Source organism: Sporosarcina obsidiansis (assembly GCF_009651005.1).
GTDB lineage: Bacteria > Bacillota > Bacilli > Bacillales_A > Planococcaceae > Sporosarcina > Sporosarcina obsidiansis.
The window spans coordinates 143,720-259,062 of sequence record NZ_WHVW01000001.1; the positions used below are offsets into that span (position 1 = coordinate 143,720).

Annotated in this window: 76 protein-coding genes, 3 pseudogenes and 1 riboswitch (1 of these 80 cut by a window edge); of the genes and pseudogenes, 58 read left to right on the top strand and 21 right to left on the bottom strand. The window is 41.0% G+C overall.

Annotated features, from left to right (window positions below):
- Positions 1–395: 395 nt before the first annotated feature.
- The 10 genes from GD002_RS00695 (at position 396) to GD002_RS00740 (ending at position 16,593) form a co-directional block, all read left to right on the top strand.
- Complete coding sequence (locus tag GD002_RS00695) at positions 396–1,358, top strand: nuclease-related domain-containing protein (RefSeq protein WP_194841420.1); 963 nt, start codon at positions 396–398, stop codon at positions 1,356–1,358.
- A 287-nt stretch (positions 1,359–1,645) separates the two neighbouring features.
- A complete protein-coding gene (locus GD002_RS00700; RefSeq protein WP_153730402.1) occupies positions 1,646–2,800 on the top strand; it encodes a CAP and S-layer homology domain-containing protein in 1,155 nt (384 codons plus the stop codon).
- A 117-nt stretch (positions 2,801–2,917) separates the two neighbouring features.
- On the top strand, positions 2,918–4,099 hold the full coding sequence (locus GD002_RS00705; protein WP_153730403.1) for a S41 family peptidase: 1,182 nt from the start codon (positions 2,918–2,920) through the stop codon (positions 4,097–4,099).
- A 327-nt stretch (positions 4,100–4,426) separates the two neighbouring features.
- Positions 4,427–5,716, top strand: a complete 1,290-nt coding sequence (locus GD002_RS00710; protein WP_153730404.1) for a nucleotide sugar dehydrogenase — start codon at positions 4,427–4,429, stop codon at positions 5,714–5,716.
- Positions 5,716–6,429, top strand: a complete 714-nt coding sequence (locus GD002_RS00715) for a WecB/TagA/CpsF family glycosyltransferase (RefSeq protein WP_153730405.1) — start codon at positions 5,716–5,718, stop codon at positions 6,427–6,429. Before GD002_RS00710 ends, GD002_RS00715 begins: the two co-directional genes overlap by 1 nt.
- Positions 6,430–7,107: 678 nt before the next feature.
- Positions 7,108–10,377 carry an S-layer homology domain-containing protein gene (locus GD002_RS00720; RefSeq protein WP_153730406.1) on the top strand — a complete coding sequence of 1,090 codons (3,270 nt, stop codon included), beginning with the start codon at positions 7,108–7,110 and terminating at the stop codon, positions 10,375–10,377.
- 90 nt (positions 10,378–10,467) lie between these two features.
- On the top strand, positions 10,468–12,618 hold the full coding sequence (locus GD002_RS00725) for a hypothetical protein (protein ID WP_153730407.1): 2,151 nt from the start codon (positions 10,468–10,470) through the stop codon (positions 12,616–12,618).
- 712 nt (positions 12,619–13,330) lie between these two features.
- Complete coding sequence (locus GD002_RS00730; protein WP_153730408.1) at positions 13,331–14,935, top strand: hypothetical protein; 1,605 nt, start codon at positions 13,331–13,333, stop codon at positions 14,933–14,935.
- 119 nt (positions 14,936–15,054) lie between these two features.
- Positions 15,055–15,954, top strand: coding sequence for a hypothetical protein (locus GD002_RS00735; RefSeq protein WP_153730409.1), 900 nt, complete (start codon positions 15,055–15,057; stop codon positions 15,952–15,954).
- A gap of 87 nt (positions 15,955–16,041) precedes the next feature.
- Entirely contained in the window at positions 16,042–16,593 is a 552-nt protein-coding gene (locus GD002_RS00740) for a hypothetical protein (protein WP_153730410.1), read from the top strand.
- A gap of 69 nt (positions 16,594–16,662) precedes the next feature.
- Here GD002_RS00740 and GD002_RS00745 read toward each other — a convergent pair whose 3' ends face one another.
- Complete coding sequence (locus tag GD002_RS00745) at positions 16,663–17,763, bottom strand: integrase core domain-containing protein (protein WP_153730411.1); 1,101 nt, start codon at positions 17,761–17,763, stop codon at positions 16,663–16,665.
- Positions 17,764–19,488: 1,725 nt separating this feature from the next.
- Here GD002_RS00745 and GD002_RS00750 point away from each other — a divergent pair.
- Complete coding sequence (locus GD002_RS00750) at positions 19,489–19,878, top strand: hypothetical protein (protein ID WP_153730412.1); 390 nt, start codon at positions 19,489–19,491, stop codon at positions 19,876–19,878.
- A 1,069-nt stretch (positions 19,879–20,947) separates the two neighbouring features.
- Here GD002_RS00750 and GD002_RS00755 read toward each other — a convergent pair.
- Positions 20,948–21,586 (bottom strand): annotated as a pseudogene (locus tag GD002_RS00755) (zinc-binding dehydrogenase); the annotation flags it as partial.
- 295 nt (positions 21,587–21,881) lie between these two features.
- On the opposite strand from GD002_RS00755, the gene GD002_RS00760 reads away from it, so the two are divergent.
- From GD002_RS00760 to GD002_RS17730, 5 genes are all read left to right on the top strand, one after another.
- Positions 21,882–23,405, top strand: coding sequence for a WG repeat-containing protein (locus tag GD002_RS00760; RefSeq protein WP_153730413.1), 1,524 nt, complete (start codon positions 21,882–21,884; stop codon positions 23,403–23,405).
- 1,269 nt (positions 23,406–24,674) lie between these two features.
- Positions 24,675–28,490: a S8 family peptidase gene (locus GD002_RS00765; protein WP_153730414.1), complete on the top strand. Its 3,816-nt coding sequence runs from the start codon at positions 24,675–24,677 to the stop codon at positions 28,488–28,490.
- 624 nt (positions 28,491–29,114) lie between these two features.
- Complete coding sequence (locus tag GD002_RS00770; RefSeq protein WP_153730415.1) at positions 29,115–30,188, top strand: PDDEXK family nuclease; 1,074 nt, start codon at positions 29,115–29,117, stop codon at positions 30,186–30,188.
- 731 nt (positions 30,189–30,919) lie between these two features.
- Entirely contained in the window at positions 30,920–32,377 is a 1,458-nt protein-coding gene (locus GD002_RS00775; RefSeq protein WP_153730416.1) for a S8 family peptidase, read from the top strand.
- 224 nt (positions 32,378–32,601) lie between these two features.
- Positions 32,602–32,751 carry a hypothetical protein gene (locus tag GD002_RS17730; RefSeq protein ID WP_194841421.1) on the top strand — a complete coding sequence of 50 codons (150 nt, stop codon included), beginning with the start codon at positions 32,602–32,604 and terminating at the stop codon, positions 32,749–32,751.
- Positions 32,752–33,129: 378 nt separating this feature from the next.
- Here the strand turns inward: GD002_RS17730 and GD002_RS00780 are convergent.
- The 3 genes and pseudogenes from GD002_RS00780 to GD002_RS00790 all read right to left on the bottom strand — a co-directional run bounded on the left by GD002_RS00780 (position 33,130) and on the right by GD002_RS00790 (position 36,267).
- A pseudogene (locus GD002_RS00780) lies at positions 33,130–34,270 on the bottom strand (IS3 family transposase).
- 183 nt (positions 34,271–34,453) lie between these two features.
- Positions 34,454–35,467: an alcohol dehydrogenase AdhP gene (gene adhP, locus GD002_RS00785; RefSeq protein ID WP_153730582.1), complete on the bottom strand. Its 1,014-nt coding sequence runs from the start codon at positions 35,465–35,467 to the stop codon at positions 34,454–34,456.
- A 308-nt stretch (positions 35,468–35,775) separates the two neighbouring features.
- Positions 35,776–36,267: a sigma-70 family RNA polymerase sigma factor gene (locus GD002_RS00790; protein ID WP_153730417.1), complete on the bottom strand. Its 492-nt coding sequence runs from the start codon at positions 36,265–36,267 to the stop codon at positions 35,776–35,778.
- Positions 36,268–36,656: 389 nt separating this feature from the next.
- Here GD002_RS00790 and GD002_RS00795 point away from each other — a divergent pair, with 389 nt between their 5' ends.
- From GD002_RS00795 to GD002_RS00815, 5 genes are all read left to right on the top strand, one after another.
- Positions 36,657–37,769 carry a DNA sulfur modification protein DndB gene (locus GD002_RS00795; protein ID WP_228548238.1) on the top strand — a complete coding sequence of 371 codons (1,113 nt, stop codon included), beginning with the start codon at positions 36,657–36,659 and terminating at the stop codon, positions 37,767–37,769.
- On the top strand, positions 37,759–38,802 hold the full coding sequence (locus GD002_RS00800; protein WP_194841422.1) for a DNA sulfur modification protein DndB: 1,044 nt from the start codon (positions 37,759–37,761) through the stop codon (positions 38,800–38,802). Before GD002_RS00795 ends, GD002_RS00800 begins: the two co-directional genes overlap by 11 nt.
- Positions 38,803–38,953: 151 nt before the next feature.
- Positions 38,954–39,511 (top strand): competence protein ComK, encoded by a 558-nt coding sequence (locus GD002_RS00805; protein ID WP_153730419.1) that lies wholly within the window; start codon positions 38,954–38,956, stop codon positions 39,509–39,511.
- A gap of 195 nt (positions 39,512–39,706) precedes the next feature.
- Positions 39,707–39,964, top strand: a complete 258-nt coding sequence (locus tag GD002_RS00810; protein WP_153730420.1) for a hypothetical protein — start codon at positions 39,707–39,709, stop codon at positions 39,962–39,964.
- A gap of 21 nt (positions 39,965–39,985) precedes the next feature.
- Positions 39,986–42,277, top strand: a complete 2,292-nt coding sequence (locus GD002_RS00815; protein ID WP_194841423.1) for a S8 family serine peptidase — start codon at positions 39,986–39,988, stop codon at positions 42,275–42,277.
- Positions 42,278–42,404: 127 nt separating this feature from the next.
- On the opposite strand, the pseudogene GD002_RS00820 reads toward GD002_RS00815, so the two are convergent.
- Positions 42,405–43,419, bottom strand: a pseudogene (locus GD002_RS00820) (ABC transporter substrate-binding protein).
- Positions 43,416–44,168 carry an ABC transporter permease gene (locus GD002_RS00825; protein WP_153730422.1) on the bottom strand — a complete coding sequence of 251 codons (753 nt, stop codon included), beginning with the start codon at positions 44,166–44,168 and terminating at the stop codon, positions 43,416–43,418. The pseudogene GD002_RS00820 and the gene GD002_RS00825 overlap by 4 nt, the downstream one beginning before the upstream one ends.
- Before the next feature lie 438 nt (positions 44,169–44,606).
- Positions 44,607–44,794, top strand: a riboswitch (cobalamin riboswitch).
- 125 nt (positions 44,795–44,919) lie between these two features.
- On the opposite strand from GD002_RS00825, the gene GD002_RS00830 reads away from it, so the two are divergent.
- Positions 44,920–50,649 (top strand): DUF4430 domain-containing protein, encoded by a 5,730-nt coding sequence (locus tag GD002_RS00830; RefSeq protein ID WP_153730423.1) that lies wholly within the window; start codon positions 44,920–44,922, stop codon positions 50,647–50,649.
- Positions 50,650–50,989: 340 nt separating this feature from the next.
- Complete coding sequence (locus tag GD002_RS00835; protein ID WP_153730424.1) at positions 50,990–51,253, top strand: excalibur calcium-binding domain-containing protein; 264 nt, start codon at positions 50,990–50,992, stop codon at positions 51,251–51,253.
- A 286-nt stretch (positions 51,254–51,539) separates the two neighbouring features.
- Here GD002_RS00835 and ggt read toward each other — a convergent pair whose 3' ends face one another.
- On the bottom strand, positions 51,540–53,294 hold the full coding sequence (gene ggt, locus GD002_RS00840) for a gamma-glutamyltransferase (protein ID WP_153730425.1): 1,755 nt from the start codon (positions 53,292–53,294) through the stop codon (positions 51,540–51,542).
- A 325-nt stretch (positions 53,295–53,619) separates the two neighbouring features.
- On the opposite strand from ggt, the gene GD002_RS00845 reads away from it, so the two are divergent.
- From GD002_RS00845 to GD002_RS00855, 3 genes are all read left to right on the top strand, one after another.
- The gene (locus tag GD002_RS00845) at positions 53,620–54,600 is read left to right on the top strand and encodes a LacI family DNA-binding transcriptional regulator (RefSeq protein WP_153730426.1); all 981 of its coding nucleotides are present in this window, start codon (positions 53,620–53,622) and stop codon (positions 54,598–54,600) included.
- The gene (gene rbsK, locus GD002_RS00850; RefSeq protein ID WP_153730427.1) at positions 54,597–55,484 is read left to right on the top strand and encodes a ribokinase; all 888 of its coding nucleotides are present in this window, start codon (positions 54,597–54,599) and stop codon (positions 55,482–55,484) included. Before GD002_RS00845 ends, rbsK begins: the two co-directional genes overlap by 4 nt.
- A gap of 209 nt (positions 55,485–55,693) precedes the next feature.
- Positions 55,694–57,370: an N-acetylglucosaminidase gene (locus GD002_RS00855; RefSeq protein WP_153730428.1), complete on the top strand. Its 1,677-nt coding sequence runs from the start codon at positions 55,694–55,696 to the stop codon at positions 57,368–57,370.
- A gap of 223 nt (positions 57,371–57,593) precedes the next feature.
- Here GD002_RS00855 and GD002_RS00860 read toward each other — a convergent pair whose 3' ends face one another.
- Positions 57,594–59,333, bottom strand: a complete 1,740-nt coding sequence (locus tag GD002_RS00860; protein WP_153730429.1) for a sulfatase-like hydrolase/transferase — start codon at positions 59,331–59,333, stop codon at positions 57,594–57,596.
- A 172-nt stretch (positions 59,334–59,505) separates the two neighbouring features.
- Between GD002_RS00860 and GD002_RS00865 the strand changes: the two genes are divergently transcribed.
- From GD002_RS00865 to GD002_RS00900, 8 genes are all read left to right on the top strand, one after another.
- Positions 59,506–59,934 carry a hypothetical protein gene (locus tag GD002_RS00865; protein ID WP_153730430.1) on the top strand — a complete coding sequence of 143 codons (429 nt, stop codon included), beginning with the start codon at positions 59,506–59,508 and terminating at the stop codon, positions 59,932–59,934.
- Positions 59,935–60,399: 465 nt separating this feature from the next.
- Positions 60,400–62,319 carry an FUSC family protein gene (locus tag GD002_RS00870; RefSeq protein ID WP_153730431.1) on the top strand — a complete coding sequence of 640 codons (1,920 nt, stop codon included), beginning with the start codon at positions 60,400–60,402 and terminating at the stop codon, positions 62,317–62,319.
- Positions 62,320–62,467: 148 nt separating this feature from the next.
- A complete protein-coding gene (locus GD002_RS00875) occupies positions 62,468–64,162 on the top strand; it encodes a methyl-accepting chemotaxis protein (protein WP_153730432.1) in 1,695 nt (564 codons plus the stop codon).
- 250 nt (positions 64,163–64,412) lie between these two features.
- Positions 64,413–65,405, top strand: coding sequence for an ABC transporter substrate-binding protein (locus GD002_RS00880; RefSeq protein WP_153730433.1), 993 nt, complete (start codon positions 64,413–64,415; stop codon positions 65,403–65,405).
- Between the two features lie 18 nt (positions 65,406–65,423).
- Positions 65,424–66,410 carry a FecCD family ABC transporter permease gene (locus GD002_RS00885; protein ID WP_153730434.1) on the top strand — a complete coding sequence of 329 codons (987 nt, stop codon included), beginning with the start codon at positions 65,424–65,426 and terminating at the stop codon, positions 66,408–66,410.
- Position 66,411: 1 nt separating this feature from the next.
- Positions 66,412–67,191 carry an ABC transporter ATP-binding protein gene (locus GD002_RS00890; RefSeq protein ID WP_153730435.1) on the top strand — a complete coding sequence of 260 codons (780 nt, stop codon included), beginning with the start codon at positions 66,412–66,414 and terminating at the stop codon, positions 67,189–67,191.
- Positions 67,192–67,209: 18 nt separating this feature from the next.
- Complete coding sequence (locus GD002_RS00895) at positions 67,210–67,725, top strand: HugZ family pyridoxamine 5'-phosphate oxidase (protein WP_153730436.1); 516 nt, start codon at positions 67,210–67,212, stop codon at positions 67,723–67,725.
- Positions 67,722–68,135 (top strand): DinB family protein, encoded by a 414-nt coding sequence (locus GD002_RS00900; protein WP_153730437.1) that lies wholly within the window; start codon positions 67,722–67,724, stop codon positions 68,133–68,135. The genes GD002_RS00895 and GD002_RS00900 overlap by 4 nt, the downstream gene beginning before the upstream one ends.
- A gap of 162 nt (positions 68,136–68,297) precedes the next feature.
- On the opposite strand, the gene GD002_RS00905 is transcribed toward GD002_RS00900, so the two are convergent.
- Both GD002_RS00905 and GD002_RS00910 read right to left on the bottom strand, forming a co-directional pair.
- Positions 68,298–69,218 (bottom strand): glycine betaine ABC transporter substrate-binding protein, encoded by a 921-nt coding sequence (locus GD002_RS00905; RefSeq protein ID WP_153730438.1) that lies wholly within the window; start codon positions 69,216–69,218, stop codon positions 68,298–68,300.
- 261 nt (positions 69,219–69,479) lie between these two features.
- Complete coding sequence (locus GD002_RS00910; protein WP_228548239.1) at positions 69,480–70,415, bottom strand: NAD(P)/FAD-dependent oxidoreductase; 936 nt, start codon at positions 70,413–70,415, stop codon at positions 69,480–69,482.
- A gap of 225 nt (positions 70,416–70,640) precedes the next feature.
- On the opposite strand from GD002_RS00910, the gene GD002_RS00915 reads away from it, so the two are divergent.
- The 5 genes from GD002_RS00915 to GD002_RS00935 all read left to right on the top strand — a co-directional run bounded on the left by GD002_RS00915 (position 70,641) and on the right by GD002_RS00935 (position 79,052).
- Positions 70,641–71,468 (top strand): hypothetical protein, encoded by an 828-nt coding sequence (locus tag GD002_RS00915; RefSeq protein ID WP_153730439.1) that lies wholly within the window; start codon positions 70,641–70,643, stop codon positions 71,466–71,468.
- A gap of 44 nt (positions 71,469–71,512) precedes the next feature.
- Complete coding sequence (locus tag GD002_RS00920; protein WP_153730440.1) at positions 71,513–72,241, top strand: DUF6612 family protein; 729 nt, start codon at positions 71,513–71,515, stop codon at positions 72,239–72,241.
- A 158-nt stretch (positions 72,242–72,399) separates the two neighbouring features.
- Positions 72,400–74,325, top strand: coding sequence for a 3'-5' exonuclease (locus tag GD002_RS00925; RefSeq protein WP_153730441.1), 1,926 nt, complete (start codon positions 72,400–72,402; stop codon positions 74,323–74,325).
- Positions 74,326–74,573: 248 nt separating this feature from the next.
- A complete protein-coding gene (locus GD002_RS00930; RefSeq protein ID WP_153730442.1) occupies positions 74,574–76,619 on the top strand; it encodes a hypothetical protein in 2,046 nt (681 codons plus the stop codon).
- An 18-nt stretch (positions 76,620–76,637) separates the two neighbouring features.
- The gene (locus GD002_RS00935; protein WP_153730443.1) at positions 76,638–79,052 is read left to right on the top strand and encodes an RCC1 domain-containing protein; all 2,415 of its coding nucleotides are present in this window, start codon (positions 76,638–76,640) and stop codon (positions 79,050–79,052) included.
- 122 nt (positions 79,053–79,174) lie between these two features.
- Here GD002_RS00935 and GD002_RS00940 read toward each other — a convergent pair whose 3' ends face one another.
- Positions 79,175–83,107, bottom strand: coding sequence for a DUF5011 domain-containing protein (locus GD002_RS00940; protein WP_153730444.1), 3,933 nt, complete (start codon positions 83,105–83,107; stop codon positions 79,175–79,177).
- A gap of 15 nt (positions 83,108–83,122) precedes the next feature.
- A complete protein-coding gene (locus tag GD002_RS00945; protein WP_153730445.1) occupies positions 83,123–83,725 on the bottom strand; it encodes an Ig-like domain-containing protein in 603 nt (200 codons plus the stop codon).
- A gap of 94 nt (positions 83,726–83,819) precedes the next feature.
- Between GD002_RS00945 and GD002_RS00950 the strand changes: the two genes are divergently transcribed.
- Genes GD002_RS00950 through GD002_RS00960 form a run of 3 tightly spaced genes read left to right on the top strand, consistent with a single transcriptional unit; the run spans position 83,820 to position 88,934 of the window.
- Entirely contained in the window at positions 83,820–86,687 is a 2,868-nt protein-coding gene (locus GD002_RS00950) for an Ig-like domain-containing protein (protein WP_153730446.1), read from the top strand.
- A gap of 47 nt (positions 86,688–86,734) precedes the next feature.
- Positions 86,735–87,502 carry an Ig-like domain-containing protein gene (locus tag GD002_RS00955; protein ID WP_153730447.1) on the top strand — a complete coding sequence of 256 codons (768 nt, stop codon included), beginning with the start codon at positions 86,735–86,737 and terminating at the stop codon, positions 87,500–87,502.
- Positions 87,503–87,512: 10 nt separating this feature from the next.
- Complete coding sequence (locus tag GD002_RS00960) at positions 87,513–88,934, top strand: putative Ig domain-containing protein (protein ID WP_153730448.1); 1,422 nt, start codon at positions 87,513–87,515, stop codon at positions 88,932–88,934.
- A 101-nt stretch (positions 88,935–89,035) separates the two neighbouring features.
- On the opposite strand, the gene GD002_RS00965 is transcribed toward GD002_RS00960, so the two are convergent.
- Positions 89,036–89,593: a GbsR/MarR family transcriptional regulator gene (locus GD002_RS00965; protein ID WP_153730449.1), complete on the bottom strand. Its 558-nt coding sequence runs from the start codon at positions 89,591–89,593 to the stop codon at positions 89,036–89,038.
- 210 nt (positions 89,594–89,803) lie between these two features.
- Between GD002_RS00965 and GD002_RS00970 the strand changes: the two genes are divergently transcribed.
- The 6 genes from GD002_RS00970 (at position 89,804) to GD002_RS00995 (ending at position 93,752) form a co-directional block, all read left to right on the top strand.
- Complete coding sequence (locus tag GD002_RS00970) at positions 89,804–91,054, top strand: quaternary amine ABC transporter ATP-binding protein (protein ID WP_153730450.1); 1,251 nt, start codon at positions 89,804–89,806, stop codon at positions 91,052–91,054.
- Positions 91,047–91,898, top strand: coding sequence for an ABC transporter permease (locus GD002_RS00975; protein WP_153730451.1), 852 nt, complete (start codon positions 91,047–91,049; stop codon positions 91,896–91,898). Before GD002_RS00970 ends, GD002_RS00975 begins: the two co-directional genes overlap by 8 nt.
- Before the next feature lie 46 nt (positions 91,899–91,944).
- Positions 91,945–92,232, top strand: a complete 288-nt coding sequence (locus GD002_RS00980) for a hypothetical protein (RefSeq protein ID WP_153730452.1) — start codon at positions 91,945–91,947, stop codon at positions 92,230–92,232.
- Between the two features lie 15 nt (positions 92,233–92,247).
- Positions 92,248–92,385 (top strand): hypothetical protein, encoded by a 138-nt coding sequence (locus GD002_RS00985; RefSeq protein WP_153730453.1) that lies wholly within the window; start codon positions 92,248–92,250, stop codon positions 92,383–92,385.
- The gene (locus GD002_RS00990; RefSeq protein WP_255425119.1) at positions 92,376–92,648 is read left to right on the top strand and encodes a hypothetical protein; all 273 of its coding nucleotides are present in this window, start codon (positions 92,376–92,378) and stop codon (positions 92,646–92,648) included. The genes GD002_RS00985 and GD002_RS00990 overlap by 10 nt, the downstream gene beginning before the upstream one ends.
- Before the next feature lie 174 nt (positions 92,649–92,822).
- Positions 92,823–93,752 (top strand): carbohydrate kinase family protein, encoded by a 930-nt coding sequence (locus GD002_RS00995; protein WP_153730455.1) that lies wholly within the window; start codon positions 92,823–92,825, stop codon positions 93,750–93,752.
- 206 nt (positions 93,753–93,958) lie between these two features.
- Here the strand turns inward: GD002_RS00995 and GD002_RS01000 are convergent, their stop codons facing one another.
- A complete protein-coding gene (locus tag GD002_RS01000; RefSeq protein WP_153730456.1) occupies positions 93,959–95,644 on the bottom strand; it encodes a methyl-accepting chemotaxis protein in 1,686 nt (561 codons plus the stop codon).
- Positions 95,645–96,057: 413 nt separating this feature from the next.
- Here GD002_RS01000 and GD002_RS01005 point away from each other — a divergent pair, with 413 nt between their 5' ends.
- The gene (locus GD002_RS01005) at positions 96,058–96,291 is read left to right on the top strand and encodes a hypothetical protein (RefSeq protein ID WP_408020062.1); all 234 of its coding nucleotides are present in this window, start codon (positions 96,058–96,060) and stop codon (positions 96,289–96,291) included.
- Between the two features lie 396 nt (positions 96,292–96,687).
- Here the strand turns inward: GD002_RS01005 and GD002_RS01010 are convergent, their stop codons facing one another.
- The 3 genes from GD002_RS01010 to GD002_RS01020 all read right to left on the bottom strand — a co-directional run bounded on the left by GD002_RS01010 (position 96,688) and on the right by GD002_RS01020 (position 101,513).
- Entirely contained in the window at positions 96,688–98,142 is a 1,455-nt protein-coding gene (locus GD002_RS01010; protein WP_153730457.1) for a DUF5050 domain-containing protein, read from the bottom strand.
- 341 nt (positions 98,143–98,483) lie between these two features.
- Positions 98,484–99,371, bottom strand: coding sequence for a cation diffusion facilitator family transporter (locus GD002_RS01015; protein ID WP_194841424.1), 888 nt, complete (start codon positions 99,369–99,371; stop codon positions 98,484–98,486).
- 441 nt (positions 99,372–99,812) lie between these two features.
- Entirely contained in the window at positions 99,813–101,513 is a 1,701-nt protein-coding gene (locus GD002_RS01020; RefSeq protein ID WP_153730459.1) for a sigma-54 interaction domain-containing protein, read from the bottom strand.
- Positions 101,514–101,867: 354 nt separating this feature from the next.
- Between GD002_RS01020 and hutU the strand changes: the two genes are divergently transcribed.
- The 6 genes from hutU (at position 101,868) to hutH (ending at position 110,481) form a co-directional block, all read left to right on the top strand.
- Positions 101,868–103,592: a urocanate hydratase gene (gene hutU, locus GD002_RS01025; RefSeq protein ID WP_153730460.1), complete on the top strand. Its 1,725-nt coding sequence runs from the start codon at positions 101,868–101,870 to the stop codon at positions 103,590–103,592.
- Positions 103,593–103,693: 101 nt separating this feature from the next.
- A complete protein-coding gene (locus GD002_RS01030; RefSeq protein ID WP_408020063.1) occupies positions 103,694–105,043 on the top strand; it encodes a YjiH family protein in 1,350 nt (449 codons plus the stop codon).
- A 47-nt stretch (positions 105,044–105,090) separates the two neighbouring features.
- Positions 105,091–106,353, top strand: a complete 1,263-nt coding sequence (gene hutI / locus GD002_RS01035; protein WP_153730461.1) for an imidazolonepropionase — start codon at positions 105,091–105,093, stop codon at positions 106,351–106,353.
- Between the two features lie 17 nt (positions 106,354–106,370).
- Complete coding sequence (locus GD002_RS01040; RefSeq protein ID WP_153730462.1) at positions 106,371–107,534, top strand: M20/M25/M40 family metallo-hydrolase; 1,164 nt, start codon at positions 106,371–106,373, stop codon at positions 107,532–107,534.
- Between the two features lie 67 nt (positions 107,535–107,601).
- Positions 107,602–108,942 (top strand): Na+/H+ antiporter family protein, encoded by a 1,341-nt coding sequence (locus GD002_RS01045; RefSeq protein WP_153730463.1) that lies wholly within the window; start codon positions 107,602–107,604, stop codon positions 108,940–108,942.
- A gap of 18 nt (positions 108,943–108,960) precedes the next feature.
- Positions 108,961–110,481: a histidine ammonia-lyase gene (gene hutH / locus GD002_RS01050; protein ID WP_228548240.1), complete on the top strand. Its 1,521-nt coding sequence runs from the start codon at positions 108,961–108,963 to the stop codon at positions 110,479–110,481.
- 281 nt (positions 110,482–110,762) lie between these two features.
- On the opposite strand, the gene GD002_RS01055 is transcribed toward hutH, so the two are convergent.
- Positions 110,763–110,912 carry a hypothetical protein gene (locus tag GD002_RS01055; protein ID WP_153730464.1) on the bottom strand — a complete coding sequence of 50 codons (150 nt, stop codon included), beginning with the start codon at positions 110,910–110,912 and terminating at the stop codon, positions 110,763–110,765.
- Positions 110,913–111,134: 222 nt separating this feature from the next.
- On the opposite strand from GD002_RS01055, the gene GD002_RS01060 reads away from it, so the two are divergent.
- The 3 genes from GD002_RS01060 to GD002_RS01070 are packed head-to-tail and all read left to right on the top strand — an operon-like array spanning position 111,135 to position 114,689.
- On the top strand, positions 111,135–111,512 hold the full coding sequence (locus GD002_RS01060) for a MerR family transcriptional regulator (protein ID WP_153730465.1): 378 nt from the start codon (positions 111,135–111,137) through the stop codon (positions 111,510–111,512).
- Positions 111,513–111,516: 4 nt separating this feature from the next.
- Positions 111,517–113,022, top strand: coding sequence for a class I adenylate-forming enzyme family protein (locus tag GD002_RS01065; protein ID WP_153730466.1), 1,506 nt, complete (start codon positions 111,517–111,519; stop codon positions 113,020–113,022).
- Positions 113,019–114,689, top strand: coding sequence for an acyl-CoA dehydrogenase family protein (locus GD002_RS01070; protein WP_153730467.1), 1,671 nt, complete (start codon positions 113,019–113,021; stop codon positions 114,687–114,689). Before GD002_RS01065 ends, GD002_RS01070 begins: the two co-directional genes overlap by 4 nt.
- Positions 114,690–114,761: 72 nt before the next feature.
- Here GD002_RS01070 and GD002_RS01075 read toward each other — a convergent pair whose 3' ends face one another.
- Positions 114,762–115,049: a hypothetical protein gene (locus tag GD002_RS01075; protein ID WP_153730468.1), complete on the bottom strand. Its 288-nt coding sequence runs from the start codon at positions 115,047–115,049 to the stop codon at positions 114,762–114,764.
- 269 nt (positions 115,050–115,318) lie between these two features.
- On the bottom strand, positions 115,319–115,343 hold the final stretch of the coding sequence (locus tag GD002_RS01080) for a 3-oxoacyl-ACP reductase (RefSeq protein WP_153730469.1). It continues 740 nt past the right edge of the window; the window shows 25 of its 765 coding nt (coding positions 741–765); the start codon falls outside the window, past its right edge; the stop codon is at positions 115,319–115,321.

Genomic DNA, 115,343 nt, shown 5'->3' on the forward strand with positions numbered 1-115,343 from the left:
ACCCCACGCTCGCGCTCATAGGGAAGCTGTCCACGCTCATAGACCCCACGCTCGCGCTCATAGGGAAGCTGTCCACGTTCATAGACCCCACGCTCGCGCTCATAGGGAAGCTGTCCACGCTCATAGAACCCAAACCAACGCTCATAAACAATAAAACCAACCATCTCTAGGTAGTTAATAAGACATATTTTTATAAATCAACTTCCCATCCATAAAGAGAAAACGATGAAAATTCAATTTTCATACCTAATTCCACATCAAAAATTAATTTTACCAGCCAAACCTAATGCAAAAAAGAATTTTATCCAAACATTTCCATGTTGATGTTGATTTGCTATAATAAGAATAAACCCAACGTACAGGAGGTGAGAGATATAATTTACAAAACCCGTGAAGTGCCTAAGTTAGTCATTGGGCAACATGCGCTGTTGAAACGTCTGCCAGTCAATCATGAAAAGTATGAAAAAATTCGAACTGACTTTTACAATGGAAGGGCGGGATTTGGAGGAGAGAAGGAATTTGACTATCAAATGAGGGAGTTTGCCCCACAGTACCCCCATGCAATTCTCCATGACCTCTTTCTGAAGCAAGGTGCGGTATACTTCCAAATTGATTCGATGCTTATTACACCAAGCATTATCATACTATTTGAAATTAAAAATATTGCTGGTAAACTGCTAGTTAAACAAAATCCCACTCAATTTATCCGCCAAGTGCCAGGTGGCGAGCGGACCGTTTTGAGAAGTCCAATCGAAGAACTAGAGAGGAAAAAGTATTTTTTCGATCAGTGGTTGCAAGAGCGGAAAATTACTATCCCGCTCATGGATTACGTCGTATTTGCATATCAAAATGAACTTACGATCGAAAATATGGCATCCTCCCGCATTGCATTTTCATATGAAATTCCAAACAAACTACGTTCAATGGAAATGAATTCAGATATATTAAGTCAACCTCAAATCCATCGACTAGCCAATGAACTCAAACAGGCCCACCGCATGTACGAATCATCTCCCCTTACTCAAAAATACGACATCAACTCCCAAGAACTTACATCTGGCGTTACCTGCCATACTTGCAACCGCCTGACCATGCAGTGGCAAGCAAAACGTTGGAGATGCCAAGCGTGCGGATATCTAGACCCCGCAGCCCACTACACTACACTTCAAGAATGGTATTGGATTAAAGGAGACCTCCTCACGAACCAGCAGTTTCGACAATTTAGCAATATCCGCTCCCGACATGTAGCCAAACGTCTCTTGGCAAATCCTTATACCGAGCTACATGGTAAGAAGAGATACTCCGTTTATCAATTATCTTCCGAACTACTTAGTATACCTACGAATCTCACCTTCTAAGTCCAACCAATCAAAAAGGCGCATGCTCATCATTTCATGCGCCACCCTTCCAATGAAATTACGGCCGCTCATAGATTTTTCTCAAGCGCTCATAGCCCACCGCCAGCCGCTCATAACATCAGCTCAAGCGCTCATAACCCACCTCCAGCCGCTCATAGCCACCCCTCAAGCGCTCATAACCCACCGCCAACCGCTCATAACCTCCCAAAAATCCCGCAAATCCTACCAAATCCCCCTCCAAATCTACCCAACTATCCAGTATACTCATACAAAAGGAGGCCGAATCTATGAAACTGACAAACACCAATCGACACCACAAGAAAAACTTATTCATCAGCACAACGGCTATCACCCTCGCAGCAACTGCCGTGGCCTACGCACAACCTGCACACGCCGCGACATTCAAAGACGTGCCAGCCGATCACTACGCACACGAAGCGATCACGTACATGGCTGCCAATCAAATCATCAACGGCTATCCGGACAATACGTATCGCCTCAACCAGCCTGTCACCCGTGCGCAGGCGGCCAAGATGATCGCACTCGCTATCAAAGCGAAGCCAAGTGCTGCCTATAAATTGAATTTCACAGACATCAAACCAACACATGGCGCCTACGATCATATCCGCGCACTCACTGAAAAAGGGCTGTTTGCCAATCAAGCCAAGTTTAATCCGAACGATCCGCTAACTCGGGGCCAAATGGCGAAGCTACTCGTTCTCGGTTACAATATCATCACGGACGACAACGATTTCATTCGGTTTGCTGATGTTACGAAATCGAACGGGGCTTACACCTACATCGTGACGATCGCGGAACTCAACATTACGACCACACGGCCAGGCGCAGAATTCAAGCCGAATGAACCCGTCACGCGCGCACAAATGGCAGCGTTTCTCTACCGCGCCATCCAATTTAATGACAAACGAGCAAAAGGCCTGATCACCTACGATAAACAGAAGAAAATGTATGTTGAAAAACAATCGCAGCCAGAAAAACCTGCACCTGAACAACCAAAACCAGAACAACCAAAGCCAGAACCACCAACATCCAACCAACCATCACTAGCGGCTCAAACAATCATCATCGTCAATACAACACGCAAAGCTGCCAACGTCAACAGTCTGCAAGCGGACCCGGCACTCAACCGAATCGCCACCGCCAAAGCGGAAGACATGGCTAAAAACGGGGAACTGTCACACATCTCCCCAACATACGGGACCGTGCCTGAAATGCTAGCGAAATTTAATTACAAATGGAAAGCGTACGGAGAAAATATCGCGGCTGGCTACATTAGCGCCAAAGGAGTCACCGATGCCTGGCTCGCTTCACCCGGTCACAAAGAAAATCTCCTAAGCACGACATTCACACACATGGGTGCCGGCACAGCCACCGACAAAAACGGCAAAATCTACTGGGTCAACCTATATTCAAAAAAATAAATCCTTCCCCAATCGCTTATTCCGAGCCGTATAGGGTATAGTGAGTAGGTACATATAACAACCAATGAAAAGTCATTTGAACCTACTTACCCAAACTAGCAAATAGGAGGAACCGCCATGAAACAAACACTCATCGCCGCAACAGCCATCATCGCCTGGCTCTGCTTAGCGCCCGTGTCTCAAGCCGCCACACTCGACGAAGTCAAAGAAATCGTTGAACTTTACTACTACGGCGAACAACCAACCAACGTAGCAAAAGCGAAAACTATCAATGAAATCGTCAACCAACTCGACGAATACTCTGTCTACTTAACACCAGCAGAATACAAAGAATACCTAAACCAATACGCCAGTGCAGGACCGACAACACAAGTCGCCAGCCTGACCTATCCAGTGAAGAATAAAACCAATGTCCAATCACATATGATGTACGGTAATGTCGGTTATTTGAAAATTAAGACTTTTTCAGCTCATCTACTGGAAGACGTCAACACTCACTGGGCAAATCTGAAAAAACAAGGCGCAGAAAAACTCATCTTAGACCTACGCTTTAACGGTGGCGGCTATGTGGAAAGCGCTGAACAACTACTAGGCTTCTTCCCGAAAGCAAAAGAAGCCTACAAATTAAAAACACGCATGGGTACCGAGTCCGCTAAATCGATCCCAGCGAAAAATAAATTCCCGGATGACACGTACGTACTCGTCAACCGTTACTCCGCCTCTGCATCCGAAATCGTCGCCGTCTCCGTCAAAGACCAAGAAGCGGCAGTCGTAGTAGGGGAGAACACAAAAGGCAAAGGCAGCGTCCAGTCCCTATTCGAACTAGCTAATGGCGGTGCACTAAAACTCACAACCGGACATTACACAGGCCCGAAAGGCACACCCGTCCAACACAAAGGCGTCCAACCAACCATCAACATGGCACCCGGCACAGAACTAACGGGCATGCACAAACGCCTAATTACAGCGAGCCTTGCAGCAAAAAACTATAAACACATCAACGGACCGACCGACGTACCACAACAAAAAGCATTCAACGTCCAATTCACACAACCAATGAACTTCGGCCCGGCAAAAACTTTCGACAAAATGGAACTTATCAAATTCGGTAGCGTCTCTATACCTACAACAAAAAAACAAATCGACAACAAAACCATGTCCATCCAACCCGCCAAACCCATGCAGCTTGGCGCAGAATATATGCTCATCGTCCACCCAGGCATCAAAAACCAAAGCGGACGAACCGTAAAACAAGGAACCTATACAACATACAAAGTACAGACCACCACAAAGAAATAAACGTGGTTGGCAAATCAATAACTTGGTATACTATATAGATGGCAATATACAAAAACATAGTGGTCCGGGATTTGCGCTGCGGGTGGACGCTTTCCGTGGGGCGTGCGGTGAGCCGCTTCCTTCGCTGCGCTCAGTCCAGGGTCTCACCTGTCACGCTGATCCCACAGGAGTCGCCACCCTCCGCTTCAATCCTTACAGTGTGGTGCAAGTTTTCAGTGACCACATTATTTGTAGTAAATAAAGTAAGGAAAAGATTAAAGATACTGAGAAAATAGGATAGAACAATTTCTTCAACACTCACAACAGAAAGCGAAGGTAGAACAAACCATGCAAAAGAAACTATGCGTAGTAGGCCTAGGCTACATCGGTCTCCCAACAGCCGTCATGTTCGCAAACAGCGGCCTACAAGTACACGGCGTCGACAAAAACGAACGCGCGGTACAACTCATCTCTAACAAACAACTACATATAGAAGAAAACGGCCTGCAACAACGTCTAGACCAAGCCATCGACCAAGGGCACTTCACCGTCTCCACTACACCCGTCGAAGCAGACGTCTACATTATTGCTGTACCGTCACCTATCAACCCGGACAACACTGCCAACCTGGAATTCATCCGCCAGGCCACTGCGTCCGTCGTTCCGTATATTAAAAAAGGCGCACTTGTCATCTTAGAATCCACCGTCCCACCAAAAACGGTCGAAAACGTCATGCTGCCGGAACTGCGCAAAACCGATCTCGTCATCGGAGAAGAACTATTCGTCTCCCATTCACCGGAACGCGTCATCCCGGGCAAGATATTCGAAGAACTCGTCAACAACGACCGCATCGTAGGCGGCATTAATCCGAAATCAGCAGAAATGACGAAAGAGCTGTATCAAGCATTCGTACAAGGAACGATCCACCTGACAGACGCGACCACAGCAGAACTCGTCAAAGTCATGGAAAACACCTACCGCGACGTCAACATCGCATTTGCCAATGAACTTGCGAAAATCGCAGAAGGTATCGACGTGGACATTTGGGAAGCGATCAAATTTGCCAACTTCCATCCACGTGTCAACATCCATACACCAGGCCCAGGCGTAGGCGGTCACTGTATCGCAGTCGACCCATGGTTCCTCGTTGAACTGGCACCTGATAAAGCGGACATCATCAAAAAAGCGCGTCTGACAAATGACGGCATGCCGATGTTCACCGCACAGAAAGCAAAGAACTTACTGACGCAATATGGCATCGAAAAGGGGAAAGTGGCGGTTCTCGGGTTGGCGTTCAAAGGCAACGTCGATGACATGCGCGAAAGCCCGGCAACGAAAGTCATCGAGTCGCTCCAGCAACTAGGCTTAGAAGTCACATCATTCGATCCGCATATTAAAGAATTGCAGCATCCGACGCAAACAGCAACAATCGATGAAGCAATCGAAAATGCAGACTTGCTTCTATTAACAACGGACCATGATGAATTTAAACAGCTCGATCCAGCGAGTCTATCAACGAAACAACCAAGACCCATTATGCTCGACACTAAAAATGCCCTCAACCCAGACAAATGGGAGAACGCTGAATTCCGCTTCTTCAAACTAGGCGATGGCAAAAAAGAAGGACTGCTTCATTAATGAAAGAAGAAATTCTAGGTGTTTCCGTCAACACTGAAAACTACGACGAACTGATACCCAAAGTTTTCGCGAATATAGATGAAGGAAAAAAATCACTCGTCGTCGCGATCAATCCAGAAAAGCTAATGAAAGCGAAAGAAGACGCCGAACTAAAAGCACTGCTCAACCGGGCTGAATTCCAAATCCCGGATGGCATCGGCGTCATCCTCGCATCCAAACTAAAAAAAGGCCAAATCCGTTCCAGAGTCACCGGCATCGACATGATGGACCGCATCGTCCAAGAAGCCGCAAAAAGGGGGAAACGAATCTTCCTTTACGGAGCCAAACCTGGCGTAGCCGACACAGCAGCTGCTAGATTGCAAGAACTACATCCAGACATTCAAATTGCTGGCGTCCAACACGGCTACGAAAAAGACACACAAGTCGTACTCGACAACATTAACAAAGCCCAACCCGATATCCTATTCGTCGCTATGGGCTCACCCAAACAAGAACAATGGATCGAACAACATCGAAACCAACTACACCCGATTTTGTTTCAAGGCGTCGGTGGCTCATTCGACGTACTAGCTGGCAACATCAAACGGGCACCGGTTGCTTTTCAAAAAGCGGGCGCGGAATGGTTGTATCGATTATTACTAGAACCAAGTCGAATCAAACGACAAATGAATCTACCAAAGTTTCTAGTAGAAGTCTATAAGAAGAAGCAGTGATTTGAGAAACTTAATCGCTGACGTATCTATAAAATTAAGATATCTATTAAGGATTGAAGCGGAAGATGGGGCGACTCCGGGAGGATCAGCGTGAGCCTTGAGACCCTGGACAGAGCGAAGCGAAGGAAGCGACTCAAGCCACGCCCTCCGGAAAGCGTCCCCGTCTGAAGCGGAAATCCAGGAACGCTCACCAAACTCTTAAACATTTGTTGAAATAAAGGTTCTCAAATAAAAAGTTCAATATTAAAACACAATCTACCAAAACCTTCTTGTAATCTATGAAACTTAATGATAGAATACGGAAGTGTAAGGATAATTTTCTCTTAGCATATAGCACAAATGCCACGCGAAGCGTAACGGTTGGTTGACCGCACACAAAAAGGCTTGAACAGTTCCCATCTGTTCAAGCCTTTTTGTATGCAAAGTTTCCAAGCACCACCAAAATACCCTATTTCAAAAACTTCTTGGCAAATACTTGCATCTTCTAAAAAAATCGGTAGAATAGAAGTTGCGGCAAAAAAGATTTGTCGATGTTTGCTAGTAATCTAGTAAACTTTCCAAAATTCGATTGACATCTTTACCGTTCTTATCTATACTTTACTGTGTAATGCCTACTACTTTCATACATAGGTAGTATCACGGCAAAAACAGAGATATCCAAGAGGAGGAAATTATTCAATGGCTAACCAACCAACGAAATATCGCAAGTTTGTAGTAGGGGCTGCTTCAGCTGCTCTAGTAGCATCAGCAGTAGCACCAGTTGCAAGCGCGGCAGATTTTAACGACACAAAAGGTAACACACACGAAGAAGCAATCAATGCATTATCAGATGCAGGCATCATCAAAGGTTACGAAGATGGTTCATTCAAACCTAACAAAACTTTAACTCGTTCTGACGTAGTTAAGTTGATGGGTAAATGGTTAGTATCAGAAGGTTATAAAGTACCGGCTGACGCTCAATCTAAACCACGCTTTGCAGACCTAAAAACTACTTCAAACAAAGAATTGCTTGAAATGGCTGCACTAGTGTATGACAACGGAGTATTCGTTGGTACACCAGACGGCAAACTAGATCCGACTGGTGACATCACTCGTGAAAACATGGCAATCGTTCTTGTTCGTGCATTCGACCGCGTACATGACATCGATCTTGCTTCTTATGTTGCAGCACAAGACTTCAAAAAAGACGTTACAGACCTAGGTAAAGCGAAAGCAGAAGCTCGTCCAGCAATTGACGTATTAGACTTCTTCGACATCACAAACCCAGAAGCACCAGCTTTCAACCCGAAAAACACAACAACTCGTGGTCACTTTGCTACATTCTTACACAAGACAATCAACACTGATTTCTCTGATGTAGGTACTGGCACAGTAGCTCCTGGCGTTGCTTCAGTTAAAGCAGTTAACGCTACGACTGTTGAAGTAGCTATGAAAGATAAAGTTGACAACATCAACTCATTGAACTTCAAAATCGACGGTTTGACTGTATCTAATGCTGCAGTAAAACAAACTGACGATAAAGTAGTAGTATTGACTACTGCAGTTCAAAAAGGCGGAGAAAAGTACACAGTTACTTTGAATGACAAAGCAATTGGTTCATTCACTGGTATGTCTGCTGTAGTTCCGACAAAAATTGACATGACTTCTGAAAATGTTCAAGGTAAAGTTGGACAACAAGCGATTTTATCTGCTGATGTTGGCGTTAAACAAGCAGGTATCCCTGTAACATTTAACGTAAAAGCTAACACAACTGGAACACTTAACAAAGACCAAGTGTTTGAAGCTGTAACAAACGCAGATGGTATCGCAACTTTCTCTTATACACAATATGCTGCTGGTGTTGACGAAGTGGTAGCTTACCCAACAGGAACTCCAACAGTTCGTGACTATGCAACTGTACATTGGGGTGTTGACACAATCCTAACTCTTGAAGAAGACGACAAAAAAGGTGCTTCTTTAAATAATGGAGAAAATAAAGTTTACAAAGTAACATATAAAGATCCAAAAACTGGTAAAGCTGTCCAAAACCAAGATGTGCATGTTACTTTCGCTGAAAACGTTGATGTAGCTATCAATAAATTGACTGATGCTACAATTAATGGCAAGCCGGCTTACCAAACTACTAATGGTCAAGTAGCTTCTGTAACAGTTAAAACAGACTCTAAAGGTGAAGCAACATTTACTGTTTCAGGATCAAACACAAAAGCAACTCCAGTTGTATTCATTGACAACTCTGGATATGGCCAAAACTCAGTTAACAAACTAGATCAAACTGAACTACAAGTGAAAGCTGCTGAATTGACTTTCGGTGCTATTCATGCGAAATATGATTTAGAACTTACTCGTGACGGTGGCGAAGAGGCAGCTGTAGGTTCATCAAACGGTCGCGTATACAAAGTGGCTGTTAAAGACGAAAACGGTAAAGCAGCAGCTGGCGAAGTTGTTAACGTAGCATTTGATGAAGTTCTTGACCGTGTAATCTCTACAAACACGAAAGCAGAGTTTGTTGTAGATAATACGAAATACAAAGGAACTACAAACTACTACAACACAAACAACAAGCAACAAGTTCAAATCAAACTAGATTCTAAAGGTGAAGCAGAATTCAAAATTGTTAGCAATGACAATAAAGACTATGCTACTCCAGTAATCTGGATCGATATCAACACAAGCAACAACAAAGATGGCGTACTTGAACAAGGTGAGCCAACTAAAACAGCTGCTATGACTTACTTCGCAGATGAAAAAGTTGAAGGAAGCAAGCTGAAAGTATACAACCAAAGAACACAAGAAGAAATCAAAGATAATCGTCCTGTAGTAGGTTCGGATGCTGTTGAATTCCGTTTCGACGTTGCTAACCAAAGCGGTGAAGCATTCTCAGGAAGTATCTCTGACTTTAAAGCTACTTACCAAGTAACGAACACTGGCAATAGTGATGTTTACGTTTGGAAGAACGCAGCTGACGTGGGTAATCGCGACAAAGCAACAATCATCTCTACTCGTCGTGGTGAAACATTTACACTTGAAACAACAAACAACAAACAAGTAAAACTATTTGTTGGTGCAAACGGAGAGACAGCTTCTGTTGATGTAACAGCATACGGTGAAGCTAAAGAAGTGGGCAACGACAAAAAAGTTGTTCGTCTATCTGAAAGTAAAGTAGCAAAAGCTACATTCCAATCAACTTCAGATCTTGGAACTTCATACACTGGTGTTGTTCAAAGCTTCGATAAAGACAAAAAGAAACTTACTTTCGCTGGCAAGAAAGAGCTTAACTATAAAGAAGAATTTGACGCTGGTAAAGTGAAGTATGAAGATGCACGCGGAACAACAACACTTAACTTGAACTTTGCTCAATTTGAGGACATCGTTTCAACTAGCCCGAATGCAGAACTTCACTACTACAAAAACAATGATGGCGTAATCACATTTACAATCCTAAAAGCAGTTTCTAACCAAACTGATGCGAATGCAGCTAATGCAGTTACTGCATTGATTACTGCACTTCCAGCAACAGCTGATTTAACACTTGCTAATGAAGCAAAAGTTAACGAAGCACGCGTTGCTTATAACGCATTAACTACTGCTCAAAAAGCACTAGTTACACAAGCTACTACTGACAAATTAGTAGCAGCTGAAGCGAAAATTGCTGAGTTGAAAGCTGATAACTCTGATTTGAACTTCACTTATACAACAGCAGTGAACACACCACTTGCAAACACATTACAAGTGACAGTTGCTACTAAGGCGACTGCTCCAGCTGAAGCAGCAGGATATAAAATTTCTTACAAGCTAGCTGATGGTAATACAGTTGAGCAAGACGGTAAGTTCAACGAAGCACTTACTTTAGCAATTGTCAAAGGCAATACAATTGAAGCAACAGTTCAGCTTACTGATGCTGCTGGTAACAACGTAGGAACTGCAAAAACTATTAGCTTAACTAATTAATTTATTATCGGAAGTGAGGGGAGAGTACTTCTCTTCTCACTTCAGTTTTATAATTAAGTACATTTTCATCCAAAAATGGAGGTAAGAATATTGAAAAAATCAAATAAGCTTGCGTTTTTGACAACTACTGCAGCTGCATTAGCAGTAGCAGCTACAGGTAACGTCACACCTGCTGCCGCAGCAGAAGTATCTCAGATTCCTGACGGAGCAGTTATTAATCCAGAAACAAACAATGCATTCCATGAAAGCCAAATCGGTACTTCACTAGCATCTTTTGAAATTATCAATGCGATTAATGCTGGTAAAGATGTTTACTTCAAGTTACCAGGTTCAACATCAGTAGTTAATGTAACAAACAACCAACTAGTTTCTTCAGAAACTGTGAACAATCTGCCTGAACTATCTTATGTAGATAAAGATGGTCAGCAAACTACAATTCCTGGAGCTCAAGCAGGGGAATTGAAAGTTGAATCGGTAAGTGCGATTAACGCTAACGCTGTAACTGTAACATTCCCTGAGATCACTACAGCTATCGAAGATGCAAACGTAGTTGTTAAAGATGGCGAAGGAAAAGTTGTAGAAACTAAACCAATGTTGCTTGCAGAAGGCACAACACAAGCCGATTTCGAATTCGTAACACCGTTCCCAGTTGACCACAAGTTTACTGGTGTTTGGGATGTAAACGGTAAAAAGTACAACTTCGATGCTATCAACCAATTAGCTGATATCGTAGAAGCTGCAGTTACAACTCCTAACCAAATCAAATTGCAAACAGCTCTAGATGCGGCAGGTATTACATATGCTGACGAGCTACTTATTGCTAAATATTTAACTGCTCTTCAAGCAGAGGGGGCAACTGCATCACTAGAAGCAGTTCAAAAAGCAATTACTAAAATTGATGAAGATACAGCTAAAGATGAAGCTAATGATGCAGCAGTTGAAGCGGTTCTAGATGCAAAAACTCAAGCTCAATTGTTGAAAGCATTGCAAGCTAACTTCGATGTTGTAAACCCTGAGTGGATTGTTGAATATCAGGCAGCAATAGCTGAAGGAGAACCTGAAACTGTTGAAGAAATCCAAGAGGCTGTTTACAATGTTAATCTTTCTGTAGTAGGTCCAAAAGTAGATGCAGCTAACATGTCACTAGACAGCGTGAAAGTTGTTGAAGCTAGAACACTTGTTACTAATTGGGTTCCTGCAATTTCTGAAGACGATGAAGTTTCAATGTTTGCTGGTCTAAAAGAGCAATTATTAGATCTTTTAAATGTTGAAGATGCTTTAATCGCTGTTGATCAAGCTAAAACGAACTCTGCATTGAAAACCGCTTTGGTTAACCTAGATAAGCTTGAGACTGAGCTTGTTGAAAAGTATCCTGATGCCGGACTAGAAAAAGAATTCTTTATCAAAGATGTTGAAGATGCTAACCTTACTGCTTATAGAGATGCAGTCAAAGCAGCTGAAGTTGGAGCTAAAAACCAACGTAAAGATATCCAGAAAATCGTTACTGATGCTAACAATGTAGCAGTAGATACAGCAAAAACTAAAGTTCTTAAAGATCTTAACGAAGTAACTGCTAAAACTGCAGCAGCAGACGTTGTAGCTCTTCTTGAAAAGAGCCAAGAGTTAAATGATCAAACAAACAAAGTAAACTCTGCATATGCAGATGCTTATAAAACTGCTGTTGTCGAAGCGGTTGCTGGAGAAGAAACTCTTACTGCAGGTGAAGTAAATACACTCATCGGTACTGTAAACGCTGCACAAGATGCAAAAGCACAACTTGCAGCAGTTAATGCAGCTTCTACAGCTTCTGAAATGAGCAAAGCTCTAATCGCTCTTGAAGCAGCAAACAATAAGACTGATTTCACTAACCTTTCATCTACAGCTAAGCTTGAAGTAGCTGAAATTGTATTAGCTAAGCGTAATGCTATTGTAGCTGGTGATGATCAAAAAGCAAAAGAATTTAAAGATTTAGCAGCAGCTCTTGCAGCAGTATCTCATGAAACTACAGGTGCAATTGCAGTAAGAACAGCATTCCTTACAGATGTTAACGATGAAACAACAATTGCAGGTGTACAAGCAGCTCTTGCAGGAGAAAATTCTCTACTTCCTGAATTCAAGACACTTGGTGCAGCAGCTCAAGTAGAAAAGGCTGAAGCGGTTCTTAACGCTTTGACAGCTCTTAAAGCTGACGGGAAAGCTGGATTCTCTACTGTAACTGAAATCAAAACAATCGTCGAATAATAAAATTGCGAAACGTTACTCTATAAATCTATGAATATAGTAGATGAAATGAGTGAAGAAATCTCCTCATATCGGCATTCGGTATGAGGATTTTCTTTAACTATACATTGTCAAATGTCGGGAGAAATACCCGTCCTATGTAATAGCCTAATTTACATAGTGCCTAATCCTCCTGCATGCTAAATGGTTTACTCGCCATGAAGCATGAAGCCAGGTGAAGTCGTAATACGTGAAAGTCGTATGCGGGGCTCCTTAAAAGATAACTATGGTCAAGCAATGAATCCATGAATTAAAGCTGCATGAGCTAGTGGCTGATCTACAAAGAACCTTCGGCTGGTCAGCCATCTGCCTGCTTGGAATAGCAGCGCAGGAACCGGTACAATTCGGGCTATTAAACCGGTTCTTCTCTTGTTGCATAGTGGAGGCCTACGGTTATTAAAACAAGGGATGACAGGTATGGAACGTTTGAGGTCCTTGATGAGTAGGAAGAGTAATTCCATAGAGGTATCAAGGAAGTCAGCGGGTTCGTAGTAGTGTCGATTGCCAGCCGTTTGTATCTGTATGGCAACATACGGAGAGGAGAAAACTGGCGGGAGCGAAGGAACCTAGTCGGTAGAGAATCTATCGATGGAACGCCGTATGCGGTGAAAGCCGCACGTACGGTGTAGACCGGTCGAAATCCTTGGCAGGATAGACACGGAATGGTGGAACATTGCCAACAACGAATGCCCAGCAGTTTGAAGCGGATCTAAAAGCTGCTAAAAACGGAGATACCGTTACTCTTAAAGGTAACATCACAAAAGATATTGTAATTAACAAATTGATCAATCTTGATCTGAATGGCAAGACGATTACTGGTAACGTAACAATCAACACACCGGCTAAAGGTACGATGAACTTGAAAAATGGTAGCATTACTGGTAATCTGACGGTTGATGCACCACAGGCTACAGTTAATAATGAGCTCACAGTATCAGGAAATATCAATATTAATAACGTTGCTTATGGAACATGGAATGAGCGGGCTAATGGTAACAGTCTCTTCGTGCATGATCCAGATGGCATTAAGGTGATCATTTATCCAGGTGTAAGAGTTGCAGCTATTGCAGTTGCTCCGGAAGCAGTTGGAAATGTTACGATTACAAACAATGGAACAATTGAAAAGGTTGATGCTCAGGCTTCTGTTGAGTTGGTGAACAACGGCTCTGTTGAAGAGATTGCAGGTAATAGTGAAGTAAAACTGTCAGGTACAGGTACTGTTGATAAAGTTACTAATGAAAAACCTGTTGTAAACGAAAGCAACCAGGATGCTTTCCTAACAAAAAGTGGAGATCTAACTTTAAACCAAGATCGTTATGAGACTTCGTTTAAATGGGGTTCAAACAACGGGATTGGTTCCGGTGAGAAATCAGCTCATACTTCTCCAGGCGGCTACAATTACTTCGGAAATGGTGCATATTTAGATATCACTGTTAAGAAGGAAGGAGAATCTTCAAATGCTAAGTTTGATGATGTTCTTTCTCAGCTTACTCTTCAAACAAACGGTGGAGCAACAGATGATATTAGCGGGGGAGCAAAAACGGATGGTCGTCAGCCGGCTGACTGGGGCAAATCAACTGCAAACCAGAGCTTTGCGACAAAGTTGAAAGAATCAGGCAGCAATGCTGTATTTTATGGCGTTCGTCAAAACAATACAAACGGCGTAGCTACTGTTGGTTTTAACGCAGGTGAAAAACGAGATGTAAATCTTACTTTCTCACCTAAGGACGGTTTAGCTGAAGGCACTTACACAATTACAGTTCAGCCGAAACAGCAAGTTAGTGAAACGGCAGGCAAAAATATTGGAGATGCAATCACTTATACATTTTCAGTAAATAGTATTTTTGAAGCTGCATCAACCTATACGTACCAAGACTATTCATACGTTGGAAATTCTGTTTTGTCCAAAACACAAAGTGGTGTAACGATTGAATCTACTTATTCAAATGGAACACAACTACTGGACGGTACAGCTATGAACGATATGGCACGCTATCTTGGAGCGTTGCAGTATGCTAACAATGGTAGAATGCCTGAAAGCATTGTCTACAATGGTAACACGTATCAGTGGAATCCAACTTCTGCAGTAAATCTTAAAGGAAGCAACTGGTACGATTCAACCAATAGCAAAACATTGGTATCAGCCATAACCGCAGATATTCAAGCAATTGGACAGGGTGAAGGCGGACAGGAAGCAGCTATTGCAAAAGTGAATGAAGGTATTACTGTTTCCGTTGACGGAGTGTCTCTAACTTTGAAATCCAAAGCTCAACAATAATCCACTCAAACATTTGAGTAGATCACAAGAAAGGACTAGCCTTCGGGTTGGTTCTTTCTTTTTATTTATGCTACCATCTACTATAATAGAAGAAAGGTATGTCCATAGGAGGAACTAACATGATTGAGTATTCTAACCTTCCCGGCAGTCTTGCTACTTCTGTAGTAGAACCAGTAGTGTCGGAAGGATTTTATTATACAGTAACAGCTAGCAGGGATGAGGCACCTTTCTATCAAGAATTGAATGAACGCTTAACAAAGTTGGAGACGAGTATAGACGTTCAAATAGAAGAATTACAAGCGATAGAGAAGGCCAGTACTGAATTGATCTTCAATGTGGAAGCCAAAGGAGAGGTAGAGCTTCGAATTGATTGGCTCAAGCGTCTTTTTGATGTGGAAGATGCATTGCCTTCTGTTTCTACGTGTACTGAAGCCGAACGTCTACGGGCAACGCTCAGCTCCGTTCAGACATGTCCAATGAAGTCTGAATTGCTCATAGTATTGGATAGTTTAGCCACATCACTTCCTGATGAAACTGAAACTGTTTCTTTAAGCGCAAACGATCGAGTAATGGAATTCGCGATTGAGCAGGCTGGGGATGGCTTTATTAATCTTGGCAGAGCAGGAAGAGAGCGTGTAGTTAAGGATTTACTAAAGAGATTTGGCGAAGATGTCCCATTGGCTTACATTCAAGAAGCAGTATCTGAAATAGAAGGCCAAGTTGTCCGTCTTGCTGAAATAGAAGATGCAAAGACATTGCAGAAACAACTAGAGACTCTCCCGCTGCCCAGCTATGCAGGTCTATCTACAGAGCGAAAACAGATGGTTTCCGAGCAATTGATACAAAGCAGACAGTGGAAAGGGTTAGCTTCATTGAGTCGGCTAATTCATCAATTGGATGCCAAACTAATAAGTACGGCAGAAGAACAGGAAGAGCTGGAGACCATGAATGACTATTCTTCTGCTGTACTGGATGTTAAACACTTGGATAGCGATAAAATACATTTTAATAGTTTATAATAGTCGGTTAAAGGACTGACCTTTGGGTTGGTTCTTTCTTTTTTTGTTTTGGTAGAATTGTAGAGAGGTGGAATGGAGGTGAGAAGGATGGATATGAAAGAAAGAGCATTGAAACTTTATTCTGGTAACCATTTTGCAAGAGCAGTCGTAAGGCAGTTATCGCTTTACGGTATTCCTATAGGTGATGTAATTGATTCCCTCGCTGCGGAAGCATATAACAAACTTCACGTTGAACGAGCGGCCGTCTTCTTTGAGGAGTTGGACAAGGGGGAAATCGAATTGACCCAGGAAGTGATCCAGAGTGAAGAGTTCCTATTCTCTCTGTTTGCTGCATTGAAGGCTTCCTTATATACTCGACAAAAAGAGAAAGTCCGGTTCTTTGCGAGGTTATTTGCAAAACATCTCACTGAAAATCAGTTCAGCCGAGCGGATGAGTACGACGACTATTTAAAAATCTTGGATGAACTCACGTTTCGAGAAATCTATATGCTCTACAGGCTCAAACAATATGAAGGCTGTGCACTTCAAAAAGTCCATCCGGACAGAAATCATTACGATTTCTCAGGATGGCTTTTTCTATTTACCTGTATTACAGGATTTTCACCATGCAATTTAAATGGAAGAGAGGTCGAAAAATAGGGGAAGAAAAAGTTGGACATGCCAAAAAAGCCTTTTCACAAGGGTTTTTAAAAATATTCAACTGATTGGTTAAGCCGCTTTCTTGTAAGTATGGTAGAGACCATTTAACACCGGGGTGGCTTCCAATATGGTATCTTCTGCCGAAGTCGGAAAGTAAATCGGTGAAGGGATTGGAGTCTTGCCACTGATTCCCTGATGTGTCCGATGTGTATTGTAATAACCTTTGATGTATTCCATAAGCAGCCCACGTAGATGTCGCTCATTCAGCGGAATTACTTGGTCTACCAACTCTCTTTTAATCGTGCCGATTACTCTTTCGGCGTATGCGTTTTGCCAAGGAGATCGATAAGCGGTTTTCTTTGCCGTAATGTCCGATGACTGTAAGAAAGCTTGAAATGCTTTAGAACAGAAAATGGGATCATTATCATGAATCAAGTATTTTGGAACTTTGCCGTAAGGCGTTGCATTTCGGAATTGCTGGATGGTCCATTCCGCTGTTGGGTTCGTCTTTACGCCAAAATGAATAATTTCACGAGTTTTATGATGAATGATCACCAAGACATGAAGTACATTAAAGGTAATTGTAGGAATCGTAAAGAAATCGGTTGCCCATATCTCTTCTTGATGGTTTTGCAAGAACGTCTTCCAAGACTGGATCTGTTTTTCGGAAGGCGGCTTTCGTGTACTTGGCAGATACTTAGAAATGGTGTTTGGAGCAGGCGGCTTATCGATTCCAAGCATCCGAAGCTTTTCATGAATTTTCTCCGGTGACAACAGTGGATTTTCTTTATGTACTCGTTTAATCAGCTGGATTGTCCCGGCAGAAATCGTAGGACGTCCGATTTTCTTAGATTTTTCCTTCCAATAGAACTTGAAAGCTGTTCGGTGCCATCGAATGACCGTATCGGGTTTTACCATGACCAATGAATCCTTCCAGTTTTCCAAGTGCTTGGACAGGAGCACCCAGAGTTGACGAAAAGCTGGTGTTGGAAGCGGTTTTGGGATTTTTTCTTTTTCGAAACGATGGATATAAGATGCAAGTTGGCTCTTCAATGCGATAATTTCCAAATTGGCTGCATGCCTGGCCATAAATTCATTTTTCAAATAGGTAACCAAATAACCTAGCCACTCTTTACCATAATCGTACAGTGATCGTAGAAATGACAGCATTCAGAATCCCTCCAAATTGTATAGATAAGTTTAGCACTCATTGTATACAAACAGCAGTTGAAGTTCTAGTAGAGCCACTATCCTATTGTTAGAATAATATAGCTCAGAGTGCCTATTAGGAACGGTTGTCTATAAACATAGAAAGAAGGAAATAGCGGTGGAGAGACATGAGTCGGCAATTTGCTTATCCATTGTGTTTGTTTGCTGTCTCCTTTAAAAAATCCATCCAAATAGAAATTACTAGGATTTCTCTTTATGTATTTAAATTTCAACGGGAAGTAAGGAGTCTAACAATATAATTCAAGGCGATTATGAGGTGGAGAGTCAATGCTGAAATAGATGGGCCTAGAAAATAAGCCTTCTCACAAACCTTTTAAAAAAGTATTTGACTAGTCTGATCAAAACCATCTTTTGTAAGTATGATAAAGAAAATTTAATACCGACTTATCCTCCAATTCGGTATTTCCTGACGAATCATGAAGTTAAACAGGAAAAGGAGTGATGCTTTGCTATTGATTTCTTAATGCGTTCGTTAAGTATTGCAATAGTTTTTGATATATTCAGTAATATGACTTTATAGATGGTGCTCATTTTGGGGGATTACCTTACCTACCTCCTAAAAAATACGCCTATGCCCAAAAGATAATGAAACAAGTAAAAGAAAACTGCTAGACGGTTTTCTTTACGGTAATGTTTAATGGATATAAAAATATGGAAAATATTTAGAGCGAGGAATTAGGTCATTGTCTTGTATTAAATATCTCGGAACTTTACCAGAAGGCGTTGCATTCCTGAATTGATGATTCATTTAGCTTTCTGATTAGCTGTTTCAGCGAAATGAACGAATTTACGAATTTTATACAAAGTACCTAAATATAAATTTGACAGTCAAATTTATTTTCTTCTTATATGAAACTTTGTAGTCGAGACAGAATGATCATAGTGTGTAGTGGTTCATTATCTCCTTGTGCTGGAGATAAAGCAGTGTGGTGAGAAATCAACTAAATTAACAGTTTGAATGGAATGACAGAGGTGCTATGAAACGTATATGAACTGAAAGAGGACTATTGTACATAGTTTGATGAAGTGAAGAAGACAGAAAAATTTATTGAAATGAAAACACGATTAGAAGCCTTTTACCAGTCTGTATAAGACCCACAGATCTCAGCTTTTATGAAAGCAAACAAGGCGTTGAGATATGGACAGGTGGATTTATCAACAGCACTCCCTTTTCTTAATCTAGTGTTTTTTAGGGGGATTTACTAGGAAAACAAAAGTGAAGAAACTTAATGCCTATAGTTATCGAGGTTTCAATCAAATTAAACAAAAATCTTATTAAACATTGAGTAGCAAGGGATTGGGGTTCATTTAGATGACCTGTTTTCTTCATTCCCCAAACATTTGACGTAGAACTAAATTCATAGAATACTAGACATATGGTATTTGAGTATGGAAGTTGGATATTAGCAATGAATTAGGGCAATAAAATAGAGAATATGATATAACTAAAAATAACTATTTTACAATTAATGGGTAATGGTAATAATTTTCTTTTATGAATTATTCGTAATCTGCATTGGTTTCTCGACAACAGGCACAAATACTTAATATCGAAATGGATACAGTAAATATATAGTGAGAAATATTGTCATGTGATTTTTTATGGTATATACTAAAGTTAGATTTATTAATAAAGTAATATCTGTATGAAAGGAGGATGTGCTTGTGAAAAAGGTTTTAAGTTTTAAAAAACTTATTATGTCTATGTTGATAGTTTCATTACTGGTTTCTATACCTCAAATGAGTGAAGCTGCTCAAATTTCTTCAATTCCAGATGGAGCAGTAATTAATCCACAAACTAACAATGCTTTTCATGAAGATCAAATAGGAGTATCTTTGAGTTCCCTTGAAATTGTGGATGCATTAAATGCAAAGAAACCGATATACTTTAAATTACCAGGATCAGCAATTTTTGTGAATATTACTAACGGCTCAATGGTCCAAAGTTCTGTAATTGAACAACTTCCATCACTTAAATATACTGATAAAAAAGGAAATGTTTCAACTATTCCTGGCTACCAGCCTGAAGATTTTGAAGTTACAGAAATTAATTAATATCCGAAATCCATTAATCTCTTGCCAGATTATGATTGAACCTTGAATGTTATGAAAAGATTCTCTTGTCCTAATTGTTTCGCTTTATAAGCTTAGCAATAGGATAAAACGAGAAGAAGTATAATATAGTGAAGTCTATGTTTTTTAGTAAAGACTATTAAAACAATTACTAGGTCACATAAAATTTGTAGAACCTGGTTACAGCAATGCTCCGTGGAGAAGAATCTCCGTGGGGCTTTTTTATTCGCTTTACGTAAAAGAAGGATTACTTTATTGGTATTTCTTTATTTTTTATATAACTAAGAAGCAAGCGTTGGGCATGGATGATATTACAACTATAATTTTAACAATTCTTTAAAACGGAGTTAGCGGTATAGTAATAACGTATATAACAAAAAGGGTTAGAGGCAAGCAAACAAAACTATGAAGAGGTATTTACCAAAAAGGTAAATGATTTTTCGAATTCACTAGTGATATATAAAGTTTCAATTTATCTAGTATATATCAATCAGTTCCCCATTAAAATATACTTAAAAAATAATAAGTTCTATATTTATGAAATTCATATATCCTTTTTTAAAAGCTATTCTGTTTTCAGAATCTCAAAATAAATAACTAAGTACTACATTATGTGGATAATTAAATAGTGGAATGAAGATAAATACTCTAACTGAGAAAGTACTAGCACGATGAAGTGAGAAAGGAAATCAAAATGTTATCAGAATAGTCGAGTTCAAATTAGTGAAATTCCACTACTTCATCGAACAGCTCGAACTCCGCCTTTGACAGGTTAACAAAGTGTTATTCATACACTGACAAATGTTGTGCGCGGCCAGCAAAGAAGAATTTACCGCCGAGCGGACTATCCAAAAGTACAAAAGCATTTGATCGGTATCTCCTCAGAGCTGGAGGAGAGAGGGAGAATTTATGTAATAATTAGAAAGTAGATACAAGAACAAAAAAAGGAAGAGCCGTTCTCTAGATCATAACTAATCTAGAGGACGTGCTCTTTCTGTCGATACCTATATAATCAAAATTCAAATTCCACTCATCTCACTTACACTGCCCATCAATCAAACGTCAAAACAATCCGACCGTTAATCTTTCCATTGACCATTTTATCGAGCACAGTGTTGACTTCAAAAAGAGGAGCTGTTTCGATCTGTGCTTTTACTTTTCCGCGTGCAGCGAAATCAAGTGCTTCTTTCATGTCGATTCGTGTTCCGACGATGGAGCCTTTTACGGTTACGCCGTTTAATACGGTGGTGAAAATAGGGATAGGCAGTTCCTCATGCGGGAGACCGACTGCGACGAGTGTGCCTCCACGTTTAACGGAACGGTATGCTTGTTCAAACGGTACTTTTGATACGGCAACGCTGATCGCTGCCTGTACGCCTGCGACTTGTTCTTGAATCGCTTCAGCAGGATCTTCTTTCATCCCGTTTATTGTAATGTCAGCGCCTAGTTTCTTAGCAAGCTCCAATTTCTCATCTGCGATATCTACCGAAACGACATTAAATCCCATTGCCTTTGCATATTGCAGCGCTACGTGACCTAGTCCACCGATACCGTATATGGCAACCCAGTCTACAGGCTTCGCTCCCGATACTTTCAGCGCTTTATACGATGTCACACCTGCACATAGAATCGGAGCTGCTTCAACTGAACTTAGATTATCAGGAATTTTCGCTACGTAATCGGCTGCTGCAGTCTATCCAATGTCTTAGTTTTTTCGCAGCTTGACCAACTGAATACCCAGCTCTTTTGCCAGCATTGCATTCTAGCAGTCCATGCAGAGTGACTGGCTGCCGAGCTGCACTTTTATCGGCGTATTTTAGCAAATATCACACTTCATCTAAAAATCCCCCCATGGCTTATATTTTATTCTGTCATACGGTGGAAACACGCTGGGTGTAAGGGTTTCTTCCATATGAAAACAGCTTTTACAAAAGCTGTTCAGTAGATCTTTTGTATGATACAGTAACATACAAAGGGGAGTTTGGATGAAATACTCGAAACATTTTTTGCTTAGTTTTTTGATGGGGATTTTTCTGCTTGCTTATTCTGGTTTTGCGCTGGCGGAAGCGGGAGAAATCAGCGCGGAGGATATTGCGGCAATTGAAGCGAAAGAGCTGAAAACGTTTAAAAGCGAGACCGATGTTCCGCGTGATAAGGTCTGGACGGTTACGTTCAATGAGGATGTCAATATAGACGCATTACAGGATCGCCAGGTGATTGTATGGAACCGTGATTTGAAAGAACAGGTGGCGGTTGTGACAGAGGCTGCCGGCAAGGAGCTGAAGATTCGACCGAAGATTGGCGGCTACGATTTTTCCACTCATTACAGCCTGTATATTCTGGAAGGCGTTGAGTCAAAAGCCGGCAGGCTGTTGAAGACGGCGGCCAAGAAGGATTTTACGGTTCTGGATGAAATCAGCTACAAGGAAATTATCGCTCCAAAGTATGACATGGCCAGGGACTTCTCTGAAGGCTTGGCAGCAGTGAAAGTCGGTGAGAAGTGGGGATATATCGATACAAAGGGAAATACGGTCATCGATTTCCAGTATGACGACGCGTATACTTTCTCAGAAGGGAAGGCTTTGGTCAAAACTGCTGAAAAAGATCCGGACGGTGGGACGTATACATACCTAGGCTTTATTACGAAGGACAACAAGTACACACCCTTCACGATAGACGGGCGGCCAGAATTTGAGATCATCCCCTTCGATCAGTCTAACGCAAGATTTCACAATGGGCTGATTGCCGTGACGGTTGATAATCCCTGGAAATTTATTTTTGATGAAACGGGTGAATTGTATATCGATTCTCCTTATTTACCGACAGAAGGTGCGATTTCTGCTGTTGATAATTATATTGATCAGGAAACAGGCGAGTATTTATTTGAAAATCCTCAGTTTGTTAATGCGCTTCCGTTTAACCAGGGGATGGCCATTGTCGCATTTTACGACGAGGAGCTGTCTGAGTATTACTGGAGTTTCATTAATAAAAAAGGAGAGACTTGGGCCGGACCTAGATTCTATAATTTCAGTGTTCGAGAAAAGTACACGAACTATAAGGTGTTCAATGAGTATTCGTTAGCCAGTCTAAAAGATACGCGTGGGATGTGGGGTGCTGTGAATAAAGAAGGGCAAACTAAGATTCCTTTTATATATGATAACTTAGGGCCTTTTTCTGAAGGGGTTGCCAGTTTTGAGAAAAAAGGGAAATATGGGTATATTGACGTTGATGGACAGGTCGTCATTGAGGCTCAATTTGATGAAGTGTCAGCATTTAATGAAGGGATAGCGGCAGCCAGGATTGGCGACAAGGCATTTATTATCAACAAAAAGGGAGAGATGATAAAAGGGACAGAAAAGATGCCGAGATCTGCTTATTTCAGAGAGGATGGCCATAATGAAGATGGAAGCGTCAACTATATTACGTATACACCTGTTGATTATGCTTTATTTAAAGAAGACGGTAAATATGGTTTTGGGAAATTGGAGTTTAACAATATAACGGATTAAAAAACAGCAGGATCATCGATAGTTGATGGTTCTGCTGTTTTTATTTTAGAGAGGCTTGTTCTTGAAGCTTTTATCAATTTGCCGGCCAATATTTATCATGACGGTATAACAAATATTGAAATGATATCTTAAAAAAACAATTCGTATACATAAGAAGAGGTATCTTTATTCACCAGGTTCACGTAAGAACCGTACAAGTTGTCAAAATGGCAAGTATTATTCCCAACTATAATTTGCTGTTTTGCCACCGGCAGAGAAACTTAGTTTATTAAATGCATATGAAATCACGAAAATTTCTTGTGTACAGAATGGTGAAATTGCTACTCTAGCTTAAATTCAAAGCACAGGCTCTTTCAGTGCGCAAAAGCCTTTTCAACCAGGTAATTTAACGGGTACTTTTGAGTTCCAGTTTGGCAATTCAGTTCCTATACCTACAATTACAGATGAGGACTTTATTGTTGAAAATATTGAGTAAACGTCAGATCAATAGAGGTTTCCTGTGCGTCACATAATTCATGGGATTTTCCAATAATTTAGCGACGTACAAAAGAAAGAACCTGCCAAATTAAGAGATCAATTTGGCAAGTTCTTTCTTTTGATTTTATTCATAGGATAATTACTTACTATTTCAGACGTCAATATCATTCTCAACATTACAGATCGTGTCCTCATCTAAGTTCATCAATCAATTCTGCACATAGCTTTTTGCAGGTTTCTCATAAGCAGGAGGATAGGCGGTGTTTCAAATATTGTCGTACCACGCTCTTCAGCTCGTTAGTAATCTTTTGGTGGACCCGCCCTAAGAGCTTTCCAATATCTCAAATAGAGTGCTTTGCCTTGTGGAGAGCGTTAATTTTTGCCTGCTCAAAAGGTTAACGTTGTTAATTTTGCGGTTTTGTTTGGCATTCTTGGTGTTTCATCATAAAACTTCCTCTCATTGTTTGTCTCTCAACTTCAATGATACACGAAATTTATGAGAGCATTTTTTGTTAGTATTTAGGTGGCTAACTTGATTCTACGAGAGGTCATCACAACATTCTGGAACGATATTAATAATTTACTAAAGTAATGGAAGAAGGAATAAGTTCTCTAATCGTTCAAGCGACGATTAGAGTTTTTTATTTTATGAACTATTTCAAATATGTGTAAAATGAGCATGCTGGTAGTACATTTGGTGTGGTACAATTCTATTATGAATTGATTGAATTATGCATGAATTATCAGTTGATTCAACTTCTGGTTTGGTAACTAAGAATAGGAGGAAGGTAAATGCATAAGTGGCTAAACTGCTTAATAGTAAGTGTATTCGTAGTTAGTGTATTTTTAAACCCAAGTGTATCATTTGCAGTGCAACAGAACGGTAACCTGAATACTTGGACAGAATCTACAAATGTAGAACTAGACAAAGAGTGGGAAATTAGTTTTTCCGAAGAAATTAATAACCAGCTATTAGTAAATGATTTTATTTACGTAATAGATTCAGCAGGTGAAAAAGTACAGAGCGATGCGTATTATAATTCGCTGACACAAAAGATACATATACAGGCACCGCGAGGCGGATATGCTCCGAATTCTAATTATACACTTGTTATAGAGGAAGGGTTGCAGTCTCGAGATAAGAAAAAACTAAGAAACACTGTGCATAAACCTTTTATAACAGGTGAGGCAGTTGGCCAAGCCGAGGATTTTGTGGAGCGACCAGATAGCAAAAATAATTTTTCGCTTCAAGAAGAACTAAGTGTCGTTGAAGAGACTGCTATTTTGGATGACAATTATGACTCTCATAGTATTCGTGTAGATGCTTCCAGAGCATATAGTGTTGATGAGATTATCATATTACCCCCTACTGAACAGTACCCATTTGGCTATGCTGCTAAAATAACTTCTGTGAAATCGATTGAAAATGGGTTTGAATTGACTGTCGTTGAGCCGGAAATGGATGAGGTTGTAAAAGAGTTTGATGTTTCCAAAGAACAAGCTGTGAATGGTTCTGACGTCAAAATGGCTAAAGAGTTAACCGAAATGGAGTTTTCATCAAACTATGTTGATCAGTTAGGGTTATTGGATCCTCGAATTAATGTAATTGATACAGAAAACGGATTTTCATTAGAACTGTTTGATATTGGCTATGAAGTTAAAGGGGAAAGTGAACCAGTGGACGGTGTCACAGTTTCTGGGGATGCAGGTGTCAAACTAAATGGAGTAATTCATTTTAAGGATGCATTGACCACGCTGGATATAGAGAAGACAAGTATTTTAAGTTTGCCAGTCGTACACAATTTGAGCTTCAGTGCTAAACAAGAACTAAAGTTAGCAGCAGAGCTTTATGGCGATGCAAAAGTAGATATGAAATTTCCATTGGCGGATATCCCAGTTCCTTATGCGTCAGTGAAAGCGATAAAAAATATTCAAGCCGGTGTTTTTGTTAGATTGTATTTAGTGATGGAATATGATGCAAACGGGAAAGCGCACTTTAGTGTAAGCCAAGAATATCATTCTGAAACGGGTTTGAATCGAACCGACGAAGGTAAGTACCAACCTTATAAAAGTTTTGAAAAGTTGGATCCGGCGTTTAAAATAGAGGAACTAACCGGTCATCTAGGAATGAAGAAAGGATTACAATTTGATGTAGCCGGAGCTATTTTGCAATGGGACTTAATATCTCTTCAAAACAAGGGAACCATCAATTTGGGGGTAGACGCTGGGACGTTAATTAAAGATTCGACCGAACTTTGTTATGATTTCGGAGCGTCATTAAATTATGATATGAGCGCTAATGTTCTTTCTAAAGAGTTTCCAATTATGAATAACGAATATAGTTTAGTAAGGTTTTCGAACTGTGAACTCAGTGATTTGAATTTTGCGGACGAACAGCTGGAAGTGAATGCAGGAGACCGAAAGAAATTAGAGATTTTTGGTGAATTGCCAGATGGGAGTAAAGTAGACTTTCTTCTGCCAAACGACTATATTAGCTTTTCTTCTACTAATCCAGATATCAAGGTAGACGTTAGAGGGAATATTGTTGTGGCGAATGATATTCAATCTGGTGCAAACTCCCAAATCAAGCTGAAGTATAAAACGTCCAATGTGAAGATTGAGAAGTCTCTTGCTCTTATAGTGAATGGCGTGGAGGAAGATAATTCCAATGATGGTACAGAAGTAATGGACATGGAACAAAGTATAATACGAACAACTAGTCCAGATGTTGCGAACGTCTTTAAGTTTATTCCTTCAAAAGAAGATTTACAGAGTAAGACCCATGCCTCTATTGGGTTTGAAAGTGATGTTCCTATAAATGTTTCTTTATATACAAGTCCAGAAGCATTAGCAGAAGACAAACCATACCAAGTATCAACGAATATCGTTAGAGTTCCATTAGCATTTGAAGGACCATACTATGTAAAGGTGATCTCAAGTTCAGTAGGTGAATTTCGAGCGAATCCTGCTTACGAAACTATGCAGCCTGAGGATCATCCGAATGGTGGTGCGTGTGCAGTAGAGGCAACGACATCAGATGTGAATGTGATTAAAAGCCTGCAATTCATACGTGATGATTTTTTAACGGAAACCACAAAAGGACAAGATGTTATTAATTTGTATAACAAATTATCACCAACAGTAGTCTGGAGTATTTTAAAAGATTCATCGCTCAGAAAAAGTTTACTGAGTGATCTGAAGAAAATCGATCACTTAATTCAGGAGCTGTATAGAGTAGCCCAAGGAAATACGACTTCTCATGTCATTACAAAAGAAGAAGAAATTGCGATTCAAAGTATTATAGAAACCGTAAAGGACTACTTACCTGAAAGCGAAGTGAAGAAGTTAGAAGAGATGCAAATTGAGATGAGCATTGATACGATGGTCGCTAAAAAGCTAGACGCATTCCTGAATGAAGCTCAATTGACAAATGCAAAGATAGAAACGGTAATGAGCGATGAGCTTATCATCAAACTTAAAGATAGTGAAAAATGGGATAATGCGGAAATGCAAATTCAATCTATGATTTTAAGCTCTTCTTTAATGGGTGAAAATCAATTGATTCATGTTGAACCACTTTACGGAAATACTAATAGAGGTTTAGATAACACATATGTGGTGAGTAGTGCAGACAGTCAGTCACTTTTAAGTATAAAAGACGATCTGGAGAATAACAAAGCTGTCGAATACGTACAACTTAGTCAGATCTATTCAATTACAACTACAGATGTCAATTATCAATATCAGTGGCCATTAGCAAATAGCAATCAAGTGGTTGGAGGGGATTTGAAGTTTGCCTCGATTCAAAAAGAAACGAACAATAAGAAGATGAAAGACGTGATAGTTGCCGTTATAGACACGGGTGTGAATTATGAGCTGGCAGATTTTAAGAATATCGTGTTACGTGACAAAGGATATGATTTTGTGAACAATGACGAAGATCCTATGGATGATAACGATCACGGTACGCACGTAGCTGGCATCATAGGCGCAAAAGCAAGCAACGGTTATTCGATAGCAGGCTTGAATCAGCATAACAAGATTATTCCGATTAAAGTTCTTGATAAGAACGGAAGAGGCTCCACTAGAAATATTGCGCGTGGAATTACTCACGCTGTGGATAATGGTGCACAAGTTATAAATTTAAGTCTTGGAACAAGCTCGTTCGATCAAACAATTGAAGAGGCGATTATCTATGCGACGAATAATAATGTCACTGTAGTAGCAGCGACTGGTAATGATGGCAGAGAGAAATTATCCTATCCTGCAGTTTCTGAATATACTGTTTCTGTTGGTGCAACTACTGCCGAAGGTGTATTGGCGAGCTTTTCAAATTATGGTAAAGGGATTGACATAGTAGCCCCTGGGGAAAAGATCCCAAGCTTGGTCACAAGTGGTGAAGTGATGTATGCTTCAGGAACTTCGATGGCGACGCCTTATGCTGCAGCTCAAATTGCTTTGCTCTATTCTGTTGCTGATGATATGAATATGGAACGTGTTAAAATAACCATTGAAAATCATCATGTTGACTTAGGAGACAGCGGTTATGACGTGAAATATGGTTGGGGGCAATTGGAAACTGTGAAGGCAATGCAATCGCTGGAATAAGGAATGTATATCCTATATGGGATGCCTCGTAAGGCTCAAGTGTTCTTTGCTATTCTGACAACATGTAGTAATTTGTATACTTTCTTATAGTCTACTGGTGGCGAATTAATAGGAGGGTAATTGAATATGAATTATCCTAAAGCACTGTTTTTATTCTCTGTTACCTAACTAGCCCATGAAAGTTCTATAGATTGACGACTTGTGTAAAAAGAATACATTTCGTTATGAATATCGATTGATTGCCAGTCTATACCCTGGTGTAAGTGAGAAAACGGTACAACGTGTCATGCAGAAAAACGGTTGGCAGTGCCATGTGAAAATGAAGAAACGAAAGCGAATTGTACAACCTGCGTACGTGGCCCAATATCGTATCACGTTGAAATTAGTAATGTATGTATTTTCTGATAATTTTTATTGTAGTATTGGACAAATTACCTTTTGAGCAGCAGAGGAGGCGAGAGTGATTGCACAAATAATAGCAAGCGGCTATTGTACATCTGAATTTTATGAGCATGACTGATGATCTACCAGACGTGATATAATTTTTAGCGAGAGGACCAAATCCGTAAACAAGTAGTAGGGAGGGAAATCCTCAAAAAAATAATGTAGATAGGGGTTAATAACATGCCTATTGAAGTAGGAATTTGGAATGTGAAAAATTCAAATGTGAATCGTCTGAGTTTCTCATCGATAGAATCTGAAAGTAAACTTGAAGATATTCTGGAGAAAGACTTTTCCATAATCGACGAAAATATTTTGGTAGTGGGCAGACAAATTGCTACAAACCATGGAAAATACATTGATATTCTTGGAATAACTGCTGATGGTGAGCTAGCTATATACGAATTGAAGAAACAGCAAACACCGCGTGAAGTAGTAGCACAGACAATTGACTATGCAAGTTGGGTGCAAGCATTATCATACAAAGAACTGATTGACCTGTATGAAGAGAAGAATCAGGATTCATTAGAGGAAGCGTTTGAAGGGAAATTTGGTGTTTCACTTCCCGAAGAGTTGAATAATTCTCATCGGATGGTTATTATTTGTGCGGAATTGGATTCAGCCACTGAGAGAATTATTCAATACTTATCAACGAATTATGACGTACCGATCAACGCAGTGTATTTCCGTTTCTTTAAAGAAAATGATAACGAATACCTTACTAGAACGTGGCTAATTGATCCGGCAGATCCAATGATTAATACATCACCTAGCAAAGTCGGTAAGAAAAAAGAACCATGGAATCAGCGTGATTTTGTAGTGAATTTCGATGATGGTGTGAGTAGAAGCTGGCAGGATGCGCGGAGATACGGATTTGTATCCGCTGGCAACGGAAAATGGTTTAGTCGCACACTTAATAATCTATTTGTAGGAGCGCGCGTATTTTGTATGATTCCAGGAAAAGGATACGTTGGTGTAGGAACAGTTACTAGGAAAGCTGTGCCTTTGAAGCAAGCTGAAGTGGATGTCGATGGACAAGTAAAAAAGTTATTGAAATGTGAACTTACGCAAAATAATTTTAACCATGATTTAGATGACATGGAGAAATGTGAGTACATTGTAACAGTTGATTGGGATAAAAGCTATCCTATTAAAGATGCGTATTGGACAAAAGGTCTACGTGCCAATCAGAATTCTGCATACAAATTGACGAATCAATTTACGATTGAAAAATTAGAAAGTTTTTTCAAGTGCTGAACGATGTGGGAAGTGGGGCAGCTACACAAATAAATTTGCCGCAATACAAAGTGAAAAAATATAAAGACTATCTCTCGAATTCACTGCTTTGAATTTTGTAGATAGTCTTTTACTGTAGGAGATAGATAAATTACCTTTTGTACACAAGGTAATCGAGATCATGATGACACTACATCCGCTCACTGGGCGGCAACGAACTGGTAATAGCTATAGTCTTTAGAACATTTACTAGTAAATATTCTAAAGACTATAAGTTGAAATCATGTGTAAAAAACGCATAACTAAGTTCGCTATCTCTGCCGTACATTACAAGTTGGATTTATATCCGTCCGTATCAAAAGTAAACCAATGTAACATACTACATTTCCTCAATTATATCTGTATTGTCATGGTTAAAGGTGCCTCTGCATCACGCAATTTGGACACGATTCCGACTTGTATACAATGTCGCAGATAGATGTTAAAACAAGAAAATTTATTGGGTTAGTTCTTGCCTAAACAGAACCAGCTCTTCAAACGAGAAATCGGTTGGAGGGCTTTTCTTATGTCAAAATGTTTCGAGTTGTGTGAGTACCTGGACCCGGTTTGATATTTGACGTATATGAAACTTGTCTTTTAAAGTCTTCTACATATAATTTGTGTAAGTAAAATTACCCACTAGTACATAATTCATTTAGCTGATAAGATAGAAAAAGGAGTAATTGTAAAATATTTCAGAGGGAGATGAGAGCTTGAAAAAATTACCAGCTATGTTTGTAGGTAGTATTTTATTTCTTTATGCTGGCTTTACGCTGGAAATACAGGCTGAAAGCAATGCGGGCAGGTATATTGTGTACTACACTGATTCAGGGCAAGTGGACAAAGAACGTATCTTGGAATTAGGAGGAGAAGTGGTACATTCCTATGAGTATATTCCTGCATTGCTTGTAAGGGCTACTGATGAACAAATGGATGCGATTCGTTTGGAAGCACATGTCCAGCATGTGGAAAAGGATGCCGAGTCGCCAGTTTTCATGCCGGTTCAATCTTCTTTTGACCGGCTGGTTAAAAGTTCAGATCAGTATAAACCATGGGGGATCGATCGGGTTCAAGCTCCGCAAATATGGAAGCGGGGGTATACCGGCGAGGGAGTGAAAGTTGCTGTAGTAGATACGGGGATTGCTTTGCAACATGAAGATTTAACTGTGAGTGGCGGCGTTTCTTATGTTTCGTATACGAAGTCCTATGCGGATGATCATGATCACGGCACCCACGTGGCAGGAATTATCGGTGCGAAAGATAATTCGGTTGGTGTAGTGGGTGTGGCACCTGATGCAGAACTTTATGCGGTAAAAGTAATCGGCCGCAATAACTCTTTCATTACCTCGGATCTCATTAAAGGAATCGAGTGGTCGATCACGAATGATATGGATATTATTAATCTGAGTTTGTATACGTATAATTATTTTGATGATTATGGACTTCACGAAGTGCTCAAAGCGGCTCACTCAAAAGGTTTGTTGCTTGTAGGCGTAACGGGAAATTCAGGAACAGACGATATGACGAATACCGTAACGTATCCAGGAAAATATGCTGAAGTCATTGCCGTAGGGTCCATTGATGAATACAACTGGCCGTCCTACTTCTCTTCGTTTGGAACGGAAGCGGAAGTCGTTGCACCGGGAGAAGGAATTTTTAGCACGGTCAAGAATGGCTCCCATAACTATATGAGCGGAACGTCGATGGCAGCGCCTCACGTGGCAGGCATGTTGGCTTTGATGAAAGAAAGATATCCTCATTATACGAATGTACAACTGCGAAATGAATTGAAGAAAAACACGAAAGACCTTGGCGTGAAGGGGTGGGATCCGTATTATGGCCACGGACTGATCCAAGGTGATCTCGGCCACTATAAAATATGGCCGACGAAAAAAGACGTAGCGGATGAGCACGTATGGAAGATTACGTACAACCGTCCTGTAGATCCTGAAAGTGTCATTGAAGAGAATTTTTACTTAACGGACAGTATAGGGAATAGTTACCCGGTGCTTCCGGAGTGGGTAGAAGATAATCAGAGAGAAGTAAGAGTTCGTGCACTTTATCCGTATCAAGAAGGAGAAACATACACGTTATGGATTGAAGATATCAGGAGTTCTGGCGGGGCTTATTTGAAAGAGAATGTGCAGATGGATTTCACAGTGAAGAACTGAATGGTAGAAGGTGCCTGTGCAACACACAATTCAGACGCTATTCTGACTTGCATACAATGCTGTTAGTCAATACTGTGACCTCTAATCGAGCAATGGGTTGGGGGCTTTTGGGTTCGGATATGTCAATGTCAGACAGATTCTGATAGAATGGGAGAGTAGCCGATATTGTTGGGGTGGATGGTTGTCACTTGTTCCTTTCCGTAACTGGAAAGGAGGTGATAATTATGGAACTATTTCTTGAGTTTGTAAAAGAGGCTCTGAAGGGAGTTACGCGTACAATCAGTGCGCATCTCTTTCAGAAAACCTTTTTAGACAAAAAGAAAGCCACCCCGCGCCGTAGGAAGCAAAAGGGTGGTTCTCGAAACAAACATTAATTTTTGACAACCATCGCCCTGACGGCTATGGCTGCAGGAGAGTAGAGTTCGCGCTCTGCTCTCTTTTACTATCTATCCCCATTCTAACTTAAAGATATGCACGTTTCAAGGAAATGTTACCTGTGTATGAACTGACGCGCGAGTGAAGGGTGCCTGTGCATCACACAATTCGGACACTATTCTGACTTTTATACAATGCCGTAGACAAATGTTAGAAGGGTAGAGAGAATGTGCCCTTGCGCCAAACATTCATGATTGTTTATCTGTGCATAACATTACTCCAACATTATTCTAACAACTAACGGGTAGATAAAAGAAAGAGCCGCCCTCCAGACTACGGCACTGCCTGTCGTTTTTGAGACAATAATAAAACACCTTCTAAACAGCCTTTTGTCTGTATCGTACTGGCGACTGGCTGTTTAGTTTCGTTTGAATACGGATATTGTTATAATAATGAATATACTCTTCGACAATTTGTATTACACAAGCATTTGTTGTGCGATAGATTTCGTCGAGGTAGAACGTTTCAGACTTTAGCGAGGAGTGAAACGTTTCTATAGGGGAATTATCAGCGGGCGTGCCTTTACGGGACATGCTCATGGTAATTCCTTTCTTTTGGACTGCTTCTTGATAGGCATAAGACGTATAGACGGAACCCTGATCACTATGAAGAATACAGCCCTCTGGTAGCTCTGCTAGTTGATCTAGGGAATCCAACACGAAGGCTGTGTCTTGTGTAGATCCAATGGTGTAGGCCACGATTTCACCATTTTACAGATCCTTTATACTCGAAAGATACATCATAGATTGACCAAAAGGCAAGTACGTAATATCAGTCACTAACCTTTCGAGAGACTGTGTAGCCGTGAAATCACGTGATACGATATTGGGTGCCACATACGCAGGTTGTCCTGTTCGCTTTCGTTTTTTCATTTCACACGGCACTGCCAACCGTTTTTCTGCATGACACGTTGTACCGTTTTCTCACTTACACCAGGGTATAGACTGGCAATCATTCGATATCCATAACGAAATCTATTCTTTTTACACAAGTCGCCAATCTGTTGGTCTCGTTCTCCTTTTTGCGTGTTCTGATCAGCTGTTTTACGCCAACGATAGTACGTAGAACGGGCTACTCCTAAGTGCAGGCAAACTTCACTTACCGTCATCACTTCCTTTAACTCTTCCACTAGCTGAACTACTACTTTTGGTACCACTTCCTCTCCAACGCTCTGTACTTTTTTAAAATATCTATCTGTTGTCGTAAATATCGATTTTCTGCTTGAAGCTCAGCTGTTTCACTTTCATATTCTGGTCCTTTCCCATACGTATATTGCTTTCCAACAGGCTGTTGTAAGCGATGTAGTTCGCCATTGCGATACCATTTCATCCATGTTTTGAGTTGCGTTACATTTCGGATGCATAGTTCCTCCATTACTTGCTTCACAGGAACACCGGCCAATCTCATTTCAATAGCTTTCATTTTCACTTCTGCTGGATAACTTACTCTCGTCGCCATAGAAAAAACACCTCCACATTGATTTCATAAGGTTCTATACCCTATTTTCAACGAAAGGTGTTTTTATTTGTCTCATTTTTTTAGGTCAGTTCCCTACTCACTAATCTGGAGGACGTGCTCTTTCTTTAGTTACCTATATACACTATAAGAATTTACTAAAATTTATAGCAATTAATCTGAGCATCAATCAAACGTCAAAACAATGCGCCCATTAATCTGCCCTTTGACCATCTTATCCAGCACAGTGTTAACTTCAGAAAGAGGAGCTGTTTCGATCTGTGCTTTTACTTTTCCGCGTGCAGCGAAATCAAGTGCTTCTTTCATGTCGATTCGCGTTCCGACGATCGAGCCTTTTACGGTTACACCGTTCAATACGGTGTTGAATATAGGGATTGGCAGTTCCTCATGTGGAAGACCGACTGCGACGAGTGTGCCTCCACGTTTTACGGAACGGTATGCTTGTTCAAATGGTACTTTTGATACAGCGACACTGATCGCTGCCTGTACGCCTGCAACTTGTTCTTGAATCGCTTCGGCAGGATCTTCTTTCATGCCGTTTATTGTAATATCAGCCCCTAGTTTCTTGGCAAGCTCCAATTTCTCATCTGCGATATCTACCGCAACGACATTGAATCCCATCGCCTTTGCATATTGCAGCGCTACGTGACCTAGTCCACCGATACCGTAAATGGCAACCCAGTCCCCAGGCTTCGCTCCCGATACTTTCAGCGCTTTATACGTTGTCACACCTGCACAGAGAATCGGTGCTGCTTCAACTGAACTTAGATTTTCAGGAATTTTCGCCACGTAATCCGCTGCTGCAAGGCAATATTCTGCATAACCACCGTCAACTGAATACCCACCGTTTTCTTGATTGTGACAAAGCGTTTCTTTACCTTCCAAGCAATAATCACACTCGCCGCATGCAGAGTAAAGCCAAGGAATCCCGACTCGATCTCCAACTTTCACGGAGGTTACGTTCGGTCCGACAGCTTCGACGATCCCGACACCTTCATGACCAGGGATGAGTGGAAGTTTCGGTTTAACAGGCCAGTCTCCATTGATTGCGTGCAGATCTGTATGGCAGACACCGCATGCTTCCAATTTCACTAATGCTTGACCAGAGCCTGGTGTCGGTTTTGCCAGTTCCTCAATTTTTAACTCTGTCTGAAACTCTCGAACGATGGCTGCTTTCATAGACGTCTTTTGATCTGTTGCTTGTACGTTCCCACTTTCGATTGCTGATTTCATGAATGATTCCTCCCTATTCTCGTAATCAACTTTATATATTGCAAGAAGTGTGCCAACTATGAAAGCGCTTTAAATGTGCAATTGTGGGTGAGAACTATCGACAATCCGGCAGGTTGAGCCGACTTTTCGGCAGGGGCGGACGGTAAATCGGCAAGTTTGTAAGTAGATTCTATTAATTAAAATAGGGTCTGGACATGAAAAGTACTCTCACAATTACTCAGAAAACAAAGATTGAATGTGTACTCCACTGTAACTCATTCCTCCTGCGTCGCCATCAACTGCTCCCGAAGTTTCCGCAACAAACGCTCTCTTCGTTTCTTTATTCCTGCCACCGAAATGTCAAAAACTGCTGCGCATTCTGCTTGTGAATAATGATCCGCAAAAAGATGGATGAGCAACCGACGTTCCTCTAGAGTTAATGCCCGAATGGCCTCCCCTAAACCTGAATCGTCCTCTACTTCGAATGAATAGCTACCCATACCTTCCAACACATCTCCTTCCATAGGTGAATTAACCGAACTAAAACGATTTTCTCGTTTCATTTCATCTAATAGCGCTCCATAAATTGAACGATAAGCAAATGGTGTAAAGTTACCTTTGTCTTCATCGAATCGATTCCATGCCTGCCATAAAGCGACTCTTCCTGCTTGGCGGTACTGTTCAAAATCACGATAGATATGCAACTTCCGAATGACTGCTGAAATCATCGGTTCATATTGAGCTAACACTTCTTCAAACTTCTCCATCATAGCGACCTCTTCAGGCCGTGCACGACACCTTGTATTCCCTGGGTGTCTCCATCATAGAGAGGTCAAAACTTAAAAACGAATGAATATTTTTGAAGTTTGCTAGGTGAAACGTAAAGTTTGCTTGTACAAAAGTGGAAGTTTGATTCAAGTGAACGTAAGGAGTTGTTTGTTTTTAAATAATCTAGATAGTCGCGCTCATAAAACACGTTTTCAATTCCTCTTTAAATGATAAAAATACGACTTAACATAAAATCTTTAATTTGTAAAGACACAAAGAAAATAAGCGCAGTAAAATGCTATTGACTGTAAATTGAAAATACTACGAAAATTAGGTGGACTATTCAGATTAGTTGCGCTATGATAGGTAAAATGACAGGGGGGTGAATATGCACATGACCAACTCGGGAATGATGACAACGATGAGTGGAGTAAGCTATGAGCAATTTGGTAAAGAAGTGCTTTGTACGCAAATTCGATTTTCTATGCTAGATGCCGTGTTTGAGGTAGACCACGAAGTGCAACGACAGCTGGATCCTCGAAAACGGAAAGATATTCGGAATTATATTTTAGAGTGTTTAGAAAAGGGCGAGCCGTTTTATTTTTCACCATTTGTATTTTCAAGTAGAGGGAATATCAAGGAAACGAGTAATGGATTTAACTTAAAACCGGGAAGTAAATTATATGTCCTTGATGCACAACACAGAACATCTGCTCTATCTTCAGCGGTTAGTCATTTGAAATCTCGTAAGGAAGCGGCAGAGGAAGCCGGAAATTGGAATGATGCGAAAAAAGTACAAGGCTACTTAGAGATACTTACCGCTTACCCGGTAACTGTCCAAATTTATCTGAACTTGAATCAGCAGCAGGAGCGACAACTGTTCACGGATCTGAACGCAGAACGCAAGGAAGCACATCCAGGACTATTGCTTCAGTATGATCAGCGAGATAAATATACAGAGCTCACACGAAGCATAGCGAATGAACTGCAATTAACCATGGAAATTGAACACAAAAGATCTCGGTTGACTGAACAAAATACAGCGATTACCTCGTTAATTACAATGCGGAAATGCTTACTTGCGATGTTTGAAGGCATTCTTACCGTTAAGACAGGCGATCCTTATTTTCGGGGCTGCAAAGAAAGGGACGTACCGGAAATAGCGAAAGCGTTTTTTACTTCTTGGCAACAGCTATTTCCTAAGAAAATGAACGATCGAAAAAAATACGCTTGCGGCGTGACAGGTGTTCAAGTCGCTTTAGCTTACACTGTGTATATGTTGATGCGTGAACAATCCATTTCGCATATGGAAGCCATTCAACTCACTCAATTACTAAAGAAAAAATGTACGTGGAAGCACGATGATCCTGCATTTAAGCACATGTACGATAAAGAGTCTGGACAAGTACGAAACCATTCGAATTCTACGGCAGTAAAGCGGACGATGAAGGAATTTTTGTTGCTCATTCATGAAGAAAGGAAGAGATCAAATGCTCGTTAATGAGGTGTTTTCCAAAAAACAAACGATTGTAGTTTATTCGGTGAAAGAGTTAACGGAAATGTTGGCAGATGAACGACTCGTCTTGCGAGACATTAATAAAGGACAAGTCTTAATGATACGAAGGTATATCGTGGATAATATAGAGGAAGAACAGATTTATCTGCCACCGATTGTTGCTAGAATTGAGTCAGGAAGTTTAGACGATGGGAAGCCAGATAAGCTAATTATCATCGATGGAACGCAGAGGGTGAAGGCGCTTACTCAATTAGAGGCAGCTACTTCACGGTTGATCAATAGCGAGGATCCCAAAGAACAAAAGCGAGGGTTTACGTTACATTATATGTTACATGACATACAAGTCGCCGTGCAGATTTTCGAAGGACTAACAACATCTGAGGCAGACCAACTATACATTGATTTAAACACGAAAGGGAAAAAGGTTTCGTTATCAAAACGTATCGCCTATGACTCTAGAAATGAGATTAATCAGCTAACGAATAAAGTGCTAAAGCATAATCGATTGTTGCGAAAAGCGGGAGTAGAGCAGGAGAAGATTGCGGTTCTACGACCGAAAAATAAAAATTTGCTCTCCTTATCTCAGTTACGTCGACTGACAGGCTATTTTATGACGGGAAAACCTGTTACGGGTAAACTCAATATGAGTAGTGAAAATATTGTACATACGGAAGAAGTGTTCGATTTGATCAACAGTTGGTTTGATGAACTATTTGAACTGTATCCCGCTGATAAGATCGGAGACTATGAAGAGTCGATGCTTGCGAGTTTTCCTTTGCTATCGGCGTTGGCTCAGTATGCCTATGAGGGGCTCGAACAAGAAACATTTGAGACGAAACGGGAAATGATTCAGCATCGGATGCAACGTCTAGCACATATTGATTGGTCACGAGATCAAGAGATTTGGAGAAAATTTGACGGTACGATCAAAGGAAAGGCGAAATATTATTATCTACATCATGATAAGAAAACGAATGACGCATTGGTGAGTTGGCTTCGCCTTGAAGGAGGTGAGTGATGTGTGAGGAAATGGAAACGAAGAATCCCCGAGTGTTGATAGTCTGGGCAGACCCACTCGAGGATATAAGATTGGAGTATACCAATCTAGTAAGAGTATACTCCTTTTTGATTAATTTCAAAAGCGTTTAAGAAAAAAGGAGGAAACGAAAGTGAAGACGACAACGGACTATGTAATGAACAAAGGTACTAGTGTGATCTTTCCGGAATACAATGAGGACGGAAAGCTGCAATCTGTCGTAGTGGAAAACAACAGGTTATATAGAGTGGATCAAAAACCAACTACATTAGTTGATCAAAATCTTCGTTATTATGGGTCTAGTTTGCGAGGGGCAAAAGATGGAACACGTATGATCTTGGGGAATGTCATGATGTCACCTGTCGTCATAAACGAGAGATTGAACCTGTATTGGTTTCCAAGCAAATCTCCGTATCGAGACGACTGTGTGTGGTTTGCACTTCAACATATTAAAGACTACAAAGCGATTGGAAATAAAAAGACAAGCATTACGTTACTTAATGGTACGAAATTTATGCTTGATTTAAGCAGCTACTCGTTTGAGGAAAGGTTCAATAACGCCTGTAGGTTGAAAACTTTAATTGAGGGAAGAACCATTCAACTGATGGTTTGTGAATCTGAACAGGCAGCTTCATATTTGATCAGCAAAGATCGATGTGATCGGAATTATGAGGTGTTGGAGAGAGAGTAGTGACGTAGGGAGGAAAGGGAAGTTCTCTAATCGAGAAGTTATCGATTAGAGAACTTTTTAATTCTCATTAAATAAGAGATACTTACAGTCTAGCTGCAATCCATTAATTAGTCCTTATGAATCAATAATATAGACTCAATAAATTTACTATATGTGTTAATATAGGTATATATTTTAAGAGAGAACAGTGATGGTGTGAGAAAAAGAAGTAGTTATCCTTTAACTTTGATGGTATTTTTGCTTGGTATATTGGGGCTTTTCCAAATTGAAGCGAAGGCAGAAACTAAAGATGAAGGAAAAGAAATGGAGCTAGTAGTTGAGTATGCGGATCATCATCAATCGCTTTCTGAAGACTTTTCTTTGACAGAAGTAGAGGCGCGAGAGGAAATAGCACCAAACGTAGAGTTGTGGCGCATTGCAGATAATGCTGATCTACATGAGATAAGAGATTAATTGCTAGAGGATCCAACAATTGTGAGTGTCGAGCCTAATTATGAGCGACAGTTATTCGTTTCAGTAAATGATCCATATATTGGTTACCAATGGTGGGTTTCACAGGTTCAACCACAATCCATTTGGTCTAGAAAAGGAAGTCAGCAGAAAAATATAGTCGTTGCTGTCATTGACTCGGGTATAGCAACGAATCATGAAGATTTGCAAGGACGTATTCAACCGGGGGGCTATAACTTTTATAGCAATAATACAAATGTCTCGGACGTTCATGGGCATGGAACAATGGTGGCGGGTGTCATCTCGGCTACTTCTGGTAACGGAATCGGTATTTCTGGGATTACGGGCGCTTATAATATCAAAGTATTGCCTCTAAAAGTGTCTCATGCGAGTGGAAGTAGCCGTGTATCTGATATTGTGAAAGCGATTGATTATGCGATATCAAGTAAAGTAGATGTAATAAATCTTAGTTTAGGAAGCGCACAGTCTTCTTCGGCTGAAAATGCTGCTGTTCAACGAGCGATTCAAGCGGGGATTACAGTAGTCGCTGCAGCTGGTAACGAAGCGTTAAAAGGAAATTCGATTAGTTATCCGGCTTCTTATGAACATGTCATATCAGTTGGCGCAGTGGATCAGCAAAATAGTCGCGCTGCCTTTTCGAATTACAATCCGTATGTAAGTGTAGTGGCGCCTGGTACCGAAATCTATACAACTGATCTCAGTAATAGCTATAGCTCGGTAAATGGAACATCGTTTTCAGCTCCCATGGTCGCAGGAGCTGCTGCAATAGCCAAGTCGCTACAACCTGATGTTACGCCCCAACAAATTAAGGGATTGTTGGAAGACACGGCAACAGACTTAGGGAATCCAGGGAAAGATTCGCATTTTGGTGCGGGGCTGTTGAATCTAGAAAGATTAAATTCAAAACTAACCACGACTGATGCACATATACCTGTGAGCAGTATTGAATTGAATACGACTACTTTGACAATTGATTTAGATCAAACCAAAAGTAGCGCAAGTATGGAATCCAATGATATAGAAGAATTAGAAAGCATGCGTAGTCAAGCAGCGATTGAATACGAAAGAGAGCCAAACGATTCTTTCTTGACAGCTAACCCGTTGACTCTAGGTAACGGCATGGTCGGATCGATCACGAGGTATTATTTTGATGTAGATCATTACCGATTTACGTTACATTCACAGGGGAGACTTTCGTTATTGGCAGGGTGGGTTGAAAATTCACTAATTAGCCATTGGGATAATAAATATTTAATGATAGGCATCTATAATGCTCAACAGCAATTAATAGATGTTGCCAGATTGCGCACCTTATCAGACGGTGAACAGGCGATGTACTATTCTGATGAATTGCCAAAAGGTACGTATTATCTAGTCGTTTTACAATCATCACCGTATCAATACGTTTTTACCAATGAACGGTACTTGATCAGTTCCTTGTTTACGCCAAATAGAGAACCAGAACCAACACCTGAGCCGAAGCCTGTATTTTCATTTGATAAAGCTTTTATGCAACTTGGACAACTCAAGCCATTCGTGACAAATATAGAGACGACGGGCAAATTGAGTTCATCCACACCACAAGTTGCGACAGTAGATTCAAAAGGAAATGTACAAGCAGTCGGTCATGGAGCTACTACTATTCGCTATTCCAGCAATACCATTAGCAAGGAAGCACAAGTGAAAGTTTCTAGTAAATCCAATTCAGCTACAGCAGCGTTGTTCGAAAAAATCTTGCCGGCAAATGCAACGGATCAATCGGTAACTTGGACCTCATCGAATCCAGCTATCGCTGAAGTGGACGAACATGGCATTATCGTAGGGAAAAAAGTAGGAACGACAGTTGTTTCTGCAAAAACAAAAGATGGCGGATTGACGGCAAGCACGACGGTGACGGTCATAGGAAAAGAAGTACAACCTGAATTCGTCGGTGATTTCCCTTCTATGACGGTAAAACAAGATAAAACTTTCACCATTACATTTAACAAAGAATTACAAGTAGGAAAAGATTACAGCACAGATATTCTCATCGCGCGGTCACCAAACGGTAATGATGGGATTACTACATTCACCACAAAGGTAGATGCTTCATCGCCAAATAAATTATATATTACACCGAATTACAAATGGGATGAAGGAACGCATTACTTGACCGTTTCGAAGAATTTGCAAAATAAAAATTCAGCATCGTTAGCTAAAGATACTCGAATGAAGTTTGAGGTCCTAATGGATTTCCAAGTGATCGATACAATGGAAGTGCAGAATTATGAGCGGTTATTGGAAATGTTGCATTGAGGATAAGTACAGTGCATATTTACTTGAAATCAAAAATTTAAAACTGCCGTATTTTAAAAAAGGTCCTCTACTCAAGCAATCATCGAGTAGAAGACCTTTTTTCATTCACTATAGCTAAGCGTTCGCGTCAAGACTCCACCCCAACAATCATCTCATCCACTTCCGGCTTACTCGTAATCAGCCCTATCTCCTGCAACCAATTACGCACTTCTTCCCAAGAAGTTTCATCTAACTCACCGAATTCGGTATTATCTGAATGCATCTTTGGTAATAGTACTTTCAAGCTCTCGGTTTCGATTGCTTTTTTTAACGGGAAATTCGCTTTGTCTTGATTTCTGAGCAGTATATCGAGGGCTTCTTCTGGATTTTCTTTCATAAATTCGAATCCTTTTTTCGCAGCTCTCCAGAACGCTTGGATGGCTTCTTGGTCTTTGTTCCATGTGTCATCGCTCGTGACGAGGACGATTTCACTGTAGTTCGGCACACCATATTCTACAGGATTGAACTGGCGAGTTTTGAATCCTTTGCTTTCTAAGACAGGCACTTCATGATTGATGAATGTCCCTGTGACCGCATCGACTCGTTCGGAGACAATAGAAGACTCCAGTTCGAAACCGACGTCAATCATTTGGATTTTGTCATAGTCGCCGCCATCATGCGTGACAATCGTTTTCATGAGTGCTTCATTCAATGGAATCCCAGGGTAGCCGATTTTTTTTGCCTTCCAAGTCTTTTGGTGACTGAATCGGACTGTCTTCTAGCATCACGGTATAATTTAGCGGTTCGCGCACGATAGACGCAATCGCTTTGACGGGAACTTGTTCATTGGCTTGTGCCAAAATAACATCTGGTTGGTAGTACAGTCCTAACGTAACTTTACCAGCTGCCGCCAAATTCATTGGATCGGTAGGGTTGGCTGGAAATTGAATATCGACCTCAACATTTTCTGCATCAAAAAAGCCTTTTTCCTGTGCCACATACAAATAGCTATGTATAGCATTTGGATACCAGTCGAGCATGATGCTGACTTTTTTCTTCTTGTCAGATGACGGCTTCTCTGCCTACTTGTCGGAGTCTGCGTTGTCGCAGCCAGCGAGCAGCAAAAGAAAAAAGGTGAAATTGAGTAACAAGCGTTTTTTCATTGGTGATTCCTCCATTGCAATAAAATTTTTTCCAATAAAACGATAAATAAAAAACAGAGTATACCTATCGCAGAAAGTAAAACAATCGGTGCAAATACAGGCGTACTATCGAACTGCGTCATCATTCTGCGGCTGAAATAGCCATGCCCCGCCTGCGCGCCAAGCCATTCACCGATCGCTGCACCGATGACACTTAGTGTGACAGCGACTTTCAATCCTGAAAAGAACGAGGGCTTGGCGGAAGGGACGTCCAATTTAAAGAAGATATCCTTTTTGGACGCACACATTGTCAACATCAATTCGCGCGAATTCCGATTGGATGACCGCAAGCCGTCGAAGACACTGACGGTGACAGGGGAAAAAGTGATGAGCACCGTGACCGCCACTTTACTCCAAATCGTGTAGCCGAACCATAGGACGAAAATGGGTGCGAGTGCAATGATCGGAATGGTTTGCGATGCAATTAAGATTGGATAAAACGCCTGCTCAATGGGTTTGTTCATATACATAGAAACAGCAAGTGCCGAGCCGACAACAATTGAGATCGTTAAGCCAAGTAAAATCGTCAAAGCAGTAGGGGGCAAGTGATGGAAAAACAGCTCGGCTTTTAATTCCCATAGTCTTACTAAAATTGCTGACGGTGAAGGAAAGAGAAAGCTTTTGTCATATAGTCTTGCGCTGATTTCCCAAATGATGAGCAAGACGATGATGAGTGCGATCGACCACGTGTAAGATAATACTCTCCTCATAAATCGTGGAAGGACGTGTATTTTTATGTGATGGATAATGAAAAGAAACTTTGTCGAATTCCAATACAGTTTTTTTCATGCAGTGACCACATCTCTCTTCTTAAAATCGTGCACATGAAAAAAACACTTCTGTTGGCGAAGCGGTTTCATCACGTGGTGGCATACGAAGTCCACCCATATGACCCACTTCCCTCCGCTAGTATTATCTAGTGCAGGTTCAAGGGTTTAAGGCAACGGCCAAAAGCACCCCTAGTGTTTATCCATCTCTTCTAGCTGCATAAAACTCCTATTATAGTCAAATGTATTTGTATGATTTTAAAAAATGATGATACGATTTTGTTGAATGATGTTAAGCAACCGTTATTTGAATGCGTCAATAGACCTGATTGCTAACAAAGTCTATTGCTATTACTAAGTTATTTATATATTATGAAGATTAATAGAATAGTTTATTTTGGTTCTTTGTATCAGTTGCAAAGATGAAAAAGGAATCAGGTGAAAATCCTGAACGGTCCGGCCACTGTAAATGGAAAGCGGCTTCAAGAAACCACTGGTGAATCACTGGGAAGGTTGAAGTTGCGTTCGTATCCATAAGTCAGGAGACTTGCCAAAATAGAATGCTCACAGCCTTCCGGAGAAAGGTATGCATACTATATGGTTCAAGTACCTGATCAATTGACTATATAATCTGCCCTTGTCTCTTTTAGGAGGCAAGGGCTTTATTTTATTAAAAATAGGAGGTTGGAATAGTTTGGGGAAATATAGTGAAAGTAGAAAGTGGTTTTCAATTTTATTGAGTTTCCTGTTGGTATTGTCGTTTTTCACTCCAACAGTAAGCGCTGACACTTTACCTGATGAATTTGATCATGGTGAATTGAAGAGTCAAAAAGAGACTCCTGTTCCAGACAATACTTCTAGTATTCAAGTGAAAAACTTTGAATACGGAGAGAATGTATTCCAATCTGATGTTGCACTAGAAATTGAAGCACTAGATAAGGACGGACAACCGCTAGTGCCCAAAGTGGAAAGAGATAATATTCAGATTGAGCCTAATGAAGATGGTTTTTATGAAACAAAACTTCAAGAAGGTTTAAATAGATTTCGATTAACGACAGTGGATTCAACAGGTGCACTCATCGAAGAAGTCTTCTTTTTGTCGTACAGTAAAGTAAAGGCCATAGAGTTCGTTCCAGCACCAGGGCAGTACACGAACGGCAACTATACAAAAGATGCTGTTAAAAAAATACGTTCGAAAAATGGTGGCTTATTATCTTTAGGAGGGTTTGGAGGATACCTCATTGTTGAATTTGAAGAGCCAGTCAAGAATAATCCTCTTAATCCTTACGGTATTGACTTTACGATTTTCGGAAATCCTTTTGAGCTTAATGGGAATCCTGGTGTTTATAATCAAGAACCTGGTGCAGTAGAGGTGGCAGTTCATAAAGATGGCCCTTGGTATCATCTTGCTGGATCAGAATATAAAAATAAAGATACATACATTGACTACCAAGTTACCTATTGGAACCCTAATGGGAGTACTGAGAATGCAGGTAAATGGCTTGATAATAAAGGAAACGAAGGTCTGTTACATCATCGAAATTATCCATCATCGGAACTTTTTCCTTTCGTTAATCTAGAAAGCTATACATTAAGTGGAGTTTCTATACTAAACGATGTTTCACCATCAGATATTGGTACGTCTAAAAAGCAAGTACGCTATGGCTACGCAGATTCGGTTCCTGTATTAAATAACGAGTATGAAAAACCAAACAATCCCTATACTTCATCCATTGAAGGTTCTGGCGGAGATGCCATGGACATTAGTTGGGCAGTAGATGAAAATGGCAACTCTATTCATTTAGATGAAATCAAGTATGTTAAAGTTTACTCTGCTACCAATAAATTTTCAGGCTTGTTGGGTGAAGTTTCAACAGAAGTATCTGGCATGGGAGCTTCTGAACCAGTAAATCAAATTCCAGCGACTATTGAAATTAAATCTAATCGGAAAGTTACAGACCTTCCACTTGGATCTACCGTGCAACTGACCGCTAATGCATTTGACGCTCAAAAGAAATCCGTAATTATTCCAGAAGTCACTTGGACGAGCATGGATCAGAATATTGTAACTGTTGATCCAATTACAGGGGGTATAAAAACAGTAAGTGAAGGCGAAGTTACCGTTACAGCGAAACTAAAAGCTGATGAAACAGTCCGTGACGAAATTTTGATAACCGTGGGTGAAAAACAAATTCCTACTAGTATGGTCGTTAGTTCAAGTTCCTCGCAAGTAGTAAATGTTGGCGGGTCATCTATTTTAACGGCTACTATTTTTGATCAACATGGGAATGAAATAAAAGATTTAGAAAATGGGTTCCAATGGAGTTTAGTGGAAGAAGAGAAAGGCCAATTAAACACATTTGGTAAAACCGATAATAAAAAGATGGTAAAAGGTCTTATGACGGGAATAGTAAATGTGGTTGTGGAATACGAAAATCTAAGAGGCCGGGCGATTCTTAAAGTGTTGGATCCGGATATTAGTTTGGATGTTTCAGGAATTGGCTTTGTAAACTCCAATAATCTTGCAAAAAGAATAGATAAGGCCAAGACAAAGGATTCTACTATTAACATAAGAGCGATGAATGAAAATTATCTAAAATTTCGTTTGTCAGATATAAAAAAACTAGATGAAGAAAATGTTTCAACTACAATAGAAGCAAAAAGGTATTCTGTTCAATTACCAAATTTCGCTGATATTCTCGACGAGGCTGAGCAAGATAATCTTCTACTAACCAGTGAACTGACCACTGAAATTGAAACGCCTAAACAGATGAAAAGTGTTGGTCACTCTTTGCATCTTCAAATGACATTAAATAAAGACAAAGAAATCATACAATCCATTGGAGAATTTCCAAATGGTCAAACAAGTAATTTCACTATTAAGTTTGAAGAACATGAATTAGCTGGAATAGATATTGCTAAGTTAGCAGTCTTTGAATTTGTGGGGGATCCAGGGAAATGGATCAAGCTAGGCGGTTCATACAATTCAGAAGAAAAAAGCTTTACCTTTGCAACGACTCATCCTGGAAAGTATGCGGTATTTGAAGATCAATCCATTCAATCGGAAGAAATTCCAGTAAAAGTTCGAGTGGAGGGTTTTAACGAAACTATTCTACCGTTAACAGAAATAAACGTAGCACCTTATGATATCACCAACGTAGTAGGTGACAATAAAATAGGCAATTGGTATTTGAATGAAGCAAATCCTTTAGCGATACATGCGATTATAAAAGCCTTGGAAATAAATAATTTTGATGTCGAAGATTTGGCTAAATTTGATTTTGGTGAAGGGGAGTACATTTCTAAAATTAATGGGCTGGAGACGAATTCTGTTAATCCTTCAAAAGATGGTTGGATGTATGCGGTCAATGATCAGTACGTGGATAATGGAGTGGGAAGCTACACTATCAAGTCTGGCGATGAAATTACAGTATATTTTACGCCAAATTATCAAGAAATATCCTATTCTTGGTTTGATAAAAATGAAATATCAACAACTGTAGGTAGTAGCGTAAACGTTGTATTAAAAACAGAAGATGGCTTTGTGCCAGATGCTACTTTACTAATTGGTAACAAACCACTCTTAGTAAATGGGGAAACAGTTAAAACTAATGCACAGGGCGAAGCAACTATCGCTTTTACTGAGCCCGGTGAATATTATGTATCTGCAGAGAAATTGGATAAACACTATAGTGTGATTAGTCGACCATTCAGTAAGATTGTAGTGGGATCAGAAAATACATCAACTGCTCCATTGACTGTCACAATACAAATAGATGGCGTTAAAGAGAATATTATTTCTAGCTCTGAAGTGACAATAGAATCGGGAGATACTGTTCTGAAAGCTTTGAAACAGCTGTTGGATGAAAAGAAAATACCTTATGTAAACCATGCGATTTTGGATGATTTCATATCTGTCAATGGAGAGTCAGCAGGTAGTTTTGGTGGTAAGGATGGATGGGATATCACCGTAAATGATGTATGGTCCCCTCTAAATTATGAACTACAAAGTAAAGATAAAATTCATCTTTATTATAAGCGTAGTGCAAAACTTTCTTCTCCTTCAATATTAAAAAGCGATAAAGAGAATCCAACTGTTCAAATTTCATTGGTTGGAGATACGTTTACAGATGAAGCAAGAGAAATTAATAATTGGGCAATTGAAGGAAATGATTTAACGATAACGAACGTCACATTAACAGGTAATCAAGCAGCAGACCTTCAGTTACACGGTAAAGTGCGAACTGAAGCAATCCAAGTAACGGCCCTTCCTCAAGCAATGATAGGGAAAAAATCTAGTTCGGTTACTATTGCGCTTGAACCTCCAAAGGATACACGGTCCATACAAGAAATGATTAATGATACAGTATCCTATTATAAAAATGAAAATCAAGTCATCTCATCTTGGGAATCTCTTGTTGCTCTATGGGGAGCAGGAGAGGATTTGACAGACGGTACTTGGAAATTGCCGGATTGGAAAATGTTAGACCCAGGTCTCAAAGAAGATGCTGGTGGAACGGATCATATCCGTTACATTTTTGGTTTGTTAGCAATGCAACAAGATCCATCGAATGCTTGGCAAAAGGGACGAAATCTATACACGGAGTTAGCCGCTCAGCAAAAAGCAGATGGATCCATTGGCGGACTGAACAAGCATGTGTGGGCAATGCTTGCATTGGATGCAGGAGTTGCACGTGGACACGACGTAGGTAAATGGAATGCAAATGCGAAGGAAAAAGCATTAAAACATGTCATGGATTCACAAAATAAAGATGGTGGTTTCGCTTTATTTGGAACTGAGTCAGATGTAGATATGACAGGTATGTCTCTTCTAGCACTCTCGAATTATCAAGGAGATAGTGCGGCAGATGCGGTGATTGACAAAGCCAAAGGATATTTGAAAGCAAGACAGCAAGACTTAAATAATGGAGGATTTAAATCTCCGAGCATGGGCGATAACTCCAACAGTTTATCAGCGGCCGTATCTGGCTTGGTAGCAGTTGGCGAGAATTTATCTTCAGATCAATGGATGGTTAACGGAAAAACTGTAGTGGATGCCTTCAAGAACTTCCAGAAGAAAGATGGTTCGTTTTTATGGAAAGGGACAATTTCCAATAGTGCTGCTTCAGAACAAGCTCTTAATGCGCTAACAAGTTTAGAAAATGGTTCCGTTTGGAAGCGGATTTCGAAGGCTAAGAACCCTGAACAACCAATAGAACCTTCTGTTACTAAAGAACAATTAAATTTATCTATCGCAACGGCTGAACAAAAACTAGCTACAACACAAGAAGGAACAACTACAGGAACTTACACAAAGGCTTCACGTGACCAATTGCAACAAGCAATCACAGAAGCTAAAGTCATTGAAGCGGATGGACAAGCAGATCAGCAACAAGTGAATGTAGCGACTAGTGATTTGCAACGAGCTATCACGTTATATAATGAATCTATTATTAAACCTGAAAAACCAACGCCACCTGCTGTTACAGACCGAATTACATTTTCTGTAGAAACACGGACAATTGGTGCAGGTGATATCATCAGTCCAAAGCAGCTGGAAATCCAAAAAGGAGACACTGCATTTACCGCGCTCAAGCGTGAACTGGAAAGTCGCTCGATCTCACTGAACTACAGTGGTGTAGGTCCCACTGTTTATGTGAAAGCAATTAATAGCTTAGGTGAGTTTGATAAAGGTCCTCAAAGCGGCTGGATGTATTCGGTAAATGGAGAATTCCCACAATACAGCGCAGGAATCTACGGATTGAAGGATGGAGATGTATTGCGTTGGCAATATACGACCAACTTGGGGGCGGATCTAGGAGAGAATTGGAATCCGAATCCTGAGCCGAATCCTGGACCGAATCCGACTCCTACACCGGACCCAAAACCAGAACCAACAATCTCAGCACCGGAAAAAGTAGAGGCAACGATTGAAAATGGAAAGCTTCATATTCAGGTCAAGGATGAGAAGACGGGTGAATTACAACCAGCGAAGATAGAAAAAACGGAAGTCGTTGGAGGATATGTCATCGTCCAGATTGGTGAATTAGGAGAGGAACTTGATGCACTTGAAGGTATTGAACTTCCACCAGGAGAGCAGAAAGTAGTTGTATTGGATAATGATAAACCGTATTCCTATTTCAAACCCGACAGCGGAATCAAGACAACAAAAGAATGGGCTATTACATTTTCTGCACCTGTACTAAATGAATCTGAAAATCTAGAAAAAGTAGTGGTCAGAAATGCGGTAGGAGAAGTTGTGGATGTCAATATACAATTTGGAGAAGACGGAAAGTCTTTGACAATCAAGCCGACTGGCACTTATGAAAAAGGGGAACTGTATTATATTACGATTGCTGAAATGAAATCAGCAAGTGGTATTGTTTTAAAGGAACCTATTCGGAAAATATTTATTGTGGAATGAAGTAAAGGCACAACAAAACACCGTCCATCTAATTGGAGAAGTTAAGTAAGCAGAGAGTCTTCTAATCGAGCAATCGTTTAGAAGACTTTTTATTAACGAATTTTGTATAGGGAACATACTCAAGGCTTATTAGAAAGCCTGAATGATTTCGTTCAAGAAAAGTTTTTTAGCAAATATCATGTTTACAATATATAAATAGTATTGTATTATTTTATTATCCAAAATAGAGTTAAGTTGGTTGAATTTAGAAGAATATCGGAGTTTGTTGACTATATGGACTAACAAAGTCACAACTTAATTTGGATTAACTAAACTCTAGAAAACGAACGGAGAATCGCTGATGAAAAAACTACTAAAACCAATCATAGTTTCAATGCTAGCTGTAAGTCTGCTTGGCCTACCACATCAAACAACAGAAGCAGCGCCAGTCAAATACAAAAATTGTAAAGAACTTAATAAAGCCTATCCAGGTGGCGTAGCTATGAATGCGAACGTTAAAAATAAGGGAGGCAAAACTAAATATAAGCCGAGTGTTTCACCTAGTGTGTACAACCTTCACAAAGGGCTAGATCGTGATAAAGATGGGATTGCTTGTGAACGATAATAGAGAGCCTGTCTGAGAAGTCGTTTTCAACTGACTTTTCGGGCGGCTCTTGTTTTGTATGGAGAGAAGATTTTTTTATTTTGGGTATTTTTGGTGATTTTTGATAGAAAATCACACCCAGCCGCTCATAGCAACCACCTACGCGATCATAAACCCCGCCCAACCGCTCATAGCAACCGCTCATAGCAATACAACTTTGGCGCGTACCCTAATTTCTCCACGTAACCATACAAAAAAGACCGCCACTGAAAGATATTTCACTTTCAGGACAGCCTCTCTCTCTACGTTATTTTGTTATACCAATAGCTGCTCCATTCCGGCTGGAGTCAGCTACTCCTTTATACGTACCTTCTTTTTGATCGATGAATATACTTTGTACATTACCAATCGTCGTATGCTTCTCGCCGAATTGATGTCCGAGCATCCGCAAGTGATTCATCGCTTCTTCTGGAATTCCGTTTTCATATCGGTAGGAAGCTGTGCTGTTTGTATAAATTCTTGGTTCTTCGACTGCTGCTTTTAATTCCATATCATATTCAATCGAATGAAGAATGGTTTGTAGGACAGACGTAATGATGGTTGGGCCACCTGGAGATCCGACGCTTAGTACAGGTTTGCCATCTTTAAAGACAATCGTTGGCGTCATGCTGCTGAGTGGTCGTTTATTTGGTTCGACCTGATTCGCACCACCTGGTACCGCGTCAAAATCAGTCAGTTCATTGTTTAGTATAATACCATATTCAGGTACCATGATACCGGAACCGAATAGTTGTTCAATCGTTGTTGTATTGGACACCACATTGCCCCACTGATCTGTAACGGAATAGTGAGTAGTTTCGCCCAGTTTGTTATCAGTCGGTTGTGTAATGTTTGCTGTTTCTACCTTCTTATTTTCATAGTCCCATGGATTGCCGGCTTCTGGCTTTTTCATCATGGTCTCTAAGCTAATTAAGTTTCTGCGCTGCTGAATATAATCTGGATGCAATAAGCCTTTTAATGGAACGTCGACAAAATCAGGATCTCCTGCGTAGGTAGCACGATCAGCGTATGCTAAGTGCATCGTTTCCGCAAGCAGGTGATATTTCTGCCAAGATTTCACATCATATTGTGAGAGGTCGAAGCCATCTAAAATACCGAGCATTTGCAGCAAGAATACACCGCCTGAACTTGGAGGAGGCATACTGGCAATTTGATAATCCTTATAATCGCCCCAAATTGGCTTGTCCATTGTGATTGCGTATGAACTTAGGTCTTCTGCTGTCATTGTACCGCCATATTGTTGTACTGCTTTTGCGATAGCTTCTGCAATTTCACCTTTATAAAAAACATCTGTACCTTGTAATTTAATCAACTCAAATGTGTTGGCTAAATTCTTTTGAACGAGCAAGTCTCCTTCACGTAATGGCTTACCGTTTGGAACAAAAATATTCCCAGCTTCTTTAAAGGCAAGGATATCTTTATGGTCTTCAATCGCCTTTGCAAGTACGGAGTCAACTAAGAAGCCGTCACGTGCCAATTCAATTGCTGGCTCAATTAGTTCTTCCATTGGAAGTGTGCCCCAATTTGAAAGCGCTTCCTCTAATCCCTTCAATGTTCCGGGTACACCGACTGAATTACCACCCGTCACTCTTTCTTGAAAAGGAATTGGTTCACCTTTCTCATTCAAAAACATATCCGGCGTAGCTCCTGCTGGCGCCCGTTCCCTGCTGTTAACAATTTGTGTTTCATTTGTTTTGGCATCATAGTACATTAAGAATCCGCCACCGCCAATTCCAGACATCATCGGCTCTGTGACGTTTAATGCAAATTGAATCGCAACAGCAGCATCAATCGCATTTCCGCCCTTTGCCAATACATCCGCACCGACTTTTGAGGCTAACGGATGAGCAGTCGCTACCATGCCGTCCAAGCCCGTCGCAACTTGACGATAGTTAGAATAATTCATGTCCCAATCTTTAGCGAATGTAGTTCCCGGCAACGTACTAATCAAAAGCAACAAACTCATCGGAATTACTAATAACCAACTTAATCGTTTCTTCATCAGTCCACCCCTTAGGAATTATTCTCTACTATATTTGCTGATAGTCTCCTTTCTAAGTTAATTGTTGAATATTGCAGTGTATTGATTGCAATAATTCGAATAGTTAGATTATAGCAAACTGGTAGTTAGATAGATAGCCTTTATTTCGGAATTCGAAATTTGGTTCTATAGTAATGGAGGGATGTTTTTACTAAATTTGGTTAATGATTTTATCGATCAAACACATGCTTTTTCTCCGTCTATTGACTTCGAAATTCTCCATCTGTTATATTAAGTGTAACCGGTACCACACCCTACTATAAAAAGAAGAATGCAGGTGGAATAGTTGGCGAATATACGCGATGTTGCTAAAAAGGCAGGGGTTTCAGTAGCTACTGTTTCACGTTATTTGAATAACAAAGGATACATTAGTGAAGATGCGAAGCGTGTGATTTCAGCGGCGATTGAGGAGCTGAATTATCGACCGAGTTTGGTGGCGCGTTCTCTCAGTACGAAACAAGCTACATTCATTGGATTAATTGTTCCGGATATTGTGAATCCGTTTTTTCCTGAGCTAGCTCGCGCTATAGAGGATGTAGCGCTAACATATGGTTATACGGTGGTGCTTTGTAATTCGGATGAAAAGGTTGAGAAGGAAATTCATTATTTGAACACGTTGCAACAAAAGTATGTAGCAGGTTTTATTGTGGCGGCAAGTCATTCAGAAGCGGATCATTACACGAATTTGGATATTCCAATTGTAGCGATTGACCGTCGAATTCATCCGTCGATACCTATTGTGGCGACTGACAATAGGGAAGGGGCGCGAGTGGGAACAGAGCATTTATTGGCGAACGGTTGCCAACACATCCTCTGTCTACGCGGTCCATCTGGATTGGGACCAGCAGATGACCGGTTTTTAGGATTTAAGGATGCAGTGAAGGGCAAAGAGATAGAGACGCAAGTGGTTGAATGTCCTTTTCACTTTGAAGCATCTGAGATGATTGCACGGACCGTATTACAGCAAGGTTCCATCGATGGTATTTTTGCAAGTAGTGATGTCTTGGCAGCAGGCGCCATGAAAGCTGCTTATTCGCTAGGAATAGGAGTGCCAGATCAATTACAGATCGTTGGATATGACGGAACGATGCTGGCAAGTCAATTAACACCAAGTTTGACGACAGTTGCACAGGATTTATATAAAATTGGAGCGCTTGCAGCTAGAATGCTCATTAAATTAATCGAAGGGCAGGAGCTGACAGAGCGAGAGATTCAGATTCCTGCTGAACTTCTCATTCGAGAAACGACAAGGAGTGAAGCGTTATGATTACAGTAATAGGCAGTGCGAATATGGATTTAGTTGTAGGAACGGAAAATTTCCCCGCGCAGGGAGAAACAGTTCTCGGTAATGTGTTTGATACGGTTCCGGGTGGAAAGGGCGCAAACCAAGCCATTGCAGCTGCAAGACTAGGAAGTGACATCCATATGGTCTGTTGTGTAGGGGATGACATGTTCGGTACAAGTATCGTGAATAATTTGCAAAAGAATCATGTGAAGAGCGAAGGCGTTGGCGTGGTGGCAGCAGCTTCAGGCATTGCCAATATTTTATTATCTGAAGGCGATAACCGTATCATTGTGGTGCCGGGCGCGAATTCATTGCTGACAACTGCTCATATCGATGCGGTGGAAGATGTGATTCAAAAAAGCAAATTAGTGCTTATACAGCTCGAAATTCCCATTCCTACTGTCACATATACGCTTCAAAAATGCCAAGAGCTAGGTATACCTGTCTTGTTGAATCCAGCACCTGCTAGAGGTTTCCAACTAGATATGATGCCGTTCATCACGTATTTGACGCCCAATGAAACAGAGTGTGAACAAATATTTGGCATGGATATGATGGAAGCTTTGGAAAAGTACCCAAATCAATTGATTGTTACGCTTGGTAGTGAAGGTGCTCGTTATTTTGATGGCGAACAACATGTCATAGTAGAATGCTTTAAAACAAAAGTTGTGGATACAACAGGTGCAGGGGATACATTCAATGGTGCGCTCGCTCATGGTATTGTGGCAGGCATGGAGCTGGAGAGGGCAGTTCGTTTTGCCAATGCAGCGGCCTCTCTGTCAGTAGAAAAGTTCGGTGCACAAGGCGGAATGCCAGCTTGTGAGGAAGTGGAAAAACGCTTGCAGGAAGCAAGTCGGCTTTCATGAAAAAACGGTCGCGATGTGGTTGTAAGTAGATGCCACAATTGCTTAATTGGAAGATAAAGTTAAGGAATGCTCTCTAGCCGAGTGATTGGTTGGGGAGTTTTTTTGTTGGTTGGAGGTGTTACTAACAGAGTTGTTTTATTATTTCTCTCTGAACCCTTTTAAAACTACCTATTTCCTGTATAATCTACCCCAAAAGGAGGTTACTAGATATGAAACTTTTCAGGAATATTACAGCAGGCATTTTGATAGTCTTTTTATTAATGTTAGTTCAATCGTTATCCGTGGAGGCTACATCAACTACATGGCCACAGACCAACAATGTTCCATCAGATAAAATATGGAAGATTACTTTCAACAAATCTGTGGATCGTATGACGGTGAATGCGAATTCCATCTATATCACGAATTCGAAAGGTACGAAGCTTTCAAATTCAATAACATTCTCAAATTCAGATCGTTACGTACATATCGCCCCTCCAACGGGTGGTTATCGACATGCCGAGACGTACACCTTACATATTACCCAATCAGTGAGAAACAGTGAGGGGAAGCCACTGAAAGAAAGTATCACCAAGACTTTTACGATAGAAGAGGCGCCTACCTATGATTTGGCGAATGTGCAAGCGGATGGCGCAACGACCATTGTTGAGAAGTTTCCTAGTTTTGAAGAAGCTATGAGACGTATGGGTGCCGACCAGGCAATTTTATTGAATGGGATAATTATTCATATGCCAGACGGACTTGTTGTAACAAAGGCGACAAATGGCAGTTCGTTGACCATTCTTCATTCGGACAAGCTGTTAAAAAAGGAAGAAACGTATGTACCGGCAGATACGGAGCTTGTCTATGTGGATTCGACAGACTTGTACGTGGAAGTAGAGTTAGCGGGCGTTCGTTACTTTATAAAGCAAGAGAATAGTAGACTACTCCCTAGCCAAACTGTAAAAAAGCGATCGTATTATTACACGGCGAATGGTTCTTTATTTCATTCAATTTATTCACATGGAAAAGGGATGTACGGCACCTATGAAGTCGGCATTGCGCCTACATTCTTGCGTGATGGAACTCCCTATTACAGCACTGATGGTAGTCATTTTACAAATGAAACAGGACAGCAAGTAGGCGTCGCGAATCAATATTTTCAATACTTGCCGATTCGGAGTGAAACGCGCTATTCAGCTGAGGAGTTGGATGCGTATATTCTAGAGAGACTTCGGAAATTGGAGCGGGATTATCCGACTTCTCAACTCTATCAGAATGCTTCTACGAAAAGTAAGCTACTCGGATTAGGAACTGAATTAAAACGGATCGAGAAGGAACATCACGTTAATGCCATGCATATTCTTGCGTTTGCCCAGCATGAAAGTCAATATGGGATGAGTTCATACGCGCAAAAGTACAATAATCTATTTGGTTTGTATGTGAGCGATGATAATCCGCTTCATAAGGAGTTTGATTCGGTTGAGCAGAATATCCAAGAGTTGGTCAATGTGTTCCTGAACAAAAACTATTTGCCACCAACAGGAAAATATGCAAATGGAACAAACTTTGGCAATAAAGCAGTCGGTATGAACGTCAAATATGCCTCTGATCCTTATTGGGGAGCGAAGATTGCAGGTCATCTATATCGGATGGATCGTATGATGGGCGGTAAGGAATTAGCCAATCCAGTCAAAATTGGCTTGACGAATACGACAGGCCTGAATTTTAGACTTGATCCGAGTACGAGCCAGCCGTCTGCCTACAAATATCCCAAATCCGGCATGCCGGTTATTATTTTGGATGACCAATTAGCTGAAAAGCCATGGATCAAGGTTCAATCGGATTTCGTTCCATATGAAGAATTGTATGTGCATGGAAGCTATGTAGATCGGTTAGTGTGGTAGGGAAAGTTGAAGTTTAATAAAGGAAGAGACTATGTGGAAAGCTAGTTACGGGACTAGCTTTCTGCAACAGTCTCTTTTTAAATCGAGATTATACCTTGTTAGAATCTAGCGAAAGTCCTGTGGCATCGCTCAAAATGATACGTGGTCCGATTCAACCAACGCCCGGACCGAGCGAAAGTATCTCTAGCCTCCCTTAACTCTTTAGAAGACACCATATCTTGAATTATCCATCCAGAGGAGTCAATCGTTTTTGCCAACGCTGATCAGCTAACATTTGCTCTAACTCATATCGAATGGCTTCGGATTCATCTGTGGCATTGGCTCGGTCCGCTAAGTTATTCGTTTCTAGTGGATCTTCAGAAAGATTATAAAGCTCAAATTGATCGGTAACAGGCTCTGTCTTCACTTCCTCCACCCAGCATCCATCCTGCTCAACCCAGGTGGTATCGCTGATGCCGGGATTTGTCCAAAACTGTGGATTGTCAAAGTAACGAGCAAATTTCCAAATTTCACTGTTTTCATTACAACCCATTTGAAGTGATGCAATGACAGCCTCGATAGAGCTTGGTTGGGTGACTTGCTCATACGGTTTGCCTGTGATGGAGTTCGTTTGGTTGAGTCCTTTGAAGACATTATCTTCTGTCATGAAATATAGCGGTTCATTCGCTCTGAAAAAGTGTTTGTAACCGTAGAGTAATGGAGCTAAATTTCGACCAACGAGGGGTTGTGCTTCTGTATGATCAGCGGATAATTTCTTCTGAATGGTGGCGGTATCGATTCCTGCTAATCCAAGTAAGGTAGGTAGAATATCAACATGGCTCGTGAGCATATCGGTACTTTCCGCTTTGTTGAAAAGTGTAGGACTATGAATGATGAGTGGGATATGGATGGATTCTTCGTACATTGAGTACCATTTTTGATATAGACCACCGTGCGCTCCCAGTTGTTCGCCGTGATCAGAAGTAAAAACAACGATCGTATTATCACAAAAGCTGGACTGTTGAAGAGCGGTTAGTACGTTGAGGAGTTCATGATCTACCTTCTTTTGCAAACTGTAATAGAGTTGGCGATAGAAATTGTTGTCATGAATTGGTTGTAGTCCTTTTGGATACGTATTTCGATAGCTTTCCTGTACAGATGGTTTTGTCAGTAGTGACTCATTTATTGTCGGTGCAGATGGAATGTAAGGAAGTGTTGGATCGACTTCAAAATTAAAATTGGGGGAGATTGCAGAAAAGATGCCATATAGTGCAATATCATGCGGATTGACGAATGAACATTGAATAAACCAGGGGGTATGTCCTCCTGCACATTGCCCATCGGTATCTAAAGATTGGATCAGCTTCACTGTATCAGCCGCATATACCTCATCACGACCTCTTGCTCCTATGCTTGCTGATGAACCTGAATTTCTCGGATCAGCACCATGCGGATCAGGGCCTATCCATTCTGAAAAGCCGAACTCGTTCAAGCGATCCGCTTTCCGATAGATTCTTTCGTCTTTGTTATTGGGTACCCCTGTATCAGGATCATAACTGGCTAATGCATTTTTCGTTCCGGGAATTATGATGTCGGCTTCTGATGCATGCCATTTTCCTTTCCCAAACGTATTATAACCAGCAGCGCGAAAGTAGTCTCCCATCGTTGGGACCGTATTGGGATCTAGCCAAAACAAATCTGCATCGAATGAGCCCTTAGCTGCGCCAGGTGTTTGGGTGACGCCATGCAACGAAGGGTATTGTCCTGTATATAATGTAGTCCGACTAGGGGAGCAAGCCGTACTTCCGGCATAATGGTTTAAAAACGTCATGCCATTTCTTTGTAATAATTCTTGGGCCACTAGGTTTTTTCGTCTCCATTTCTGTAACTCCTTTGTTTCATAGACAGGTGGAAACCGATCTTGATCCACCATTAAAAAAAGAATGTTGGGCTGTTTCTTGCCATATTGAAATTCTTTGTTCATACTTGATTCACCTTCCTACGTTTGTTGGTGCTTTACTAGTGTATGATGGATTTAGTAGGGCAAGTGAGTGAATGGTTTATATCTGTCAGAAATTAGTCTATCTAGAACTTTCCAAGGACATAAGAACGAGATATAATTAACAATATAGTAGGTCGATGAAGGAGGCGTACCAGTGAAAGTCTTGAAACTACTCATTACTACAGTAATCATCATCGTCGCTATTGGGTTCGGCGTTTACTATTTTGGAAGTAAGTTAGTTGCAGATGAAGTGATGGACCAAGTGGCAGTAGAGTTAGAAGGAAATGGTCAATTGGAAGCCATTAAACAAGAAGTGCAAAATGATCCGGAACTTCAAGCATTCATTGCTGAAGGAAAGTCTATAGATGATCGAAATTTACCTTTTCAAACGAAAGATCAGGCCGTGCGTGTATTGGTGAAGAAATTTAGTGTCAGCGAAATCGCGGATGTTCAATCCAAGATGAAGAATGGGTTATCAGCAAATGAAAAGCAAGAGTTGTTTGATCGATTTGAAAATAGACTGACAGAAGAAGAGTTATTAGCTTTAAAAGTGTTGGCTTATAAAGAGCTAGCGAATGAATAGATGTGTGCAGTCCTCGACTTTAATTTGTTGAGGGCTTTTTTGATGTCGAAAAATGAAATGTATTCAATTGATTTGCCGATGGGTATGCTGTTTGTAATGATTTCGTGGTATCTATGAGCGGTTGCACGTGTTTTATGATCGCTTGTATGGTTACTATGAGCGGTTGCACGTGGCTTATGATCGCATATGTGGTTTCTATGAGCACTTGCGCGTGGCTTATGATCACTTGTGTAGTTTCTATGAGCGGATGCACGTGGCTTATGATCGCATGTGTGTTATCTATGAGCGGTTGCGCGTGGCCTATGATCGCATATGTGGTTTCTATGAGCGGTTACACGCGGCTTATGATCACTTACATGAATATATGAGCATGGAACACCGGACCACACCTATTCATTATGTTTTACTGCAAAGTACTTTAATGTTAAAATTCTTTTTATCGAAAATATAGGGAGAAGTGGAAGTATGAAGTTAAATAAAAAAACAATTGTCACGAATACGGTCTTATTCATCATCATTATAGGATTTGTTATGGCTTTTGGAGCGGTATTTGGGACTGAGAATATATTAATCGGTGTGTCGACGATCACCGCGATGCTTATGTTATTGGAACGAGATCTGACCAGTCATCCAATTGGAAATACGATGAAGTTTATTGCGTTAAATCTATTTATCGGATTAGCTGCATTTCTAGCGGGATTCAATGTGTGGCTTGCGGTACCGATCAACTTTATCGTGATGTTTGTAGTTAGCTACTCGCTTTTGTTTAACTTGAAGAACCCTCTATATTTTCCTTTCTCTCTCCAATATCTTTTCGTTTTAGCTGTGCCAGTAGCCACAGATCAATTGCCTTTACGACTAGCATCCCTTGTATTTGGCGCGTTGGCAATCATGGGTGTGCAAATGCTTGTGAACAAAAATAAGATGACAAAGAGTGGAGATAAAAAGGTTCAGGCTGTGTGCACTGCTTTAATTGAAAAGATAAGGTTGCTGCAAAAAGAAGAATCACACGAAGAAATTACGAAACAAATTGCGGACGAGATTAGCGGTTTGCGAAGTATGATCTATGATAAACGGGAAGAAAATTATTATTTGACTGAAGAAGGACGTTTGAAATTAAATATCTCTGTAGCCTTAGAGAAAATAGATATTTTGCTGGAAGGTGTATCCAAAGAGGATGCACAGCAAGAAATCCTAGAAGATGTGATCAATTGTCTTCAATTGGCTACTGACAGCTTACATGACAAGAAAGCAATGGAGGCATTAGAAGAGTCGTTTGAACACATGCTTCACAAGTATAAAGCAGAGCATAATCATAACGTACTGGTATTGCGAATGCTGCATCATATGGACTTCTTGAAGGAAAGTCTTGCTGAATTATTAGAATTAGGCAAAGAAAAATCGAGTGTTGGCAAAAAGTTACAGCAAATCCCTAAGAAGTTTCAAAAGATGACGATTAGTGAAACACCGAGTCATACTAACTCCATCAAGCTGTCGTATGCAGTTCGAATGGCTGTCGGCATCAGTCTTACGGGTTTCATTACTGACTTCTTTGAGCTGACAGAAGGACGTTGGATGATGTTCACTGTATTATCTGTGATCATTCCCCTTTATGAACAATCTCAGAAAAAAATGCGTGACCGTATTTTTGCGACCGTCATGGGTGCGATTGCTGTCACGGTATTGTTCATGATTTTCCAGAGCAATACAGCGCGATCGATCTTGCTCATGACCGCTGGCTATTTGATGAATTATATTAAAGTCTATCGCTATAGCACGATATTGGTGACGTTCTCCGCAATTGGTGCAGCTGCTTTAGTAACAGGCACTACGGAAATTCTGACATTAGAACGAATTGTCTTAGTGGTAGTAGGAGTGGTTCTGGCGTTGCTCATCAACAAGTTTATACTCCCTTACAAACTGGAAGACGCGAATAGAGATTTATCGTCGATGTATGAAGATACCATCCACGAAATGCTAGTAGAAGCGAATGAAAAAGTGAAGGGGAAGGGCAACTATCACGCGGTTAAAAATTTATTGTTGATCACGAATATGATTGAGGATCGATTGAAGCTGAATAATCAGGAAGTTCCAAGTGGAGAGGGGATTACTTGGCTGACAAATCAGCGACGTGCAGCTAGCACCATTTATGAATTATTTGGTTGGATACAAAAGCATGGACTACAAGAATCCAATGTATCTGCCATCTCTTCAAGTTTACAAATTTTAATGGATCGTTCTGCTGAGGGACTCACTTTGGAGCAAGAGATGTCGGCAATGAAAGAGAAGATAAAAATGACGCCACGCATTGAAGATCGAATGGTGTTAAGTATGATTCTTGAAGTGATGGAGGAAACAAAGGCTTCGCGACTAGTTAAGATGTAATTATTTCATTTTTTTCTGAATTAACTTTCTTAGTGCTAAAGGCTTTTATTAGAATGACTTTAGTATTCATTGAGTGTATAATTCACAGTGGCCTAAGTGGTTTTATTGACCTATATGGGAGAAGCTTAGGAAAGAAAGAGGGATAGAAATGAATAGGAAATTGCGTTTCAAAAGTGTGAAAAGTAGATTACTCTTCGCATTTGCAGTCGTGGTCTTGCTAGTAGTTGGATTGGGTGCTTATACAGTAGTTTCGGTGAACTCAGTAAATAATAAAACGAAAGAATTGGTGGAGCAAGATATTCAAAAAATGTCCATTGATCTACGGCTAGCTAATACGATGTCAGGACGTATGTCCGCAGTTAGAGCGTATGTACTGTTTGGTGATCAGCGATATAAGGATGAATTTCTTACGTTAACTGATGAAGGAATCCGACTTCAAAAACAGGCAGAACAGCTAGGAAGGTCAGATAAATTTAATGAAGTACTTGAGCGTATGATTACGTGGAGAAAGAAGCTTACGAGTGATGTCATTGAGGTGTATGATTCAGGTCAAAAAGAAAACGCGATTAGAAATCTACATCAATTATCGTCAGAAGGAATAGAATTGATTGAACAATACCAGACAAATGCAGATAATCGTGAGCAATTGACTAAGAAAAACGGTTCTCAAATTGTAAAGATAGGACAAGAAACTCTTCGTTGGATTGCGATTGTGACGGTATTGGTGACGGTTATTAGTGTCATAGCGGCACTGTTAACTGCGCGAGTGATCACACAGCCAATCGTTCGGGTAATGAACAGAATGAAACAAATTGCAGATGGAGACTTGAGTCAGCAACAGCTAGAGGTCACATCACAAGATGAGATTGGACAACTTGCTTTTTCAATGAATGACATGAGTGATAATATACGAACGATGCTGAGCAAAATAGATGATGTGTCTACGTCAGTCTCAGGTCATAGTGAAGAATTGACGCAGTCCTCGTCTGAAGTAAATACCGCCTCTAGCCAAATTGCTGTAACGATGCATGAATTGACGTCAGGTATTGAAAATGAAGCGAATACTGCGACTGAACTAGCGATTCACATGGAGAAATTCACTTTGAAGGTAGAAGAGGCCAATCAAAAAGGAGAAGCCATCCAACGGTCTTCTGCAAATGTATTGGCTCAGACTATGTCAGGCGCACAATTGATGAAAACATCGTCTGAACAGATGAAGAAGATCGACTCTATTGTGCAGGAGGCAGTCGTGAAAATTAAAGGGTTAGACATTCAGACGCAAGAAATTTCCAAACTGGTTGTCGTCATTAAAGATATTGCAGATCAGACGAATTTATTGGCATTGAATGCGGCAATTGAAGCTGCTCGAGCAGGGGAGCATGGAAAAGGATTCGCTGTGGTAGCAGACGAGGTAAGAAAGTTGGCTGAGCAAGTGTCCGTATCAGTTAAAGATATAACAAGTATTGTAGGGCACATTCAGCAAGAATCGAGTGGTGTAGCCGTATCACTAGAATCTGGTTACGAAGAAGTGGAGAAAGGCACGGCTCAGCTCGAGACAACGAATCAAACCTTTACGGAAATCAGCAGTGCTGTCAATGAAGTGGGTGCTAACATTAACATTATGTCAGAAAACCTTGCAGAAATAGCTACTGGTAGTGAGAAAATGAGCGGTGCCATCGAAGAAATTGCTGCCATTGCAGAAGAGTCTGCTGCAGGTGTTCAACAGACATCGGCAGCTTCTCAACAGACAAGCAGTTCAATGGAAGAAGTAGCAGGCAGCTCGGCTCAACTAGCTCAATTAGCGGAAGAGTTGAGTGGGTTGGTTCGGCAGTTTAAGTTGTAAAATTTATTGATGTAGGATACTAGTTGAAAATTGTGTTGTCGCCTCTTAATCGAGAAATCGGTTAGGGGGCTTTTTACATGCTGTTTTGTATGACGAATTTCGGCGGTGATTATCTTATGAAAGTTTATAAATGAAAAACCCCATTGACAATTGAGAATGATAATGGTTATCATTAATAATGAGATTGAAAATCATTCTCATTAAAATGCGCTGATAAATAGCGATCATACATAATCAGGAGGAAAAACTAGTGAAAAAACTATTGATTGGTTTGTTAATTGGAGTGCTAGCTGTGATGACAGCTTGTTCCAATGATACGAAAGAGAATTCGGTTTCGAAAACGGAAAAAGAGACAGAGATAAAAACAGATGAGGAAGAAACAGAGCAAGTAGCCGCAGATGAAGGTGATGGGGTGGATGAGAAAGAGCTCGCAGAAATGATTGCACAATTTCCTGAAACGGTACCGGAGCGTTTGATTACGACATCTGTTCCATTAACAGAAATGCTGCAACTGTTAGATGTGACACCTGTTGGGGTACCGACTTCGACGAATCCACTGCCTGTAGAGTTTGACTCGGTTGAGCGAATTGGTTCACCCATGCAGCCAGATTTAGAAGTTGTCACGAAGTTACAGCCTGAAGTTATTTTAGGTGCAGAGTCACTTCGCAGCACTTTGGATAAGACGCTGGAAGGTATTGATTTGCCGACTGCTTATCTTCCGACGGATTCATTTGAAGATTTGAAGTTGAGCTTTAAGGCACTCGGCACATATTTCGATAAAGAAGATGAGATGCATGCAGTGCTCGATCAACTGGTTGCGAAAGAGCATGAGTTAGTGAAGCAGGGCGAAGGGAAAGATTTGCCAAGCGTCATGTTGATGATCGGTACATCTGATTCTTTCATGGTGATGAATGATAAATCGTATGTCGGTAGCTTGATTAAACGTTTGGGCGCAGACAATATCGCGACTTCTGTATTACAAGCGAAAGACACTTATTCACCGATCAATATGGAAGATGTCGTGGTTGCGGATCCTGATATTATTCTAGTGCTTGCTTCAGGAGATCACGGTGCATCTGAAGATATGTTCAAGAAAGAAGTAGAAAGCAATGAGACGTGGAAACAAATGTCGGCATATAAAAACGATAATGTCTATATTTTAGATTATGAAGTATTCGGTATTACATCCATTAAAAATGCAGAGAAAGCATTGACGGAGATTTCTACTTATTTTTATAAGTAACAGAGGGGATTTTTTGCAATGACCAACTCTCGGAGTGGAATTACGGTAGGTGTCACGTTTGCGTTAGCAGTAGTAGCCGCAATCGTTGCGATCGGTCTAGGCAGTGTGTCCGTAGCGGTTCCTGAAATTTTACAAACATTATTCAAATCCGCTGAGAGCGCGGTGAATGATACGATCATTTTAAATATCCGATTGCCACGCGTGTTGTTGGCAATGGTGATTGGTGCCAATATCGCCGTATCTGGAGCGATTTTGCAAGCGGTGATGGGCAATCCATTGGCAGACCCTGGCTTGACGGGGGTAACGAGTGGAGCGGCAGTATGTGTTCTTGCGATTATGTTGGCCATGCCTGAATATACGCAGTTCGTACCACTCGCTGCTTTCATTGGAGGAATGGTGGCAGCGACAGCAGTTTACGGATTGGCGTGGCGACGCAATGGAATTTCACCGATTACGATCATTTTGGCGGGAGTCGCGGTCAACGCATTATGCGGTGGGGTCGTTGGCTATTTATCGATCATGTTCAGTGACCGTCTGCCATCTGCTGTGCAGTGGATGAATGGAAGCCTGGCAGCGAAGGGCAATTCGACTCTCTACATGGTGCTACCGTATTCAATTGTTGGATGGATTTTATCGATCTTCGCAATTCGAAAGGCGAACGTCATTCGGATGGGCGATCAAGTGGCAATGAACTTGGGGGAAAATGTCAATCGCATCCGTATTGCGCTCTCTATTTTGGCTGTATTCTTGGCAGCAATTTCTGTGGCGGCAATCGGAATGATTGGTTTTGTCGGTTTGATTGTACCTCACATGGCACGGTTCTTGGTTGGCTCGAATTATAAGTTTTTATTGCCGATGAGCATGGCGCTCGGTGCGTTAGTTCTATTGCTAGCAGACACAGGTGGACGGACATTGTTTGCACCGATGGAAATTCCAGCGGGTATCTTAATGGCGGTGATCGGAGGTCCTTATTTCCTGTACTTGATGAGAAGGAGTGTGTTTTGAGATGTTTACAGTCAATTCGATATCCATTCGTTACGAGCAGAAAACGATCATCCGCGATTTTTCATTTCAAGTGAATGAAGGGGAAGTCGTCTCGATTATCGGTCCGAACGGCTCGGGGAAGTCGACTTTATTAAAAGCTGTTTCTCGTCAACTTCCCTATTATGAAGGAACCGTAGAGCTGGATGGGGTGAATTTGAGGTCAATGAATCCGAAGCAAGTGGCCCGTAAAATGTGTATGCTCAGTCAGAAAAATCAGGCACCGAGTGATATGACAGTGTTTGATCTCGTATCGTATGGTCGTTATCCACATAAAAGATGGTTCGAAAAACTGACAGAAGATGATCATCAAATTATAGAATGGGCGATTGAGAAGACCCATTTGACTAGTTATCGAGAACGAACCGTCGCATCTTTGTCAGGTGGTGAATCACAGCGCGCTTGGATTGCGATGGCATTGGCGCAAAGACCGAAGATTTTATTATTAGATGAACCCACAACATATTTGGACATTTCTCATCAGCATGAAGTGTTGGAATTGGTGCGTGAACTCAATCGCGATATGGGGATGACGGTCATGATGGTGCTGCATGATTTGAACCAAGCATCGTATTACAGCGATCGAGTAGTCGTCGTGCAAGGTGGCGAAAAAGCTATGTATGGCACACCGGACCAAGTGATGACGACCGATATGATCCGTCAAGTGTACCGAATGAACTCGGAAGTGCAATTTAGTCCAAATGAACGTAAGCCACGGATACATTTACTGCATACTGCACGATAATCTAAGGAGGAATAGAGCATGGTGAAAGAAATAGATTTGGTAAAACATAAAGAAGGTTATTTACAGTTTGTTGAGAGTCATAAGAATATAGTGCTAAATATGGTGAATGAGGAAGGACGACCATTTGCCAGCTGTGCCCCATTTGTTAAAAAGGATGGCAAGTTTTATATCTACATTAGCCGAGTAGCCGAACATTATCGTCATTTGGAAAACAGTGAATGGATCGACGCGATGGTCATTGCAGATGAAGTCGATACACCAAACCCCTTTGGTACAGAACGCGCACGTTGGGGGTGCCAGCCGAAAAACATTGGCAATGAAGGACACGAAGAAGTATTCGAACTATTCAACAGTCGTTTTAACCCGAAATTAATGGAAGTTCTTCGCGGTTTAGACTTTTCATTATTCGAACTAACTCCAGTTCAAGGCCGGTATGTAGTTGGTTTTGGATTAGCGTTTGATGTGGATATTGATGGTGATATCTTCAATCATGTAGTGGTCGATAAAAAGAACAAGCCAGGAGTCACTGCATGAGTGACGAGACGGTACTTGCAATTTGGAACGCGTTACGCGAGCGTTTTACTAAGATGGCAGCAGGTTTAGCTGAAGAAGATTTAGACTTGGGTATGGGTCAGTCCTCCATCCGTTCATTGCTGTATCATACAGCGGAAGTGGAGTATATGTTTGCGGATTGGTATTTAGAAAAAATGATGCCAGCCGAATTGTCGAAAGCTAAAAACTTACCTGAGTTGTTAGATTTGCTAGCAGCTTCCGATGAAAATTTGAAGCAGGCAATGGAAGAGCTGACGATAGAACAGTGGCAAACACCAGTAGAGACCAAGATGGGTGTATCCACGCCTTTAGAAGCAATCGGTAGATTAATGTACCACGCAGGAATCCATGCGGGACAGATTGCGTTGATGAAGAATCAGCGGAAGGAATAAATTTCTATATTTGCTAGACGCTCTTAAATTTCTACAAGTGATCATAAACGACCTTGATCCGCTCATAAGCCTTCCAGCAGCCGACGAGTTTCGATAAGAAATCAAAAAAGTGACGAAAACCAATTAGGCTTCCGTCACTTTTTTGTGTTGCTAGAAGGGCTATTACTCTTTCAAATCTTCAATCGAATTAATATCCATATAGCTTGGGACTACTAGACCGATTTTCACGTCTTCCATGCTGACACCGATATCGTCCAGTTTGTCTTCAAACTTCTCCATGTACGTCTTATGTGTAATCGGCAACCAGCCTGCTAGTAAGACATCTGCGCTTCCGTCAGCAACTGCTGTGTACATTGGGCCTGCTTCCACTTGTGACATTTCCACTTTGTAGCCCAAATCTTCCAATACGTTAGCCATCATATTCGTGCTGGCAACTGTACTGTCCCATGCAACGTAGACAAACTTAATTGTATCGCCGTCCACTTTTTCTACACCGTCTGTCCATTCAGAAACTTTATCTTCATTTGCATCGATCCAGTTTTGTGCTGCTACTTTTGGATCTTCACCGTCAATGATTTCAACCATGATTTTTGCCATATCTTCTTCAGTCCAATGGAAGTTTTGTAGAACTTGATACGCTTCCGATAAATCTTCTTTTAATCCAAGACGGCCAATTGTATGAATTTCTTCTGCTCCACCATATGAACCTTCTGGATCTTCAAGATATTTTAAGTCGTATTTCGCGAATTTCCAGTGTGGAGACCAGCCTGTCACGATGATTGGTTCTTCTTTGTCATATGCTTTTTTCAGTGCGGCTGTCATCGCTGCCCCTGAACCAGTTGTGACGTCCCACTTTTCAAGTCCGTAATCTTCGATCGCTCTTTCCGTTGCTTCCATGATGCCGGCACCTGGATCGATTCCTGTAATTTTGTAATCTACTGCTTTACCGATGGATTCAGTTGAACCTGTTGCGTCTCCATCATTTTTTGAAGTGTCCTCGTCTTTGTCTCCTCCACATGCAGCAAGACCTACTGCTAGTAAAGCGACTGCGCTAACCCCTAAAACTTTCTTTTTAAATGACACGATACAGTTCCTCCTTGTAATTTGGTTGCAAGTGAGATGGACGTTTGTGTGTCCAACGTCTGTATGTATGCACAACCTTTTTTGTCATCGCTACTCTAGCGAACGTTAATAAGTATAACTGTAATGTCTTTGTAATACAACCGTTTTACCTATATTTATTGTACGTACAGTTTTTTCTGTACGAATAATTAAATTCTAATAAAATAGGAAAGTCAGCAAGATGTGACTTTCCGAACAGCCTATTATTTATATACCAATTGTCTAGATCGTATCAAAAAACTCATTCGTCAAGTCACCGTTCATTCCAATTGCCGCAGCGCTACCTGTACCGGCTGCAATAATTAGTTGTGAGGGTACAATATGAGATACATCGCCTGCTGCATAGACGTTCCAGACGGTTGTCCGTCCATACTCATCTGTTAAAATCCCACCGTATTGATTGCGTTCGCAACCTAGGGCATCAGCGAAGTGGTTGGGGTGGCTCCATAGGGGGGATACGAATCCACCTGTGCGATCGATGAGTGTGCCGTCTTCGAGCCGTATGCTTTGTAACTGGCCGTTTTCACCTTCAAGACGTGCAATAATATCATCCACTATGCGTATTTCTTTGGCATTTAATTTCTTGCGTTCCTCTGCCGTGAGTTGGCCTTCACCGTTTGTGAAAACGATTACGTCACGGCTCCATGTATAGACTTCCGCCGCCAGTTTGAAGACGTTTTTGTCTGCAATGACCGCTAAAGGACGATCTCGAAGCTCCCAGCCATCACAGTAGGGACAGCTAAACAAACTCGTGCCGTAAAAGTGCTCGATGCCAGGGATATTCGGCTGCTCGTCCCGCAACCCGTTTGCCAATAAAATCTTCACACTGCGAAAGACTTTTCCGCTGGCGGTCTTCAATTCATAATGTGCCCTATCCAATCTTTCAATAGAAACAATCTTTTCATTCTGAAACTCGACAGATGGATATTCTGCAATCTCTTTCCGAGCTAATCTTCGCAATTCTGAAGGCTTCGTGCCATCCCTCGTCAAAAATCCATGCGCTTCGCGTGTCACCCGATTTCGTGCATGGTCGTCATCAAATACGACTGTCTTCCGTCTTGCTCTACCAAGCACGAGTGCCGCACTTAGTCCAGCTGGTCCGCCACCAATAATTGCACATTCATAAAGCATATCGTCACTCATCCCTTTTCTGGTCATTATACTGTTATAACTTCCCGGCTTCTCGGCGGAACAAACAATAGATTGTGCATATGAAACTAGCTCAGTTTATGGTTGAGCGTAGGAGTTCGTGGTTTTAGAGGATACCTTTCAGTATTCAGTTAATATCAGAGGTTTATTCAACTAGGATATAGGACAATCTGAACAAATTTAGTTACAGTAGAGACAACTGCTGTGTAAACAGAATGAAGAGGAGGGGTTACTGTGAAGTGGGGACGAATTTTATTGGTAAGTATGGCTCTTCTATTAGGTGCCTGTCAGTCTGAAGAAGCAAAGAAATTCATTCAGAAAGAAACTACTAGAAAAGAGGCGCAACGACTAGTAGAGGAAGCGATGAGAGAGAAAGGAATTCGCGTGTTTGCAGGGGATGTGTCTTACGCAAATATTGGCAAAACAGTCGACACGAGTCGTGTTGAGGTAGAATATGATACTCTCCATGAACCAGTATATAAGGGGCTAGCCTATGTGACAGTGGATGAATCGAGTTCACCCAAGTTGGTGGGAGTAGATCACTTAGGGTTAGCCAATACGGAGGGGCTTGTTCATATTGGCAGCATCCTAATGGAACATTTGAAGGTAGTGGCCAGTCAATCCATTATTCAAGAGGTGCAGCCCTTGTTAGATACTTTGCCAAATGTGACTTGGGAAGAAGTGGAACCTATTACGTTTCATCATGTAGAGGTGGACCCGAAGAAATTAGATGAATTACTGCGATTGTATGGAAAGAATCGGTTAGCTAGCCCGACTGTGGAAGAGGCTGAAAACTGGTTAAAAGTATTTGAGTTTCCTAATTCCGAAAGCTATGAACCAGAAATGTGGTTGACGTTTCATTATCAAAGTCAATTGACAAATGAAGAATTTGAATCTATTTTTGAAGCCATTAGTCAGTCGGAAGCTCTTCCAAACGAGCCGTATTTCATTCGCGTGATCGCAGACAGTTATGATGAAACAGAAGAGCCTCTCTATAATGAAAGGTCTAACGGCCAAGGGTCTGTAGTGTTTATTGGGCATTCTGACGCTTCCGATGAATGAGTAATCTGCTATATGATACGGTAACTAGATTAGGAGGAAGGTAGATGAAAAAATTTGGTAGAACGTTGATACTATGCATGTCAGTCATCCTATTTGGTGCCTGTTCCGAATCGACAGACGACCTGACGATGCAAGAAGTTCAAACACGCTTGGATCAATCGACAAACGAAGTAGATCGCTATGAAATCGACATGGTGTTAACCGTGTTAGCGAAGGATATGTCTAGGGGAGAACAGAAACAGGTCAACAAAGGAAAAGTCCAATATATTGAAAAAGAATCTCCTGACTTTCATGCATCCTACATCACCACAACAGACGGTGAGCCCAATGATGCCAAGGCAGAAGTCTATAAAAAAGATAACATCATTCTGACCAATGAAAATGGCGGTGATTGGGAGGATATAAGCGGTCAAGTTACCGACGAAGAGTTGCTTAGTGTCCAATATGCCAAAATGATCGAAAACCTTCGTAAGGTGAAGGATGAATTGGCTATGAAAGAGAAAGAAGACTCTTATATTTTGACGTATAGTGGAAATAGCCAAGATGTTTATAAGGTATTCAAGGACTCGTTCAATATGTCGTTTACAGGCGTCGATTCTACAAATATATCTTCCGATTTGGAGGTAGTCATCGACAAAGACACCATGAGAATGAAAGATTTTAATTACGAGGCGGTAGGTAAGAATCCTACACAGTCTGTGACGATCTCGGTGGAGTTGGGGTATGGACAGGTGAATGAGGTGGAGGAGATTGAGTTGCCGAAACTTAATTAAAAAGTGGAATGTCAATCTGTGTATGTAGAACTTCGTTGTACACCCTTGGTTACTTAGAGGGTGTGTTTGTGTTGCGGTAAAATGAATCAAAATTTTACAAATAATCAAATTGTAGTATAATAGAAGTAAATGTCGAGAACTGCCAGGGAGGGATCTACATGGCATACACAATACCAGAAACGATACGTTCTAGTGCAACGGCAGGAGAGCGGCTGCTGTTTCGTACGCTGAAGATGTTTTTGCCTGATGATTATATTGTTTATTATGAACCGGAAATTAGAGGAAAGCGTCCGGATTTTGTAGTCATTGGTCCTGACCTTGGTTTGCTAGTTCTAGAAGTGAAAGACTATACGAAAAACACGCTGTATCGCCTGGACCGAGATGAATGGGTATTAATTACTTCGAATGGTGAGCAAGTATCAACAAAAAGTCCGCAAAAGCAGGCGAGGGATAATGCATTCTTAATCGTAGATACACTGAAAAAAGACCGCAATCTCGTTCAGCTAGAAGGGAAGTATCAGTTCCAGCTAAAGTTTCCTTTTGGCTTCGGCACGGTGTTCACCCGTCTTCATCAAAAAGACTTTATTGATAATGGATTGTATGGCGTTATCGAGCCGCATCTTTCGCTGACTCGCGATGAAATAGACCCAGATCATGACGCGTTCACGGAAGAAAATTTGATTGAGAAGATTTCTAATATGTTCGTTGTGCCCTATCGTTTGCGTGAGCCACTTGGGAAGGAAGAAATTGATGCCATTCGTTATCATCTTTTCCCAGAAGTTCGAATAAGTGCGGAATTTAAGCAACCATCACCTTATCAGGATCAATTGTTGCTCTCACTGCACGACATCAAAGCGATGGATTTACATCAAGAGAACATGGCCAAACAGATTGGTGATAAAAACCGATTGATTCGTGGAGTAGCGGGAAGCGGAAAGACGTTAATCCTTGCAAGCCGTGCAAAACTGCTGGCGAGAGAGCATCCAGACTGGAAAATATTGATCCTGTGCTATAATATCTCGCTCGCACAAAGTATTGAGCAGATGGTGAGGCATATGATGAATGAACCTGAAACTCTATTCGACTTTGATTTCACTAAAGAAGAAACGCTAAATAAGTCTGCTAAGCATTATGTTCAAGTACGTAACTTTCATAGCTGGCTGCGTAATGATTTACGTATTTCAGAAGGAAAGATCCCAAAGATGCTAGAAAAACTTGAACAAGGTGAAGCAATTCTACCAAAATACGATGCCATTATGATTGATGAAGGCCAAGATTTTGAAGCTGACTGGTTTAAGTTGGTCAGCCAATTGCTGAATCCCGATACGAAATCATTGTTGCTTGTGGAAGACCGAGCGCAATCCATTTACAAGAGAGGGCGTTCCTATTTGCAGGACACCGGCCTCGATTTTCGTGGTCGATCCAAGGTGTTGAGTATCAATTATCGCAACACAGCACAAATTGTTTCCTTTGCTTGGGGTTTTTATCAACAGCATTCCGTTCTGAAAAACAAAGTCGTTAGTAAGGAATTCGAAGGTGATATTATTGCGCCGCAAAGCACAAGAAGGAAAGGCTATGAACCTGCCATTGTACGCGTGGATAGTTTTCAGCGTGAGGCCAAAATTGTCGCCAGGCAAATAGCTAAACTGCATTTCGAGAAAAATCTTCCGCTGTCTGAAATTCTGATTCTGTATCGAGTGAAGCGTTCGTATCAACTAGATTATATCGCTATCCTGAAACAGTCTTTGGAAGAGGAAGGGATTCATCACTACTGGATTGCCGAAAACAGCGAATCCAAACGTAACTTCCAAAAAGAACAGGAAACAGTCAAGATTAGTACCATTGAAAGTAGTAAAGGCCTTGATTTTCAAGCCGTATTCATTGTGAATGCAAATAATATTCCGTTTGCGTTAGAAGAAGATATCGAGCGCGAAGCATCCTTGCTTTATATTGGTATGACGCGAGCGAAGGAGTATTTGTGTATTTCTTATTCAGGGGATTCGGTGTTTACGAAGTATTTTGATGAGATCTTGGAAGAACGCATGAAAAACAAGCAAGAAATAGTGTTTCAGCGCACAACATAAGGCTTGCAAATCCCTTGGCCACACTCTACCTTGGGATTTTTTGTGTTCGAAGACGAAAAGGAGTTTTGTGGATAAATAGATCAAAAGGATTGGGGTAAATAACTTAACAAATTTCCAATATTGCCGATAAAGTGGGAAGAGGTCTTGTTTTTATATTGTCATGTGAGCAGAAAGAAATAGACGTTTTAGGAGGGGCTTTTGTACATAATTATGAAAGATAAAATCAATAGGGTAGGGAGAATGAGTAGATGAAACAACTATTGAAAATGGCTTTTGCATTGGTGTTGATGATCAGTGTATTCGGAGTCAGCCTGAAAGCAGACGCTGCTACAACACCTGGAAATACGGTGCCGGTTGAGAAGAAGCCTTATGAGTATGAGTTTGTGGTTGACCCAGCAAAAGAGTACAACGGATTTTCAGGAGCAAAGGATTTAGTAGTTACGTTTGATAAGAATATTAATTCAATTACTAGAAATGATGTTTACGTTGAACAACTAGTGACTGATCAAATAGAGAAATTACCTATTATAGACGAAGTTATAGCTAGCGGGAATACGCTAAGAGTATCTTTCAAAAATTTAGAGTTCATTAATTACAGTAAAGAAGAGAATTTTAGGTTAGTTATAAAAGAAGGTTCATTGTACTTCGATCACTTAACCGACTATGATTTACCATTCAAAATCTATGATTTGTTGCCTGGATTTGAGTCGACATTTGTAACTAATGGAAACGCAGAATTGATAAATAATAACATATTTAAGCATAATGAACCACGGCAAGTATTGATTCAGATACCGCCGGTTTATATGACGAAGATTGAAACTATCCATCGGTATAAAGGTGTTACTGATCCAACCAAGAATGCTCCTAATTTATCTAATATTGATGTCGAAGCAGATGCAGTAGCCACACGGTTAAAAGTTCGTTTAGGAAACAATTCTCAATATGAACGAGACTTAGATCGTTCGATAAGTGGTGTAAATGGATTTTCAATGGGGCAAGCAGGAATTGAGGAACTGACCTGTAAGGATGAAGATAAAGAAAATGGAGTGCCTGCTCAATGTGAAGCTAGTGATGATTTTCAATTAACAGCCTACAGCAAAGATGGTCGAAAGCTTGCAACCAAGAATTTTAAAATGCGAGTGAATGATCGTGAGAAAGATTACAAAATCAATGATTATGTAAAAGTGAACGCCAAGTTATTTGGAAAGTCAGTTTCTCTATATGAATTAATGTCTTCACCTGTTTTATTAGATCAAATTATGCAAGGTACAGAAGTAAGCGCGCTAGATAATTTAGGTGTTACCTATTCAGTAGGAAATACGATTAAAGTTGAAAATTTAGAACAGCTGCAATTGGCACTGGCGAATGAGCAGTTTAAGATTATTGAATTGTCAAATGATATTAATGTGAATAGTCTCCCTAACGACACACTTGTGATTGATCGGAATGTTACTCTTAAAGGTGGTACGATAACAGGAAACCTTAAATTAGGAGAGGGAACTGCTAATAGAACAATCCGTCTTGATGGTACGACGATTAATGGAGACTTGACGATTGATGTGGGCGCTGAGGGTACAGCAATTGTAAGTACTTCAACAGTAACAGGAACTACAAATGTCGTAAGTGGTGATGTGAAGTCAATTCACTTACATGACTTCTCGTCTGCAAACGGAATTAATATGGAGAACACAACTCCGGTGAGAATTGTTATGAGTTATTCTGATAATTCTATTAACAAGAATTTTGGGTTGACAATGGCTAGCTCCCAGAAGGTTACGCTAGAAGGATTATCTGGTGAAGCAACAGTAAGTGTGAAGGAAGGAATTCCTGCTAATCTTGAGGTCAAGAATGGTGCTTCGGGAGCGAAAATAATTGAAGGTACAACAGGTAGTGGTGCTAGCATGAATTTATCACATTCAGATGAAGTTGATGTGACAGCTATAACATCACCGGAGTGGACTGTTAAAAAGCTAGAAACTGTGTATGAAGAAGGTAAGGAAGTAATCTTGAAGAATTATAATGGGGAACTTTCTGATACTTCCCAAAAGTGGGCTAGTCAGGGTCGTGTATTAAATGATTTAACTAACTTACAATTACCTGATACGTTAAATCTAGACGTTGAAGATGCAACTATATTTGGAAGTGAGTCCATCGTGTCATTCGAAAGTCAAACTCGATTGTTGAAAATCACTGGAGCTAGTGAAAACCAATCAGCTACGGTCATCTTAAAAGGTGAAGCAAATGGAAAGGTATATAAAGTTGCTGTACTTGTTACGATATCGAATGATTAGATCAGTGGGGGGATACCTTTGAATAACATTTTAAAAAAATTATTACTCCCTTCTTTATTCATATTGATGTGCATGCTCTCATTGACTTTTGAACAAAAAGCATTTGCATATGGATTAATTAATCATGAGCAAGTAACAGATGTGGGTAAAAAACATTTTGTTGTTTTAAAAGAAGATGGAAGCGTTTGGATGTGGGGAGATAATACGTATGGTCAGCAAGGTGCGAGTGGTGTTGATTCGTCATCACCACACCCTGTCGAGTTAGCGACTGGTAATCGCTTGTCTAATATTCAAGCAATTGTAGCTGGCGGTGATCATACACTTGCATTGGATCAGAATGGAGAAGTGTGGGCATGGGGGAGAAATGATTATAACCAGCTTGGTCATTCTGGAGGTTTATTGAAGAATGAAAGACCTCAAAAGGTTTTTCATAAAGAAATGGGGAAGATTGTAGCTATTGGAGCAGGTGGCTATCACTCCCTTGCAGTAGATGAGAGCGGACACGTATGGGCATGGGGACTTAATTCATTTGGGCAACTCGGTTCGCCCGTAGGATTAGGAACTCCACCATCAACTGTTGAACCTACACGTGTTCCTGGATTAGTGGAAGTTGTTTCAGTAGAGGCGGGTGCAGAACATTCCGTAGCACTTAAAAGAGATGGGACGGTAGTGGCTTGGGGACGTAATTCCTTGGGTCAACTTGGAAATGGTGAAACAGCATCAGTAAATTACTCCCCATCTGTAGTTTCGGGTTTATCTTCCATTATGGAAATTACCGCAGGAGATTATCATACAATTGCATTAAAACAGGATAGAACTACTGTCTTTGCATGGGGAGACAACTCATATGGACAATTGGGCGATGGCGGACGCGAAATGAAGTTACGTCCAATTCAGGTAGAAGGAATGCGGGATGTGAAAACGGTAGCTACAGGAGCGAACCATTCAATAGCCATTCGAGAAGATGGAAGTGTTTGGATGTGGGGGCGTCACACCTCAGGAACCCAAACTACCCGGACGACACCAATTGAAGTAAAGGGATTAGCCAATGCCGTTTCTATAGGTGGCGGAGGCTATGACTTAGACAGCTATACTTTGGCAACCAAACAAGACGGCACAGTCTGGCAATGGGATAAAGCCTCCTCTGATCCAACAACCAAACTCCCAATCTTCAAGAAAGTATCTGGGATCGATGATGTGATGAAGCTGGATGAGTTCCCGTTCGTCCAAGGCGGCCAAGTGTTATTCCGATACATTGGAAATACGGGCACTACGGACGTTAAAGTGAATGGTAGCTTTAATGATAGTATCGATTTGCCGATGATTCATAAAGGTGGCAATGTATGGGAACTGCAGGTGGAGCTGAAGCCTGGGCAGTATGAATATGGCTTCCGAGTAAATGGACAATGGACAGTAGATCCTCTGAATCGTGACAAAACAATTGACGATTTTGGACGGACGTTCAGTGTGGTGAAAGTAGCCCCATATGCAGTGGAGGGGCCAATTATTGATAATAAAGAAGTGACATTCACATACAGCAGCTTTGATTTTAACGAAACACTAGAGCTGGATGCGAAGTCAATATCTGTTTCCGTCATGGGTAATTTTGGCGAGAATTATCACTGGATTGAAATTCCGATGGTGAAGCAGCCGAATAATACATGGAAAGTAACGAGAACGCTGGAGCCTAGGGACTATTATTATTCGTTTGTGGTACGGGATGCGACAAGTGGGGCAGTGGCGGAGAAGCGGAACGATCCGCTGAATGCGAGCCTACAGACCGATTCATTGACAGGAATTTCACGTAATACATTTGTTGTTTCTGAAAATGTTCTGACCAAAATTCCAGTAGCAGGAATTACATTGAATAAAGGTCCGGAACTGGATTTGGTTGTTGGCGAGCAGGAGAGTGTGATTGCGCAAATTAGTCCTTCTAACGCTACGAATAAAAATGTCAACTGGACCTCTAGTAAGCCGAATATTGTCAGTGTGGATAGTGGCAAGCTAACAGCGCATTCTAAAGGAACAGCGACTATTATAGCAACTACTGTTGACGGTGGAAAAGTAGCAACGATCACAGTTAATGTTACGCAACAGGATAATGCTGTATCCTATCCGCGAGTCGGATATAAAACATTCGATAACCGATACAATGTTTCACCCACGAAAGCTTGGAAGATTAAGTTCAATCAAGAGCTAGACATTAAAACATTCAATTCCGATAGTGTTTATATTTTGAACGAATCCGGGATTAAAGTACCACTTGGTTACCAGGTGACTGATGGTGGTAAGACTATGGAAATTCGCCTGCAAAGTGATTATCAGTATACACGTGGTGCGACCTATTATTTATTTGTTGAAGATACTGTGAATACAATATACGACACAAAGCTTAAAGAAAAAGTGCAAATGCAATTTCAGATTCAACTGTAAGTGACAACAGCCTGTCCGCAGACAGGCTGTTTGCATTTGTGAAAACTCCCTGATAGTTTATATAGCGAATAGTAAAGACTGCAAAAAAGAGTCTATCCAATTATTGGATGGACTCTTTTTCCTTATTGAATCTTAAATGTTCGTGTGAAAGGTTGTTTCAAAAATTCATTATTCTTGGTATTTCCTTTGAATTGTCGTTCGATGTGTAATGTGTATTGATTGCCACGAGAGTAAGCGTTTTTAGGTGCAACTAGTATCGTCTTACCATCGGGACTTAGCGAGAGGACAGTGTCCACCTTTTTTCCCATAGAATCATCGATGACGTAAATTGTACCGTTGTAAAGTGATTTCTTCTCAACTCTTGCATTGAACGTTATAGACAGTACTTTGTGTGGTACGTAAGTAGGTACGTCTTTTCTCCATTCAGTTTTCTCGATTTTTACATCTTCTGCTATCGGGCTGATGAGTCCATCTTTTACTACGAAAGCGTAGATTTCTCCATTGGATGAAGAAATATTTGTACCGCTAGTATAAAGTGTCCATTCGGAAAAGTCGGTAGGCAGATGATCTAGTGAATAATTGGTTGTCTCTGTCCAGGCGCTTCTATCGAATGTGATGTTTTGACTGCTAGTTGTATAATATATTTTTGCATCTTTTACACTGGTATACAGTCTGTACGTAACACCTTCATTGTCAGAAGTAGTGATGATACTTGGTTTTGCGATATCATCAATCAGTGCATACGTACCTGGTTGTGTAACTAATCCGATTTCATTACCGCCTTGGGTTCTACTATTTTGGACTTCTGCAAATAACTGCCCATTCACACGAGTAATACGTGCAAATTTCTTTTTATCTGGATTGGGAAGTTCTATTTCAATCGGTTGCATGAAAGAACGAACACCCTCTCCCCAGTTAATCTCTGTTGGTTGTGTAATTGAAGTTCTCCATGCTGGATCACTATAGTTTGAAATCGTGGTAGGCGTTTTGACGGATAACGATGCATTTTGAGTCTCTGCGATGTTCGCAGCAGGTACATGAATGGCCCGATCTTTTCCGATAAAGCTAACCCCATTTTTTACTGCATTCGCTTTTTCAACAGAAGTCAATACGACCGAGCTGCCTCCTGAAGTAAATGCCGTTGGTTTGATCAATGCATCACCACGAGGAACGGTAGAGATTGTAGCTTCGGATACAGTTACAACATATTTTTTCTCATTGTTGCCTGGAGAAACAGTATAAGTTACTTTTTTCGTGAAATCCTGTTGAATACCACTGGCAGGGCTAACAGACTTTAAATTAGAAGTAGTTATAGTTGGCTTTAATTTTGAACGGTCGGTGCCTTTAGGAACTACTACGTCAATTGTTCCTGTCTTGTGATCGATAACTCCAACAGCTTTTAATGAAGGAAACTCAAAGGAGCTAATCCAGTTGGTTTCTTCAGCATTATCAAAAATGCTTACATTGACAGGAAGTGAAGGTTTACTCTCAATTCCGTTCACTGTTTGGGTGACGTAGTAGCCGATGCCCGCTGGCACTTTGTCGAATTGAACGCTACCATTGTCCACTGCTTTGGTATCTATTAACTGTCCATAAGTGTTGTATAAATTAGCCCTCGTTGTTGTGTGACCAAACAAACTGCCTACTGAAATTTCACTTTTGACACTTTCAGGTTTCTTAGTTTTGGGTGGTGCTAATTGTATAAAGCGATGTTTTGGCTCTGCGACAGTTCCGCGATTTGCTGTCGCTGTGTATGTGATTTTGTAAGTACCTGGTTCAGGAAGTGTGATAGGATCTATTTTGATAATCTGATTCACTGTAGTTGATGATGCAGTTGATGGTGTTTGCGTACCGTCAATTCCAACTAGTTTAGCAGTTAACGTCAAATTCTTTTCCAAATAATCACTTGCTGTTGCACCGGGATCACTAAACTTCCGATCTGTCTTTGTATAGTAAGGGGAATGATCCTCATCCCATATTAGATCGATTTTATCGGGGCCATCTAATGTGATGTATGGTTTATCAATATCCACAACTTCTACCACATTGGATTGACGGCTTTCTTGACCATTAATTGTCTGGGTAACATAATATCGACCTGGTCCTAGCTGGTTAAAAACATAAGTCTCTTCTTTAGCACTAAGCTTTTTTTCTTTACTTGTGATTTCTGTAAATACACCCTTCTCATCTGATTTATATAGTTTTAATAGAGTCGGGAGATCTGCCGTTCCGGGGAATATATTTTTTACTCCCACTTCACCGATCGTTGCAATGCTGCCGATTGCGATAACAGGACGTGGTTTGACTATGACCGTTCTTGTTACTTGTCCCGCACTATTTCCGGCTTTATCTTTTACATTATAAGTAACTGTATAGCTTCCGGGTTTATTTGTATCTACTGTTCCGCTAATTACGATTCGACCTGCAAGTTCTTCAGGTGTGTCGATGTTATCAATAGCTGTTGCCCCGTGTTCGATATAAATATCGCCGACTTCTAAAACTATATTGCTTGGTCCGTTTACTGTTAACTCGGGAGGTGTGGTGTCTTTAATATCAATTCTCTTCGAACTCGAACTTTGAACTCCGTTTGCTTCCTGTATAACAAAATAACCTTCGCCTACAGGCACATTAGAAAACGAGTAAACACCATCGTTAATTTCTATATTGGATCTTATTAAGGTGGCATTTTCTACTTTATTCGACCCGCTTGGATCTTGATAAAGTAGTAGTTTTGCTCCTGCATAGACACCCGAAACGGTAATCTTTCCAGTGATATGTTCTTTAATGGGTGCACTATTATGGGTTTCTTTTGTATCCGTTTTTGATAAAATCACTTCATTGGGATAAATTGTGATATTTCTAATGGCTGTAGAAGTAAGATTAAAATTTTCACCATCTGTTGCTGTATACGTTACCGTGTATTTCCCAGGAGGAGTTGCATTATTGTCACCGCCAGGAACATTACTTACAACTTCCACTTTCATTTTAAGTGGATCGCATGCTTCATCAGCGCTTTCAATAACATTCTGTTTACTACAGAAATATTTTGTTGTAGTACCTGTATATACGGTTGAATTTTTATCTGTAACTTTATAGCCAGGTTCTTTGTATTTCTTTTCTGATACCTTTCCATCTTTGTCGATGGTATATCGCAATTCATAGTTTGTACTATCTACTAGATCAATAATAGGGAGTTGTTCATTTCTAATAATGATTTCATTTGAAAGATTTTTACTATGCACTTCATTTTCAACATGTCCTACTCTATATGATCCATCTGGTAACCCTTTAAATGTAAAGGAAGAGGTATCTGAAACTTCCCTTTTGTATTCGTTTCCACCACGGTATAGAATTAATGTGTTCCCCTTTTTTGTGCCTGTCACAAGAAGTTCACCAGCGTTATTTGAGGAACCTGAATCCTTTTTCCATTCTAATTTAACTTCGGTAGGATACACAGTTACTAAACCAGATCTTTCACTTTCTGCTTCGTTCATAACTTGTGTCAATCTATACGTATTATTTGCATCGATATTTGTAAAGATTGCGGTACCATTCGAGTCAACGCTTGCTTCTCTAAAATTTGTTTGATCTCCAACATAAAGTCTTACTTTACTTTGGGTAGCGACATTTTTCACTTTCAGTTGATAAGGATCATTTTTTTCGATAATGATATTTGCGCTAGTGTCATCTCCGTTATCTTTAACAGATAAAGGTTTAGGCATCACTGTGATAGGTGCGGATATCTTAATTGTTGTTTCATCATCTTTTTTAACTGCGCGAACATTATAAAGACCTGCAGGAACATCGGAAAAGACATCGTTTTCGCCCAAAACACTTCCTTGCTGATCTTTATTACCGTAAAGTTTTTCTAACGTTATTGTCCAGAGTGAATTTCTATCATTCATTTTCACCGTAACTTTGCCTCTGAGATCATCTCCTACAGTACTTCCTTCAACGCTCCCAGGGAAATCAACTGTAGCCGCTATCCCTGGTAACGGTCCAATCGTCGAAAACACTAGTAAAAATACCAAAAACGCAGAGAAAAATTTCTTCATCGTTTTCACCTCTCCTTATTTCACTTCATAATATTGCGTTTCAAGCAGACGCTCCTGCTGATCAAATACTTCGATCGTCAACATATCTCCTTTGGTTAGCCCAAGTTGCCCTTTGGAAAATGAATCAAGGTTCCGAATCATTTTAATAGGAGTTCCCTGATTTACAGAGAAATTCGCTTGAAAAACTTCTTGATTGGTCTGAACGTTTATGTTCGTTACAAACGGGTTTGCTACGGCCGTAATTGCCTGTATGTATTGTCCGGTGATTTCAAATTCTTTTGTAACAGCAGTCTTCAATACCTTACCAGAATCCGATCGGAAATCAGATGGAATGGTCAATGTATATATTTCACCAAATAAGTAAGGAATTTGTGGTTTTACTGTAACTTTCTTCGAATCTGCCGATAGAGAAAGAGAAACCTTTTGATCTTTTGAATACATGCTGATTCGGTGTAAATTGTCAGTTTGATTTAATACTTCTTGATTAAATGTAATGGTCCACGGCTTCATCGGGTCGGTGACAGACTGTATGCCGGCAGCATGTGTCGTTTGGTTGCTGAACAGACCTGTAAGTAGAAGACCGATACAAGCGAAAGCAGTGATGATACGTAATCGCATAGTAAAAACTCCTTTAATGTGTTGGTTTAAAGTGTGAATTATCCCTTGAAGAGTCAGTAAGCTCTATCTATATTATCGGAAAGGAAGTTGGAAAATGAAGATACAAATGAAAATCATTGCCACACTGTTGTTGCTATGGATATTAGTACTATTCAGGGAACCGCTTATAACGGAGGCAGCTTATGATTATACAAATCAAAGTTGTGGTCTCGAACATGGTCGGGATATCGTTTTTGTCATTCAAGACACGCCTGAGATGCAAAAGCAGGATCCAAATCAAGATCGTATTCATGAAGTGATTCGCTTGATCGATCAGACGAATGCTAAGGATCGTTTCGGAGTCATTGGATTTCATACAGAGGTCTCGAAGTTGTTATCAATGACGTCAAATAAGTGGCAAGCAAAAGAGGCAGTCCAATCGCTCGCTAGCCATTCTATTGTCAATGGGAATGATGCAAGTACCGGATTTGAAAAAGCGATTCAGGACCTATCAAAAGATCAGTCAAATAATGACAAAATTATCGTCTTGATGACTGTTGGAACATCTGTCAATAATGAAAAAATACAGTCTTTAGCAAATGAAGCATATGAAAAAAATATTCAATTACATGCCATTAGCTTTGGTGATAAATCCATTGTTGATCATACGACTCTGAAGAATATTGCGGAAGTTACAGGGGGGAATTATCATCATTCTCCAAATGCTGCATATTTACAAAGTGTACTATCAAACTTGCAGCAACAAATTGTTAATTTCGCTGGACGTGAAGTGCGTAGCGATTGGAAACTGACGGATAATGTACACGAAACGAAAGATTTACTCGTACATGAAAACGTGAAAATTGATTTGAATGGCTACAATTTAACAGTTGACGGTGAAATAGTGATGCTACCTTGTTCAGAAATCCGAGCAGTTCATAGTAGTGTCATCAAGGCAAAGAATATTGATCAAAAATCCCGTTCCAGTATCCGGCTCAGTAACAGTCAGTTGTATGTTACAAGTAGCTTGAAACAAGATGGATTGATAGCAGTTAACGGGGATTATAAGGGACCTACAGTTCCAGAAGTATTGACTAATGAATACAATCAGCGAATCCATGGCTACTTAGATTTGAACGGTCAAGTTGCGGATATTACATCCGTTTTTCTTCAAGAAGGCCGTGTAGACCTGAACGGTGGAGTCTTGCATGCGAAGAGTAACCTGCATCAAAAAGGACACTTCAACGTGCAAAAAGGAAAGCTGCAGGTTGATGGGAACTTGACGATCAATGGCGGTCCGTTGATCGATGATGCTTTTTTGGAAAATAAGTCACTGAATGTCGGAGAAGGGCTCGTACAAGTGGGGTCTGCTGTATCAATGGGTGAAACTCGTTCTAAAGGGAATGTGAAACAGTTGAGTGGTCAATTGTTCGTTAATCATGGAACAGTCAACATCTATGGGGATTATTCAATTGCAGATGGCTGGCTTACGATGGTGAAGGGTTCAATGGATACGGCAACACCTGAATATGGCCAAGGAGATGGTGATTTCGTTCATGTGCACGGTAATTTTTCTACAGCCAGTAAACGAAACCATGGAACACGAAACTATACACATCTTAGCAAGCCGATGCATGACCAAGGGCATTTAACGGATGGTGTGCTCAAGATAGACGGTTCATTCACTCAATCGGGAAATAAAGAAGAACATCCGATTTATACAGACCGTTACCAGAACTTTGAAAAAGACTACAGTCGCTACAATTTTTATGCGGAAGGTAGACATAAAGTTGTCTTGACCGGTAAGCAAGAGATTAAAGTGGAAGGCTCAGGATTTAAGTTTAATTTCTTGGAACTCCATGGCAAGCTACAGGAGTATCCGGTAGTGGGACCAGTCAATTGGAACAGGCTAAATGAAGTGGATAAAGCTGCGAATGCTAACTTGGCGAGCTTGTCTATCAATGATATTTTGGTTCGAGGTTTTACTCCCAACGTGATGAGGTACTTTGGTCATCAGGTTCCGGCAGATAGCTTCACACAAGGAGCGCAAACGCTAAAAGTAGATGCTCGTCCGGTAGATCGAAATGCACGAGTCGAAGTGCTAAATAGAACAGTGGCTTCGGACGGAACAGCTGAAGTGAAAGTGCTTGTGACGGCTGCTGACGGCAAGACACAGTCCGTATATACTGTAGCTGTCACAGTAGGACCGGGATCTAGCGGTAAGGTTACGTCTATCGAGCTAGATCGAAGTGAAATTTTATTCAATGAAGATGGAGCGGGTACATATATGCCCACTCAGGTATCTATTGGTTATACGGTGTATCCTACCAATGCAGCCAATCAGCAAGTAAATTGGTCATCTACCGATCCGACTGTTGCAACAGTCAGTCCAAATGGCGTCGTGACACCAGTCGGTTCAGGCGAAGTGACCATTGTTGCGACAACGGTCGATGGTGGATTTATTGATTCTGCTACGGTAAAAGTACTGAAACAGATTGATTTGTTAGAGGGAATCTATACATTGGCTGATTTTGTTGGTGACAATGATCGTTACGACCAAATCATGGGTGGACTTTATGACCTAACTAAAATTGGTTTTGTTGTTCCAGGGAATTATATTGATAGTATCACGTTTTCTACTTCTGGTAATTTGACAATTGGGACAGTGGAAACAAAAACGGCTGCAGTTGATCGTGTGGAAGTGCGTGTGAATGGTAAGGTACTAGGTGCTAATAAAAATGGGGCAGCCTATATCTTTACTCGCGCAGCTATGAATATTTCAGACTATGTGGAAGTGATTGCATATGATTCTGTTTCAAATGAATTGGAAAGAGCAGCAACCACGTATCCTGTGGCGTTTCAATCCACAAACAGCGTGATGCCTGGATTTTATTCTGTTCAGCGTTTGATGGAAGATCCAATTTTATTTTCACAAATATTAGCAGAGTTTTCACCACAACAACTACGATTTACTGCAAGATAACAAGTGAAAAGGAGGAGGGCGTGCGATGGCGCGCCTATACATAATCTATGAAAAAGTTAAAAGTTCTAGTAGGGCTTAGTATTTTATTGTTGCTAATCCCTGTCATTCCCACACAAGCAGCTGTAAAGAAAACAACAGTCGGGGTCTCTTCCGCATTCGCAGAGCGGGCTGGAGCGGTGGAAATCGGTATTTTCATTAGCAGTGACGAAAAAATTGCAGGCGGTTCTTTGGATATTGTCTATGATGCGGATCAATTGCGTATTCGTGACACAGACGTCAAGCTGACTGATACGCTGTCTAGTTATCTGTCTTCTGGAGGCAGCGATGCAGCAGGAACAGTATCATTATCGTTCGCAAAAGGGACAGGCTCTCTAGTGGACGGTACAGTCATGAATTTAAGTACGTATGTGGAGACGCCAGGAGTAGGTAAGGAGATTGCGCTAACTTTAGAAAATGTGGAACTGTATAACGAGCAAGGAAAGAAGATAGATGCTCAGCTAGTTCATGGACAAATTAAACCTTTTAAAGGAAAAGAAGATACGTATTCGAACGCTGTAACTGGTGATAAAGAGTGGGTCATCACACTTAGTAATCCTTATAATCTAGCGACATTGAATACACATGCAATCAGTATGAAGCGAGGAACTGTTTCAGTGCCTGTTGAGGTGGAAGCAGTCGGTGACACTAAATTTAAGGTGAAACCGGTAGGAAAGTATGCTCGAGGCACCTATACAATGGAAATTACGGAACAGTTACGTTCAGCCAATGGTGCAAAATTAAGTCAGCCTGTACGGTTTACATTTAAGGTGAATTGAGGTGAAAGAAATGAAGAATGTGTTAAATAAATTAGCTGCTTTTTTAATTATACTTGGTGTAGTTGGTGTATCCAGTTTCATTGGAGAAAAAGCGAATGCGGAAACATTGGAAGTGGGAGAAAGTCGCTCGCTGGGTACGAAAGTGGAAGTACCTGTTACAGTTCGTGATATTTCGTATTTGAGCTCAGGGAATTTTGTCATTTCGGCTCCTCCAGCGAGTTCAGGAATTGTTTTAAAAAGTTTCCGTCCAGCTCCGGCTTTTGACAATACAAAGTACCGGACAAAATGGAATGTATTAGATAACGCGCTAGATATTAATTTTCTTTCTAACTCGGATAAAGATGTGATCATTCCTGGGAAGAAGATAACTGTCGGTTACTTAGTCTATGAGCTTTCTTCTTCATTCGCAGAAGGTGAATCACTAGATTTGACTATCACTTCTGCCAATATGAAAGGTCGAGCGAATGCCGATTTGCCTGTCAATGGAATGAATGGAAAAGTCATACGAAAGATGCCCTTTGGTGATGTAGTCGGAAACAACAAACCAACAGCTGCAGCTGCAATTCGAATTTTACAGCACTTGAACAATCCAATTACAGACCGAGAAGCTTTTCTATCAGCAGACGTTGATGGAGACGGTGTGTTAACTCAAGCAGATGCACAAATTATCTTGGACTATATCGCGGGTAAACGGACAAGCTTTTTGGCTATCCAGGCAAAAGAATTGGACAATGCGGTATTGAAGAGCGAGTACAGTGAGGAAATCGAAGGGCTACATGGACGGGAACCGTATCAATTTAAGCGAGTGTCTGGAAGTATGCCGGCTGGCGTAACGATTGACCTAGACACGGGGAAGATTAGCGGGACGCCGACACGTGCAGGGAACTACAACTTTACGATTCAAGTGACAGATGCATTGGGAGATACGGAAAGACGCATTTTCAGTATGGACGTCATTGATTCAAATATCCAGTCTGTTGAAAAACTTCTTCAAATCAATGTAAAGTTAAATGGAACGCCTGAACTTCCATCTAAAGTGAAGGTAACGTACAAAGATAAAACAACTGGCATGGAGTCAGTTAACTGGCAGCCAGTCGATACGTCAAAAATCGGAATGGTCATTGCGAAAGGTAAAATTGGTGACAGTGGATTCACGGTGAGTGTGGAGGTCAACGTGGTATCTGCTGATTACTTGAATAGCGTGAAGATCTCTTATGTTCAGTTCTTGAATCTTCATACGATTCAACTTAATGTCTCTTCGGATGTATATAAAGTGACGATTAACGATGTTCATAACATGCATTACGAAGGACAAAATAAGTTTAGCCTTGGTAGCTCTAGCTTCTCTGCAGGTTCGACAGTTGTCATTCGTATGTATGATAAGTATGGTAATATCCTACAAACGAAGCAACAAGCTTTGATACCCAATTAAATAAGTAAACCACATACCCTTTGTTGATTGATAGAAAATCAGCAAAGGGCTTTTTGTTACCATTGAATGAAATCGTAAAAACCGTAAAAGCCAAAGAGCTCTCACGGTCGTTTATCTTCTTGTCTATCTTCTTTTCGCGGTACAAGATCAAAAATGTCGTGGTCTTCAAATGCATCAACCAGACGATCCAGCCATTCATAATAGTCTTGCATATATCGTAGTTTTTCTATATCGGACTCGACAATTTGCTTTAACTCTTCTGTGATGGAAGGATTCTCAGCTAGTTTTATCAACTCATTCAGCGACTTACGGACTGCTGTTTGATGAAGAGAGATGGAGCGTCGCCATTTGATGGAGAAAAGATCGATGAAGCTTTGATACCAATCGTCTTTCACTTGGTATAAATCTTTGCGAACGCCTCGCTTCCAAGCACGTTCTACTAATTTTAAATCTGATAGTGCACGGACGGATGTGCTCATGCTTGTTTTGCTCATGCCCAGTTCTTCGGTCATATCATCTAGCGTCAAGGGTTCATCGTGGAAGAACATCGTGCCGAATTGTCTGCCGGCTGAAGGAGTCAAACCGTATAGATGTATATTTTGCGCGATGGTTTCAATAATTCTCTCGCGTGATTTTTCAAGTTGTTCTTTACCTTCCATAGAGGGTACCTCCATTATCATACTGAGGACACATTCATCCCCGTTTGCTTCTATAGCGTATTATATTTGCTAAATAAAAGCAATCCGTACACGGAAGTTTGTACAGTTTTTACCGTATAAACAATTAATTTAGATAAAACTGTTGTATTGCAAAACTGTTACGTCTATAATAATAACGTTAAGTTTTTAGGAAACTAGGGAGTTGTACATATGAATGATCAAGAAATGAAAAAGAAAATTGAGGTTCAAGGCACCACGAAGATTTTCGGAAAGAACATAAAGCGTGCCTCGCAACTATTGAATGAAGGAAAATCTAAGAAAGAGATATTACAAGCCACTGGCGCAACTGTTGGCGTAAAAAAAGCTACATTTGATGTCTATGATGGAGAGATTTTCGTCATCATGGGCTTATCCGGGAGCGGTAAGTCGACACTCGTTCGAATGTTGAACCGTTTGATCGATCCAACGATGGGGAAAATCCTGATCGATGGAAAAGACATTGTGGAGATGAATAAAGAACAACTTCGTGAAGTGCGTAGAAAGAAAATCGGTATGGTGTTCCAGAACTTCGCGTTGTTTCCACACAAGACGATTCAAGAGAATGCGGAATATGGCTTAGAAATTCAAGGAATTGCAAAGGCGACTCGTCAAGAAAAAGCGAAAGAATCTTTGCGATTGGTCGGTTTAGCTGGCTACGAAGAGCAATACCCAAATCAACTGAGTGGTGGTATGCAACAGCGAGTGGGACTTGCTCGAGCGCTAGCGAACGATCCTGACGTGCTATTGATGGATGAAGCGTTCAGTGCGCTCGATCCATTGATTCGAAAAGATATGCAGGACGAGTTGTTGCAACTTCACCATGATATGGGGAAAACGATTATCTTCATTACGCATGATTTGGATGAAGCGTTACGGATTGGAGATCGCATTGCGCTCATGAAGGATGGTGATATCGTCCAGATCGGTACACCGGAAGAAATCTTGATGAGTCCTTCCAATGAATACGTGGAGCGTTTTGTTGAAGACGTGGACTTATCCAAAGTGTTAACAGCGGGGCATATTATGAAGAAAGCCGATACGGTGCAAGTTGACCGTGGAGCTCGTGTAGCATTACGCCTCATGAAAAAGCTGAGCATTTCTTCTATATATGTAGTGGATAAAGGAAATCGTCTGTTGGGTGCGGTCTCTGCGCAGGACGCGGTAATTGCTACCGAAGAAGGAAGAACACTGGAGGATGTACTGATTCGAGATGTGACGAAAGTCTCTCAAGATACGGTGCTGACTGATTTATTTGATGCGGTTTCTACTGCTGTGATTCCAGTCGCAGTAGTGGATGAACGTGATCATCTGCAAGGGATCATCATCCGTGGTGCGTTGATTGGCGCACTTGCTGGAGATGGCCAGTTTATTAATAATGATCCTGTTACAGCGGGAGTAGAAGAGGTGACGGATCATGAATGAATTATTACCAAGATTACCATTCGCTGATTGGATCGATGATGGAGTAGATTGGTTAGTCGACACGTTTGGAACAGTGTTTGACGGTATTTCTGCGTTTTTGAAAGGCACAGTAGAAGGAGCAGTCCAGTTGATGGATTTTGTACCATCCATTTTGCTAGCTGTACTCTTCGCTGTACTTGCGTATTTCTTGTCAACACGGGGAATTGCGCTGTTTACATTAATTGGTTTATTGTTCATCGACTACTTGGGCTATTGGTATCCAATGCTTCAAATGTTAGCGCTTGTCCTGACCTCGGTCGCGATTGCATTACTGATCGGAATTCCTTTAGGGATTTGGGGTTCTCAGCAAGCAACGGTGAAAAAAATCATCAATCCGATACTCGACTTAATGCAGACCATGCCGGCATTCGTGTATTTACTGCCAGCCATTTTCTTCTTTAATATTGGTGTCGTGCCAGGCGTTGTTGCATCGGTCATTTTCTCCATGCCCCCAACGATTCGCTTAACGATGTTGGGAATTGAACAAGTGCCGAAAGATTTAATTGAGGCGACAGAGGCATTTGGATCCAAAACATCGCAACGTCTTCTGAAGGTACAAATTCCGTTAGCCAAATCAACCATTATGGCAGGGGTCAATCAAAGCATCATGCTATCCCTTTCGATGGTCGTGATTGCCTCTATGGTTGGAGCACCAGGACTAGGTGAAGAAGTGTATCGCGCGGTTACACAACTGAAAACAGGTAAAGGCTTCGAAACGGGCTTATCGATTGTTATCGTCGCGATCATTCTGGACCGTATCACACAACATGCAGGTACTCGAAAGAATAAGAAAACTGCTAAATAATAAATTGAGACATCCCCTGATCATCATTGGTCAGGGGATTTTTAAATTGGTATTGATGGATTGGCTCGGTCTAGGTGTGGTTTGGATCGGTTCGTTTGAGGTAATGCTCGGTCATGAGGTACTAACGCTCGGTTCAGACGGAGAATGGCTCGGTCGGCTAGCAGTTTGGCGCGGTGCGAGGCAACATTGGCGCGGTTCAGCATCGTCCGCTAATAACACTCCTGTCATTCACCCCTCGATTTCTACAACTGACATTCAAAATCCTACCACTCACCTAATTTCCGCAGACATTTCATTTGCTGCTTCGTATACTGAAGATACAAAGCATAAGTAAATGGAGGGGTGAAAGATGACGATAGTAGAAGCAAGAGAAGTTCAAAAATCATACGGAGCCCATCATGTATTGAAAGGAGTAGAGTTTCAGGCGAATGAAGGGGGAGATTGTGGCGGTGATCGGGGAAGTCAACTTTTTTGGAAATGCCCGTGACAATTCAAACTACGGATTTGGGAAATATCTCTCTTTTTGGAAAAGATGTACACAGTCTTTCTACTAATGAAAGAGAGCAGCTCAAACGACAAATTACCGTTGTGCTGCAGCCAACACAATTTCATAAAACAATGAAAGTGTATGAATTGATGAAGTTATTTCATGCGTATTATGACTCCACAGTGAACATTGACCAAGTAATGACCGAGTTTCATTTACAACCTTATCGTAAGGTGTATTTTGATAAATTATCAGGAGGATGAAAGCAGATTGTCAGTTTAGCCATTGCGTTTTTGTCATGATCTGGACAGGGTTTTATCTGTAATACAAAAAAGAAGCCGAAGAGTTGGAAGAGTGGTAGTTCTTGAAAAACCAATCTTTAAGACCTCTTTAATTCATGATAGGATAAAGAAAATGGTCAGGAGGTGTGGTGGCGGATGAAATCTACTACACATGTACTCATCTACGGAGATGTATTTGTCGATTATATTGCATCAGATGAAACTAACACAAAGTTCAATACATTTCTGGGTGGGGCTACTGTTAATGTGGCGGCAGGAATTTCTCGGTTAGGTGCCAATTCTATGTTAATCACAGTAATCGGAACAGACTCTACTTCTGAATTTGTGAGAAAACAATTACAACAAGAAGGAGTGGATTTGTCTTACGCTGTGCATATCCCCGAAAAGAAAGTGAATGGTGTTTATGTTCACTTAACTTCGGAGCATGACCGTGTGTTTGCTAAATATGTGGATGAGACTCCAACTATTCAAGTGCAGCCGACTGACTTGCAAGAAGAAGCTTTTCGTCATGCGTCAATTTTGCATATATGTTCCGGTACGATGTTTCAACCAACTGCTTTGGAAACGACTAAAAGAGCAGTACAATTGGCAAAAAAGACAGAAACGCTACTTTCATTTGATCCGAATATTCGACCCTTGCGCTGGAAAAGTGAAGAGATTTGTCGTGAAACAATCCTTCCTTTTTTGAATCACACTGATTTGTTGAAGTTAACGGAAGAAGAATTGTATTTTTTACTGCAGGCGGATGAGATGGAAGAGGCGCTTGCGAAACTGGCTGCTTTTCAAGTGCCCGTGGTTATGATCACGATGGGGGAACAAGGTACGCTCGCTATAGTTGATGGTGTTCGGCAACATGTCAAGGTAGACCCCATCGATCCAGTAGATACCACGGGAGCGGGCGATGCGTTTATTGCGGGCGTGTTACGCGGAATTCAGTTAAATGGTAAACCAAACTCGGCAGAAGAGTGGCTAGAGCTGATTGCTTTCGGCAATAAGATGGGTGCATTGTGTGCTATGAAATCAGGCGCATTGTCTGCGTTACCTCGTGCGGATGAATTGGAATAGAGAATGAAAATCTTCCGTCCGAGCGAAAGTAGTGTTGCACCGCGCCAATCTTGCTTTAGACCGCTCGAAAGTGATTTAGCACCGAACCAAACACGGGTTAGACCGATCCAAACTATGGCTGCACCGCTCCAAACCTCGTTTGAACCGCACCAAACATCTCCAAGTAAAAAACAAGCAGCTCACTTCACTCGTGAGCTGCTTGTTTTTCAAACTTTAAATTCCTGTATCACTTGCTGCAATTTCATCGCTTGTTCACTCAAATCGTGGGCGACAGTGTTAATTTCTTCGATCGTAGCCATTTGTTCTTCCACAGCACCAGAGTTCTGCTCTGTTTGGGCAGATGCTTCGTCAGCCTGTGTAGCGATTTCTTGGACGGAAGCAGATACTTCTTCTGCACTTGCCGAAATTTCTTCTGTGGCAGCCGAGATATCTTCAATTTGTTCCCCCATTGTTTGGATGGCGCTGACGATTGTGGAGAATGCCTTGCCTGCGTCTTCGATAACTTGCACGCCTTGCTCTGCATTCTGAACGCTTTCTGCTACGGAAATTTCCACATTCTTCGTATCCGTTTGTATGTCAGCAGTCAGTTTCACGATTTGGCTAGCAGAGTTCTTCGATTGCTCGGCAAGATTCCGCACTTCATTTGCCACTACTGCGAAGCCTTTTCCTTGTTCGCCTGCTCTTGCTGCTTCAATCGCAGCATTGAGGGCCAGGAGGTTCGTCTGTTCCGTGATTTCCGTGATGACTTTCGTAATGTTCTCGATTTCAACGGTCTGTTTACTTAGACGCTGAATTAAATCGCTTGTTTGTTGCGATGAGTCGTAAATGAGCATCATTTGATCTTTGGCAAGCTGAACGGATTGTTCGCTGTCTCCCGCCAATTTCTCTGTTTCTTCTGCGCTGGCATTTAAGCGCAATGCAGATTCTGCAATACGGTGCACGCCAACAGCTGTTTCTTCCATTGCTACTGAACTTTCTTTTGCGGAAGCGGCGGATGTTTGCGCTCCTGATGAAATTAATTCCATATTATGACTTACTTCCTGTGACGCTTTAGTCACTTCTGTTGTGCTAGCAGACAACTCTTCCGCAGAGGCCGTTACATGCAAAGCGTTATCATTGATGCTACTGATGAGATTTCGCAAATTGTGCTTCATCGTGTTAAATGAATTCGCCAAGTCGCGGATTTCATCTTTTGCTTTCACGTGTACATCTTCTTGAGTCAAATCACCGCTAGCCATGACAGCAGTGGCATCAGAAAGCCGTTTGATTGGCCGCGAAATGGCTCGATGAATGAAAAAAGCAATTAAAATTGCAAGAATCGAGTCTGAGATAGTCGAAGTGGTTAATGCACGCTTTGATTTGGCTGCGCCATCTTGAGCAGCCAAACGGCTTTCCTCTAGTTGTTGTTGCTGATAAGCTGCCATTTCTTCTCCAATTTGCAAGATCTCAATGTTGGCTGCTCGTCCTTCATTCATCATCAGCTGTACAGCACTATCTGCCTCGTTAGTTTCTACCAAATTTACGATTTTGACAGCAATTGCATCAAAGTTATCGATCCGTTCATTAGCTTGCTGAATATAATCTTTCATTTCATTGGTTACAGCGTATTTGGATAATTCGTTGACATGATTCTTTAATTCTTGCTGATGTTCTTTAAAGTTTGTCAGCATTACATCTCTTCCTTCAGCTATGTATCCTCGAATGTATAACCCTTGAAATGCCATGTGTTTTTGAACCTCTTCAGCAAGTTGAGCTTGTGTAACTTGGACGTCGAGCATGCGTTCATAATCTTCCGTTACATTCTTTAGTTGAGAAATGCTGAAAAACGCAAACATCAACAATACGGCTAACATAACACCAAATCCACCAAAAATCTTTTTACCAATTGTCATTTGATGACGCCTCCTGTGAGTAAAGACTTATCATATAATTATATTTTACTATACAAATGGTCTTTGTAGTGAAAATAATTACATTAATTCAATTCTATTACTAAATTCAGTTCACAAATAAGACTAAAGTATGGAGTTTGCATTTTATATATCGGTTGACGATAGTAATAGTTAATATAAAGGACATAGAAAGTCTTGTTAGCAATGTAGGAAAAAATGATTTATTCAGAATAATTTGTACGGTACTATTCTTTATAGTAGTATGATAATTACGAAGATAGTAAGAAATTGAAGAGATTTGGGAATTTGTTAGTGATATGAATCGCTTGGCTCCATTAGTGCCTGGTTATATTGAACATTAGATTTTAAATGATCATCAATCCACTTGGAAGTTTAAAGGTGATATTGGGATCATGCAAAAGACAGTTAGTTTGAAAATTGATATTACCGAATGGCTGGAGCCTACAAAGGTAACATTTGATTTGAAGGGATTAAACGAAAACTTTGATGGTGACGGATATTTTGAAGCTGAAGTCATAAGTGAGACAAAGACCTTGATGACAGGCTATCTAGATATCACCGCAAAAGGTATGATGGGTCCTATGATCAATGCCATTTTGAAGAACTTTGTTCCGAAAACGGCTTAGGAATTGACGAAAGCCATCGCGGATAAAATTGTGGAAGTACAAGCTGTTAGTCAGTGAGTGTACTACAAAGTAGGAGCTATCCGAAAAGTCATTTTCAACTGACCTTTTCGGATGGCTCTTATTTTTAAGTGATGGAAGCTTTTTGTCGGGGGATAGGCAGTTGTTATGGAAATTGAAATGTGCGGTTAGCAGTTTGTTTGGCTCGTTTGGAGAGTGGTTTGGCTCGGTGCAGACGGACTAATGCGGGGTCTTACATGATTTTGGCTCGGTTCGGTGACACTTTGGTGCGGTGCAACGGTACTTTGGCGCGTTCCTCTCTTTCCCCCCGCGATCACATAAGAAAAGGCTGTCATTGAAAGGTATTTATTACTTTCAACACAACCTTTTCTAGTTCATTTATTCTACATAAAATTCTTTCACATGTGCTTTTGTCTGCACTTTCCCCAATGCAGATTTTGCGTTTTGTACGGTCAGTGTATAGTTTCGATTGCGTTCATATCCACCTGTAGGAGCAGAGATGAGCACTTTGCGTGGGTCCACCGAATCAATCGCAAGTTTGACAGGGATTACTTCTTTCTGGTCATTCATCACGTTAAAATGAGCACCCGTAATGCTTGCTGGATCAATCTTGGTGTTGAACGTTACAGTCCATTGTTTTAGCGAATTAACGTGCTGACCAATCGGTGTGACAGTTGGTGAAGATTCAATTACAAGCGTTTTCATCGAGCTGGTTTGTTCATCTTTAAAATGAAGCATATTGCTCTCAATGCGTAAATCTATACTGTGGCGTTCGTTCAATTTTTGTATCGAACTACCATCTGTTTTCATTTTGTACAGATAGCCGCCGTTAGAGTAGTTACTAAAATATATCCAATCTGATGTAATAGCGAAATATGGTGCACGGACATCGTTTATTTTTTGTTTTCCGGTACCGTCTTTCTGAATACGATACAGCTTGGCATTGTCTTGATTGCTGCTGTAATAATAATAGTTTCCGACTTCCTGCATTTTTTTGAAGTCCTGGAAGTACGCATAGGTTGTACTTGTTGCAACAGGCCAATTACTTTCTACCCAAGAATGATCTTTGCGCAATTGATCAGAAGTGACGAGGAAATAAGAATAGCGAACGCGACCTTCTTGATTAGGTACGGGATCATCCCATGTAATATCCATGAAGTACGGTTGACCATCTAGTTTAATCATGTTCCAAGAGTGATCCTGACCATCCCCACGACCATACACATAGGAATTAGCAATGCCGAGCCTGTTCAGCAACAACTGAGCAGCTTTCGTGTAACCATCACATACGGCCACTTGATTCAGTAGAGCACCGTATGCTGTATAGGAATCAGCAGGTACTTGATTAGATAAAAGATTTTCATAGTCATAAGCCGTATGCAACGCAAGATAATCATGAATGGCTTTGACTTTATCAAAATCGGTAAAATGCGGCTTGATGATTGCATTCAGTACTTCGTCTGCTTTCTTTTGCAATTGCTGCTGACTGGTTTTAATTATAGCTGGGTCTTTTGAATAACGAAATTCAATTTTACCGTTAGACCAGAACGTAGCTCCTTTGTAATACATAATTTCGGGATTTTCTTGCGTGACTTGTTGGATGAGATCTCCAATTCTTTGATAACTAACTTCAGAAGTATCAAACTGACCTGTTTCATTTCCAACGAGCATAGCATCATAAATCATGCGATAGGAGTTTGGAGCATGGTTTGCAGAAAGTGTAGTCTCTGCAGAATTAGCCACTACTGTCGATTTGGTGGTTGCTTCAGAGGTGTTTGTCCAAAGTGTGGTTGCCAGTAATAATGTCGTAATACATAGTAAGAATTTCTTCATAGTCGTTTAGCCTCCCTACCCTCTTTATCGGCAGTAGTTTAGTAATGGTGTTGGAAGGGAGGTTGTTATTTGAAACAATCTTGTGAACATTTTATAGGATACAATTGAGATGTATAAATGAGGACCAATCGAGACTATGGTAAGCCCTTAACTATATCAAAAGCAACTCGTTGTAGATTTGAATTAAAGGTGGAGGAATTCTTATACCAGCATGTAGACACCAACCGATAAGCCCTAGGTAGAATTGCAAACAGCGCATTTGACGGTATGGAATGTTTATCTACATAACTGTGTGATAAAAAAAGAGGTTTAACCAAAAGGCTACCCTCTCATTTTAAGTGTTAAACTTGTGTATTTGGTTCAACATGAACATGGACGTCATACACGCCATGTTCATGCTTCAGTGTATCTTCAACCAATGTTGAAATGTCGTGGGCTTGTTCAAGACTCAGATTCGGTTGTACAAGAATGATAATGTCAACTACTGCATTATTGCCGTAGTTTCTCCCTTTAATTTCTTTGACATTTTGTACAGCAGGGATAGTTTGGATAGTTTTTCTGTAAATAGCAATTTGATTTTCATCAAAGCCATCACTTAAATCATGAGAAGCTTCTTTGAAAATATCCCATGCTGTTTTACAAATGAGTCCCCCGACTATCAAGGCGGTTATAGTATCAAACCATGGCATATGTAACTGTGATGCAAATATTCCTATTGATGTTCCAATGCTGACCCAGGCATCCGAAATATTGTCTTTTGCTGCAGCCATCACAGCTTGGCTTTTTATTTTTAATGCTAATTTTTTGTTATACCGATAAACGAAATACATAATTAGAAAAGAAAAAATACCAACATATCCAGCAATTATATCAGGTGATTCTTTTCCACCTTGAAAAATGGAGGAGATAGTTCCAAACAACACTTGCAGACCAACGGCCATCATGATGAAAGAGGCGATCATTGAGGCAATGGTTTCGCTTTTCCAATGTCCATATTTATGGTTGCTATCAGGTGGTTTTCTCGATAATTTCAATCCGATAAGGACAGCAACTGAAGCAATGATATCAGTTGTATTATTTAATCCGTCTGCTCTTAAAGCTTCTGAATTGCTAATATAACCGATAAAAAGTTTTAGAACGGATAGGCATATGTAAGCGATTATGCTGATATATGCCCCTCTTTCTCCTAATTTGAGGTCTCTATATCTCTGTTCATCCAATGAAAACATCTCCTAATTTGCTACTTTAAGGATACTTGCCTAAAGGCAACAAAAAACCTTGATCGGGGGTAAGTCTGATCAAGGTTTTTTAAATAAATATATACAAACTTTTGCAGGAAAGATATGCACGTTAACATCACTCATTTATGCTTTGATTTCTAAAAGATAGCACGAATATCCTTTTGAAGCAAGGATTACTAAAGGTGAGTTACAGGCAAAAGAGAAAGCTAGTCTAAGACACAAAATGATATGGATTTAAGATTGTAGTAGCCTTTTGCTATAGAGACCATTTTTTTTCATAATTGGGGAAGATCACGAAACAAAATAACCTGAAAATGATCAAACATCTTTATAAAATATAACTTACATCTGCTAGAGAAGAATCCGTTTTGATCGAGCTATATACTAAAGTAATATCTATTTCATAATGTGAGCTGTTTTCAGATTATATTAAGGCTTTTCCAACTGATGTTTTTTCATGTGATACTGGAGAGTTTGACGGGTAATTCCGAGTCTACGGGCCGCGGCGGAGATGTTCCACTCGGTCTGTTCCAAGGTGGACTGGATAAATTGTTTTTTAGATTGATTAAGTACGTTTTTAATGGGTCTACTCGCTTTGCTTTCATCTTCAGACAGCTGTTGCTGCGCTAGAATTTTCCCACGTATATAGGAAGGAAGATGGTCGAGTTCGATTGCTTTTGCTTCATCCGTGACACGAATAACAATATTTTGCATTAAGTGTTCCAATTCTCGAATATTCCCTGGCCATGGATAGCGTAGTAGGGCATCTCTCAAAACGGGTGAGAGCGGAGGAGCATTGGTTGCCATTTTAGACTGGAAGGTGTCTAAAAAATAAGAGATGAAAAATAGGATATCTTCAGGCCGATCACGTAATGGCGGGATATACAGACTGGTGTTTGCAATACGGTAAAACAAGTCAAGACGCATCCGCTCCTCGGCTATCATTTTTTCTGGGTCTTCATTTGAGGCGCTAATGACAGTACATCGTACAGGTGTTACGTCATTAGAACCAACTCTTCTCACCAAGCGCTCTTGCAACACGCGCATTAACTTGGACTGGAGCGTCATCGGCATGGAGTTGATTTCATCCATAAATAATGTGCCATCTTCCGCGTATTCAAATAGGCCTACTTGATCTGTTGCTCCTGTGAATGCGCCTTTCACCGTACCGAATAATGTGCTTTCCAATAAATTTTCAGGGATGGCGGCACAGTTAATGGCGACAAACGGTTTGTCTCTGCGCGGACTGTGATTGTGCATGCTTTGCGCAAATAATTCCTTTCCTGTACCGGTTTCACCAACAATTAAGGTGTCTGTATTATGAACGGAAACGGCCTGCGCTTCTCGCAACAGTTCTTTCAATACACTGCTTTGGCCTTTAATATCTTCAAACGTAAAGACCGTTCCATTTGTCGCAAATGTTTTTTTATCGGTGTGTTGATTGGTGCTACGTTTCATTTCAATTGTTTGAAAGAGTTGGTCTTTTAATTTTGATTCGTTTGTACTGATGGAGAAGACGGCAATCGTTTCACCATCTTTTTTGATCGGAAAGGTACTGTAATTCACATATTTTGGAACGCCAGCAACTTTTGAGTGCGCCCGGTATCTTGAAAATATTGGTTTCCCTGTATTAAACACGTGCCGATGCTCGGAATATTGGGGATTATAATTGTACGCAGCCCATAAAGGTTTTCCTATAATCTCTTGTGCGTCTAAACCTTCCATCTTTTCCTGTGCCTCATTATAGACGATAATTTCTCCCTCAGCGTTACTCATCATGATCCCTTCATCTATTGTTTCAATCACTTTTTCAAGACAATACAATCGTGCGTCATTATTATCTAATTGAAATGCAAACTCTTTTATGCACAGTGCAATTAGCTGTTCAGGTCCTTCGATGTGCTTGACGGAAACTTGCAGCTGCTGTCCGTTTAATTCAACAAAGAATTCTTCTTGGTCAATGAACCACAAGTCTCCATGATTGAACAATTGACGAACATCTGTAGTTTGAGTAAGTGGAATCGATAGAGTTTCTTGTAAATCGAACCATACAATGTTATGTGATTTATCAAGAACGATCACTCCTTCTACAAAACTTCTTATCAATGAGCCTATTATTTCAGCAAACAATGAAAGATCCCTCCTTAAATTAGTGCAAAGATAGTATATCACACAGATGTCAGAAAAGTCTGCATCTGCATGCAGGTAATATCTGCAGTGTTTGGAAGCGCTTTCTACTATGAGTTTTTAGAAAATTTGAGAATCTTAAAGGGTGCAGAGACGATTTTATCTGCGGTTAGGACGAAAGGGTTGAAAGAAGAGTGACTCACTACGCTACCCGTTTTTAAAAGAATTGAAGCTTGATATAACAAGCTTTTTTCAAGAGACTCCAAAAAATTATTCCTGATAAATAAAAGTTGGCATGGTACTTGCAATATATAAAAGTGTAAAACACAAAACTATATTTTTCAGGAGGAATTTCATATGACAACAAAACCAGAAATCTTATATTCAGTAAAAGCACAAAGAGGACCAGAACTACGTTGTAAAGGCTGGAGACAAGAATCAATCCTTCGAATGTTAGAAAATAATATGGAAAATGCAGAGAAGCCAGAAGAACTTGTCATCTACGGTGGAATCGGGAAAGCGGCACGTAACTGGGAATCTTATCATGCAATCGTACAATCTTTAAAAGATTTAGAAGATGATGAAACATTAGTTGTTCAATCTGGAATGCCGGTAGCCGTATTCAAAACTCATAAATATGCGCCAACAGTTGTTATGGCAACAACGAATATCATGAAAGCAGACTGGCCGACATTCTACGATCTACAAGATAAAAACTTAACAATCTATGCAAACTATACAGCAGCACCTTGGGAATATATCGGAACGCAAGGTGTAATCCAAGGAACATTCGAAACACTTTCAGCGATTGCACGCCTTCATTATAACGACTCTCTTGTTGGCAAGATCTTGTTGACTGCAGGAGCAGGTGGTATGGGTGGAAACCAGACACGCGCGATGACGATGCACGGTGGCGTTTGTATTCTAGTTGATTCCAATGTGGAGATCATTAACCGTCGTATTGAAAAAGGTTTCATCGACGAATTGGCTCCATCATTAGAAGAAGCAATTAAAAAAGCAAAAGAATATGCAGCAGCAGGTAAGCCACTTGGAATTGCGGTGGTAGGAAATGCAGCAGACTTGTTTGAAGACGTGCTGAAGAGTGACTTCCGTCCTGATATTGCAACATCTATGACACCTGGTCATGACCCGATTTCATATCTTCCAGCTGGATATACAGTTGAAGAAGCAGAGCATTTACGTGACACAGACCGTAACTTGTATTTGCAAAAAGGTCGCGAAACGATGATCCGCGAATTGAAAGCGTTGATTCAGTTTATGGATGAAGGCGTTCATGCATTTGAATATGGAACAAGTCATCGTAAAGAGTGTATCGACGCTGGTATGGATGAAAAAGAAGCAAAACGTCTGCCAGGATTCGTAGCAGAATATCTTCGTCCATTATTCTGTGAAGGCCGCGGACCTTTCCGTTGGGTATGTTTGTCAGGTGATGCGGAGGACCTTCGCAAAATCGATGACATGATTCTTGAGAAGTTTGCCGATGACTACTTGGTCACTCGCTGGATCAAATTGGCGAAAGAGCATATTCCGATCGAAGCATTGCCTGCACGTATTTGCTACATGGGCTTTGGGCAGCGTAAGAAATTTGCGTTGGAAGTCAATGACATGATCCGCCGTGGAGAGCTATCAGGACCGGTTGCTTTCTCTCGTGACAACTTGGATTCAGGTTCAATCGTCAATCCAACATTTGAATCAGAAAATATGAAAGATGGCTCTGATCTAATCTCTGACTGGCCAATGTTGAACGGATTACTGAACGCAGTGGGTATGTGTGATTTGATCGCGATCCAAGCAAATTATTCAATGGGTGAAGCTGTGCATACGGGCGTTACGATGGTAGCGGACGGTACAGCTGAATCGGATATGCGTCTAGAAGTGGCAATGACGGTGGACTCTGGAATTGGAGTTGTGCGCCATGCCCAGGCAGGTTATGAGATTGCTCGTGATGTAGCGAACGGAGAAGGGAAGCTGACAGAAGAAAGCATCCAAATTCCACTATGGTGGCAACGTGAAGCAACATTTGGACCAAAGGACTTGGAAAAAGCCGAGTCTAAAGCATAATAAAAACACTGTTTCTTAGAACTGGGTGGAGGATGTCAAGCGCCTGTTTGACCTCCTCCCTTCTTGTTTACCACCTAAAAAGATTAGGGCAGGTGAAGATGATGAACGATTTGAAAGAAACGATGGATCGTATGGAAGCAGGAATAGAAGAATCACAAAATATCTATTCAGTACGAAATATCCTAAGCTTTTTCTTCTTTAGTTTAATCGGCGTGTTCATGTTCTTTATTCCGATTGAACTAAACGGGAAAAATTCAATCCCTTTAGATCATTTAGTCACTTGGATCCGAAATACCATACCGACTGTCGTATCGTATTATATCTTGGTAATCATGGTACTGGGAGCTGCCTATCCATTTTATTCCGGTAGCTGGCGAAAGTCGAAAATTGATATCATGTTGTCTGTACTAAAGGTGTTGGGCGCTGCTGCTGCTGTCTTGGTGCTATTTGAAGTTGGACCTAAATGGCTGTTGGCGGAAGATATGGGACCCTATTATTTCTCTATCGTTCTCACGCCGATTGGTGTATTAGTGCCGATCGGATCAATATTTTTGGCTCTATTAGTAGGTTATGGATTGTTAGAGTTTATTGGAATTCTTATGCAACCAGTCATGAGACCAGTTTGGAAAACGCCTGGACGGTCGGCGATTGACGCTGTCGCTTCCTTTGTTGGCAGTTATTCGATTGGTCTATTGATTACCAACCGTATCTATAAAGAAGGGAAATATTCTAGACGTGAAGCGACCATTATTGCCACTGGATTTTCAACAGTTTCAGCTACTTTCATGGTAGTTGTAGCAAAAACATTAGATTTGATGGAAATTTGGAACCTCTATTTTTGGCTGACATTCCTCGTCACGTTTATCGTCACGGCGATTACGGTGAGAATGTGGCCGATCAGTAAAATACGTGATGATTACTATACAGGGGAAGGATCGCCAGAGAAAGTGATTCGTGAAAAACGAATTCAGCATGCCTGGCAGCAGTCGATGTTGACAGCGCAAAATGCCCCTAGTCTGTTTACTAATGTCCTGTCTACGTTAAAGGATGGAGTCTTGATGGCGATGAGTATCTTGCCATCTGTTATGGCAATTGGACTTCTAGGTCTTATCTTGGCCAATCATACACCTGTATTTGATTATTTAGCTTATTTATTTTTACCTTTAACATGGGCTTTGCAAATCCCTGAACCTTTTTTAGCTGCAAAAGCTGCCATGATCAATTTAGTAGACATGTTCTTGCCGTCATTGATGGTAGTGGAAGCTAGTTTGCATACAAGATTTATTGTCGCAAGTATTTCAATTTCAACTATCTTATTTTTCTCGGCATTGATTCCATGTATCTTATCTACAGATATTCCGATTAAAATGCGAGAGATTTTGGCCCTATGGCTGATCCGAACGGTTTTATCATTAATTATTGTCACACCGTTAGCATTTCTGTTTTTGTGAAAACGCTTACTTTATAGACGGTGTAATGTTTGAATGGAGGTACGATCATGACTCAAATGAAAGGCATAACAAAAGTCGATTTGGTCATTCGCCATGCGACAGAGGCTTTAACTTGCACAGGCGAAGGAATGGCAGGACTTGGAGTTGTGCAAGATGCTTGGATTGCGGTGAAGGATGGACGCATTGCAGGGGTCGGATTGGAGAAAGAAGGAAGTGCTACATTCGATCTGGATAACGCTCGTCAAATCGATGCGACTGGCAAAGTAGTCGCTCCTGGGTTTGTCGATTCCCATACCCATCTCGTTTTCAATGGTACGCGAGTAGAAGAGTATGCTGCGAAATTAGCTGGGGATGATCGAAAAAAATTGGAGGATCTCGGTATTACTACGGGCCCGAATCGTACGATTGAATTGACACGGCATGCATCGGAAGAGGAGCTGTTTCAACAATCGAAAAAGCGCATGATGAACATGCTAGCGTATGGCATGACAACGATTGAAAGTAAGAGTGGCTATGGTTTGACGACAGAGAGTGAAATCAAGATTTTAGAAGTGGGTCGTCGTCTGGATAAAGAAACTCCTGTCGATGTTTACAATACATTTTTAGGTGCGCACGGTATTCCAGAAGGCATGACAAAAGAAGAATACCTTCGTGTCATTATAGAAGAAATGATTCCGAAAGTTGGAGAACGCAAGCTGGCAGAGTTTTGTGATGCCTGGTGTGATGATGGTTATTTCACAGCAGAAGAGTCCGAACAAATATTGGAAGCTGGATTGAAGTTTGGGATGAAGCCGAAGTTGCATGCAGATGCTTATTCTTATATTGGTGGGACGGATTTAGCTGTCAAAATGAATATGGTTTCTGTGGATCACTTGAATTATACACCAGTAGAAGTGATGGAAAAGTTGGCACAATCAAAGGTTACAGGTGTCTTAATGCCTGCACTGGATTTTGCCGTCGGTCATAAGAAACCATTTGATGCTAGAAAAATGTTAGATCTCGGGATGAAGATCGCTTTGGCGACAGATTTATGTCCTGCTTGTTATACGGAGTCCATGCAATTTGTGATCAACTTAGCGTGTAGACTCTATAAATTCACTGTAGAAGAAGCGATTAAAGCGGCTACTTACGGAGGAGCGTGTGCACTGGATTTGGATGATCGCGGTGTAATTGCAGAAGGCAAAGTGGCCGATCTTCAAATTTGGGATATTCCTTCATACGTCCATATTGCATATGAATTGGGTACGAATATCGTCGAAACCGTATTGAAAGATGGTCAAGTAGTAATGGACCACGCAAAAGCACAGTAAGAAAAGGAGCGATTGAAATGACGAACAAACAAGTGAAGACTAACGCAGCGGAATTTGTAAATGAAAAACGATTGCTCGATCTGTTTTTGGAATTGGCGAAAATAGATGGACCGAGTGGGAAAGAGCAAAAAGTGGCAGATTACTTGATAAAAGCATTGCCTGAACTTGGATTTACATTTGAGTTTGATGAAGCGCATAAAAGTTTTGGTGGAGAAGTAGGAAACTTGATCGCATACAAAGAAGGCACTGATTCATCAGTACCTCCCGTATTTTTCTCTACGCATATGGATACTGTGTTACCTACTAAAGATTTGAAACCAGTGATCAAAGATGGAGTGATTTATTCGGATGGCACGACGATTCTTGGTGCAGATGATCGTGCTGCGTTGGCTGCCTATCTAGAAGGCGTTCGAGCAGTGATCGAAAGCGGCATTGCACACGGACCAATCGAACTGGTATTAACAGTTAACGAACAACCAGGTCTGGTAGGTGCACGCTATTTGGATTACAGTAGACCGAAAAGTGATTTTGGCTATATTTTCGACAGTAGCGGCGATGTAGGGCAAACCATTTTAAAGGGACCGTATAGTAGTAGGATCTGGATGAAAGTTAAAGGGAATGCAGCACATATTGCTTTAAATTCTGAAGAAGGAAACAACGCGTTTGTATTAGCAGCAGCAGGTTTATTAGAGATCAACTTGGGTGAAATTGACGAAGAAACATTGGCTAACATCGGCATTATCGAAGGTGGTGAGCTGACGTCTATCATTCCTGGTGAGGTTACGGTAGCAGGGGAAGTGCGTAGCTTCTCTAAAGAAAAACTGGATAAACAGTTGAAGCATATGGAAGATGCAATGCGAAAAGCTGTAGAAGCTCGTGGCGGAACAGTAGAGGTAACAATTGAGAAAAAGTACACGGGTTTTTCGATTCCAGACGATCATATTTTAACGAAAACCGTTCTAGACGCTTCAGATCTTATTGGAGTAAAACCATATTTGACAGAAACTCTAGGTGGAGCAGATACCAATGTGCTCAATGAAAATGGCTTAACTTGTCTAACTCTAGGCAACGGGTTCCAAAATATTCATTCATTCAGAGAATGCATTAGTGTGGAAAATTTGACCAATACAGGAAGACTGACAGCTGCGCTAATTCAGCAATGGTATGACAGCCAGAAATAATGAAGATGACAAATTGGATTGGAAGGTCCAGTCCATAATTTGAAATAGATTACTAGGAGGAATCAACGTGTTAACGAATCCCGTATTCATCTCTGTAGTAGTGTTAACCATATTAAGTCTAGCTAGAGTGCATGTGATTTTTGCAATCTTAATGGCAGCGATCACGGCAGGACTTCTTTCCAGTTTGTCATTATCTGATACACTTTCCCTTTTTCTTGGAGGGATGGGTGGTCAGTCTGAAACAGCGCTAAGCTACATTCTTCTAGGGATTTTTGCTGCCATGATTGCGCATTCGAATATTACCAAGATGCTAATTAATAAATTATTATCCGTTAAAAAAATGAACAAATATATGCTGTTGTTGATGATTGCCGGTTTGACTTGTTTATCAGGGAACTTAATACCGGTGCATATAGCGTTTATACCAATCCTAATTCCACCGTTACTAATTTTCTTCAACTATTTACGTTTGGATCGAAGAGCAGTTGCTTGTGCACTGACATTTGGTTTGAAGATGCCATATATTGTGATTCCAGCAGGTTACGGGTTAATTTTCCACGGCATCCTTGTACAAGAAATTAGCACGAACGGAATGCCTGTTACTTTATCACAAGTACCACTTGCAATGGCAATTCCTGCAGTAGGTATGTTTGTTGGTTTATTCATTGCAATTTTTATTACGTATCGAAAACCACGTGATTATGAAACAGAGGAAGAACGTGCGAGTCAAGCAGAAATTTTTGCGTCAACCGTTCAACTGGCGGTTGGTGTAGATCAAGTCAAACAGAAATTTGAGTTACGCGACGTACTAACGCTTGTTGCGATAGTGGCAGCATTAGTCGTTCAGATCTTAACTCATTCTTTAGTCTTTGGAGCATTTGTGGGGATTATCGTCATGTTTGTTGCAAGAGTTATTACATTAGGTCAAGGCGAAGTAGTTGTTCAAGAAGGTGTGAAGCTGATGGGAGCCATTGCCTTTGTCATGCTTCTAGCTTCAGGCTATGCAACGGTTTTAAAAGACACAGGTGCTGTAACTGACTTGGTAACTGCAGTAGAAGGATATTTCAGCTATGGAAAAGTAGCAGGTGCTGCATTATTATTATTGATAGGTTTACTTGTCACCATGGGAATAGGTACGTCTTTCGGGACAGTTCCGATATTGGCTGCTGTTTTTGTTCCCATCTGTATGCTCATGGGATTCAGTCCACTTGCGACCATCGCATTGATCGGTACAGCTGGAGCGTTAGGGGATGCTGGTTCACCGGCTTCAGATAGTACACTCGGTCCAACTTCCGGATTAAATGCGGATGGCAAGCATCATCATATTTGGGATACATGTGTACCAACGTTCTTGCATTATAATATTCCTTTGTTCATCTTCGGAATATTAGCTGCTGTAATTTTATAATTTAAATGAGGTGTTTGGATGAATGAGGAAATGAAGGTAGTTCACTTGGATGGAGAATCGTTGGATCGCCAGCTGATCGAACGGATCGTATTTGATAAAGTACCAGTAGAAATTTCTGAACATGCAATACAGCGCGTTCGAGAAAGTCGTGAACGGATAGAGAAGCAGTTGAGAGACGGAAAAGTGATCTATGGAGTCAACACGGGCTTCGGAAAATTGAGTGATATTCAAATTGAGGAAGAGGATATTGCCAAGTTGCAATTAAATCTGTTGCGTGCGGATGCGGTTGGTGTAGGAGAACCCTTGCCACAACCTGTAGTACGAGCCATGATGATTTTACGTGCAAATGCATTGGCAAAAGGGTTTTCTGGAATTAAGGAAGATACACTGCAATTATTAGTTCAAATGATTAATAAAGGTGTGCATCCCGTAGTTCCTTGTAAAGGTTCTGTAGGTGCAAGTGGCGATTTGGCTCCGCTAGCACATGTAGCCATCGTGTTGATTGGTGAAGGACGTGCAGAGTTTGAAGGAGAAATCTTAACTGGCGGAGAGGCATTGAAGCGAGCTGGATTAGAACCAGTCACTTTGCAAGCTAAGGAAGGACTCGCTTTGATAAATGGAACACAAGCCATGACTGCAGTCGGCGTCATTGGGTTAAATGAAGCAGAGCGTGTAGGCTATGCTGCAGATATGGCAGCTAGTTTAACGATGGAAGCGCTTCAAGGAATTATTACTGCATTTGATAGCGGATTGTTAGCAGTACGTCCACATAAAGAATTGGAAATTGTGGCATCCCGTATGCGGAAGTGGCTAGAGGGTAGTAAACGCGTAACGAGCCAAGGGCAAATTCGGATGCAAGATGCCTATTCCATTCGCTGTATTCCGCAAGTTCATGGTGCTTCGTGGCAAGCCTTGCAGTATGTCGAGGATCGATTGAGTGTGGAAATGAATTCAGCGACGGATAATCCAATTATCCTGGAAAATGGTGAAATTATTTCAGGTGGACATTTCCACGGGCAGCCAATCGCACTCGCAATGGATTTCATGAAGGTAGGAGCGGCAGAATGGGCCAATATTTCTGAGCGACGGATTGAGCGTCTAGTGAACCCGCAACTCAGTGGATTGTCTCCATTTCTCGCAACGGATCCTGGTTTGGAATGTGGTTTGATGGTTGCGCAATATGCGGCAGCCGCACTTGTTTCAGAGAACAAAGTACTTGCCCATCCAGCAAGTGTCGATTCTATCCCGACTTCCGCTAACCAAGAGGATCATGTTAGCATGGGGACGATCGGTTCACGGCAAGCGCGTGAAATCATTCATAACAGTGCGCGCGTCATCGCAATAGAACTGATTTGTGCTTCTCAAGCTATTCATTTGGAGCAAGTAGAAAATGAATTGGCACCTGCGACAAAAGCTTATTTGGAAAAAGTTCGTGAAATATGTCCGCCATTACATGCAGACCGTGATATCTCCGAGCAAATTGAAGGACTGGCGCAGTTCATCTTGCGCGATGATACACTGACGCAAACTGGCAAATAATTTTTAGTGATACCCAATCAACTGCCAGCTAGATGATTGCAGAGTCTTTAGTTGGTGCATTACCTTGTTATTCTCCCTTAACACGCTATATTTGTTGAGGCTGTCCTGAAGGTGATGAACATACTTTCAGTGGCAGTCTTTTTTGCATGATTATGTAGATTGATAGAGGAACGCGGCCAAAGTCACATGGCACCGCGCTAAACCACACCCGGACCGCGCCAAACCACACCCGGACCGCGCCAAACCACACCCGGACCGCGCTAAACCACACCTGGACCGCGCTAAACCACACCCGGACCGCGCCAAACCACACCCGGACCGCGCCAAACCACACCCGAACCGTGCCAAACCACACCTGGACCGCGCCAAACCACACCCGGACCGCGCCAAACCACACCCGGACCGCGCCAACCTCTCCCAGAACGAGCCATACACCGCACATTTCTCCTAACTTAGAACTGTCTAGGATGAAATTGAGTCTTTCATCTATACAAAAACAAGGGACAACCTAAAAGTCAGGTGAAAACGACTTCTCGGTTAGCCTCTTTTTGAGTAGAGAGGAAATAATCAGTACGAAACAAGTTATTCTCTTCTTGACCTTTACGTTAACGTCAATGCTATCATAAGGAAAATGATAGAAAGGGGGAGGTGAGATGAAGACGATTCGGGAAACGGCTGATCTGTTTGGTTTGTCGACACGAACGATTCGGTATTATGAAGAGATAGGTTTGTTGTCACCCAGGCGGTCTGAAGGCAAGCAGCGGTTGTATTCTGCTTCGGAACTAGCCAAATTAAAATTAATTGTTCGTGGTAAAAAATATGGATTTACACTAGAAGAAATTAAGGAAATGGTGTTGCTATTCGATAAGGACCGTACCGGTAGGCAGCAGTTAGAACGGACCATTCAGTATGGAAAGCGGCGAATTGAAGAGGTGGAGTTGAAAATTCAGGAATTGCAAGAGATGAAGCATGAAATGGAGCAGCTACTATCTGTATTTTATAACAAGCTAGATCATTCGAAAGGGGATTGAGTTCATGAACAGTTCACAACTATTATCACGTAATGCACGGAAGTATCCGAATTCAGAAGCAGTAGTAAGTATGGGGAAGCGTATCACGTATCAACAGTTGGATAGGTTAGTGAATCAATTTGGCAACGCATTATGCGATCAAGGTATAAAGGCGGGTTCCAAAGTTGCGTTGTTTTTACCGAATGTGGAAGAGTTTGTGATTTCTTATTTTGCTGCACAGCGAATTGGAGCCATCGTTGTACCAATCAATGTAAAAATGACGGCTCATGAGTTGGAATATATTTTAGAGCATGCTGATGCAGAGGTGCTCATTGCCCACGAATTAGTATTTGAAGCAGCAAGTGAAATGAAAGCGCCTTCATTGTTTATTAAAACAGGGGAAGCTGTCGATGGATGGCTTGATTTTGAAACTCTCCTAGCTCAAGGTAAAGAAACGCCCATTTCTTGTTCATTAAAAGAAGATGACGAGTCAACTATTTTGTATACTTCAGGAACGACAGGTAGCCCGAAAGGTGTATTGTTTAGCTACCGAAATATCTTAACGGTAGCTTCCATGATTGCGGTGGAAATGGAAGTGAAACCAGAAAGCCGGATCTTGCTAATGATGCCGCTTAGCCACTCTGCACCGCTCCATTTATTCTTAATGGCAGGGATGGTCGTAGGCTCTACTCTAGTTTTGACGCCGACATTTACTCCAGATTTATTGATTGACACAGTGGAACGAGAGCGAACGACTCACTTTTTTGGAGCACCTGTTGCGTATTTACTGACGGCAGGCAATCAGAAATTACAAGAGGCAGACCTATCATCCATGAAGTGGTGGGTATATGGTGGAGCTCCGCTATCAGCTGAAGAAGTGAAGAAAGTGAAAGAAGCGTTCCGTACGGACAATCTAGTTTGTGTTTACGGACTGACGGAAGCAGGGCCGAGTGGTTCATTGTTGTTAGCAGCGGAGCATAATGCAAAAGCGGGAAGTATCGGACAGCGTGCACCGTTGCATACAGAATTGCGAATCGTAGACGAATCTGGGAAAGAGGTAGTCGTTGGTGAAATAGGGGAAATTGTCCTTCTCGGTGAAGGGAATATGCTCGGCTACTATAAAAATGAGGAAGCGACAAAGGAAGCCTATTATGACGGCTGGTTGCGGACAGGCGATATGGCAATGGAAGATGAAGATGGATTCTATTGGATTGTCGGACGGAAGAAGGATGTCATTATTTCGGGTGGTGTTAATATTTATCCGCAAGAAATCGAAGAGCAAATTGTCAGCTATCCTGGTGTTGCAGAAGTTGCAGTAGTCGGCGTGCCTCATCCAGAGTGGGGTGAGACGGTGAAGGCTGTATTTGCAGCAGCACAACATATCGATGTTAATGAGCTGAAAGTATATCTACAGAAGAATCTAGCTTCATTTAAAATTCCTCGTATCTATGAACAAGTCGATGCACTGCCTAGAAATGCATCTGGGAAAATACTGAAACAGCCTTTACGAGAAGGAGCGTCAATGTTATGAAAGTATTGCAGAAAACAGAGCACTATGAAACTGAAAACTATTTCGAGAATGATGAGACATTACAGCTCATTTTACGGGAACATTTGAAGGAGCCATTTTTACAGTATGCTGTACGTGAATTGGAGTCATTTGGCCATGCGTGTGCAAATGAAATTGATCGTAGAGCTGTGCATACGGATCGGGAAGGAGAGCCTCGTCTCATTCGTTACAATAAATTTGGGGAAGAAGTATCCGAAGTATGGGTCAATGAAGGCTATCGGCAAACTGTACAAGAAACGTATGATACGGGGATCGTTGGGTATGTTCATAAAGAGATTCCTGAACTTGGACATAAAGGGAATTATACGTACAGTTTCGCGCAAGGTTATTTATTGTCGCATGCGGAGCCGGGTTTTTATTGTCCCGTGACGCTAACGATGGCGACTGCTTATTTGTTGGAACATTATGCGGACGAACAGGTGAAAGAACTCTTCTTGCCACATGTTTGTTCAACAGGTGAAGTTCCGTTATTTGAAGGTGCAACGTTCTTGACAGAGCGGCAGGGTGGATCGGATGTTGGTGCAAATGTTGTTCGTGCAGTGAAGGAAGGCGAGCAGTATTTATTATATGGAGAGAAATACTTTGCGTCGAACGCTGGAATGGCGGGTGTAGCGATGGTTTTGGCTCGGATGGATGGAGCGGCTCAAGGATCAAAAGGATTGACATTATTTGCGGTTCCTTGGCGGAAAGAGAATGGCGAGCTAAATGGAATTCGAATTAGAAGACTGAAAGATAAGCTAGGCGTTCGTGCCGTACCTTCAGGCGAAGTGGAATTTGATGGGGCGATCGCTTATGTAGTCGGTGATCCGTCCAAAGGGCTTACGTATATGCTGGAAGCTCTTAATTTATCTCGAATTTGCAATGCCGTCGCTTCTCTCGGGATCATGCGCAGAGCGTTGCTTGAGTCTAAGACCTATGCAAGTAGGCGAAATGCATTCGGTCAGCAATTGACGGATTATCCGATGGTGCGAGATTCCCTTAGTAAGTTAACCGCGAAACTGCATGCTGAAATGGTGACGGTCTTTGATTTCATTAAGTTGTATGAGCGTGTCACTGACGGAAAAGCGACTCAGCGTGAGCAAGTGCTGAACCGTCTTTTTATAGCACTGATAAAAAAAGAAACAGCGGAGCAGGCGATCCATTTTTCTCATGAAGCGATCGAACTGCATGGCGGTAATGGCTATATAGAAGACTTTGTCACACCTCGTTTGTTACGGGATGCTCAAGTATTGACAGTCTGGGAAGGTACTGCGAACATTTTAGCACTGGAATTGATTCGTCTGATTAATAAATACAGGGCGCACGAACTATTTATTGATGAAATGAAACAGCGTGTATCATTGCTAGATGACGGCGAGTTGAAGCAAACGTTAGTAACAGAAATCACTCATTTGGAAACAGGTCTAAACGCTTTTGCAACATATGATTATTCTCTACAAACATATGAAGCGAAGCGATGGATGAAGCAAATGATAGATGTCTACGAAAGTGTGGTATCCCTAGAATGGTCAGCAAAATATGGGGATAAATTTGAGAAGTTAGCGGAATTATTCATAGAGAATACTTGGAAGTTACGCAAATCTGGAGGGCGGATGAAGACAGTAGAGTATTATGAAGAGATCATCTGAAACGATAATAACGTACACAGTCAATCAGCTGTGTACGTTGTGATGTTTATTCATAACACAAGATAACTTACTTCAGTATGAGCTATATTTTATCGTGCAGATGTCAGCTAAAGCAATCTCTTGCACTGCAGGGTCACCAAAAGGTTGGAAATGGATGGCCCGATTTTTTCGGTTAAAGTCTAAAAAATAGCCCACCATCTTCGTATCTTTAGAGTCGATAAGCGTGATTACGACAGGTGTTCCAATAATAAAATCTGTTACGATGTGGATTATTTGTCGTTCATCATAGCATTTAGATCTTCTATTTTGGACAGGAGAAGAGTCACAGCCGCTACAAGGTCTAAACTTTCTTGAAGTCATTGTATGCACCTCCTTCTCTTGTAGCTTATGTTCTATTTTTTTGGAGAACTGTGCCGTTTTCTTTGTTAGATGCATAAGTTAGGTAATATTGACTTAGAAAATTTTTCAGAAGTCAATAGTTAGGAACAGAGTGTATGTTAAGCAACTCATAAAATATAGGTGTGGTAGATAAGTGCGGGGCGGATTCATACGTTTGAAAAGGGTGTATACGATAAAACCAAAAAAGCTCTGCAGAAACTAGCAGAGCTTTTTTGGATTGTAAAAATCGATTAGTCCATCACCAGTCCGCCATCT

What these genes read in the sequence shown, in the direction of transcription:
- GD002_RS00985 (WP_153730453.1), top strand. Translation starts at nt 92,248, where the DNA reads ATGACGATAGTAGAAGCAAGAGAAGTTCAAAAATCATACGGAGCCCAT.
- GD002_RS01005 (WP_408020062.1), top strand. Translation starts at nt 96,058, where the DNA reads ATGCAAAAGACAGTTAGTTTGAAAATTGATATTACCGAATGGCTGGAG.
- GD002_RS00875 (WP_153730432.1), top strand. Translation starts at nt 62,468, where the DNA reads ATGAATAGGAAATTGCGTTTCAAAAGTGTGAAAAGTAGATTACTCTTC.
- GD002_RS00955 (WP_153730447.1), top strand. Translation starts at nt 86,735, where the DNA reads ATGAAAAAGTTAAAAGTTCTAGTAGGGCTTAGTATTTTATTGTTGCTA.
- GD002_RS00825 (WP_153730422.1), bottom strand. Translation starts at nt 44,168, where the DNA reads ATGAGGAGAGTATTATCTTACACGTGGTCGATCGCACTCATCATCGTC.
- GD002_RS00800 (WP_194841422.1), top strand. Translation starts at nt 37,759, where the DNA reads ATGCTCGTTAATGAGGTGTTTTCCAAAAAACAAACGATTGTAGTTTAT.
- GD002_RS00995 (WP_153730455.1), top strand. Translation starts at nt 92,823, where the DNA reads ATGAAATCTACTACACATGTACTCATCTACGGAGATGTATTTGTCGAT.
- GD002_RS01000 (WP_153730456.1), bottom strand. Translation starts at nt 95,644, where the DNA reads ATGACAATTGGTAAAAAGATTTTTGGTGGATTTGGTGTTATGTTAGCC.
- GD002_RS01075 (WP_153730468.1), bottom strand. Translation starts at nt 115,049, where the DNA reads ATGACTTCAAGAAAGTTTAGACCTTGTAGCGGCTGTGACTCTTCTCCT.
- GD002_RS01060 (WP_153730465.1), top strand. Translation starts at nt 111,135, where the DNA reads ATGAAGACGATTCGGGAAACGGCTGATCTGTTTGGTTTGTCGACACGA.
- GD002_RS00715 (WP_153730405.1), top strand. Translation starts at nt 5,716, where the DNA reads ATGAAAGAAGAAATTCTAGGTGTTTCCGTCAACACTGAAAACTACGAC.
- ggt (WP_153730425.1), bottom strand. Translation starts at nt 53,294, where the DNA reads ATGAAGAAACGATTAAGTTGGTTATTAGTAATTCCGATGAGTTTGTTG.
- GD002_RS01040 (WP_153730462.1), top strand. Translation starts at nt 106,371, where the DNA reads ATGACGAACAAACAAGTGAAGACTAACGCAGCGGAATTTGTAAATGAA.
- GD002_RS00835 (WP_153730424.1), top strand. Translation starts at nt 50,990, where the DNA reads ATGAAAAAACTACTAAAACCAATCATAGTTTCAATGCTAGCTGTAAGT.
- GD002_RS00740 (WP_153730410.1), top strand. Translation starts at nt 16,042, where the DNA reads ATGGATATGAAAGAAAGAGCATTGAAACTTTATTCTGGTAACCATTTT.
- GD002_RS00765 (WP_153730414.1), top strand. Translation starts at nt 24,675, where the DNA reads ATGCATAAGTGGCTAAACTGCTTAATAGTAAGTGTATTCGTAGTTAGT.
- GD002_RS00735 (WP_153730409.1), top strand. Translation starts at nt 15,055, where the DNA reads ATGATTGAGTATTCTAACCTTCCCGGCAGTCTTGCTACTTCTGTAGTA.
- GD002_RS00960 (WP_153730448.1), top strand. Translation starts at nt 87,513, where the DNA reads ATGAAGAATGTGTTAAATAAATTAGCTGCTTTTTTAATTATACTTGGT.
- GD002_RS00860 (WP_153730429.1), bottom strand. Translation starts at nt 59,333, where the DNA reads ATGAACAAAGAATTTCAATATGGCAAGAAACAGCCCAACATTCTTTTT.
- GD002_RS00870 (WP_153730431.1), top strand. Translation starts at nt 60,400, where the DNA reads ATGAAGTTAAATAAAAAAACAATTGTCACGAATACGGTCTTATTCATC.
- GD002_RS00975 (WP_153730451.1), top strand. Translation starts at nt 91,047, where the DNA reads ATGAATGAATTATTACCAAGATTACCATTCGCTGATTGGATCGATGAT.
- GD002_RS00965 (WP_153730449.1), bottom strand. Translation starts at nt 89,593, where the DNA reads ATGGAAGGTAAAGAACAACTTGAAAAATCACGCGAGAGAATTATTGAA.
- GD002_RS00945 (WP_153730445.1), bottom strand. Translation starts at nt 83,725, where the DNA reads ATGCGATTACGTATCATCACTGCTTTCGCTTGTATCGGTCTTCTACTT.
- hutU (WP_153730460.1), top strand. Translation starts at nt 101,868, where the DNA reads ATGACAACAAAACCAGAAATCTTATATTCAGTAAAAGCACAAAGAGGA.
- GD002_RS00920 (WP_153730440.1), top strand. Translation starts at nt 71,513, where the DNA reads ATGAAAAAATTTGGTAGAACGTTGATACTATGCATGTCAGTCATCCTA.
- GD002_RS00705 (WP_153730403.1), top strand. Translation starts at nt 2,918, where the DNA reads ATGAAACAAACACTCATCGCCGCAACAGCCATCATCGCCTGGCTCTGC.
- GD002_RS01030 (WP_408020063.1), top strand. Translation starts at nt 103,694, where the DNA reads ATGAACGATTTGAAAGAAACGATGGATCGTATGGAAGCAGGAATAGAA.
- GD002_RS00770 (WP_153730415.1), top strand. Translation starts at nt 29,115, where the DNA reads ATGCCTATTGAAGTAGGAATTTGGAATGTGAAAAATTCAAATGTGAAT.
- GD002_RS00885 (WP_153730434.1), top strand. Translation starts at nt 65,424, where the DNA reads ATGACCAACTCTCGGAGTGGAATTACGGTAGGTGTCACGTTTGCGTTA.
- GD002_RS00700 (WP_153730402.1), top strand. Translation starts at nt 1,646, where the DNA reads ATGAAACTGACAAACACCAATCGACACCACAAGAAAAACTTATTCATC.
- GD002_RS01010 (WP_153730457.1), bottom strand. Translation starts at nt 98,142, where the DNA reads ATGAAGAAATTCTTACTATGTATTACGACATTATTACTGGCAACCACA.
- GD002_RS00745 (WP_153730411.1), bottom strand. Translation starts at nt 17,763, where the DNA reads ATGCTGTCATTTCTACGATCACTGTACGATTATGGTAAAGAGTGGCTA.
- GD002_RS00930 (WP_153730442.1), top strand. Translation starts at nt 74,574, where the DNA reads ATGAAACAACTATTGAAAATGGCTTTTGCATTGGTGTTGATGATCAGT.
- GD002_RS00900 (WP_153730437.1), top strand. Translation starts at nt 67,722, where the DNA reads ATGAGTGACGAGACGGTACTTGCAATTTGGAACGCGTTACGCGAGCGT.
- GD002_RS00990 (WP_255425119.1), top strand. Translation starts at nt 92,376, where the DNA reads ATGCCCGTGACAATTCAAACTACGGATTTGGGAAATATCTCTCTTTTT.
- GD002_RS01055 (WP_153730464.1), bottom strand. Translation starts at nt 110,912, where the DNA reads ATGGCTCGTTCTGGGAGAGGTTGGCGCGGTCCGGGTGTGGTTTGGCGC.
- GD002_RS00940 (WP_153730444.1), bottom strand. Translation starts at nt 83,107, where the DNA reads ATGAAGAAATTTTTCTCTGCGTTTTTGGTATTTTTACTAGTGTTTTCG.
- adhP (WP_153730582.1), bottom strand. Translation starts at nt 35,467, where the DNA reads ATGAAAGCAGCCATCGTTCGAGAGTTTCAGACAGAGTTAAAAATTGAG.
- hutI (WP_153730461.1), top strand. Translation starts at nt 105,091, where the DNA reads ATGACTCAAATGAAAGGCATAACAAAAGTCGATTTGGTCATTCGCCAT.
- GD002_RS00855 (WP_153730428.1), top strand. Translation starts at nt 55,694, where the DNA reads ATGAAACTTTTCAGGAATATTACAGCAGGCATTTTGATAGTCTTTTTA.
- GD002_RS00890 (WP_153730435.1), top strand. Translation starts at nt 66,412, where the DNA reads ATGTTTACAGTCAATTCGATATCCATTCGTTACGAGCAGAAAACGATC.
- GD002_RS00950 (WP_153730446.1), top strand. Translation starts at nt 83,820, where the DNA reads ATGAAGATACAAATGAAAATCATTGCCACACTGTTGTTGCTATGGATA.
- GD002_RS00895 (WP_153730436.1), top strand. Translation starts at nt 67,210, where the DNA reads ATGGTGAAAGAAATAGATTTGGTAAAACATAAAGAAGGTTATTTACAG.
- GD002_RS01015 (WP_194841424.1), bottom strand. Translation starts at nt 99,371, where the DNA reads ATGTTTTCATTGGATGAACAGAGATATAGAGACCTCAAATTAGGAGAA.
- hutH (WP_228548240.1), top strand. Translation starts at nt 108,961, where the DNA reads ATGAATGAGGAAATGAAGGTAGTTCACTTGGATGGAGAATCGTTGGAT.
- GD002_RS17730 (WP_194841421.1), top strand. Translation starts at nt 32,602, where the DNA reads ATGGAACTATTTCTTGAGTTTGTAAAAGAGGCTCTGAAGGGAGTTACG.
- GD002_RS00710 (WP_153730404.1), top strand. Translation starts at nt 4,427, where the DNA reads ATGCAAAAGAAACTATGCGTAGTAGGCCTAGGCTACATCGGTCTCCCA.
- GD002_RS00925 (WP_153730441.1), top strand. Translation starts at nt 72,400, where the DNA reads ATGGCATACACAATACCAGAAACGATACGTTCTAGTGCAACGGCAGGA.
- GD002_RS01065 (WP_153730466.1), top strand. Translation starts at nt 111,517, where the DNA reads ATGAACAGTTCACAACTATTATCACGTAATGCACGGAAGTATCCGAAT.
- GD002_RS00760 (WP_153730413.1), top strand. Translation starts at nt 21,882, where the DNA reads ATGAAATACTCGAAACATTTTTTGCTTAGTTTTTTGATGGGGATTTTT.
- GD002_RS00970 (WP_153730450.1), top strand. Translation starts at nt 89,804, where the DNA reads ATGAATGATCAAGAAATGAAAAAGAAAATTGAGGTTCAAGGCACCACG.
- GD002_RS00720 (WP_153730406.1), top strand. Translation starts at nt 7,108, where the DNA reads ATGGCTAACCAACCAACGAAATATCGCAAGTTTGTAGTAGGGGCTGCT.
- GD002_RS00795 (WP_228548238.1), top strand. Translation starts at nt 36,657, where the DNA reads ATGCACATGACCAACTCGGGAATGATGACAACGATGAGTGGAGTAAGC.
- rbsK (WP_153730427.1), top strand. Translation starts at nt 54,597, where the DNA reads ATGATTACAGTAATAGGCAGTGCGAATATGGATTTAGTTGTAGGAACG.
- GD002_RS00790 (WP_153730417.1), bottom strand. Translation starts at nt 36,267, where the DNA reads ATGGAGAAGTTTGAAGAAGTGTTAGCTCAATATGAACCGATGATTTCA.
- GD002_RS00910 (WP_228548239.1), bottom strand. Translation starts at nt 70,415, where the DNA reads ATGACCAGAAAAGGGATGAGTGACGATATGCTTTATGAATGTGCAATT.
- GD002_RS01070 (WP_153730467.1), top strand. Translation starts at nt 113,019, where the DNA reads ATGAAAGTATTGCAGAAAACAGAGCACTATGAAACTGAAAACTATTTC.